This is a genomic window from Nocardioides sp. S-1144 (assembly GCF_005954645.2).
GTDB classification, from domain to species: Bacteria; Actinomycetota; Actinomycetes; order Propionibacteriales; family Nocardioidaceae; genus Nocardioides; species Nocardioides dongxiaopingii.
Window position 1 is genome coordinate 2051380 of sequence record NZ_CP040695.2, and the last position, 112386, is coordinate 2163765.

Genomic DNA, 112386 nt, shown 5'->3' on the forward strand with positions numbered 1-112386 from the left:
CGATGGCCCCGGAGGAGCGACCGGACGTCGTCGTCTTCACCGGCCACAAGGTCGTCGGACCGACCGGCATCGGCGTCCTGTGGGGGAGCAGCGAGCTGCTCGGCGAGCTGCCGCCGTTCCTCGGCGGCGGCGAGATGATCGAGACCGTCACGATGGCGCGCTCGACGTATGCCCCCATCCCGCACAAGTTCGAGGCCGGCACCCCGCCGATCGCCGAGGCCGTCGGCCTCGGCGCCGCGGTCGACTACCTGTCCCACCTCGGCCTCGACGCGATCCGCGACCACGAGCACGCCATCACCACCCACGCCCTCGAGGGACTGGCCACCGTGCCCGGCCTCAAGGTGCTCGGCCCGCTCGACGCGGCACGGCGCGGCGGCGCGATCTCCTTCGAGATCGACGGCGTGCACCCGCACGACGTCGCCCAGGTGCTCGACTCGCGCGGCGTCGCCGTCCGGGCCGGTCACCACTGCGCGAAGCCGGCGCACGCGCGGTTCGGCGTCCAGAGCTCGACGCGCATGTCGTCGTACCTCTACACGACGCCGGGCGAGATCGACGCGCTGGTCGAGGCGCTGGAATACACCCGTACGTACTTCAAGTTGGGCTGAACCGTGGACCTCGACAACCTGTACCAGGACATCATCCTCGACCACGCGAAGCGTCGGCTGAACGCCGGCCTGCGCGAGCCGTTCGAGGCGGAGGTGCACCACGTCAACCCGACCTGCGGCGACGAGGTGACGCTGCGGCTGCACCTCGACGGCACGGGCGACGAGGCCAGGATCGCCGACATCTCCTACGACAACCAGGGCTGCTCGATCTCCACGGCCTCGGCCTCGGTGATGACCGAGCTGCTCATCGGCAAGACCGTCGTACAGGCGCAGCCGGTGCACGCCGCGTTCCTCGAGATGATGCGTGGCAAGGGCCAGGTCGAGCCCGACGAGGACGTCCTCGAGGACGGCATCGCCTTCGCCGGTGCCGCCAAGCTCACCGCCCGCATCAAGTGCGCGCTACTGTCCTGGATGGCCTACCAGGACGCCCTCATCCAAGCCCAGGAGGCACAGCATGGCTGACACCCAGCCCGACCACAGCGACCTTCCCGAGGTCCCCGAAGCCACGGCCGGCGGGTCCGGCGGCACCGCCACCGTCACCGTCGACGACGTCACCGAGGCGATGAAGGACGTCGTGGACCCCGAGCTCGGGATCAACGTCGTCGACCTGGGCCTGGTCTACGACCTGCACCTCGACCCCTCGTCGAACCTGGTCATCGACATGACCCTGACGTCCGCGGCCTGCCCGCTGACCGACGTCATCCAGGACCAGACCAACCAGGCCCTCGAGGGCCTGGTCAACGACGTCGCCATCAACTGGGTCTGGATGCCGCCGTGGGGCCCCGACAAGATCACCGACGACGGCCGCGAGCAGCTGCGCGCCCTCGGCTTCAACGTCTGAGGCTGCTGCGGCGCGGCCTCAGGAGGCCGGCAGCGGCGGGTCAAAGGTGATCCGCGAGTCGCCACCGCCCGAGCCGCCGGCGAACGTGCCGGTGCCCGTGTGGTGGGTGCCGTCGACGACGAGGTCGACGACGTAGGAGTAGGGCGCCGGGCCGATCCCGTCGATGCGCTGCTGCCGCACCCCCCAGGGCGTCCCGAGCTCCACGAACCCGTCGCCGTCGCAGTGCTGGTCGGTGCGCGGCAGCGCGACGGTGCGCCCCACCGCGCCGTCCGCGGCGGTGATCCTCACCGACGCCGAGACGTCGCCGTCGACCGCCGCGTCGTCGACGTGGAGCGTGACCCCGGCCTCGCCACCCGAGCTCGGCGTGTTCTGGCGCAGGTCGAGCCAGGCCAGCGCCCGGCCGTCCCGGGCCGGCACCGGCCACCGCCACAGACCGGACGTGTCACCACCGGCCTCGGGCCGGACGAAGTAGGAGCCCATCCGGTCGCCGCCCGGGCCGGACGGCGTCAGCAGCAGCTGGTCGTCGGCGGCCGGCTCGACGAGCACCGGGTACCGGGCGCAGCCGGGGTCGCCCACGCCGGGGGTCACGTCGGCGTCCCACCGCCCGGCCAGGGGAAACGCCGCCCGCAGCGGTGCGACCGGGGCCACCAGCGGGACGTCCGCGGGGGCGGGGAACGCCCGGTCGGCGCAGGTGCTGCCCCAGCAGTAGGAGCCTTGGAGAGCCAGCACCGGCCCCCGGGTCCCGTCGAGCACCAGACGAGGTGGCTCGTCGCCCACGCCGTCGTCGGGCTCGAGGGGCGACGTGGCCGTGGTGGGCACGGGTTCGGACGGCACGGGATCGGATGGCACGGGATCGGACGGCACGGGATCGGACGGCACGGGGTCGGACGCCGGGTCGCTCGCCGACGTCGCCGGGTCGTCGGCCTCCGGGCCGGGACGGTCGCCGGGACCGTCGACGACGGCGAGGGCGACGACGGCGACTGCAGCCACCCCGACCCCGGCAGCGGCGCGTCGCCGCAGCCGCCGGGCCCGGCGCCGGCGCACGACGTCGGCGAACGGCGGCGGGTGCGCGGGGGTGGCGTCCTGCACGAGGCGGTCCAACGGTTCGGTCACGGGGTGCTCCCTTCGGTGAGCCGGGGTGCGAGGGCCGCCCGCGCGCGCGAGAGGCGCGACTTGACCGTGCCGACGGGCACCCGCAGCAGGGCGGCGACCTCCTCGACCGGCAGGTCGTGGACGTGGTGGAGCAGGAGGATCGCACGGTGGTCCAGCGGCAGCGCGGCCACCGCGGCGCCGACGTCGAGCCGGACGCCGTCCGGTCCCTCGACCGAGCCCGCGGCCCGGGCCCGCAGCCGGCCGAGACCGAGGGCCGCGACCTTGCGGCGCCGCTGGCGCGAGACCAGCAGCCGGACGGCCACGGTGCGCAGCCACGCGTCCACGTCGTCGTAGCCGCGGACCCTGGTCCAGTGCTCGAGCAGCCGCACGAACGCGTCCTGCGCGACCTCCTCGGCGTCCGCACGCGAGCCGCCCAGCACGGTGAGCAGGCCGATCAGCGGCCCCGCCGCCCGGGCGTAGACCTCCTCGACCTGGTGCTCGTCCTCGCGCTCCACACCCATGACACGCGGCAGCCTCCCACCAGGTTCCCTCGACCGGGTCGCTAACGTCACCGACGTGGCCACCGTCCTCGTCCCCGCCGCCCGATGGGCCCGGTGGCTCGACAACTTCGAGCGCAGCCACGGACCGACCGCCCACGCGGTCGCGGACGGCGTCCTGACCGGCACCGCGGAGGACGGGTCGCGCTTCGCGGTGCGGCTGCCCTTCGACCGCGCGCTCGACGCCGGGCACGACGGCGCCCCGGCAGCCCTGGCCGACCGGGTCGTCGTCCCCGACGACTGGGGGGTGCTCCTGGTCCGCAAGGGTGGCTTCGCGATGGCGCGGCTGCGCGGCACCACGCTGGGGGAGTCCAAGACCGGCCAGCGCCACGTCCAGGGCCGCACCAAGGCCGGCGGGCAGTCGCAGCAGCGCTTCGCCCGACGTCGCGACAACCAGGCCCGGCAGGCCTACGAGGCGGCGGCCGACCACGCCGCGCGGATCCTCGGCGGGCTGCACGGCCCCCTGGTCACCGGCGGGGACCACGGCGCCGTCGACGAGGTCCTGGCCGACCCGCGGCTGCGCGGCGCCGTCGTGGTCGCGCCGTGGCTGGCGGTCCCGGACCCACGGCGCTCGGTGCTGGAGCAGGCCGTCGCCGACGCCACCGCGCTCCAGGTGGAGGTCGTCAACGCGTGACCCACGTCCTCCTCCTCGCCGACACCCACCTGCCCCGGCGCGCCCGCGACCTGCCGGCCGAGGTGTGGGAGCAGGTCGCGGCCGCCGACGTCGTGGTGCACGCCGGCGACTGGGTCGACCTGGCCACCCTCGACCGGCTCGAGGAGCGTGCGCGCCGGGTCGTCGGGGTGTACGGCAACAACGACGGGCCGGAGCTGCGGGCCCGGCTCCCCGAGGTCGCGACGGCCCGCATCGGCGGGGTGCGCTTCGCCGTCGTCCACGAGACCGGTGCCAAGCAGGGGCGCGAGCAGCGCTGCGAGGCCGCCCACCCCGACGCCGACGTGCTGGTGTTCGGGCACAGTCACATCCCCTGGGACACCACGACGCCGCGCGGCCTGCGGCTGCTCAACCCGGGTTCGCCGACGGACCGGCGACGCCAGCCGCACTGCACCTACCTCACGCTGACGGCCCACGACGGCGCGCTGACCGACGTCCGGCTCCACCGTCTGCCGCCCCGCGTCCAGTAGGTTCCGAGCCATGTGGGAGCCCGAGCCGGGGTGGCACGCCCTGCCCGGCGGCACCGGTGTGTCGACGGTCGGGGTGTGGCGCGCGGCGCTCGGCGACCACCCCGTCGTCATCAAGCGGCTGGCGGCGCCCCAGCACGGTGACGCCGCCGAGCTCTCCGACCCCACGCACCCGGCGTACTGGCGTCGCGAGGCCGACGTCCTCGCGACCGGCCTGGTCGCCGCGACCCGCGGCCTGCGCGCGGTGCCCGCCTCGGTCGAGGAGGACGCCGAGGGCCTCACCATCACCCGCCCGTGGGTGGAGGACGCCGCCGCGAGCGGACTGTTCGTGGCGGTGGCGCTGGGCCGCTTCGCCGGCGTCGCGCTGCCGCGGCCGCGGTTCCTCGCCCGGGACCTGCTCCGCCAGCGGCTCGCCCGCACCGAGCGCCGGGCGGGCGGGTGGCCCACGCTCGCCCGGACGACGGCCGCCGACGTCGCCGACCACCTGTGGTCGCGCCGGGGCAGCTTCCTCGACCTCCTCGACGCGCTGCCCGCCGTCGCGCAGCACGGGGACCCCTCGCACGTGAACGTGCCGGGCCGCGACGGGGACGACGCCGTCGCCATCGACTGGGCGACCCTCGGCCTCGGACCGGTCGGCTGCGACCTCGGCTACTTCTCCCTGACCGCGCGCGAGGAGTTCGAGCCGCTGCTCGACGCCTACCTGGTGGGCCTGGCGGGCGGCCCGATGGGCCACGTGGACCGCGACGACGTCGTCCTCGGCGCGCGGGTCAGCGCCGTCTACACCGCCTTCACCCGCGCCGAGTGGGCGCTGGCCCGGGTGGCCGGCGGCGAGGGCGCCCTCGCGGGCAAGTTCCGCCACCCCGCCGTGGCGCCCTACCTGCGCGCCCTCCAGCGCCAGGCCACCGCCGTCGAGGCCCTCCTCGGCTGGTGACCGGTCCGGCCCGCGCCGGGGCCGGGGTGGGTCGGTCGAGGTCGGTCAGACGCGGGAGGCGCCGAAGGTGTCGCAGGCCTGCATCGTGCCCTCGGTGTAGCCGACCTGGAACCACTTCTGGCGCTGGGCCGAGGAGCCGTGGGTCCAGACCTCCTCGTCGACCGAGCCGCCGCTGCGCTTCTGGATGTAGTCGTCGCCGACGGTCTTGGCGGCGTCGAGGGCGGTGGTGATGTCGTCCTGGGTGAGGTCGAGGAGCAGGACGTTGCCGGTGGAGTCCTCGGTCTCGGTCGCGTGCTTGGCCCACATGCCGGCGAAGCAGTCGGCCTGGAGCTCGAGGCGGACGCCGGTGCTCTGCGGACCGGTCTCGCCGGTGACCTTCCCGAGGGTCCCGATCAGGTTGGAGACGTGGTGCCCGTACTCGTGGGCGAGCACGTAGGGCTCGACGAAGGCGCCCTCCGGACCCTTGAGCTGGCCGACCAGGACGTCGTCGAAGAAGGCGTCGTCGAGGTAGATCGTCTCGTCGCCCGGGCAGTAGAACGGGCCCACGGACGACGTCGCACCGCCGCAACCGGTGTTGATCGAGCCCTCGAAGGTGACGATCCGGTCCTCGGCGCGGAAGTCGCTGCCGAGGGTGTCGCCCCAGAAGTCGGTGAGCGAGTTCTCCACCGCGACGCGGGCGCAGTCGGCACTGTTGTTGGCGTCCTCGCCGGTCTTGCAGTCGGCGTAGCGGCCGGTGTCGGTGAACTTGGCCGCGCTCAGCCCGCCACCGCTGACCCCGCCACCGCCGCCCCCGCCGCCGAGCAGCTGGACCGCGACGAACACCACGATCGCGATGACGCCGATCACGCCACCGCCGCCGGCCATGCCGCCGGGGATCGGCAGCCGGGACCCGCCGCCGCCCCCGCCACCACCGCCGCCACGTCCTGCGTCGGAGACGCGTCCGGTGTCGAGACGGGCCTTGGGGTTGAAGCGCATGCGGGCAATCTAGACCCGTGGGGGCCCGGCGGTCGCCCACCGATGGGGGTGTGGGCGCGTGCCGACCCTAGAATCGGCCTCACCATGATCACCGCTCATCAGCTCGAGGTCCGGGCCGGTGCCCGGCTCCTCATGGAGGACGTCTCCTTCCGCGTCGCCGCCGGCGACAAGGTCGGGCTCGTCGGCCGCAACGGCGCCGGCAAGACCACCCTCACCAAGATCCTCGCGGGCGAGTCGCTGCCCGCCGCCGGCAACGTGACGCGCACCGGCGAGGTGGGCTACCTCCCGCAGGACCCGCGCACCGGCGACCCCGAGGTCCTCGCCCGCGACCGGATCCTCTCCGCGCGCGGCCTGGACGCCGTCGTCCGCAAGATGCGCGCGGCCGAGGAGCAGATGGCCAGCGACGACCCGAACGTGCGCGAGAAGGCGATGAGGCGCTACACGCGCGCCGACGACGAGATGCACGCCGGCGGCGGGTACGCCGCGGAGTCGGAGGCCGCCACGATCGCGGCCAGCCTCGGCATCGAGGACCGCATCCTCAACCAGCCGCTCAAGACGCTCTCCGGCGGCCAGCGGCGGCGCGTCGAGCTGGCCCGGATCCTCTTCTCCGACGCCGAGGTGCTGATCCTCGACGAGCCGACCAACCACCTCGATGCCGACTCGATCGTCTGGCTGCGCGACTTCCTGAAGTCCCACAAGGGCGGGTTCATCGTGATCAGCCACGACAACGCGCTGCTCGAGGAGACCGTCAACAAGGTCCTCCACCTCGACGCCAACCGCTGCGTCATGGACGTCTACAACATGGGCTGGCGGCACTACCAGACCCAGCGCGAGACCGACGAGAAGCGGCGCAAGCGCGAGCGGGCCAACGCCGAGTCGAAGGCCAAGACCCTCACCGACCAGGCCAACAAGATGCGCGCCAAGGCGTCGAAGGCGGTCGCCGCCCAGTCGATGCTCAAGCGCGCCGAGAAGATGATGGCCGGCCTCGAGGGCGAGCGGCAGGCCGACAAGGTCGCGCGGATCAAGTTCCCCTCGCCCGCGCCGTGCGGCAAGACGCCGCTCACCGGCGCCGAGCTGTCGAAGTCCTACGGCTCGCTCGAGGTCTTCACCGACGTCGACCTCGCCATCGACAAGGGCTCCCGCGTCGTCATCCTCGGCCTCAACGGGGCCGGCAAGACCACGATGCTCCGGATCCTCGCGGGCGTCGACCGCCCCGACACCGGCGTCGTGACCCCCGGGCACGGGCTCAAGCTGGGCTACTACGCCCAGGAGCACGAGACGCTCGACACCTCGCGCACCGTGCTGGAGAACATGCAGAGCGCCGCTCCGCAGCTCACCGACACCGAGGCCCGGTCGGTGCTGGGCTCCTTCCTCTTCTCCGGCGACGACGCCAACAAGCCGGCCGCCGTCCTGTCGGGCGGTGAGAAGACCCGCCTCGCGCTGGCCTCCCTCGTCGTCTCCAGCGCCAACGTCCTGCTGCTCGACGAGCCCACCAACAACCTCGACCCCGCCTCCCGCGAGGAGGTGCTGGCCGCCATCCGCACCTACGAGGGCGCGATCATCCTGGTCACCCACGACGAGGGCGCCGTCCGCGCGCTCGAACCCGACCGGGTGCTGCTGCTCCCCGACGGCGACGAGGACCTCTGGAACGACGGCTACGCCGACCTGGTGTCGTTGGCGTAGGGCTGGGCGAGGAGTTTCACCGCTTGAGCGGTGAAACTCACGCTCCTGTCGTGAAGTTTCAGCCGGCAAGCGCGAGTTTCACCGCTTCAGCGGTGAAACTCCCGCCCCGTCAGGGCAGGAACAGCGCGGCGTCACCGAACTCGTGCCAGAGGTACCCGCCGGCGACGGCGGCGTCGTAGGCCACCTGGCTGAGCGCCGCGCCGGCGACGGCTTCCACGAGCAACAGGTGGGACGCCGCGGGGTCGTGCCAGCCGGTGACCAGGCCGGTGACGACGTGGGGCGGGGCGCCCGGGGTCACGACGCGGGTCGTCCAGCCGGCGCGGGCCTCGAGGCGGCCGGCGTCGGAGACGGCCGACTCCAGGGCGCGGGTGACGGTGGTGCCGACCGCGACGATCCGGCCGCCGCCGGCGCGGGCGGCGTTCACGGCGCGGGCGGTGGCGTCGGTGACCTCGAACCGCTCGGCCTGCGGGGCCTCGCCGGCCTCCTGCGACGACACCCCGGTGTGCAGGGTGACCGGGACGACCCCGACCCCCTTCGACACCAGCCGGGTCACCAGGTCGGTGGTGAAGGGCCGCGCGGCCGACGGCATCTCGGCGCTGCCGGGACGGCTGGCGAAGATCGTCTGGTAGTCCGGGAGCGGGTAGCCGCGGTCGAGGTAGCCGTAGGCGATCGGGCGGCCGTGGCGCTCGAGGGTCCGCACGACGTCGCCGTCCGCGCGCGCCCGCCACAGCCGGTTGCCGCGACCGGTCGGCGAGGAGCCGTCGCGGGGGTGCGGCTCGAGCAGCTCCAGGCCCAGGCCCGCGGCCGTGACGACGTCGCCCGGCTCGGCACCGAGGACGGCGCGCGCGGCGTCCGGTGCGGACCGGACCTCGACGACCCACGTGCCGTCGTCGAGCGGGGTGGCGAGGTGGACGACGACCGCGCCGTGCCGCGACGACCGCGCGTCGAGCTGGCCGGCGACCGTCGCGGAGTTGTTGACGACGACCAGGTCGCCGGGCTCCAGGTGGTCGGCGAGGTCGCGGAACCGGGCGTGGGCGGTGCCGTGACGGGACGCGACCAGCAGCCGGGTCGCGTCGCGGGCGACGCCGCGGGCCTCGGCGGGTGCGGGCGCGAAGGCGCCCGGCGGCGGGGTGAAGACGGTCGTCGGGTGCTCCTCGAGGATCCTCACGCCGGCACCTGGGCGAACGACGCCGCCCGGTAGCGACCGCTCGGGGGTCGCGCGGCGAGCAGCGCCAGCAGCTGGGGCACCACCGTCTCGGGCAGCGGCCGGTCGGAGATGTCCTCGCCCGGGAACGCGTCCTGGTGCATCGCGGTGCGCATGTCGCCGGGGTCGACGGCGTAGGCGGTGAGGTCCTCCTCGGCCGCCAGGGTGAGGGTGAGGTGGTCCAGCGCAGCCTTCCCGGCGGCGTAGGCACCCCAGGTCTCGTAGTGCTCCACGGCGGCGTCGCTCGACAGCGAGACGACCACGCCGGACGCCGTGCGCAGCTGGGGCAGGACCGCCCGGGTCAGGGCGACCGGGGCGGCGGCGTTGACCCGCCAGACGTCGAGCAGCTCCTCGGTGCTGGTCTCGCGCAGCGGGCGCAGCGGCAGCGGGCCGAGCGTGCTGGCGTTGTGCACGAGCAGGTCGAGGCGGCCGAGCCAGCCGACCTCGCGGGCCAGCGCCTCCACGTGCGCGGGGTCGGCGACGTCACCGACCACGGGGACGACGGCGGGCAGGGTGCCGACGGCGGCCGCGAGGCGGGCGTGGTCGCGGCCGTCGGTGACGACGGTCCACCCCCGCGCGCCGAGGGTGTGGACGAGGGCGCGGCCGAGTCCGGCCGATCCTCCGGTGACGAGTGCGACGGGCATGGGCGTCCTCCTGGTCTGACGGTGCTGGCGGGGTCGATCGGTGCGATCGCAGCCAGTGTTCAACCTCAAGTGAGGTTGAGATCAAGCCCTGTCGGTGCCGGCTCCTACACTCACCGCATGACCACCGACACCGGCGCCCCGATCAGTCCCGACCGGCTGGCGGCGGCCCGCCTCCGCCTCGAGGTCGACGGTGCCGTCGCGACCATCACCCTCGACCGGCCCGAGGTCCGCAACGCCCAGACGCCGACGATGTGGCGCACGCTCGCCGAGATCGGCGCCTGGCTGCCCGACGAGGTCCGGGTCGTCGTCGTCCGCGGCGCCGGCGCGACGTTCTCCGCCGGCCTCGACCGCACGCTGCTGACGCCCGGCGGCGGCGACGGGCAGGAGCGCGTCGCCGACCTGCTGACCCTCGACGAGGAGGCGTTCTCGCGCACGGTGGGGGAGTACCAGGAGGGCTTCACCTGGCTGCGCGACCCGCGGTTCGTCTCGATCGCGGCCGTCCGCGGCCACGCGATCGGTGCCGGGTTCCAGCTGGCCCTGTCGTGCGACCTGGTGCTGGCCGCCGACGACGCCACGTTCTGCATGAAGGAGGCCGCGCTGGGCCTGGTGCCCGACCTGACGGGAACAAAACCGCTGGTCGACGCGGTTGGCTACTCGAGGGCGCTGGAGATCTGCGCCACGGCCCGCAACGTGGGCGCCGAGGAGGCGGTGCGGATCGGCATCGCGATCGATGCCGTCCCGGGTGACGCACTCGACGCCAGGCTGGCCCAGCTCGTCACCGCCCTCACCGCGCCGCTCCCCGGAGCGGTCCGGGAGACCAAGGCGCTGCTCCTCGGCGCCACCGACCGCGACCTCGACACCCAACGCCGCCTCGAGCGCGAGGCGCAGGGTCGCCGGTTCCGTGAGCTCGCCGCCCTCCTGGGGGGCCAGCAGTAGGACCCCCGAACAAGCACGGAGGTGGACCATGTCCTCCATCAGTCCCATGGGCGGCGGCGCAGCCTGGCGCTCGCTGCGCACCGACCGCAGCGTCGTCGACAACCGCGTCTCGCGGCAGACGATCCGCCGCGTCCTCGGCTTCGCGCGCCCGCACCGGCGGCTCATCGCCGTCTTCCTGACCCTGACCGTCGTCGACGCCGCGACCGTGGTGGTCACCCCGCTGCTGGTGCAGCGGGTCGTCGACGACGGCATCATCGCCGGTGACCGCGGCGTCGTCCTCGGCGTCGCCCTGGCGATGGCCGGCTTCGCCGTCTTTAGCGCGGTGCTCTCGGTCTTCGCCGGCTGGTTCTCCTCCCGCATCGGGGAGGGCCTGATCTTCGACCTGCGCACGCGGGTCTTCGCCCACGTGCAGCGCCAGTCGCTGGCGTTCTTCACCCGCACCCAGACCGGGGCGCTGGTCTCCCGGCTCAACAACGACGTCGTCGGTGCCCAGCGCGCGTTCACCTCGGTGCTGTCGAGCACGGTCTCGAACTCGATCGCGGTCGTCGTGGTCGGCATCGCGATGCTGGCGCTGAGCTGGCAGGTCACGATCCTGTGCCTGCTCATGTTCCCGGTCCTGTTCGGCGTCTCGCGGTGGGTCGGTGCCCGCCTCGCCGGCCTCACCCGGCGCCAGATGGACGGCAACGCCGACCTCGGCAACGCCATGACCGAGCGCTTCAACGTCGGCGGCGCGATGCTGCTCAAGCTCTTCGGCCGCCGCTCCGAGGAGGACACGCTCTTCGGTGAGAAGGCCTCCGTGGTCCGCGACCTCGGCGTCCGCATCTCGCTCATCACCCGCATCTTCGGCGCCACGATGATGCTCGTCCCCGCCCTGGCGACCGCCCTGGTCTACGGCGTCGGCGGCTACCTGGCCATCGAGGGCACCCTCACCGTCGGCACGCTGCTCGCCCTGGCGACGCTGCTGCTGCGGCTGCTGGGCCCGCTGCAGGGGCTCTCCAACGTCCGCGTCGACGTGATGACCGCGCTGGTCAGCTTCGAGCGGGTCTTCGAGGTGCTCGACCTGCCGTCGCTGATCAAGCAGAAGCACGACGCCGTGGTGCTGCCCCCGACCGCAGGCCGCCTCGAGTTCGAGCACGTCTCGTTCAGCTACCCGCGCGCCGAGGACGTGTCGCTGGGCTCGCTGGAGAAGGTCGCGCGCAAGGAGTCCCGCGAGCAGGCCCAGGTGCTCACCGACGTCGGCTTCGTGGCCGAGCCGGGCGAGATGATCGCCCTCGTCGGCCCGTCCGGGGCCGGCAAGACCACCGTGACCCACCTCGTGGCCCGGCTCTACGACGTCCAGGGCGGCGCGGTCCGCGTCGGCGGGCACGACGTCCGCGACGTCACCCTGCAGTCCCTGGAGGACGTCGTGGGCTACGTCACCCAGGACGCCCACATGTTCCACGACACCATCGGTGCCAACCTCCGCTACGCGCGGCCGGCGGCGACCGACGAGGAGATCTGGGACGCCCTCGACGCCGCGCAGGTCGGCCGGCTGGTCCGCTCGCTGCCCGACGGTCTCGACACCGTCGTGGGCGACCGCGGCTACCGGCTCTCCGGCGGCGAGCGGCAGCGGCTCGCGATCGCCCGGCTGCTGCTGAAGTCGCCCGCGATCGTCGTCCTCGACGAGGCGACGGCCCACCTCGACTCGGAGTCCGAGGCCGCCGTCCAGCGCGCGCTCGACGCCGCGCTCGAGGGCCGCACGTCCCTGGTCATCGCCCACCGGCTCTCCACGGTCCGCAACGCCGACCAGATCCTGGTGCTCGACGACGGCCGGATCGTGGAGTTCGGCACCCACACCGACCTGCTCCGCCGGGGCGGGCTGTACGCCGAGCTCTACCGCACCCAGTTCGCCCAGCACGACGAGCGCCCCGACCCGCGGCACGAGGTGGACGGCGGCGCCGACCTGGTCCCCACCGATGCCTGACGCCGCCGCACCCACCGCGCCCGGCCTGGCCCTCACCTCGGGCCCGGGCCGGTGGGTGCTGCTGGCCACGATCCTCGGCTCGGCGCTCGCCGGGATCGACGCGACCGTGGTCAACGTCGCGCTGCCCGCCCTGGGCGACGACCTCGACGCCGACTTCGCCGCCCTCCAGTGGACGGTGACCGCCTACGCGCTCACCCTGGCCTCGTTCATCCTGCTGGGCGGCACGCTCGGCGACCGCTTCGGCCGGCGCCGGGTCTTCGTCGTCGGCGTCGTCTGGTTCGCCCTGGCCTCCCTGGCCTGCGGCCTCGCCCAGGACGTCGGCACGCTGATCGCCGCCCGGGCGGTCCAGGGCGTCGGCGCCGCGCTGCTGACGCCGGGCAGCCTGGCGATCCTCCAGGTCTCCTTCCGGCCGGCCGACCGCGCCCGGGCGATCGGGGCGTGGTCCGGCCTCGGCGGGGTGGCCACGGCGATCGGCCCGCTGCTCGGCGGGTGGCTGGTCGACACGGTGTCGTGGCGCTGGGTCTTCCTGGTCAACCTGCCGCTGGCGGTGGTCGTCGTCTGGCTCGCGGCCCGGCACGTCCCCGAGACCCGCGACCCGGCCGCCGCCGGCACGCCGATCGACTGGACCGGCGGCCTGGTCGGCGCACTCGCGCTGGCGGGGGCGACCTACGCCCTCATCGAGTCCGGCGGCCGTGCCGCGGTCGTGGCGGGCGTCGTCGGCGCGCTGGCCGCGGTGGCGTTCGTGCTGCGCGAGCGGCGCGCCCGCTACCCGATCCTGCCGCTGGAGGTGTTCCGCACCGCCCAGTTCAGCGCGGTCAACGCCGTCACGTTCCTCGTCTACGGCGGCTTCGGCGTGGTGTTCTTCCTGCTCGTCGTGCAGCTGCAGGAGGTCGCCGGGTTCGGCCCGGTGGCCGCCGGCTCCGCGCTGCTGCCCGTCACCGCCCTCATGCTGCTGCTCTCGTCGCGCTCCGGCGCACTGGCCGCGCGGATCGGTCCCCGCCTGCAGATGAGCCTCGGCCCGCTCGTCGCCGCCGGCGGCCTGCTCCTGCTGTCGCGGATCGACGCCGACGCCGGCTACCTGGCCGACGTGCTCCCGGGGGTCGTCGTGTTCGGCCTCGGGCTCGCGATCATGGTCGCGCCGCTCACCGCGGCCGCCCTCGGCGCGGCGCCCGACGAGCACGTCGGCATGGCCTCCGGGGTCAACAACGCCGTCGCCCGCACCGGCGGCCTTATCGCCCTGGCCGCCGTCCCCGTCCTGGCCGGCGTCACCGACGGGGTCGGCGACGGGTTCGCGCGGGCGCTGTGGATCTCGGCCGGGGTGCTCCTGCTCGCCGGGGTCCTCGCCGCGCTCACGGTCCGCAACGACGTCCTCGAGCCCGACGACCCGGCGCCGCCCGACGAGGGCGTGCAGCACCTCCCGCACTGCGCCGTCGGCGGCCCGCCGCTGGCCACCGCCACCGACGGCGGCGGTCGACCGTGCACGGGCTGACTCCGTAGGTTGGCGTCATGGACCTCGGACTGACCGACCGCGTGTACGTCGTCACCGGGGGCGCCCGCGGGCTCGGGCGGGCCACGGCCGACGTCCTGGTCGCCGAGGGCGCGCGCGTGGTGCTGTCGGGCCGCTCGGCCGAGACGTTGGACGCCGCCCGGGAGCGCCTCGGCGCCGACGCCGTCGCCACGGTCGTGGCCGACAACGCCGACCCCGACACGCCGGCCCGCCTGGCGGCGTCCGCCCGCGACGCCTGGGGGCGGCTCGACGGCGCCCTGGTCTCCGTCGGCGGCCCGCCGAGGGGGCCGGTTACCGACGTCACCGACGACCAGTGGCGCACGGCGTTCGAGTCGGTCTTCCTCGGCGCCGTCCGGCTGGGCCGCGAGCTCGCCACCGAGCTGGGCGAGAGCGGGTCGCTGGCCTTCGTGCTCTCCTCGAGCGTCCGCTCACCGCTGCCCGACATGGCTCTCTCGAACGGGCTACGACCGGGACTGGCCATGGTCGCCAAGACCCTCGCCGACGAGGTCGGACCGCGCGGCGTCCGGGTCAACGGGCTCCTGCCCGGCCGGGTCGGCACCGAGCGGGTCGCGGAGCTGGACGCCGCCTCCGGCGACGCCGACGCGGCCCGCGCGGCCGCCCTGCGGACGATCCCGCTGGGCCGCTACGGCGAGCCGGCGGAGTTCGGCCGGGCGGCGGCGTTCCTGCTGTCGCCGGCGGCGTCGTTCGTGTCCGGCGTCATGCTGCCCGTCGACGGCGGCATGCTGCGCGCGCTCTGAGCGACGGCGTCGCGGCGCTGCGACCCGGCCGGGACGTTGGTCCGCCGGGGTCGGGGCTCACGGTGCGGCCGCTCGCCGCGGGGACCGCGCCGGTGCTCGTCGTAGGCCAGGTAGCCGAACCCGAACAGCGCCAGGACGCCGAAGAACCACCACTGGAGGCCGTAGAAGAAGTGCGGACCGTTGTCGAGCTCGGGCAGCTCGGTCTGCTCCAGCGTCGTGGCGGCCGGCGGGTCCTCCGAGCGGAGGTTCACGAAACCGCCGTACACGTCGCGCGAGAGCGCCGCGCCGATCCGCTCGCTGTTGATGGCCCGCGTGGACTGGTCCTCCACGGCGATGCTGTCTCCGGTGCCGTCGACGCGCGCCCACCCGGTGATGGTGACCTCGCCGGACGGCGGCGCAGGGACGTCGTCGGGGGAGGCGGTGCCGCGGTTCTCGGTGGCCAGCCAGCCGCGGTTGACCACGACGGCGGTGCCGCCGGCGGTCACGAGCGGCACGACGACGTCGACGCCGGCCTGCCCGTCGCGGGTGCGGTAGCGCACGATCACGGTGTCGTCGACGTCGTAGGTCCCCGTCGCGGTGACCACGCGCCACTCCTCGTCGCGCGGGAGGTCGCCGCCCGGCGGGGCCAGGACGTCCTCGACGGGCGTCGGGTCCTGGTCCTCGTTGGCCCGCACGGCGGCGTTGCGGTCCTTGCGGTCCTCGAGGCGCCCGAACTGCCACTCACCGAGCCACCACGCGAAGGTGGAGAGCAGCACCACGGTCAGCCCGAACAGCAGCCAGCGGCGGCTCAGGAGGAAGCGGTACGAGTGCACCCTCGAAATCTACCGAGGCGTGCGTAGGCTGGCCGCATGCAGGTCATCGCTCCCACCGTGCTCCCGGTCACCCCGCTGGCCGACGGCTACGGTCGGGTCGCCACCGACCTCCGGGTCTCGCTCACCGACAAGTGCAACCTGCGCTGCACCTACTGCATGCCGGCCGAGGGTCTGGACTGGATGGCCAGCGACCAGCAGCTCACCGACGACGAGGTCGTCCGGCTGGTCACGGTGGCCGTCGAGCGGCTCGGGGTCCGGGAGGTCCGGTTCACCGGTGGCGAGCCCCTGGTGCGCCGCGGCCTGGTCGACATCGTGGCCCGCACCCACGCGCTCGGCGTCGAGACGTCGCTGACCACCAACGGTCTCGGCCTGGCCCGCACCGCGCCGGCCCTCGCCGCCGCGGGGCTCGACCGCGTCAACGTCAGCCTCGACACGGTGCGCGCCGAGACCTTCCACACCATCACCCGGCGCGACCGGCTGCACGACGTCGTCGCCGGCCTCCAGGGCGCGGCCGACGCCGGGCTCGGCCCGGTCAAGGTCAACGCCGTGCTGATGCGCGGGGTCAACGACGACCAGGCCGGCGAGCTGCTGGCCTGGTGCGTCGAGCGCGGCTACGAGCTGCGCTTCATCGAGCAGATGCCGCTCGACGCCCAGCACGGCTGGTCGCGCGACGGGATGGTCACCGCCGACGAGATCCTGGCGACCCTCGAGCAGTCCTTCGTGCTGACCCCCGACGGCGAGCCGCGGGGGAGCGCACCCGCCGAGCGGTTCCTCGTCGACGGCGGCCCGGCCACCGTCGGCGTCATCGCCTCGGTCACCCGCCCGTTCTGCGGCGACTGCGACCGCGTCCGGCTCACCGCCGACGGTCAGGTCCGCACCTGCCTGTTCGCCCGTGAGGAGTCCGACCTGCGCGGGGCGCTGCGCGCCGGCGCACCCGACGACGAGCTCGCCCGCCGCTGGGTCACCGCGATGCGCGGCAAGCTCGCCGGCCACGGGATCGACGACCCGTCGTTCCTGCAGCCGCAGCGGCCGATGTCAGCGATCGGCGGCTGACGGGTCCTGGCTCGCGCCCGACTCGGACCCGAGCACGTGCGGCACGGTGTCCTTGAGGAAGCCGCGCGCGCCGAGGAACTGCTCGAGGGAGCCGCGGTGGTCGTCGCAGGCCAGCCAGGTCTTGCGCCGCTCCGGGGTGTGCAGCTTGGGATTGTTCCACAACAGCTGCCAGGTCGCCGGCGCGCGGCAGCCCTTGGCCGAGCACGTGTCGGGCTCCACTCAGAGCTCCCGGTCGCGGCGGGTGGAGGCGCCGAGCTCGGGGCGGGTGAAGTCGCCCTCGCGCAGCCGGAAGCCGTCGGAGAGGTTGGCGGCGGCGTTGGCCATCACGACCGCGATGTAGGGGAGCACGATCGCCCCGGCCACCAGGATCGGCCACAGCCAGTCGACGCCCGAGAGCGAGGCGATCACCGCCCCCACGAAGCAGAGCGTGCGCAGGCTCATCGAGAGCAGGTAGCGCTTCTGTCGGGAGCGGATCTCGGCGGCGCGGCTTCCCGCCGCGGTGGTGATGCGGACGGTGTCGTCGGTGCCTGCCCGGGTGCGAGCCATGTCTCGAGCCTACGTCGCGCGGGCACGCGCGCGGACACCCCTGGGGTGACGGGTCCGGAGCACTAGAGTCGCCTCCATGACGAACCGCACCTACCGCCTGACCGAGATCGTCGGCACGTCCCCCGAGGGCATCGAGGAGGCCATCTCCAACGGCATCGAGCGCGCCAGCCAGACCCTGCGCCACCTCGACTGGTTCGAGGTCACCCAGGTCCGCGGCCAGATCAAGGACGGCACCGTGGAGCACTACCAGGTGGGCCTCAAGCTCGGCTTCCGGCTCGAGGACGACGAGTAGACGCCCCGGCGGCCGCTTTTCTCCTACCTACGGGTAATCGATAGCGTCCGAGGGTGAGCCACACCGAGGCGGAGCCCGCCGAGCACCCACCGCGCGTCGTCCTGGTCACCGGCGGGAACCGCGGCATCGGCCGCGCCATCGCCGAGGCCTTCGTCGCCCAGGGCGACAAGGTCGCCGTCACCACGCGCAGCGGCGGCGCACCCGAGGGTGCGCTCGACGTCACCTGCGACGTCACCGACCCGGCGGCGGTGGAGGCGGCGTTCAAGACGATCGAGGCCGAGCTCGGCCCGGTCGAGGTGCTGGTCGCCAACGCCGGCATCACCGCCGACACCCTGGTGCTGCGGATGTCGGAGGAGGACTGGTCGAGCGTCATCGACACCAACCTCACCGGCTCCTTCCGGCTCGCCAAGCGCGCCGCGAAGGGGATGCTGCGGCTGCGCCGCGGCCGGATCATCTTCATCTCCTCGGTCGTGGGCCTCCTCGGCTCGCCCGGGCAGGTCAACTACGCGGCGTCCAAGGCGGGGCTCGTCGGCATGGCCCGCTCGCTGGCGCGCGAGCTCGGCTCGCGCTCGATCACCGCGAACGTGGTGGCGCCGGGCTTCGTGGCCACCGACATGACCGACGTCCTCACCGACGAGCAGAAGGCAGCGATCAAGACGCAGGTGCCGCTCGGCCGCTACGCCGACCCGGCCGAGGTGGCCGCGGCGGTGACCTGGCTGGCCGGCGACGGCGCGGCGTACGTGACCGGGGCGGTCATCCCCGTCGACGGCGGACTAGGAATGGGGCACTGATGGACACGACGAGCTCAGCCACCGGCGGGATCCTCGCCGGCAAGACGATCCTGGTCGCGGGCGTGACGATGGACTCCTCCATCGGTTTCGCCACCGCGAAGGTCGCGCAGGAGCAGGGCGCCACGGTGCTCATCTCCAACTTCGGGCGCGCGCTGGGCATCACCCGGCGGATCGCGAAGCGACTCCCGGAGACCCCGCCCGTCCTCGAGCTCGACGTCACCGACGACGACCACCTGGCCGGTCTCGCCGACCAGGTGCGCGAGCACCTGGGCGCCGACGCCCACCTCGACGGCGTCGTCCACTCGATCGCCTACGGCAACCCCGAGACGCTGCTCGGCGGCAAGTTCCTCGGCGGGCCGTGGTCCGACGTCGCCCAGGCCGTCCAGGTCTCGGCGTACTCGCTGAAGGCGCTCGCGATGGCCGCCAAGCCGCTGATGTCGGAGGGCGGCTCGGTGGTCGGGCTCACCTTCGACGCGACGGTCTCCTGGCCCGCCTACGACTGGATGGGCGTCGCGAAGGCCGCCCTCGAGTCGACGTCGCGCTACCTCGCCCGCGACCTCGGTGCCGAGGGCATCCGGGTCAACCTCGTCTCGGCCGGCCCGCTCAAGACCCTCGCCGCCAAGGCGATCCCCGGGTTCGAGGACCTCGAGGAGCTGTGGGCCACCCGCGCCCCCCTCGGCTGGGACAACACCGACCACGTGCCCACCGCCAAGGCGGTGTGCGCGCTGCTCTCCGACCTCTTCCCGGCCACGACCGGCGAGATCGTCCACGTCGACGGCGGGTTCCACGCCACCGGCGCCTGACCGCCTGGTCCCCGGCCCCCGGCCACCCGCCGGGTCGGGGGGACCGGGGCGGTGGGCCGCGGGTTCGATAGCGTCGGCCCGGTGACGTCCTCGCTGCTCGAGCTGCGGGTCCTCGAGGGACCCAACCTCTACTTCCCGCGTGCCGCCATCAAGCTCACCCTCGACATCGGGGGGCTGAGCATCGCCTCCGAGGAGACCGCGACGCGCTTCGCCGCGCGGATCGGGCTGCGCAACGCCCGGCCGTCCGCGCCGGAGACGGGGTTCCGGCAGCGCTTCGCGCTGCGGGCGGTCGCCCGGCTGGTGCGCGCGGTGGCGCAGGAGTCGGGGACGCTGCGGCTCGCCGTCCGGGTGCGGTCGACCAGCAACCCGCACGAGGTCGTCGTCGCGTTCCCGTGGCGGCACCGCACCAAGGCCGAGGAGATGGGCCGCGCGGTCGGGTCGGTGCTGGACGCCGTCCTCAGCGCCGACCTGGAGGCCGCGGTCTCGGCCGCCGCCGAGCGCGTGCGCACGGCCGAGGCGGGCCCGGAGCCGACGACGATCACGCCGACGATCCCGGTCGTCGCAGTGACGGGCACCAACGGCAAGACCACGACGTCGCGGATGGTCGCCCACATCGCCCGCACCCAGGGGCTGCTGGTCGGGTGGTCGAACACCGACGGGATCTACGTCGACGGCGAGATGGTCGAGGCCGGCGACTACTCCGGCCCCAGCGGCGCCGGCCGGGTGCTCGCGCACCCCGAGGTCCAGCTGGCCGTCACCGAGACCGCGCGCGGCGGCATCCTGCTCAAGGGGATCGGGCTGGCGCGCAACGACGTCTCGGTCGTCACCAACGTCACCGCCGACCACCTCGGCCTGCAGGGCATCGACACCGTCGACCAGCTCGCCGAGGTCAAGGCCGTCGTGCCGCGGATCACCCGCCGCTCCGGCTGGGCGGTCCTGAACGCCGACGACCCCCGCGTCTACGCGATGCGCACCGTCATCCGGGCCCGGCCGTGGGTCTTCTCCCGCGACGTCGACTCGCCCGGCGTCCGCGACACGCTCTCCGACGGCGGGCGCGCGACCACCGTCATCGACGGCTGGGTCTGCGTCCTGCGCCCGAACGCCGACCCCGACCCGCTGGTCGAGCTGGTCGAGGTGCCGATGACGCTGGCCGGTCTGTCGCGCTTCAACGTGGAGAACACCCTCGCCGCGGCCTCGGCCGCGCTGGCGATCAAGATCCCGCGCGACACGGTGGTCGAGGGGCTGCGCACCTTCCGCCCGGACGCCGAGCACAACCCGGGCCGGATGAACTTCTTCACCCTGCCCGGCGGCCCCGACACCCTCGGCACCTCGGTCGTGATGGACCTGGCCCACAACGAGGCCGGCCTCGAGGCGCTGATGGAGATCATGAACGGCGTCCGCGCGCCCGGCGGCCGGCTGCTGCTCGGTCTCGGGGTCGTCGGCGACCGCACCGACGAGCTGATCGAGAAGCTCGGCGAGATCGCGGCGCGCGACAGCGACGTCGTCGCGATCGGGCACAAGGACAAGTACCTGCGCGGACGCACCCTCGAGGAGCTCGAGACGCTCATGCGCACCGGCGCCGAGCGGGTCGGCGTCACCGGCGTCCCGGCCTACCCCACGGAGGTCGCGGTGCTCGCCGCCCTCGTCGGCCAGGCCCTGCCCGGCGACGTCGTCGGGCTGATGTGCCACGCCGAGCGCCAGGAGTGCTACGACTGGATCGCCGAGCACGGCGGGACTCCCGACACCAACGAGACCCTCGCGGCCAAGGTCCGCACCGCCGCCGAGACCCCCTGAGCCGACCCGTCGCTGATCAGCGACGGGTCAGCGGGGCGGTGGCGGTGACCCGTCGCTGATCAGCGACGGGTCAGCGGGGTGGCGGGCCCAGGGCCAGGTCATCAGGGCCCAGATGGCGGCGACGATGGCGATCTCGGCGAGGACGTAGACGGGCCAGGGGCCGAGCAGGTCGAGGAACGAGCCGTTCGACGGCTTGCGCTGGAGGTAGCCGTAGTTGGTGTCGGCGACGGCGTTGAAGCAGTACGCCGCCACCGCCCAGGTGGCCGTGACCAGCAGCGTGAAGCGGTAGTCGCGCCACGCGGGCGGGAGCCGGCGTCCCCAGACGAGGAACACCGCCGCCCACGGGATGACCAGGTGGATGACCCAGTAGGCGAAGAAGCGCAGGTCGGGGAAGTCCTCGCCCAGCGACGGCGTCACGATGGCCTGGGTGGTGAGCACCAGGCCCCAGAAGTAGGTGAGGGCGACCGCGTGGCGGTGGTGGGTCCACAGCGCCACGGCGGTCGCGATCCAGGCCAGGTCGCTGAGGTGGAGGGGCAGCGACACCCCGACCTCGAAGCGGGTGACGACGTCGACGACCTGCGTCGGCACGTGCACCAGCGGGATCGCCACGGCCACGGTGCGGCTGACGGTGCGGCTGTCGTGGCGCAGCTCCCACCGCCCCAGCATTGCGGCGACCGGCAGGCCGACGACGAAGAGCGTCATCGCCGCCAGGTGGGCGGTGCCGTAGTTGTCCACGCGACCAGGATGCCGCAGGGGCTCAGACGTCGCCCGGATCGACGTGGTGACCGGGTCGCCCCAGGTCGAGGTCGCCCTCGATCACCAGCGCGACCAGGCCGGACGTCGTCCGCGTCTCGTGCAGCTCGTTCGGCTCCCAGACCGCGGCCTCGCCCGGGCCGATCCCGACCGGGTCGCCGTTGCTGCCGGAGACCGACGCGTCGCCCGAGAGGACGACGAGCAGCTGGCGTCCCGCTGCCGGGTGGCGTCCGACGACGCCGCCGGGGCGCAGCGTGACCGTGACCAGGTGCGTCTCGGCGGTGATGCCGATCGCCCCGATGCTGAAGCCGACGCTGCCGTTGGCCTCGACCGGCCGGTGGGCGGCCGCGCCGAGGTCGAGGATCCTCACGGGACCGGGGTCACTCGGCAGGTGCCGGCGAGAAGTCCGGGTCGGCGGCCGGCGCGTCCTCCGACGCCCCCGCCCCGGCCTGGGCCATCGACGACCAGGTCTCGAGCTCGGTCATCACCGCGGCGTGCTTGTCGACGCAGATGACGAGCAGGTCGCCCCGGTTGGCCCGCGACAGGCCGTGGCGCACGGCGTCGATCTCGTCGAGCACGGTCTCGACCTGCTTGCACCGGGCGCCGGCCGCCATCGCGGAGCGCACGCCCTCGTCGACGAACCGGGCGACCTCGCCCCGCTCGCGGCCGCGCAGGCCGACGTCCTCCCGGATGATGACGACGTCGAAGTGCTGGGCGGCGATCTCGCCGAGCTCGCGCATGTCCTGGTCGCGCCGGTCGCCGGCGGTGGCGATGACGCCGATCCGCGAGGGCCGCGCCAGCTCGTGCGAGGACTCCAGCAGGTCGCCGGTGCGGTCGACGAAGTCGCCGAGCATCCGCATGCCGGGGGCGTTGTGGCAGTAGTCGACGATGACGTTGACGCCGTTGACGTCGACCTCGTTCAGCCGGCCGGGGGAGAGGTAGTAGTTCGTGGAGAAGGTCCGCAGCCCCTGGCGGATGTCGTGCAGCGGCGCGCCGGCCGCGAAGGCGGCGGCAGCGGCAGCCAGGGTGTTCTGCACGTTCATCCGGGCCCGGCCGTTGAACGTCGCCGGCAGCAGGTGCGTGAAGGCCATCTGCATCTCGCGCGGCCCGTGCTTGACCACGATCATCTCGCCGCGCTCGGTCTGGTTCAGCACCAGCGCCTTGCCGCCGCGGCGGCAGTGGGCATCGATCATGTCGCGGACCTCGGTGCCCGGCTCCTCCATGGAGAACCACACGACCTGGCCCGAGCAGCGCCGCCGCATCGCCCGCACCAGCGGGTCGTCGGCGTTGAGGACGGCGTGCCCGTCGCGCGGGACCGCCTCGACCAGGACGGCCTTGACGTCGGCGAGCTGCTCGACGGTGTCGATGCCGCGCAGGCCGAGGTGGTCGGGCTGCACGTTGACGACGACGGCGACGTCGTTGCGCTCGTAGCCGAGACCCTCGCGCAGGATGCCGCCGCGGGCGACCTCGAAGACGGCCGTGTCGACGCGCGGGTTCTGCAGCACCATCCGGGCCGAGCGGGGACCCGAGGCGTCGGCGCGGATCAGCAGCCGCTCGTCGATGACGACGCCGTCGGTCGAGGTCATGCCGACCTTGCGGCCCATCCCCTTGAAGATGTGGCTGATCATCCGCGAGGTCGTGGTCTTCCCGTTGGTGCCGGTGACGGCGATGATCGGGATCCGCGACGTCGCGCCGGGCGGGAAGAGCATGTCGACGACCGGCTTGGCGATGAACTGCGGCTCGCCGATCGTCGGGTGCGTGTGCATCCGGAACCCGGGGGCGGCGTTGACCTCGCAGATCGCCCCGCCGGTCTCGCGGACCGGCTCGGTGATGTCGGGGCAGATGAAGTCGATGCCGGCGATGTCGAGGCCGACCATCCGGGCGGCCTCCTCGGCGATCTCGACGTTCTCCGGGTGGGCCTCGAACGTGCGGTCGATCGAGATGCCACCGGTGGACATGTTGCCGGTGAGGGCGAGCTTGACGTGGGTGCCCTCGGGCGGGACGTCGGTCATCGCGAAACCCTGCTCGCGGGCCAGCTCGACGGCGGCGTCGTCGACCTTGATCCGGGTGAGCACCTTCTCGTGCCCGACGCCGCGGCGCGGGTCGGCGTTCGCGGTGTCGACGAGCTGCTCGACGGTGGAGATGCCGTCACCGGTGACCGAGGCCGGCACCCGCTCGGCGATCGCGGCGACCCGGCCGTCGATGATCAGGCAGCGGTAGTCCTTGCCGACGATCTGCGACTCGACCAGGACCACGCCGCGCCGCGACTCGGCCTTGGCGACCTCGAAGGCCGCGCGGACGTCGTCCTCGTCCTCGTTGTCGAGGATCACGCCGCGGCCGTGGTTGCCGTCGAGCGGCTTCAGCACGACCGGGTAGCCGATCCGCTCGGCGGCGCGGATCGCCTGCTCGACGGTCCGCATCACCTCCTGCTTGGGCACCGGGAGGCCGGCCGCGCCGAGCAGCGAGGTCGTGAGGTCCTTGTCGGAGGCGATGTCGACGGCGATGGCGGAGGTGTTGGACGTCATCGTCGCGCGGATCCGCTTGGCGTGCACGCCCTGCCCGAGCTGCACCAGGGAGTGCTGGTTGAGCCGGATCCAGGGGATGTCGCGGGAGACGGCCTCGTCGAGGATGGCCTGCGTGGAGGGACCGAACGCGGTGCGCTGGGCCCGGCGGATGAACTCCTCGAGCTCGACGTCCCAGTCGAACTCGGGGTCGGCCTCGACGAGGTGGTTGACCAGCCGGACGGCGAGCCGGCCCGCCGCCAGCCCGACCTGCTCGTCGGCGTAGCCGAAGATGACGTTGTAGAGGCCCTTGCTGCCCTTGACGCCGCGGGTCTTGCCGCGCCGCATGTCGTGCCCGACGACCTGCTGGAGGGCCAGCGCCGTGTGCTCGGCGACGTGGCCGAGCCAGGTGCCCTCGTTGAGCCGCTCGACGAAACCGCCGCGCTTGCCCCGCGAGCAGGAGTGCTCCCTCAGGCCGGGCAGCATCGCGAGGATGTTGTCGGTGAACCCGGGGATGGTGTTGGTCGGGAACTCCTCGAGCGCGCCGAGGTCGACGACGAGGTGGATGGCCTTGTCGTAGGACCAGATGTTGGCGCCGCGGTAGACGCGGGTCTCGACGATCGAGAGGTCGGGGGTCGGTCGCTCGCTCACGGGGTCGCTCCGTCCGTCGGGTCCGGGTGGGTGTCCGGGTAGGTGTCCTGCGGGGCCGCCGGCGCGGCGGCCGCGGCCCGGCGGGGCGTCGCGCCGCGGCTGCGGGCGAGACGACGCTTCAGGGTGCCGGGAGAGGTGTCGGCGGCGGCGATGTCGCGCGCCAGCTCGCGCAGGTCCTGGCCGGCCTCGGCCATCTCGGCGGCCTCGCCGGGGTCGACCTCGGCGACGTGCGGGAGCAGGGAGCGCGTGGTCAGGTTGAACGCCGAGCCCTCCGGCAGCACGTGCAGGACGACGCCGCTGGCCAGGATGGGCGCCGACCGGCGGGCCTCGAAGGCGTTGGTGGTGATCCGGGAGGGGTCCATGATCGTCACCGCGCCGCGCCCCACGACGCGCAGCACCTCGTGCTGCTCGCCGGGCCCGCCGTCGGGCCCACCACCGGGCACGCCGACGCGCTCGACGACGGCGCAGGTGTCCTCGTCGACGCCGATCCCGAGCAGCTGGGGTGACTGGGCGACGATCATGAGGAGTCGACCGTAGCGGTTGCGCTGGTCGAAGTGCTGGTCGATCACCGACGACTCCACGAGGCCCAGACCGGCCGCGACCTGGGTCATCCGCTGCTTGGGCGTGGAGCCGGGGCCACCAAAGGCGACCATGTGGCTGGACTGGATGCTCGCGCCCGCCGACGTGCCGGCGACCACGGCGCCCCGCTCGCGCGCCGCGACGATCGCCTCGCCGAGCGGCGTGCCGCAGATGATCGCCGACAGCTTGAGCTGGTTGCCACCGGTCATGAAGATGCCGGTGGCGCCGGCGACCCGGGCGACGAAGGCGGGGTCGTGGGCGTCGTCGCGGTTCTCCGGACGGACCGCGACCACGTCGGCGGCCCCCTCGCGGCGGAAGAGGGCGTCGTAGACCTCGACCACCTCCGGACCGAGCGAGGACGCCGTGGGCACCACCGCGATCCGCGCCTCGGCGCCGCCGGCAGCGGCGACGAACTCCTTGAGGATCGTGCGCCTGCGGAGCTTGTCCTCCGCGCCTCCGATGATCATGAGTGGACCGCTAGCCATGGGCGTCACCCTAGGGGGAGCGGTGTCGCACTAAAGTGGCCGGCATGGTCGACACCCCCCGCACCCTGGTGGTGATGCGGCACGCCAGGGCCGAGTCGCTCGGCACGACCGACTTCGACCGCGCGCTCACCGAGGGCGGCCGCGCCGACGCCGCCGACGGCGGGCGCTGGCTCGCCGGCTTCGGCGTCGTGCCGCAGCACGCCCTCGTCTCGGCCGCGGCGCGGACCGCGCAGACGTGGCGCGAGACCGCCGCCGCCGCGGGGTGGGACGTCGAGCCCGAGCTCGACCGCGGTCTGTACGCCGCCGACGTCGACAACGCGCTCGACCTCGTGCGGGCCCTCGACGACGCCGTGACCTCGGCCGTCGTGGTGGGCCACAACCCGACCGTGGCCGCCCTGGCCCAGCTGCTCGACGACGACGAGGGCGACGTCGAGGCCGGCAACGCGATGGCCACCGGGTCGTTCCCCACCAGCGCGACGGCCGTGTTCACCTGCCGTGGCTCGTGGGCCGACGTGCAGCCCGGCACCGCCGCGCTCGTCGGCTACCACGTCGGGCGCGGCTGACGGTCCCGGACGGCCCCGGCCGGGTCAGGGCAGGATCGCGTCGACGTAGCCGCCGTCGACGCGGAGCGCGCCGCCGGTGGTCGCCGACGCCGCGTCGGAGGCCAGGTAGGTGCAGAGGTTGGCGATCTCGGACGGCTCGATGAGGCGCTGGATCAGTGACTGGGGCCGGTGGCGCCGCATGAACTCGCGCTGGGCCTCGTCCCAGGGCAGCTCGGTGCCGACCAGCTCGGCCACGAAGTCCTCGACGCCGGCGGTGTGGGTCGGACCCGCGATCACGGCGTTCACGGTGACCCCGGTGCCGGCGGCGGCCTTGGCGTAGCCCCGGGAGACCGCCAGCAGCGCGGTCTTGGTCATCCCGTAGTGGACCATCTCCTCCGGGATGACCACCGCGGAGTCGCTGCAGATGAACTGCACCCGGCCCCACCCCTGCTCGGTCATCCCGGGCAGGTAGGCCCGGGTCAGGCGCACCCCCGACAGCACGTTGACCTCGAAGTAGCGCCGCCACTCGTCGTCGTCGACCTCGAGCACCGGCCTGGCCCCGAAGATGCCGAGGTTGTTGACCAGGACGTCGGCGCGCGGGACGGCGGCCAGCAGCGTCTCGGCGCCGGCGGCCGTGGCGACGTCGGCGGCGACCGGGACGACGTCCGCGCCGGGGACGACCGTGCGGACCTCCTCGGCGGCGCGGTCGCACGTCCCGGCGCTGCGGCCGTTGACCACCACCCGGGCCCCGGCCCGCGCCAGCGCGGTGACGATGGCCAGCCCGATGCCCTGGGTGGATCCGGTGACCACGGCGGTCCTGCCTGCAAGGGAGATCTCCATGCCCCCAGCATGCCGGGCGCGCGGCCGGTTCGCGCGTGCCTAGGATCATCCGGTGACCGGCCGGGGCTCCCTCAGCAGGCGCGCCGCCCTCGCGGGCCGGGAGGTCGCCCACTGGCGCCCGTCGCTGCGCTGGCTGCGCGCCGTGCTGCGCTCGTTCGTGGTGTCCTTCCTCGCCGTCGCGGTGACGCTGTGGCTGGTGCCGGGCCAGCAGGTGCCCGAGCACGGCACCCGCTCGGTCGCCACCCTCGTGCTCGTGGTGCTGCTCGTCGGCGCCCTGCTGCGCCCGATCCTGACCCGCCTGACCGTGATCACCGGCGTCCTCGGGCTGCTGCTGGTCGGGTTCCTGGCGCAGAGCGTGGTGCTCGGCGTCGCGCTGGCGCTGGTGCCCTCCATCGAGCCGATCGACTTCCCCGAGCTGGTGGTGGCCGCCTGGGGCGTGGCGGTCGTGGCCGCCGTCCTCAACTGGGTCGTCGACGCCTCCAGCGAGGAGGTCTACCTCGCGCAGGTGCTCGGCCGGGCGGTCCGGACGGCGCGCCGGAGCGACGTCAGCGGCCCCGGGCTGCTGGTCGTCCAGCTCGACGGCGTCGCCGAGCCGCTGCTGCGGCAGGCCGCCGCCGCCGGCGCGATCCCGTTCGTGACCCGCACCCTGCGCTCCGGCAGCCACGTGCTGCGCGGCTGGCACACCGGCGTCCCGTCGACGACGCCGGCCGGCCAGGCCGTGCTCCTGCACGGCGAGGAGCACGCGATCCCGGCGTTCCGCTGGTACGACAAGGAGCGCGGGCGGGTGCTGGAGTGCAGCCGGCCGGCCGACGCCGCGGTGGCCGAGTCCGACTTCACCACCGGTCGCGGGCTGCTCGCCGACGGGGGAGCGAGCGTGGCCAACCTCTTCTCCGGTGACGCCCCGTTCCGGGCGCTGACCATGAGCGACGCCCGGCTGCCCGGCAGCGAGCCGGGCGCGGCCCAGTTCGCGGCGTCGCGCTCCGGGTTCGTCCGCTCGGTCGTGCTGTTCGCGGGCCAGGTCGTCACCGAGTGGTACCAGGGCCGGCGCCAGCGCCACCGCAACGTCGTCCCGCGGGTGCACCGCGGCGGCTCGTTCGTCTTCCTCCGGGGCCTGACGACCGTGGTCCTGAAGGACCTCAGCGTCGCGATCGTCGCCGAGCAGATGGCTCGCGGCACCCCGGTCGTCTACGTCGACTTCGTCGACTACGACGAGGTGGCGCACCACGCCGGCCCGACCCGCCCCGAGTCGATGCGCACCTTCGAGAGCCTCGACCGCGCCCTCGAGTTCTTCGCCGACCTCGCCCGCGAGGTCGGCCGCGACTACGAGATCGCCGTCGTCTCCGACCACGGCCAGACCCAGGGCAGCACCTTCCTCCAGCTCGAGGGGCGCACGCTGGCCCAGGCGGTGGGCGAGATCGTCGACCTCGAGGTCGACGCGCAGGAGGCCCCCGCCGAGGTGATGGGCCCGGCCAACCTGCTCGCCGCGTCCGGGACGCCGACCCACGGCGCCCTGCGCCCGCACCGCGTCCTGGCCCGGCGCCGGCCGGCACCCGCCCCGGCCGCGGGGTCGCCGGTGCAGGTCGTCGCCTCGGGCAGCATCGCCCACCTCTACCTGACCGGGTTGCCCGGCCGGCTGCACCGCGAGGAGGTCGAGGAGGCGCTGCCCACGCTGCTGCCGGGCCTCTGCGCGCTCACGCACGTCGGCGTGGTCCTCACCCGCAGCCGCGGCGGCGCCGTGGTGGTCGAGAACGCCGCCGGGCGCCGGGTGCTCGGCGGGTCGGACGCCGGCGCGTGGGGCGCGGACCCGCTGGCGCCGTACGGGCCGCTGGCCGCGGCCGACCTGCTCGCGCTCGACGCCCGCCACCACGTCGGTGACGTCGTGGTGCTCGGTCGCTACGACCCCCAGCTCGGCGAGGTGGCCGCCTTCGAGGAGCTCGTCGGCTCGCACGGCGGGCTCGGCGGTTGGCAGACCGAGGCGCTGCTGGTGCACCCGGCCGGCTGGACGGTCCCCGACGGCCCGCTCGGGGGCGGCGACGTGCACCGGCTGCTGGTGCGCCGGCTGGTCGAGCTCGGCCTGCGCCGCTCCGACGAGGCCGCCGTCCCCGACCTGGAGGCCGCGCGATGACCCGCGAACCGCGCGCCGGGGGGATCGCCGGCGTCACGTGGTGGGGCCACTCGTCGATGACGATCGACCTCCCCACCGCGTCGGTCGCCACCGACCCGCTCATGACGCGCCGGCTGTACCACCTGCGTCGCGCCGTGCCCGAGCCGCCCGAGGCGGCCAGCCGCGCGGACGTCGTCCTCGTCTCGCACCTGCACCACGACCACCTGCACCTGCCCTCGCTGGCCCGGTTCGCGCCCGAGGTGCCCCTCGTCGTGCCGCGGGGCGCACCGGCCGCGGTGAAGGGGCTGCACTCCCGCGAGCTCGTCGAGGTCGCCCCGGGGGACTCCGTCGTGGTGGCCGGGGTCTCGATCGACGTGCTCCCGGCGACCCACGACGGGCGCCGCGACAACCTCCCGCGTCGGGCGCAGGCGGTGCCGGCCCTCGGCTTCCGCTTCACCGACCAGACGACGAGCGTCTGGTACCCCGGCGACACCGGCGTCCGCGCCGACTTCGCCGACGTCGCCCCGGTCGACCTGGCCGCCGTGCCGATCGGGGGGTGGGGCCCGACGCTGGGCGAGGAGCACCTCGACCCCGAGGAGGCCGTCGCCGCGGTGGCCGCGGTCGGCGCGCGCTGGGCGCTCGCCGTCCACTACGGCACCTACTGGCCGCTGGCCCTGCGCCGGCTGCACCCGCGCAACCACGACCGGCTCTTCGTGACGCCGCCCCAGCGCTTCCACCGCGCCGCCCAGGACACGGGCCTCGCGGCGGTCACCCTGACCCCGGGCTTCGGCGAGCGGGTGGAGCTCGGGTGAGCGGCGACCTGGGCGTGACCGGCCTGCTCGCGCTGTTCGGCGTGGTGGCGTTCGGCGCCGTCATCCCGGTCGTGCCGACCGGCGCCGCGGTGAGCGCGGCCGCCGTCCTGGCCCGCGCCGAGCACCCGTGGGAGGTCGTGCTGGTGCTCCTCGTGGGCGGCGCGGGCGCCTACGCCGGCGACGTCGTCACCTACGCCGCGCTGCGGACCGCCGGGGCGCCGCTGGCGCACCGGGTCGGCTGGCTGCGCGCCGACGACCCCGACGGCACCCTGCAGCACCTGCGGGCCCGGCTGGAGGCCGACGAGGTCAGGTCGCTGCTGCTGTCGCGGCTGGTCCCGGGCGGCCGGATCCCGGTGCTGCTGGCCGCCGCGCTCGGCGGCTACCCGCTGGTGCGGTTCGCCAGCGCCAACGTCGCCGCCGCCCTGCTCTGGTCGTGCCTGTACGGCGGCATCGGGCTCGTCGGCGACGCGCTGATCCCCGACCCGGTGGTCGCGGTCGTCGTGGTCGTCCTCGCGGCCCTGGCGGTCGGCCTGGTGCTGCCCCGGCTGCGCCGCTCACGCCGCGACGGCGCGGCGCAGGACGGCGCCGACGTCAGACCGGCGGGGCCGGCGTGACGATGCCGGCCTCGGCGTCGGCGGCCTCGATCTCCTCGCGGGAGATGCCGAGCAGGTAGAGGATCGTGTCGAGGTAGGGCACGTTCACGGTCGTGTCGGCCGCGCGCTGCACGACCGGGCGCGCGTTGTAGGCGATGCCGAGACCGGCGGCGTTGAGCATGTCGAGGTCGTTGGCGCCGTCGCCGATCGCGATCGTCGCGGCGACCGGCACGCCGACCTTCTCGGCGAACTCGCGCAGCGCCGCCGCCTTGCCGGCCCGGTCGACGACCGGCCCGACGATCCGGCCGGTGAGCCGGCCGTCGAGGATCTCGAGCTCGTTGGCGCGGGCGAAGTGGATGCCGAGGTCGGCCGCGAGCCGGTCGGTGATCTGGCTGAATCCGCCGCTGACGATCGCGAAGCGGTAGCCGAGGCGACGCAGCGTGCGCACCATCGTGCGGACCCCGGGGGTCACCACGATGCCGTCGTAGACGGTGTCGAGGACCGCGACGTCGAGACCGGCGAGCAGCGAGACCCGGGCGCGCAGCGACTCCTCGAAGTCCAGCTCGCCGCGCATCGCGGCCTCGGTGACGCCGGCGACCTCCTCCTCGTGCCCGGCGTGGGCGGCGAGCATCTCGATCACCTCGCCCTGGATGAGCGTGCTGTCGACGTCCATCACGATCAGCCGCACGCCGCGGCGCAGCAGGTTGGCCGGCTGCACGGCGACGTCGACGCCCTGACGGGCGGCCTCGGGCGCGAGCAGCGAGCGGAGCGTCTCGGGGTCGGAGCCGGAGACGTCGAGGTCGATCGCGGTGACGGGGTAGCGCGCCATCCGCTCGATCCGGTCGATGTTGCCGCCGCTGTCGGCGATCCGGCCGGCGATCGCGGCCATCTGGGAGGCGCGCAGGGGGCTGCCGATCACCGTGACGTGCGAGCGCCCCGTGCCCCGGGAGCGGTTGTCGCCGGAGCCCCGCTCCACCTCGACCTGCATGCCGAGCGCCGCGGCGGTGTCCTCCACGACGCGCGCGACCTTGCGCCACTCCCGCGGTGCGGTCACCAGCACGCCGAGGATCAGGCGGCGCCGCAGGATGATCTGCTCGACGTCGATCACCTCGACGCCGGCGCCGGACAGGGCCGCGAAGACCGCCGAGGTGACGCCCGGCCGGTCCTTGCCGGAGAGGGTCACGAGCAGGGTGTCGGTGGGGTCCTTCTGGGCGCTCATCAGGCGCGAGGCTATCGCCCGGCGTCCGGTTGTCGGTGGTCGCGTCCATGCTGTCGTCATGGATCCCCACGCACCCGGCCCGCGGTCCGAGGCGGTGCTGCGCCGCTACGCCGCGGCGCTCGACGCCCGCGACTGGCACGACCTCGCCGGGTGCCTCGCCCCCGACTTCACCTCGCTCCTGGTGCACACCGGCGAGCGGTTCGACGCCCTCGGCCACGTCGCCCTCACCCGCGACTACCCCGGGGCCTGGCGCGTCACGCTGGAGGACGTCGTCACCGACGGCGTCCGCGCGGCGGGCCGGGCCCGGGTGACCGACGGCGCCTCGACGTTCCACGTGGCCCTCTTCGCCACCGTCGGGGGCGACGCGCTCGTCGAGCTCGTGGAGGTCTGGACCGAGTCCGAGCAACCCCCACCCGACAGGAGCACGTGATGACCCAGCAGCACCACTCGATCGACTACGTCGAGCTCGACTGCCCCGACCTCGCCGCCGCCAAGGCCTTCTACGGCGCGGCCTTCGGGTGGGAGTTCAACGACTACGGTCCCGGCCCCGACTACGTCGGCATCCGGCGACCCGGCGGCGAGGGCGAGATCGGCGGGCTCAACCCGGCCGAGCCGCGCGGCCGGCGCGGCGCGCTCGTGCTGCTGTGGTCGGCCGACCTCGACGCCACCGCGGCCTCGGTGCGGGCGGCCGGGGGAGAGGTCGTCGAGGGCCCCTACGCCTTCCCGGGCGGACGGCGCCTGCACCTGCTCGACCCGGCCGGCAACGAGATCGGCGTCTGGGGCGCTTGAGCGGTCCCGGGGTCAGTCCGGCGGCCAGACCTCGGGGGAGCAGGCGGCGACGAGCGCGCGGCGTCCGGCGCGGGCGAGCGGGGCGAGCGCGCCACGGCGCTGGTCCATCTCCCACACCGTCAGCGCGCCGCCGTCGTCCTCGAGGGCCAGCTCGGCGATCCCGAGGGCCTGGAGCCCGCGCGCGGCCAGGTCCACGCACCGCGCGGGGATGCCGGGAGGAGCCTCGATCGCGGGGCGGTGGCGCAGGTTCATCAGCCGGTCGGCCACCTCGGGCCGCCAGCGGGCGACGTCCAGGACCGCGAGCCGCTCGGCGGTCGAGGGCAGCACCGAGCGCAGCTCGCGGTCGGACTCGCCGACGTCCGGCAGCTGACGCCGGCGTGCCGGCAGCACCTGCCACTCCACGGTCGGCCCCACCCGGGTGGGCACGAGACCCGACTCGGTGCCGACGGCCACGACGCCCTCGCCGACCTCCAGCACCGCGTCGTTGAACCCGACCGGTCCGCCGAGGCCGACCAGGTCGCCCTCGGCCGGGAACGTCGCGCCGAAGCCGCTCGCGCCGTCCGTCCGCAGCGCGGCCAGCGCGCCGAGCAGGCCGGGGCCGGCGTCCGAGCCGAGGACCACGTGGGTGACGTCGTCGGCGATCACGCCGTCGAGGAGGTCGTCGGGTCCGACGTGCCCGCGGACCCAGGCGGTGCCCCACCAGGCGAGGCGTCCCGACACGGGGAGGGGCTCGGTCGTCGTGCTGCTCACGGAGGCCGAGCGTAGCCACCGATCCCGACCGCCTAGGGTGGCGGCATGGCTGCGGTCCTCGAGTTCGCCGACGTGACGGTGCGCCGGGGCACCACGACCCTCCTCGACGCCGTGACCTGGGTCGTGCGGGAGGGAGAACGCTGGGTCGTCCTCGGCCCCAACGGCGCGGGCAAGACCACCCTGCTCCAGGTCGCCTCGGCCCAGGTCCACCCCACCGACGGCGCCGTCGGCGTGCTCGGCGAGCTGATCGGCACCGTCGACGTGTTCGAGCTGCGTCCCCGGATCGGGCTCACCAGCGCGGCGCTGTCCGAGCGGGTCCCGCGGCACGAGGTCGTGCGCGACGTGGTCGTGTCGGCGGCGTACGGCGTGGTCGGCCGGTGGCGCGAGGAGTACGACGAGCTCGACCACGGCCGCGCCCTGCAGCTGCTGCGCGAGGTCGGCGTGGCCCACCTGGTCGACCGCACCTTCGGCACCCTGAGCGAGGGCGAGCGCAAGCGGGTGCTGGTCGCGCGCGCCCTGATGACCGACCCCGAGCTGCTGCTGCTCGACGAGCCCGCCGCCGGCCTCGACCTCGGCGGGCGCGAGGACCTGGTCGCCACCTTGTCCAACCTGGCCTACGACCCCGACGCCCCGGCGACCGTGCTGGTCTCCCACCACGTGGAGGAGATCCCGCCCGGGTTCACCCACGCGCTGCTGCTGCGCGAGGGCGCGGTGGTCGCCGAGGGTCCGGTCGACGAGGTCCTCACCGAGGCCCACCTCTCGGCGACGTTCGGCATGCCGCTGCTGCTCCAGCACGAGGACGAGCGCTGGGCGGCACGACGCCGTCCGCGCCACCGCTGACCGTCGCCACCTCCCCCCTAGGATCGGGTCATGGAGTGGCTGGGAGACAACCTGTGGAGCGCGTGGCTCGCGCTCGCGGTGTTCCTCGGCGTCGCCGAGCTGATGAGCCTCGACCTGGTGCTGATCATGCTGGCCGTCGGTGCGGTGGCCGGGATGGTCACCGCGCTGCTCGGGGCACCCGTGCTCGCCCAGGTGCTGGTCGCCGGCGGCGCCTCCGTCGCGATGCTGGCGCTGGTGCGGCCCTCGGTGGTCAAGCGGCTGCACAGCGGGCCCGAGCTGAGTCTCGGCCACGGCAAGCTCGTCGGCCGCCAGGGCGTCGTCACCGCCGCGATCACGGCCAACGAGCCGGGCCGCGTGCGGATCGACGGCGACGTCTGGTCGGCCACCCCGTACGACCCGACCCTCACGATCGCTGCCGGCCAGACGGTCGAGGTCTTCGAGATCCGGGGCGCGACCGCCCTGGTCCACCCGATCCCCACGCTCGAGGAGAGTGACTGACATGGCGTTCCTGATCGCCCTCGGACTGGTGCTGGTCTTCGTGGTCGTCCTGCTGGCCAAGACGATCCAGATCATCCCGCAGGCCCGCGCCGGCATCGTCGAGCGGTTCGGCAAGTACAAGGAGACCCTGCCCGCCGGGCTCAACACGGTGCTGCCGTTCATCGACAAGGTGCGCTACCAGATCGACCTGCGCGAGCAGGTCGTCAGCTTCCCGCCCCAGCCGGTGATCACCGAGGACAACCTCGTCGTCTCGATCGACACCGTCATCTACTTCCAGGTCACCGACCCGATCGCCGCGACCTACGAGATCGCCGACTACATCCAGGCCGTCGAGCAGCTCACCACGACGACGCTGCGCAACATCGTCGGTGGCATGGACCTCGAGGAGACCCTCACCAGCCGCGACTCGATCAACTCCGGGCTGCGCGGCGTCCTCGACGAGGCCACCGGCAAGTGGGGCATCCGGGTCAACCGGGTCGAGCTCAAGGGCATCGACCCGCCGCCGTCGATCAAGGACTCGATGGAGAAGCAGATGCGCGCCGACCGCGAGAAGCGCGCGGTCATCCTCAGCGCCGAGGGCCAGCGCCAGGCCGCCATCCTCACCGCCGAGGGCGCGAAGCAGTCCTCGATCCTCAACGCCGAGGGCGACCGCGAGTCGCAGATCCTGCGGGCCCAGGCCGACCGCGAGTCGCAGATCCTGCGCGCCCAGGGTGAGGGCCAGGCCATCCAGACGGTCTTCCAGGCCATCCACGACGGTCGCCCCGACCAGTCGCTGCTGGCCTACCAGTACCTGCAGATGATGCCGAAGATCGCCGAGGGCGATGCCAACAAGGTGTGGGTCATCCCCTCCGAGATCACCAAGGCCCTCGAGGGCCTCGGCTCCGCCGTCCACGAGGTCGCCGGCATCCCGAAGAAGGTCGACGGGCCGCTCACGCGCGTCGACATGGGCCCCACCGAGCCGCAGGTGCCCGAGGACGGCGGCTCGACCAGCTCGAGCGCCGCGGTCGCCGCCGCGATCGCCGAGGCCGAGGTGGCCGCCCACCCGGGCCGGCCCCCGGAGGCGGAGCAGCCCGCCCCGGTCGAGACGACCGACCCGTCCCTCGACCCGACCAACGTCCCGGCCGTCGAGCCCCAGGATCCGCCCACCCCGCTCGGGTGAGCCTGTTCGAGTGCGTCGCGGTCGTCCTCGCCGGACTGGCCGCGGGGACGATCAACTCCGTCGTCGGCAGCGGGACCCTGATCACCTTCCCGACGCTGCTGGCCTTCGGCGTCCCGCCGGTCGTGGCCAACGTCTCCAACAACATCGGCCTCGTGCCCGGCTCGGTCACCGGCGCCATCGGCTACCGCGACGAGCTGGGTGGTCAGCGGGCGCGCGTCGTCCGGCTGCTGAGTGCCTCGGTGCTCGGCGGGGCGATCGGGGCGGTGCTGCTGCTCCGGCTGCCCGAGGGCGCCTTCGAGACGATCGTGCCGGTGCTCATCCTGCTCGGCGTCGTGCTGGTGCTCTTCCAGCCGCGGTTGTCGGCGTGGGTCCGGGCGCGGTCCGAGGCGAGCGGCGTCGAGACCCAGGGCGACCACTGGTGGGTCTGGCCGGCGGTCCTGCTCACCGGCGTGTACGGCGGCTACTTCGGCGCCGCCCAGGGCGTGCTGCTGATGGGCGTGCTCGGCATCGGCATCGCCCAGTCGTTGCAGCGCAGCAACGCCGTCAAGAACGTGCTGGCCGCCGCCGTCAACGGGGTGGCCGGCACCATCTTCGCGGTCGTCGCCGACGTCGACTGGCTCGTCGTGGCCCTGATCGGGAGCGGCGCGGTCGTCGGAGGACTGCTCGGCGCCCGGGTCGGCAAGCGGCTGCCCCCGGTCGTGCTGCGCGCCCTCATCGTGGTGGTCGGCCTGGTCGCCTTCGTCGCCATCCTCGCCGGCTGACGACCCCCACCCACCGGGCGACCCGCGCCCTCCCGGCCGGTCGTGCGGGAGGCGGTCAGACCGCCTCGACGGCGGTCCGGGTGCGGACCCGCAGGCCGAGGAGACCGGAGAGGACCGCGACGCCGGCGACGCCGACGAGGCCGAGCCCGACGTTGGGGGGGACCTCCTCCTCGCCGACGGCGGCGTGGGCCGTGGCGGCGTCGGAGGCGTCGACGGCCATCCCGATCAGCACCAGGGTCCGGCGCGCCGACCCGGAGGCGAGCAGGGTCGCGGTGCCGAGGGCGATCTCGCGCGTGCCGAACCACTGTGCCAGCAGCGGGCGGGACGTCGGCGCGGCCGCCGAGCCCATCGTCGAGGACACGACGTCCGGCCGGACGAGGGCGGCGACGCCGACACCGATGCGGCCGAGGGACAAGGTGGTGACCGGGTTCATGTGCGCGAGACTAGGGGATGGGTCAGCGCGACGCCCGCACCCGCGGGCCGAAGACGGGGGTGCGCCAGTCACCGTTGTCGGCACCGCGCGGTGACCACCTGTCGTAGCTGCCGTCCGCCGCGATGTTCTGGACGTCGGCGCCCACGCGGACCCACTCGGGCCTGCCGAGACAGCGGCGGGGCACCGTGGCGACCACCGTGCCGGCGGAGCGGTCGATGCGTGCCTCCGTGTCCGCGCACCTAGATCCCCCGGTGGTGTAGGTGATGTAGCCGCACTCGTCCGGCTCGACGTCGGTGAGGTCGGGCGCCCGGCCGATGCTGACGTCCGGGCCACCGGTGGCGAACGAGTCGACGGTGACCAACCAGTCGTGCCGCGACGTGCGGACGGTGAACTCGGCGAAGACGCTGCGGGGTCGGGGAAGCCCGACGACGTCGAGACGGAGCACGAGGTCGGTCTTGGTGTGGCGCACGGCCAGTCGTCGGATGTCGCCGTCGGGGCTCGGTCGCTGCGTCACGGTGCCGCACGGCTCGGGCTCGGGGTCGAAGGTGACGGTCCGGGCGTCGCCGACCGGCTCGTTGTCCGACCACCGGTCGGCGTGGGCGGGGACGGCGGACAGCGGGGCGAGCGCCACGAGGGCGGCGGCCAGGAGCGCGAGGCGACGGATCACCGGCACAGTGTGCCGGGCCGGCGCGGGGTGCGCTGGGAAACGGCGCGGGTAGCGTTCCGGGCGTGGACCTCTACGACGTGATGCGGACGACCCCGGCGGTGCGCGAGTTCACCGACGACCCGTTGCCCGACGACGTGCTGCTGCGGATCCTCGACCACGCGCGCTTCGCGCCGTCGGGCGGGAACCGGCAGGGCGCGCACGTCGTCGTCGTCCGCGACGCCGCGACGCGACGCCGGCTCGCCGCGCTCCAGGAGCCGGCGGCGAAGCGGTACGTCGCCCAGGTCGCGGCGGGGGAGAGCCCGTGGAACAGCGTGCACCCGCCGGGCCCGACGCCCGAGGAGGTCGCCGCGACCGACGTCCCGGAGCGCTTCACGAGGCCGGTGCTCACCGCGGGTGCCGTGCTGGTCGTGCTGGTCGACCTCGCCGTCGTCGCCTCGATGGACCAGGACCTCGACCGCGTCGGCGTCATCAGCGGCGCCTCGGTCTACCCGCTCGTCTGGAACATCCTGCTGGCGGCGCGCCACGAGGGCTTCGGCGGCACCATCACCACGATGGCCGTCGTCGAGGAGGACGCCGTCAAGGAGCTCCTCGGGGTCCCGGAGAGCTACGCGCTGGCCGCCGTCGTCCCCCTCGGGAAGCCGGTCAAGGAGCTCACCCGCCTCAAGCGGCAGCCGGTGGCGGAGTTCGTCACCCTCGAGCGCTACGACGGCGAGCCGCTCGCGTGAGCCGCCCCGCCCGCCGGGCTCAGGTCAGGTACGCGCCGACCCAGCGCTCGAGCTGGTCGTAGACCATCGCGCGCACCGGCGGCCGCGACAGGACGACGTCGTGCACGGCGCCGTCGATCGCGGCGTACGTCACGTGCGGGCCGACCGAGGTCGCCCAGCGCCGGATCTGGGGCACGTCGAGCACGATGTCGTGGGTGTAGACGTCGTCGTCGAGCTCGGGTGGCCGCAGGGTGGCGGCCGAGGAGAGCACCAGCACGGGCGCGAGCACCGACAGGCCGGCGTGCAGCTCGGCGTGGGCGCGGCGGATCGCGCGCAGCCAGCCGAAGCGCACCGGGTAGGACAGGACCGGCTTCCACTCGAGGTCGTAGTCCCACTCGCCGCCGTGCTCGCGGTGCAGGCTCCTGCCGTAGATGCCGTTGGCGTCCTTGCCGAGCACCCGCATCGGCTGCCGCTGCCCGACCCGGTCGAGGACGGCGCTGGTGACCGGCGAGCGCATCCAGGGCGCGCCCTGCAGGTCGAACCACGGGGAGTTGAGCACCATGCCGGCCAGCTCGGGCATCTGGCGCGAGTCGGCCCACAGCGGGGTGATCAGCCCGCCCGTCGAGTGCGCCGACACCACGACCGCGTCGTGCCCGTCGCGCTCGGTGATCCGCCACCAGGCCAGGTCGAGCTCGGCGAAGTAGGTGTGGACGTCGTCGACGTAGGTCGGGGTCTGGTGCGGACGGATCGAGCGGCCGTACTTGCGCAGGTCGAGGGCGTAGAAGTCGTAGCCGCGCTCGAGCCACCACGCGGCGTACTCGGTCTGGAAGAAGTAGTCGGCGAACCCGTGGACGTAGAGGACCGCGCGGCCGTTGGGGTTCTCGGCCCGCCGGCTGACCAGCGTGGCGACGACCGGTCCCTCGGCGTCGGGGGCGAGGCCGATGGTCTCGGCCGTCCAGGGCTCGCCGAGGACGTCGACGCATCGATCGGGGTGCACGCCCCTAGTAAAGCGGCCGATGACGTAGCGTCGCGACGTGCCCGTCCCCGAGTTCGTCCTCGAGCTGCGCCGTCACGTCGGGCACGCCCCGTTGTGGCTGTGCGCCGTCACCGCCGTCGTGCGCCGCGACGACGACGTCCTGCTGGTGCGACGCTCCGACGACGGCACCTGGTCCCCGGTCACCGGCATCATCGACCCCGGCGAGGAGCCGGCCGTCGCCGCCGCCCGCGAGGCGCTCGAGGAGACCGGCGTGGAGATCCGCGTCGACCGGCTCGCCTCGGTCGGCGCCACCGGCGAGGTGGTCCACGTCAACGGCGACCGCGCCTCCTACCTCGACCTCACCTTCGCCTGCACCTGGCTCTCGGGCGAGCCGTACGTCGCCGACGACGAGTCGGTCGACGTCCGCTGGTGGCCGCTCGAGGACCTGCCGCCGATGAAGCCGGTGCTGGTGGACCGGATCGAGGCGGCCGGGTCGGGCGAGTCCGCGGCCCGGTTCAGCGGTCCGCCGAAGGCGTAGCCCCGGCCCGTCGCGACCGTGACGCCGCCGCCACGAGGCCGGCGAGCAGCCCGACGTCGGCCGCGGTCTCGGGGTGCCACTGGACGCCGACGCAGAACCGGTCGCCCGGCGCCTCGATCGCCTCGAGGACGCCGTCCGCGGCGTGGGCGGCGGGCCGGTAGCCCGGGTGGGTGCGGACCGACTGGTGGTGGTGGCAGCTGACCTCGACCCGCTCGCCGACGAGGCCGGCGACCCGTGAGCCGGGCACGGTCGCGACCGGCACCGAGCCGTACTCGGGCCCGCCGGGCGAGTGCGACTCGTGGTCGACGAGGTCGGGCACGTGCTGGTCGAGCTGCCCGCCGGCGTGCACGGCCATCACCTGCATCCCGCGGCAGACCCCGAGCACCGGCAGGTCGACGTCGGCCGCGGCGCCGAGCAGCGCCAGCTCCCACGCGTCGCGGTCGGGGCGCCAGCCGGCGGTGCGCGGGTGGGCCTCGGCGCCGTAGCGGGACGGGTCGACGTCGGCACCACCGCTGATCACCAGCCCGTCGAGCCGGGCGACCACGGCCGCCGCCGCGCCCTCCACGTCGGTCGGCGGGAGCAGGAGCGGGACGCCGCCGACCGCGGTCACCGCGCCGGCGTACTCGCTGGGCAGCAGGTCGGCCCGCTGCTGCCAGACGCCGTAGGCGGCGACCTCGCGGTAGGTGGTCAGGCCGATCACCGGGAGCACCACGTCAGCCTCCCGGCTCAGATGGGCGTGACGTAGGCGCCGGAGATGCCGCCGTCGACGAGGAAGGTGTTCGCCGTCATGAACGACGAGTCGTCCGAGGCCAGGAACAGCACCGCGGCGGCCATCTCCGACGGCTCGCCGAAGCGCCCCATCGGCACGTGCACCAGACGGCGGGCGGCCCGCTCGGCGTCCGCGGCGAAGAGCTCCTGGAGCAGCGGGGTGTTCACCGGTCCGGGGCACAGCGCGTTGACCCGCACCCCCTGGCGCGCGAACTGGACGCCGAGCTCGCGCGTCATCGACAGCACCCCGCCCTTGGACGCCGAGTACGAGATCTGCGACGTCGCCGCGCCCATCACGGCCACGAAGGAGGCGGTGTTGATGATCGAGCCCCTGCCCTGCTCGAGCATGTGGGGGAGCGCGGCCTTGCAGCACAGGTAGACGCTGGTCAGGTTCACCTCCTGCACCCGCCGCCACGCCTCGAGGTCGGTGTCGAGGATCGAGTCGTCCTCGGGCGGGCTGATCCCGGCGTTGTTGAAGGCGATGTCGACGGAGCCGTAGGTCTCCTTCGCGGTGCGGAACAGCGCGTCGACCTGCTCCTTGTCGGTGACGTCGACGTGCACGTACGTGGCGACGTCGGTGCCGCCGAGCTGGCCGACGAGCTCGTGGCCGCGCTGGTCGTCGATGTCACCGACGACGACCTTCGCGCCCTCCTCGACGAAGCGCTGCACCGTCGCCAGGCCGATGCCCGAGCAGCCGCCGGTGACGACCGCGACCCGGTCCTGGATGCGTCCTGCCATGGGGGTGTTCCTCTCTGGTTCCGGGATCTCGTCGAGGCTCGCTGACCCTCGCTGCTCGATCTCCGGGCTTGATCTCCGGGCTTGATCTCCGGGCTCGGTGTGCGGGTGGCCCGGATGACGGGTCAGTGGGCGATGAAGACGTTCTTCTCCTCGGTGAACGCGTGCGCGGCGTCCGGGCCGAGCTCGCGGCCGATGCCGGACTGCTTGTAGCCGCCGAACGGCGTCCAGTAGCGCACCGAGGAGTGGGAGTTGACGCTGAGGTTGCCGGCCTCGACGGCGCGCGCCACGCGCAGGCCGCGGCCGAGGTCGCGGGTGTAGATCGACCCGGACAGGCCGTAGTCGGTGTCGTTGGCGAGGGCGACCGCGTGCTCCTCGTCGTCGAAGGGCATCACGGCGACGACCGGCCCGAAGACCTCCTCGCGCCAGATCCGTGCCGCCGGATCCTCGACCGCGACGACGGTGGGCGGCACCCAGAACCCGTCGCCACCCGGCGTGGTGCCGGCGAAGGCGACCTCGACCTCGTCGAGGAAGCCGGCGACGCGGTCGCGCTGGCGCCCGGTGATCAGCGGGCCCATCTCGGAGGCCTCGTCGGAGGGGTCGAGCACCTTGACCGCGCGGACGGCGGGCTCCAGCAGGCCCACGAACTCGTCGTAGGCCGACCGCTCGACCAGCAGGCGCGAGCGGGCGCAGCAGTCCTGCCCGGCGTTGTCGAAGACCGCCCCGGGAGCAGCGGCGGCCGCGGCGGCGAGGTCGGCGTCGGCGAAGATGATGTTGCTGCTCTTGCCGCCGAGCTCGAGGGTGACGTTCTTGACCTGCTCGGCGCAGCCGGCCATCACCTGCTTGCCGACCGCGGTCGAGCCGGTGAAGCAGACCTTGCGCACCAGCGGGTGGGTGACCAGGCGCTGTCCGACGACGGGGCCGGCGCCCGGGACGACGGTCAGGACGCCCTCGGGCAGCCCGGCCTCGAGGGCGAGCTCGGCGAGGCGCAGCGCGGTCAGCGGCGTCACCTCGGCCGGCTTCAGGACGACGGTGTTGCCGGCGGCCAGGGCCGGCGCGAAGCCCCAGGCGGCGATCGGCATCGGGAAGTTCCAGGGCACGATGATCCCGACCACGCCGTACGGCTCGCGGAAGGTGAGGTCGGTGCCGCCGGCCACCGGGATCTGCCGCCCGTGCAGCCGCTCCGGGGCGCCGGCGTAGTAGTTCAGGCAGTCGCGGACGTTGCCGGCCTCCCACCGGGCGTTGCCCCACGTGTGCCCGGCGTTGCGGACCTCGATCGCGGCGAGCTCCTCGACGTGCTCGTCGACCACGGCGGCGAAGCGCCGCAGCAGCCTCGCCCGCTCGCCGGGGGCCAGGTCCCGCCACGGCGCGAAGGCCTCGTGCGCGCGCTCGATCGCGGCGTCGGTGCCGGCCTCGTCGGCCAGCTCGACCTCGTCGAACGGTGCGCCGGTCGACGGGTCGACCAGGGTGAAGGTGGACGTCATCAGAGCCTCTCGAATCCGCGGCGCCGCTCCCAGTCGGTCACCGTCGCCTGGTAGGCCGCCAGCTCGACGTCGGCCATGTTCACGTAGTGCTCGACGACGGCGTCGCCGAACGCGGCCCGCGCGACGTCCGACGTCGCGAACGCCTCGCGGGCCTCGGCCATCGTGCTGGGCACCCGCGGCGCGTCGGAGGTGTAGGCGTTGCCGACGAGCTCGTCGCCGAGCGCCAGCTCCTGCTCGATGCCGTGCAGGCCGCCGGCCAGCATGGCCGCGGTGGCGAGGTAGGGGTTGACGTCGGCGCCGGGCACCCGGTTCTCCATCCGCGCGCCCGCGCCGCGCCCGACCAGCCGGACGGCGCAGGTGCGGTTGTCGAGGCCCCAGGCGATCGCGGTCGGGGCGAAGGAGCCGTCGGCGAAGCGCTTGTAGGAGTTGATGTTGGGGGCGTAGAGCAGCGTGAAGTCGCGCACGGTGGCCAGGACGCCGGCGACGAAGTGGTCGTAGAGCGGCGTGCGGGCGCCGCCCTCCTCGTCCCAGAACACCAGCGATCCGTCGGTGCCGCGCAGCGAGAGGTGGATGTGGCACGAGCTGCCCTCGCGCTGGTCGTACTTGGCCATGAAGGTCAGCGACCGGCCCTGCTGGGCGGCGATCTCCTTGGCGGCGTTCTTGTAGACGACGTGGTTGTCGGCGGTCGTCAGGGCGTCGGCGTACAGGAAGCCGATCTCGTGCTGGCCGAAGTTGCACTCACCCTTGGCGCCCTCGACGTCGAGGCCGGCGTCGTACATGTGGTTGCGGATGGCGCGGAGCAGCGGCTCCACGCGGCTGGTGCCGAGGATCGAGTAGTCGACGTTGTACTGGTTGACCGGCGTCAGCTCGTGCCAGTTGGCCCGGGCCGCCGCCTCGTAGGTGTCCTCGAAGGCGATGAACTCCAGCTCGGTGCCGGCCAGGGCGGTCCAGTCACGCTCGGCGCAGCGGTCGAGCTGGGCGGCGAGGATCGAGCGCGGCGACTGCACCACGGGGGAGTGGTCGGGCCAGACCAGGTCGCACTGCACCATCGCGGTCGCCGGCAGGTGGGTGAGCACCCGGATGGTGCGCTCGTCGAGCACGAACTCCATGTCGCCGTACCCGCGCTCCCAGGAGGAGATCGCGTAGCCCTCGACGGTGTTCATGTCGACGTCGACGGCGAGCAGGTAGTTGCAGCCCTCGGTGCCGTGCCCGACGACGTGCTCGACGAAGTAGCGCCCGTGCAGGCGCTTGCCCTGCAGCCGGCCCTGCATGTCGGTGAAGGCGACGACCACGGTGTCGATCTCGCCGGCCTCGATGCGGCCGACGAGGTCGCCCATCGAGAGGTGTCGCTCGTTGCGCAGACTCATCGGTGCTCCTATCCGACCAGGCCGCGCAGCAGCGCGGCCGTGTCGTCGCAGTGGTGCTCCATGGCCCGGCGGGCATGGTCGGGACGGCCGGCGAGGATCGCGCGGACGACGGCGGCGTGCTGGCGGTCGGAGTGGGCGATGTTGGCGTCGAGGACCGGGATCGCCAGCAGCATCTCGTGCAGGGTCGACTGGACCGAGGTGACGGCCTCGACCATCCGCGGCGACCCGGACAGCGCCGCCACGGTCAGGTGAAAGCGCGAGTCGGCCTGCCGGTGCGGGGCCGGTCGCCCGGACGACGCCACCGCCTCGTGCGCCGCCTCGAGCTGGGCGACCTGCGCCGCCGACAGGTCCTGCTCGGCGGCCAGCGCGGCCGCCCCGGGCTCGACGACGCGGCGGTAGGCGAGCGAGTCGAGCCAGTCGGCGCGGGTCGCGGCGCTCGTGCGCAGCGCCTTGCGCGCCGACGGCGTCCGCGGCTTCAGCGTGACGACGGTGCCGCCGCCGCGGCCACGGGTCGTCTCGACCAGGCCGGCCTGGCGCAGCGCGGCCATCGCCTCGCGCAGCGTCGCCCGCGACACTCCGAGCCGCTCGGCGAGCTCGCGCTCGGGCGGCAGCGTCGAGCCGAGCGGGTAGACCCCGAGCCGGATCGCGGTGGCGAGCTGCTCCACGCACGCCTCGAACGCGTGGTGCCCCCGCACCGGTCGCAGGACCGCGTCGGGCAGTCCTCGCCCGAGGGGTCCGATACCGGCGGCGGCGTCCATGAGCGGTATTCAAGCACCTGGCCAGCAGAGCGCAATGGTCTGAGTTCATACCAATTTTACGCGCGACTGTTTACAGCCTCCGAGACCCGGGTCTAGGTTCCGGTTCACGAACGCACGATCGTCCCTGGAAGGTTCTCCATGACCGACACGATTCACAACGACGACGAAGCGCACCTCGCGAGACTCGGGTACAAGCAGGAGCTCAGCCGGACCTGGTCCGGATTCTCCAACTTCGCCATCTCCTTCTCGATCATCTCGATCCTGGCCGGCTGCCTGACGACCTACGGTGCCGGCATCGCGAACGGTGGGCCGGTCTCGATCTCGTGGTCCTGGCCGATCATCTCGATCATGATCCTGATCATCGGGTTCACGATGTCGGAGCTCGTCTCGGCGATGCCCACCTCGGGCGGGATCTACTACTGGGCCTCCAAGATGGGCGGCCCCGGCGCCGGCTTCTTCACCGGCTGGCTGAACCTGATCGGCCTGATCGCGGTGACCGCGTCGGTCGCCTACGGCTGCGCCACGTTCTTCGAGCTGACGTTCCTCGAGTGGGGCCTCTTCGACGCCTTCTCGCTCAACCGGGTCTTCCTGATCTTCATGGTCATCCTGGCCCTGATCACCGTGGTCAACATCTTCTCCAGCCACCTGCTGGCGCTGATCAACAACATCTCGGTGTGGTGGCACGTCGCCGGCGCCGCGTTCCTCATCGGCGTCCTGCTCTTCGTCCCGGACCAGCACCTCACCGTCTCCCAGGTCTTCACCGACACCTACAACGGCTCCGGCTGGTCCGACGGGTCGACCAGCACCTCGGTCTTCTGGTTCGTGATCATCCCGTTCGGCTTCATCCTGACCCAGTACACGATCACCGGCTTCGACGCCTCGGTCCATCTCTCGGAGGAGACCCAGGGCGCCGCGAAGACCGCGGCCAAGGCCATCTGGCGCTCGATCTTCTACTCGGCGATCGGCGGCTACGTCCTGCTCCTCGCGGTCACCTTCGCGATCCCGCAGGTCGACGGCGAGCCGGACTACGCGGGCATCCCGGCGGGCGGCGTGGCCTACGTCTTCGACGCCTCCCTCGGGGCGAACTGGGCCGGCACCCTGCTGTTCGTCTCCGCCTGCGCCCAGCTGTTCTGCGCGACGGCCTGCCTGACGTCCACCTCGCGGATGATGTTCGCGTTCAGCCGCGACCGCGCCGTCCCGGGCTCGCGCCTGTGGTCGAAGGTCAACGCCAGCCGGACGCCGGCCAACGCCGTCATCTGCGCCGCCGTGGTCGGCGGCCTGATCACGCTGCCGGCGCTGAAGTCGGTCAACGGCATCCCGACCGCCTTCTACGCCGTCACCTCGGTGTCGGTGATCGGCCTCTACTTCTCCTTCGCCATCCCGATCTTCCTGCGCTGGCGCGCCGGCGACAGCTTCGAGGTCGGCAGCTGGAACAACGGCAAGAAGTACAAGTGGATGAACCTGGTCGCCGTGATCGAGATCGTGGTGGTCGGCTTCATGCTGATGCTCCCGACGTCCCCGTTCGGCGCGCCGTGGCGCGACGAGTTCACCTGGGCGAGCGTCAACTACGCCCCGTTGATGCTGGTCGGGGTGCTCCTCCTGCTGACGATCTGGTGGCTGGTGTCCGCGCGCCGGTGGTTCACCGGCCCGGTCAAGACGATCGACCAGGCCGTCGTGGAAGCCTTCGACAGCTGAGTGACCGCCGACGTCGCGCACCTGGACCGCCTCGCCTGCCTGGCGGGGCGGTCCTGGCGCGCCGTCGACCTGCCCGGCGGGCTGACCAACCACAACGTCCGGGTCACCACGACCGACGGCCCCGACGCCGGTGACCCGCTCGACCTCGTCGTGCGCTGCACCCAGAGCGACGCGGGTCTGCTGGGCATCGACCGCGACGCCGAGCACGCCAACACCGCAGCGGCCGGCGCGGCCGGGGTCGGTGCCGAGGTCGTCGAGTACCGACCCGACCTCGGCATGCTGGTGATCGGCCACCTCGGCGGCCGGACGCTCGCGTCCGCCGACCTCGCCGACCCGGGGGTGCTGGCCCGCGCCGCGGACGCCGTCCGCCGGCTGCACGCGGGGGCGCCGTTCGTCGGCCGGTTCGACATGTTCGCGCGCCAGGCGACCTACCGGGCCACCGTGCGCGAGCGCGGCTTCGCCCTCCCGCCGACCTACGACGACCACGAGGACGCCTGGGGCGACGTCCGCCGCGCCCTCGCCGTCGGCGCCGGCCCGCTCGTGCCGTGCAACAACGACCTGCTCGCCGCCAACTTCATCGACGGCTCCGACGACTCCGGTGCCCGGGTGTGGCTGATCGACTACGAGTACTCCGGCGACAACGACGCGTTCTTCGAGCTGGGCAACACCGCCACCGAGTGCGACCTCACCAGCGACCAGACCGACGCCTGGGTCGAGGCCTACCTGCGACCGGTCGGTGGTCCGACGCGCGCGGACCTGGCGCGGGTCCGGCTCCAGATGCTCTGCAGCGAGTACGGCTGGTCGCTGTGGGGCTTCATCCAAGCCGCGACCAGCCCGCTCGGGTTCGACTTCCGGGCCTGGGGTCAGGAACGACTCGACAAGGCCGAGGCGGCGTTCCGCGGCTCCGACCTCCCACGACTCCTGACCGAGGTGACCGGTGCCTGATCTTCCGCAGCGTGCGCAGGTGGTGATCGTGGGCGGCGGCGTCATCGGCTGCTCGGTCGCCTACCACCTGACCCGCCTGGGCTGGACCGACGTGCTGCTCCTCGAGCAGGGCCACCTCTCCGGCGGCACCACCTGGCACGCGGCCGGGCTGGTCGGACCGCTGCGGGCGTCGGAGTCCGGGACCCGGCTGGTGCAGTACTCCGCCGAGCTCTACGAGTCCCTCGAGGCCGAGACCGGCCTCGCCACGGGCTACCGCAACGTCGGCGGCGTCATCGTCGCGCGCACCGAGGAGCGGATGGTGCAGCTGCGCCGCACGGCGGCCAGCGCCACGGCCTACGACATGCCGTGCGAGCTGGTCGGCCCCGCGCGGGCGCAGGAGCTGTGGCCGGCGATGCAGGTCGACGACGTCCTCGGGGCGATCTGGCTGCCCGGCGACGGCAAGGTCAACCCGACCGACCTGACCCAGTCCCTGGCCCGGGGCGCCCGGCAGCGCGGCGCCCGCGTCGTCGAGGGGGTGCGGGTCACCGGCTTCACCGTCGCCGGAGGGGCCCCCGGAGCGGGGGGCGGCACCGGCGCCGGACGCCGGGTGACGGGGGTGGAGACCGACCACGGCGTCGTGGAGGCCGAGGTCGTCGTCAACTGCGGCGGCCAGTGGGCCAAGGCGTTGGCCGACCCGCTCGGCGTCACCGTGCCGCTGCACTCCGCCGAGCACTTCTACGTCGTCACCGAGCCGGTCGCCGGCTGCCACCCCGACCTGCCGATCATGCGCGACCCCGACGGGTGGACCTACTTCAAGGAGGAGACCGGCGGCCTGGTCGTCGGCGGGTTCGAGCCGGACGCCAAGCCCTGGCGCTCGCCGTCGGACCTCCCGCACCCGTTCGAGTTCCAGCTCCTCGAGGAGGACTGGGAGCACTTCTCGGTGCTGATGGACCAGGCCGTGCACCGGATCCCGGCGCTGGCCGAGACCGGCATCCGCAAGTTCTACAACGGGCCGGAGTCCTTCACCCCCGACAACCAGTTCGTCATGGGCGAGGCCCCCGGGCTGGCCGGGTACTTCGTCGGCGCCGGCTTCAACTCCGTCGGCATCGCCTCGGCCGGCGGGGCCGGGCGCGCGCTCGCGGAGTGGATCGTGGCGGGGGAGCCGCAGGACGACCTGGTCGCCGTCGACATCCGTCGCTTCGCGCCGTTCCACGGCGACGAGGACTGGCTGCGCTCCCGCGTCGCGGAGGTGCTCGGCCTGCACTACGCCGTCCCGTGGCCGCTGCGGGAGATGACCTCGGGCCGACCGCAGCGGACGTCGTCCCTGCACGAGCAGAACGTCGCCGCCGGGGCCGTCTTCGGCACCCGGATGGGCTGGGAGCGGCCGCTGGTCTTCGGGCCGGCCGACCTCGACCACACCTGGGGCCGCCCGGCCTGGCTCGACGCGTGCGTCGCCGAGCAGGTGGCGTGCCGCACCGACGTCGCCGTCTTCGACCAGACGTCGTTCTCCAAGTACGTCGTCGAGGGGCCCGACGCGCTCGCCGGGCTGCAGCGCGTCTGCGCCGCCGACGTCGACGTCGCGGTCGGGGCGTGCGTCTACACGCCGTTCCTCAACGAGCGCGGCGGCTACGAGGCCGACCTCACCGTCACCCGCACCGCCGACGAGGCGTTCCTGCTGGTCTCCAGCTCGGCCACGACGGTCCGCGACCTCGACTGGCTGGCCCGCCACGGCGTCGCGGCCCGCGACGTCACCGAGGACTGTGCCGTCCTCGGCGTCATGGGCCCGCGCTCGCCCGCGCTCCTGGGCCTCGACGAGGAGACCTTCCCGCACGCCACCAGCCGCGAGCTGACCCTCGCCGGCGTCGCGCTGCGCGCCACCCGGATGACCTACGTCGGCGAGGTCGGCTGGGAGCTGCTGGTGCCGGCGGACGCCGCGCCCGTCGTCCTCCAGGTGCTGCGGGACGGCGGCGCCACCGACGCCGGCTACCTGGCCATCGAGGCGCTGCGCCTGGAGAAGGGCTACCGCGCCTTCGGCCGCGAGCTCGGCCCGACCGTGACGCCGCGCGAGGCCGGCCTCGTCTTCGCCACCGCGCTCAAGGGTGACAAGGAGTTCGTCGGCCGCGCCGCGCTCGAGGCCGCGCGGCCCGAGCGCCGGGTCGTCTCCGTCGTCCTCGACGACCCCGAGCCGATGGTCTGGGGCGGTGAGCTGCTGCTGCGCGACGGCGTCCCGTGCGGGCAGGTCACCAGCGCCGCCTGGGGCGCCACCGTGGGCGCGGCGGTCGGCCTGGCCTCGCTGCGCCTCGGCGGACCGGTCGCGGCGCCCGTCACCTCCGCCGACCTCGCGCGCGGCGGCTTCGAGGTCGACGTCGCCGGCGTCCGCCACCCCGCCCACGTCACCCTCCGCGCCCCCCTCTGACGCCGAGTCGGCGCGGAGGTCGAGTCGGATCACGCCGAGTCGGCGTGAAGATCAAGCCGGATCCCGCCGAGTCGGCGTTCGCGTCGAGTGCGAACGCCGACTCGGCGGTCAGACGGGGTTCTCGACGTCGGTGGGGCCGGGGGCGACGTCGTTGCCGGCGTCGGCGCGGACCGCCACCTCGATGCGCTTGCCGATCTCCGGGTCGACGTTCCTCCAGTACTCGAAGGCGCGCTCCAGCACCGGCTCGCTGACGCCGCCGAGCAGGTGGCCGGCGACGTTGCCGACGAACCGCTCGCGGGCGTCGTCGTCCCAGACGTCGTTGACCATCGTGCGCGCCTGGCCGAAGTCGTCGTCCTGCTCGCGCAGGGTGTAGGCCTCCCGGACGAAGGCGCCGTCGGCCTCCCAGCCGTCCTCGGCGGGCCCGGTCAGGTCGGAGTACGGGTCGCCGTAGGTGTTCGGGGCGTACTTGGAGCGGTCGCCGGTGTGGTCGTAGGCCATCGGCCCGTCGAACTGGTAGGTGTAGGCGCCCTCGACGCGGTGCCGGTTGACCGGCAGCTGCTGGTAGTTCGGGCCGATGCGGTAGCGGTGGGTGTCGGCGTAGGCGAACACCCGGCCGAGCAGCATCTTGTCGGGCGAGAAGCCGATCCCGGGCACGATAGCCGACGGCTCGAACGCCGCCTGCTCGATCTGGGCGAAGTGGTTCTCGGGGTTGCGGTCGAGCGTCATCGTGCCGACCTCGATCAGCGGGTAGTCCGCGTGCGGCCACACCTTGGTGAGGTCGAACGGGTTGAACCGGTAGGTCCGCGCCTCGTCGTAGGGCATCACCTGGACCTTGAGGGTCCAGCTCGGGTGGTCGCCGGCCTCGATGGAGTCGTAGAGGTCGCGGCGGTGGTGGTCGGAGTCCTCGCCGGCGATCCGGTTGGCCTCCTCCTGCGTGAGGCACTCGACGCCCTGGTCGCTGTGGAAGTGGAACTTCACCCAGAACTTCTCGCCGGCCTCGTTGAACCACAAATAGGTGTGGCTGCCGTAGCCCTGCATGTGGCGCCACGACCGCGGGATGCCGCGGTCGCCCATCAGCCAGGTGACCTGGTGCGCCGACTCCGGGTTGAGGGTCCAGAAGTCCCACTGCATGTCGTTGTCGCGCAGCCCGGAGCCGCCGCGTCGCTTCTGCGAGCGGATGAAGTGCGGGAACTTCATCGTGTCACGGACGAAGAAGACCGGGGTGTTGTTGCCGACGAGGTCCCAGTTGCCCTCGGAGGTGTAGAACTTCAGCGAGAACCCGCGCGGGTCGCGCCAGGTGTCGGGGGAGCCCATCTCGCCGGCGACGGTCGAGAACCGGGCCAGCATGTCGGTCGTCGTGCCCCTCCTGAACACCGCGGCCTTCGTGTACTGCTCGACGTCGCCGGTGATCGTCAGCGTCCCGAACGCGCCCGAACCCTTGGCGTGCACGTTGCGCTCCGGCACCCGCTCGCGGTTGAAGTGGGCCATCTGCTCGATGAAGTGGTGGTCGTGCAGGAGGATCGGCCCGTCGGGCCCGAGGGTGAGGCTGTTGCGGTCGCTCGGGGCGGGGGCGCCCGATCCGGTGGTTGATCCCGTGGTCGCTGTCGGTTCCGTCTGGGTCATCTGTCGACCGTGGTCGCTCCCCGGCGGCGCGTCAACCGAGCGGAGGGGTGAGTCACGAACCCGTGACGGATCGGTGCGTCCGCCGGCACCGACGGCGCGGGCCCACTACCGTGCCCGGGTGACCTGGCTGCGCGACGCGATCGACCAGTGGCGGTCGGGTACCCAGCAGAGCCAGCTGGTCGCCCTGGCCGCGCTGCTGGTCGGCGTCCTGGTCTCGTTCGTGGTCTCGATGCTGGCCTACGACTGGTTCCCGCTGTCGGGCTTCTTCCTGTGGCTGCTCGCCGGGACGCTCCTGCTGCGGTTCGGCCCCCTCGTCGTGCTCGCGGCCGCCACCTCCGCCGCCGCCGTCACCGCCCGCCTGACGGTCGCCGAGGACGCCGGCAGCCGCGGGGCCGGCCTGGTGATCCTGGTCGTCTTCGTCGCGCTGGCCCTGTACGTGTCGAGCCGCCAGCGCAGCGGCCTGCCGACGCCGCTCAGCGAGGCGCTCCTCGCCGACCTCCGCGACCGGCTGAACGCGCAGGGCCGCGTCCCGGACCTGCCGGAGGGGTGGCTGTGCGAGACCGCGATGGTCGCGGCCCACGGCGTCGGGTACGCCGGTGACTTCATGGTGGCCGACCTCGACGAGGAGCAGCAGCTGCTCGACCTGGTGCTCGTCGACGTCGTCGGCAAGGGCGTCAAGGCGGCCCCGTCGGCGTTGCTGCTGGCCGGCGCCATCGGCGGGATGGTCGGCGCGCTCCGCGGACCGCGGCTCTTCGAGGCCGCGAACGCGTTCCTGCTGCGCCAGCACTCGGCCGAGACGTTCGCGACCGCCGTCCACGTGAGCGTCGAGCTGACGTCGGGGCGGTACACCGTGCTCAGCGCCGGGCACCCGCCGGCGCTGCGCTGGCACCCCGGGGCGGACGGCGTGGGGGCCTGGAGCGTCGACAGCGCCCGCGGGACGGCGCTCGGCATCCTCGACGACCCGGGGCTGGAGGCCGCCCACGGGGTGCTCGAGCCGGGCCACGCGCTGCTCTTCTACACCGACGGCGTCGTGGAGGAGCGCGGCGGCGACATCGACGACGGCATCCACTGGCTCCAGGAGACCGCGGCCCGCGTGTTCAGCCGCGGCGCGGCCGGCGCGGCCCGGCGCATCGTGCTGCAGGTGCCCCGCGGGGACGACGACCGGGCCGTGCTCCTCCTCAGCCGCGCCGCAGGCTGACCGGCCCGGCCGCACCGTCCCGCCCCGTCCCGCTCCGCCCCGCCCCCGGCCCGCCCCGGCGAGGCGCGGGCCGCGGAATACGCCGGGCCGGACGGTCGTTCCACGAGTGATCAACCTTTCAACTACCTCGGACACCAGGAGCGGTCATGCAGTTCGGCATCTTCAGCGTCGGTGACGTCACCACCGACCCCACCACGGGGCGGACGCCGACCGAGCACGAGCGCATCAAGGCGCAGGTCACCATCGCCAGGAAGGCCGAGGAGGTCGGGCTCGACGTCGTCGCGGTCGGCCAGCACCACAACCCGCCCTTCGTCGCCTCGTCCCCGACGACGACCATGGCGTGGATCGCCGCCCAGACCGAGCGGATCATCCTGTCGACGTCCACGACGCTGATCACGACCACCGACCCGGTGCGGATCGCCGAGGACTACGGCACCCTGCAGCACCTGACCGACGGCCGGATGGACCTCATGCTCGGCCGGGGCAACACCGGCCCGGTCTACCCCTGGTTCGGCAAGGACATCCGCGAGGGCGTGAACCTGGCGCTCGAGAACTACGCCCTGCTGCGCCGGCTCTGGACCGAGGACGTCGTGGACTGGGAGGGCCGGTTCCGCACCCCGCTCCAGGGCTTCACCGCCACCCCGCGCCCGCTCGACGGCGTGGCGCCGTTCGTCTGGCACGGGTCGATCCGGACCCCGGAGATCGCCGAGCAGGCCGCGTACTACGGCGACGGGTTCTTCCACAACCACATCTTCTGGCCCGCGAGCCACACGCAGCAGATGGTCGCCTTCTACCGCAGGCGCTTCGAGCACTACGGCCACGGCACGGCCGACCAGGCGGTCGTCGGCCTCGGCGGGCAGTTCTTCATCCGGCGCAACAGCCAGGACGCCGTCCGTGAGTTCCGTCCGTACTTCGACAACGCGCCGGTCTACGGTCACGGACCCTCGCTGGAGGACTTCACCCAGCAGACGCCGCTGACCGTCGGCTCGCCGCAGGAGCTGGTCGAGCGCACGCTCGGCTTCCGCGACTACGTCGGCGACTACCAGCGCCAGCTGTTCCTCGTCGACCACGCGGGGCTGCCGCTCAAGACCGTGCTCGAGCAGCTCGACCTGCTCGGCGAGGTGCTGCCCGACCTGCGGGCCGGGTTCGCCGAGGGGCGGCCGGCACACGTGCCGGACGCGCCCACCCACGCCGCGCGGGTCGCGGCGACGGCGGCTGGCGCTTCCCTGGCGACGGCTGAGAAGGTTTCGGCATGACCCGTGTCGTCGTCGTCAGCGCCGGGCTCGGCGTCCCCTCGTCGACCCGGCTGCTCGCCGACCGCCTCACCGAGGCCGTCGTGCGCGAGCTGGGTCCGGTCGAGCTGGAGGTCGTCGAGCTGCGGCCGCTGGCGCGACCCCTCGCCGACCACCTGCTCACCGGCTTCGCCGGGCCCGAGCTGCAGGCCGCGCACGACGCCGTCGCGGCGGCCGACGCCCTGGTCGTGGTGAGCCCGGTGTTCGCGGCGTCCTACAGCGGGCTGTTCAAGATGTTCTTCGACCTGCTGCCGCGCGACGCGCTCATCGGCACGCCGGTCCTGCTCGGCGCCACGGCCGGCTCGGCGCGCCACTCGCTGGTCGTCGACCACGCGATGCGGCCGCTGTTCTCCTACCTGCGGGCCCTCGTCGTCCCGACCGCGGTCTTCGCCGCGACCGACGACTTCGGCAGCGACGCCGACCTCTCCGGCCGGATCACCCGGGCCGCGCGCGAGCTCGCCGCCCTCCTGGGACGCCGGCCCGCGGTCAACCGCCCGCGCTCGGTCGAGGAGGAGCTCGAGGACCCCACGCCGTTCGAGGAGCTCATGCGCCGCGCCGGCGGATGACCGACGGAACCCCCGGCCTGCCGAGGCCAAGCCACCCGGAGGTTGAGCAAGCGAGCCCCGGCGAGCGCCGACGAAACCCCCGGCCTGCCGCTGCCAAGCCACCCGGAGGTTGAGCAAGCGAGCCCCGGCGAGCGCCGACGAAACCCCCGGGCGAGTTCCGGCTCGTGCCGCACCGGAATCGCCACGGCTCAGTGCTGGTAGGTGCCGTGCAGGATCGCCCGGGCCGCGGTCTTGAACGCGAGGTTGAACGAGACGACCGCCGGCGAGGCGTCGGAGTCGACGCCCAGCGTGGGCTCGGTGACGGCGTGGACGACGAAGAAGTAGCGGTGCACCTGGTCGCCCTCGGGCGGCGCGGCGCCCATGAAGGCCTTCGTGCCGCCGTCGTTGCGGCAGGTGAAGGCCGCGCCGGGCAGGCTCGCCCCCTCGGCGCCGGCACCGGTGTCGAGCGAGGTCACGTCGGCCGGGAGGTCGACGAGCACCCAGTGCCAGAACCCGCTCGGCGTGGGCGCGTCCGGGTCGAAGCAGGTGACGGTGTAGCTCTGCGCCCCCTCGACGGCCTCCCAGGTGAGCTGGGGCGAGGTGTTGCCGGCATCGGCGACCTGGTCGTCCTTCAGCGGGGCGCCGTCGGTGACGTCGGCGCTGCTCACCGCGAACGACGGCACGGGGGCCAGCAGGTCGTAGGGATTGGGTGTGACGGGGCGTTCGAGGACCATGCGGCCAACGTACGGGATGATGCCAGCCATGGAGCCCGTGGACGACGACCAGCTGTACCCCACCGGCCTCCGGCTCGGCGGCCGGCGGGTGGTCGTGGTCGGCGGCGGCCACGTCGCCCAGCGCCGCGTGCCGCAGCTGATCGGGGCCGGTGCCGACGTCGTGGTCGTGTCGCCCGACGTGACCCCCGCGATCGAGGGGCTGGTGGGGGCCGGTGAGGCCACCTGGGTGCGCCGCGGCTTCGAGGCCGCTGACCTCGACGGCGCCTGGTACGTCGTCGCGGCCACCGACCACGTCGCGGTCAACGACGCCGTCTCGGTCGCGGCCGAACAGCGCCGGATCTTCTGCGTCCGGTCCGACGACGCCAGCCGGGCCACCGCCTGGACCCCGGCCGTGGGCCGGGCCGCCGGCGTCACGGTCGCGGTGCACGGCGGCCGCGACCCCCGCCGCTCGGTGGCGGTGCGCGACCAGGTGCTCGACGGGCTGCGGGAGGGCACGATCGTCGCGGCCCGGCACCGCGGGGTCGAGGGTGCCCACACGCCGGGCGTCACCCTGGTCGGCGGAGGGCCGGGGGACCCCCAGCTCATCTCGCTGGCCGGACGCCGCGCGCTGATGGAGGCCGACGTCGTCGTGGCCGACCGGCTCGCGCCGCGCGAGCTGCTCGGCGAGCTGCCGAGCGACGTCGAGCTGATCGACGTCGCCAAGCTGCCCCGGGGCCGTTCGGCCCAGCAGGAGGAGATCAACCGGATCATCGTCGAGAGGGCGCTCGCCGGGCACCGCGTGGTGCGGTTCAAGGGCGGTGACAACTTCGTCTTCGGCCGCGGCTACGAGGAGGTCCTGGCCTGCCGCGCGGCCGGCGTCCCGGTGACCGTCGTCCCGGGGCTGACCAGCCCGGTCGCCGTCCCCGCGATCGTCGGGATCCCGGTGACCCACCGGGGCGTCGCCCACGAGTTCACCGTCATCTCGGGGCACCTGCCGCCGGGCCACGAGCGCTCGCTCACCGACTGGGACGCCGTCGCGCGGCTGCGCGGGACCCTGCTGCTGATGATGGCGGTGGAGCACGGTCCCCAGATCGCGGCCGCGCTGCTCGCGGGCGGACGGGCGGCGTCCACCCCGGTCGCGGTCGTCAGCGACGGCACGATGCCGGGGGAGCGCACCGTCCTGTCCACCCTCGGCGAGCTCACCCGCGACCTGGCCGAGCAGCAGGTCAAGCCGCCGGCGATCATCGTCGTCGGCGAGGTCGTCGCCGTGGCGCACCCGGAGCGGTACGCCGGTGGCTGAGCTGGTCGAGATCGCCGACCCCGCGGACCCGCGCCTGGGCGACTACCGCGACCTGCGCGACGTCCAGCTCCGCAAGACCCTCGAGGTCGAGCACGGGCTGTTCCTCGCCGAGGGGGAGAAGGTGGTGCGGCGCGCGGTCGAGCACGGCCACACGCCCCGGTCCTTCCTGATGGCGCCGCGCTGGCTCGACGGCCTCGCCGACGTCCTGGCCACCACCGACGCGCCCTGCTTCGTGCTGTCGGAGGCGCTGGCCGAGCAGGTCACCGGCTTCCACGTGCACCGCGGCGCCCTGGCCAGCCTCGAGCGCCGTCCGCTGCGCACGGTCGCCGACGTCATCGACGGCGCGCGCTCGGTCCTGGTGCTCGAGGACGTCGTCGACCACACCAACGTCGGCGCCATCTTCCGCTCCGGTGCCGCGCTCGGCTTCGACGCCGTGCTGCTCGCGCCGCGGGCCGCCGACCCGCTCTACCGGCGCTCGATCAAGGTGGCGATGGGCGCGGTCTTCTCGGTCCCGTGGACCCGCTTCCCCGAGTGGGACGACGCCCTGCCGTCGCTGTCGCGCGCCGGCTTCACCACGGTCGCGCTCACCCTCGCGCCCGACTCCGTCCCGATCGAGGACGCCGTCGCCGGCCTCGACCGGGTCGCGCTGGTGCTGGGCTCCGAGGGCCACGGGCTCTCGCCCCGCTGGGAGCGCGCCGCCGACCGCCGCGCCACCATCGCGATGGCCGCGGGGGTCGACTCGCTCAACGTCGGCGCCGCCTGCGCGGTCGCCTGCTACGTGACCGCCCGGCGGTAGCGGACGCCGTCAGCCCGCGTCGACCGGCCACCCGGGCGGGTAGTCCTCGGCGGCCGCGTCGTGCTGCTTCTGCAGCTTCTTGCGCGCGCGGGTCGGGATCCGGTCGCCGAAGACGGTGCCGAGCGTGTGGTCGGTCTCGTGCTGCAGGCAGCGGGCGAGCAGCCCGTCGCCGGCGAACTCGACCGGCTCGCCGTCGACGCCCGTGCCGCTGACGGAGGCGAAGTCCGGGCGGCCGCAGTCGACGAAAGCGCCGGGGAACGACAGGCACCCCTCGTCGGCGACCTCGAGGTGCCGGTCCTTGCCCTCGGGGAGGGTGAGCACGGGGTTGCAGACCACGCCGACGGTGCGCACGCCGTCGTCGTCGGGGCAGTCGAAGACGAAGACGGCGCGGTCCACGCCGATCTGACAGGCCGCCAGCCCGACGCCGTCGGCGGCGTACATCGTGGCGACCATGTCGGCGACCAGGGTGCGCAGCTCGTCGTCGTAGGCCGTCACCAGGGCCTGCGGGCGGTGCATGACCGGGGTGCCCCAGCGGGTCATCGGCCGGACGGTGCCGCCGGTGGGCAGCGGGCCGTGGGGAGCGAGCGGTGCGTCGTCGGACATGGCGCAGATCCTAGGGAGGAGCCGGGTGACCAGGGCCACCCGGTCGCCCGTAGCCGTGTGTGTAACTCGGCGTTACAGTAACTCGCATGTCCCTGATCCCCAGCCTGCGACCCGGCGGCCGCCACGGCGTCCCGACCTCCGAGGCGCGCGACCCGGTCGGCTACCTGGTGGCCGGCCTCAACCGGCTCGCCCAGAGTGACCTCCTCGACCGGGTGGGCCTGCGCCGGCCCGCCGAGCAGGCGGTCTTCACCGTCACCCGGAGCGGGTTCCGCACCGTCACGGCCGCCAGCCGGGCCTTCGCCCGCGCCGGCGACCGCGTGCCCGGCGCCCGCCCGGCACCGGCCCGCCGCTCGGGCCTCTTCGACCTGACGCCGGGCGAGGACGAGCAGATGCTCGTCGACGTCGTCTCCGAGTACGCCGCCGAGGTTCTCCGCCCCGCGGCCGCCGCGGCGGACGAGGAGTGCGCCGCTCCCGAGGCGGTGCTCCGCGCCGGGCGCGAGATCGGGCTGCCGATCCTCGGCCTGCCCGAGTCGCTCGGCGGCATCTCAGAGGAGCGGTCGGCCATGGCGGGCACCCTCGTCGCCGAGGCCCTCGCGCACGGCGACCTCGGGCTCGCCGTCGCCAACCTCGCCCCCGGCTCGGTCGCCACCGCGATCGGCCTGTGGGGCACCGACGCCCAGCAGCAGACCTACCTGCCGGCGTTCACCGGCGACGACGTGGCGTGCGCCGCGCTCGCGCTCACCGAGCCGGCGGTGCTCTTCGACGTCCTCGCACCGGCGACGACGGCCGTCCGCGACGGCGACGGGTACCGGCTCGACGGCATCAAGACGGCGGTGCCCCGGGGCGCTGCGGCCGAGCTGTTCGTGGTCGGCGCCCGTCTCGAGGGCCGCCCGACACTGTTCCTGGTCGAGTCGTCGACCCCCGGCCTCGCGATCGAGGCCGACCCGGCGATGGGCGTCCGCGCCGCGTCGCTGGCGCGGCTGAGCCTCGACGGCGTCCGGGTCGGCGCCGACGCGGTGCTGGGGGAGGCCGACGGGTCGACCTACACCGAGTGCGTGCGGCTCGCGCGCCTGGCCTGGTGCGCCCTCGCCGTCGGCACCGCGCAGGCCGTGCTCGACCACGTGACGCCCTACGTCAAGCAGCGGCACGCCTTCGGCGAGCCGGTCGCCCACCGCCAGTCGGTGGCGTTCATGGTGGCCGACATCGCCATCGAGCTCCAGGCGATGCGGCTGCTGACCCACAAGGCGGCGGCCCGGGCCGCCGCGGGCGAGGACTTCTCCCGCGAGGTGTCGCTGGCCCGCCAAGCCTGCGCCGACCGGGGGATGCGGATCGGCCTCGACGGCGTCCAGCTGCTCGGGGGCCACGGCTTCGTCAAGGAACACCCCGTCGAACGGTGGTACCGCGACCTGCGCGCGGTCGCCGTCCTGGAAGGAACGGTGATCGTGTAGTGGCCATCAACCTCGACGACCCCAGGAAGTTCCGTCCGCTGGTGGGCCAGGCCCACCAGGTCGCGATGAACATGCTGCGGCCGATCTCGCGCAAGTACGACCGCGCCGAGCACGAGTACCCCCGCGAGCTCGACCTGCTCGCCGCGATGATCGACGGGCTCTCCGAGTCCGGCGCGGGCGAGGGCGCCGGTGCCGCCGGCGTCCGGCGCGAGGACGACGACGGCACCGCCGGCGCGACCAGGAACGGCGCCAACCTGGCCTCGGTGATGTCGATCGCCGAGATGTGCTGGGGCGACGTCGGGCTGCTGCTGTCGATGCCGCGCCAGGGCCTGGGCAACTCCGCGATCGCCTCGGTCGCCGACGACGAGCAGCTCGAGCGGTTCGCCGGCGTCTGGGCGGCGATGGCGATCACCGAGCCCGGCGTCGGGTCCGACTCGGCCAACATCCGCACCACCGCGACCCTCGACGGCGACGCCTACGTCCTCAACGGCGAGAAGGTCTACGTCACCTCGGGCGAGCGCGCCGACCACGTCGTCGTCTGGGCCACCCTCGACCGCGACCTCGGACGGGCCGCGATCAAGTCGTTCGTCGTGCCGAAGGGGACGCCCGGCATGCGGGTGGACCGTCTCGAGCGGAAGCTGGGCATCCGGGCCTCCGACACCGCGACGATCATCCTCGAGGACTGCCGCGTCCCGCGCGAGAACCTGCTCGGGTCGCCCGACGTCGACACCAGCGGTGGCGGCTTCGCCGGGGCGATGGCGACGTTCGACAACACCCGGCCGCTGGTCGCGGCGATGGCCGTGGGGTGTGCCCGCGCGTCACTCGACCTGACCCGCGAGCTCCTCGCGGACGCCGGCGTCGTGGTCGACCACGACCGGCCGGCGATCCTGCAGTCGGCGGCGGCGGCCAGGCTGCTGCAGATGGAGTCGGACTGGGAGGGCGCCCGGCTGCTGATGATGCAGGCCGCCTGGATGGCCGACAACCGCCGTCCGAACTCGCTGGAGGCGTCCAAGGCCAAGGCCAAGGCCGGCCGGGTGGGCTCCGACGTCACGCTCGGGTGCGTCGAGCTCGCCGGGTCGATCGGCTACAGCGAGACCGAGCTGCTGGAGAAGTGGGCGCGCGACTCGAAGATCCTCGACATCTTCGAGGGCACCCAGCAGATCCAGCAGCTCATCGTGGCGCGCCGGATCCTCGGGCTGTCCAGCGCCGAGCTGAAGTAGGTCAGGACGGGCTGGGCGGCCGGTCGTCGAGCTGGCTGCCCATCACGTCGGCGACGTCGGACGGGGTGATGTCGACGTCGTCGGCGCTGGCGGTCGCGTCGATGTCGGTCACCGGCTCCGGCAGGTCCTCCGGGGTGGCCGCCGGTGCGCTCGCTGCGGCCTTCCGCGTCGTCGCCTTCTTCGTCGCCGTCCTGGTGGCGGTCGCCTTCGTGGGCGCGGGCTTGCCCGTCGCCCGCTCCTCCGGAGGGACGGCGACGCCCGTGCTCGTCGGGGCGGTGGCGGTGGCGGTGGCGACGGGACCCTTCGCGGGCGTCTTGGCCACCGGCGTGCCGGCCCTCGCGGGCCGCGGGTCGGGAGCGGGCTGCGCCTTGCCCGGGAACGGCGGGGTCCGGTCGGAGTCGTCAGCCCGGTGGCCGACCGCGGCCTTCGCGAGCCCGACCGCCCCTCCGACGATGCGGAACGGGAGACGGACGAGGGAACCGACGGTGCTGAGGAGGGGCATGCCTCCACGGTGACACGAACTGGCCCGCCGCGCGCCCGTCCTACCGGGTGAGCGCCTCCAACCGCGCTGACCCGTCGCTGATCAGCGACGGGTCAGCGGGGTTTTGCAGGTGACCCGTCAGTGATCAGCGACGGGTCAGCGCCCCAACCTGGTTGACCCGTCAGTGATCAGCGACGGGTCAGCGGGGGTGGGGGGTGGGTCAGCGGCGGGGCGGCAGCTTGCCGCCGGGGACGTCGGACGCCTTCTTCTCGGGGGTCGGCGCCGGCTTGGCGACCGGGCGCTGGTGGGGGACGTTCTTGGCGATCGCCGCCGGGGACGGCACGGAGATGCCCGGCTCGCTCCTCGGCTCGCTCGTCGACCCCGCCTTCGGCCGTGGCTCGGTCCCGGTCCCGGCGGCCGGCGCCTCCTCCTCGGTCGCGGCGCTCTTGCCCGGTGCCGGTGCGGCGGGCGCGGGCGCGCCGGGCCGGTGCAGGCGGTCGCGGACGTCGTCGGCGGCCCGCCTCACGACCGGGGTGGCGGTGCGGACGGCCTTGTCGCCGGCGTGGAGGACGATGGTGGCGGCCTGCTTGAGCTTGGCGAACGCGGGGTTGGGCACGGGGCGGCTCCTCTGTTCGTGGTGGTGCGGGTGGAGGGATCCGTCGATCAAAGCACAGCGCCGGTGGGTCCGCGGGGACGCGGACCCACCGGCGGCGGGCGGGGCGGGACGACGTCAGGAGACGGCGCGGAACGGGTCGTGCTCGGCGAGCAGGCGGTCGACGCGGGCCTGGTCGAGGCGGTGGACGACCGACTGGCTCTCCTGGTTGTCACGCACGCACTTGGCGAGGGTGAAGGCCGAGGTGGTGAGGAACAGCGTCCCCATCGCGAGGAAGGCCTTGGCCCACGGGTCGGCGTCGAGGTAGAGGATCGCGAACATCAGGGCCAGGAGGGACACGGCGAAGGAGATGCCGGCCATGGCGAAGAAGGCGTTGGTGTTCTTGGTGGGCGTCTGGTTCGTCATGACCAGAAGACTGCTGCGGATCGAGGCCCGCGACGCGTGCCGCCGTACTCGACCCGACTGAGTACGGCCACCCACCCGGCGGGAGCATCTGGCACGGTGGGCCCATGAGTGACACCAGCGACGCCGCCGCCAGCAGCACCGACGACCGCACCGAGGTGATCGTCTCGGTGCTCGGCGACGCCTTCGCCCCGCTGATGGAGGCCGACCCGACGGCGTTCCGGGCCAAGTACCGCACCATGGCCCGCGACCCCCACGCCTTCTACCGCGGCACGGCGTGCCTGTTCTTCCACGACGTCATCACCGGCGGCGACGACGACCCGTTCGCCACCGGCGACGCGGCCCGGATCTGGGTGCACGGCGACCTGCACGTGGAGAACTTCGGCACCTACCTCAACTCCGACGGCCGCCTGGTCTTCGACGTCAACGACTTCGACGAGGCGTTCCTGGGCAGCTACACGTGGGACCTGCGCCGCTTCGCGGCCTCGCTGGCCCTGGTCGGCTGGCAGAAGGCGCTGCCCGAGGAGGACGTTGCCGCGCTGACCGAGCGCTACGTCCGGTCCTACCTCGACCAGGTCGCGGCCTACGTCGAGAGCCCGACCGACGACGACTTCTCGCTGCACCTCGACAACACCGAGGGCCCGGTGCGCCACGCGCTGATCAGCGCGCGACGCCGCCGGCGGGCCGACCTGCTCGACGCCAACACCCGCGAGGTCGACGGCACCCGCCGGTTCCGCGACGACGACCCGACGATCCGCCGCCTCGAGGACGGCGAGCGGGCCGCCGTCGTCGAGGCCTTCGAGCGCTACCTCGACACCATCCCGCCGCGCCGCCGCGCCGAGCGGGACCTCTTCTACGACCTGCGCGACGTGGCCGGGAAGTCCGGCTTCGGGATCGGCAGCGCCGGGCTGCCGGCGTACAGCCTGCTCGTGGAGGGCTACAGCCAGGCCCTCGACAACGACGTGCTGCTGTCGATGAAGCAGGCCAACGTGCCGGCGATCAGCCGGTTCGTCGACGCCGCCGCGGTCGAGCGCTACTTCGAGCACGAGGGCCACCGCACCGTGGTGAGCCAGCGCGCCCTGCAGGTGCACACCGACCCGATGCTCGGCTACACCGACCTCGACGGGGTCGGGTACGTCGTCTCCGAGGTGTCGCCCTACGAGGTCGACCTCGACTGGAAGGACCTCACCGAGCCCAGCGACATCGCGCAGGTCGTCGACCTGCTCGGCCGCGCCACCGCCAAGATCCACTGCGCCTCCGACGAGGACAGCGACCAGGACCTCGTCGAGTTCCAGGTCGAGGAGGCGATCGCGGCGAGCATCGAGGGCCGCGACGACGACCTCGTCGCCTGGGTGGTCGACTTCGGCCGCACCTACGCCGAGCAGGTCCGCGCCGACCACGCCACCTTCGTCGCGGCCTTCCGCGAGGGTCGGATCGGCGTCTCGGCGACCTGACCGCCGGGACCCGCCGACCCGGGCGTCAGACCAGGGTGGCGGGGCCGGACGGCGTCCCGTCGAGGTGGGCGGCCGGCCGGTGGCCGGCGAGGGCGAAGGCGGTGTCGATCGCGCGGCGGCACGCCTCGACGCGCTCGAGGGGCACGAGCGCGATCGCGGAGCCGCCGAACCCGCCGCCGGTCATCCGGGCGCCCAGGGCCCCGGCCCCCACGGCGGTGTCGACGACGAGGTCGAGCTCGGGGCAGGAGATCTCGAAGTCGTCGCGCATCGAGAGGTGGGACGCGGAGAACAGCAGCCCCAGGCGGGTCCAGTCGCGCACCCCGATCGCGGCGACGGCCTGCTCGACCCTCACGTTCTCGGTGACGACGTGGCGGGCCCGGCGGCGCAGGACGTCGTCGTCCAGCTCCTCGACGGCGTCGAGGGTGGCCCGCCGCAGCGACGGGACGCCGAGCGCCCGGGCCGCCCGGTCGCACTCCTCGCGCCGGGAGCCGTAGCCGCCGTCGGTCAGCGCGTGCGACACGCGGGTGTCGACGACCACCAGGGCCAGCCCGTCGGCGTCGGGGGCGAACGGGACCACCTGCGGGTCCGCGCCGTCGAAGTCGAGCAGCAGCGCGCTCTCGGGCCGGGTGAGCAGCACGGCGCTCTGGTCGAGGCCGCCGGTCGGCGCCCCCACGACCTCCGACTCGGCCCGCCGGCACACCGCGACGAGGTCGCGACGGACCGCGGCGTCGAGGTCGCGGCCGGTCGACCCGACGACGGCGGCGGCGACCGCCGCCTCGAGCGCGGCCGAGCTCGACAGGCCGGCGCCCACGGGCACCGTGCTGTCGACCTCCAGGTCGAGCCCGGGCACGTCGTACCCGGCCCGGTCCAGCGCCCACAGCGTGCCGGCGGCGTAGGCCGCCCAGCCCTCGACCCGGCCGGGCCCCGCGTCCGCGAGGGTGCCCTCCCACGCCCCCGCCGGCCCGTCCTGCTGGGCGCTGACGACCCGGAGCCGGCCGTCGTCGCGCGGCGTCGCGCGCACGGTCGTGACGTAGGGGATCGCGATCGGCAGGCACAGCCCGTCGTTGTAGTCGGTGTGCTCGCCGATCAGGTTGACCCGCCCCGGGGCGGTCGCTGTGGTCACCACGGCTGCCATGGTAGGAGCGTGAGCGAACCGAGTGCCGACCTGGTCGAGCTGGCCCACCAGGTGCTCGACCTGGCCCGGCACGGGGAGGTCGAGCGGCTGCTGGCCTACGTCGACGCCGGGGTGCCGGCCGACCTGACCGACGCCGGCGGCAACACGCTGCTCATGCTGGCGGCCTACCACGGGCACGCCGGGGCGGTGGCCGGCCTGGCCACGCGCGGCGCCGACGTGGATGCGCTCAACGACCGCGGCCAGTCGCCGCTGGCGGGGGCGCTGTTCAAGGGCGAGGACGCCGTCGTCGCCGTGCTGCTCGACGCCGGCGCCGACCCCGACCTCGGGACGCCGACCGCCCGCGAGACCGCACAGATGTTCGGCCGGCCGCTGTGACGGATTAGAGTCCCGGCACGTGCAGTTCCTCAGTGACGTCCCTCCGGCCCACGACCTGACCTACGACGACGTCTTCATGGTGCCGGGCGCGAGCTCGATCGCCAGCCGCTACGACGTCGACCTGGCCACCACCGACGGCACCGGGGCCACGCTCCCGCTCGTCGTGGCCAACATGACGGCGGTCGCCGGCAAGCGGATGGCCGAGACCGTCGCCCGGCGCGGCGGGATCACCGTCATCCCGCAGGACATCCCGTCCTCCGTGGTCGCCGAGGTCGTCGGGTTCGTGAAGTCGCGCCACCTGGTCTTCGACACCCCGATCGTGCTCCGCCCCGACCAGACGGTCGCCGAGGCGCTCTCGCTGATGCCCAAGCGCGCCCACGGCGCCGCGGTGGTCGTCGTCGAGGGACGGCCGGTCGGCGTCGTGAGCGAGGCCGACTGCCGCGAGGTCGACCGCTTCACCCAGGCCGGGCAGGTGATGCGGCCCGCGAGCGTGGTCATCGGGGCCGACACCGACCCGCGCGAGGCCTTCGACCGCCTCGACTCCTCCCGCGTCGCGGTCGCGGTCGCGGTCGACGGCGACGGCCGGCTGCTCGGCGTCCTGACCCGGATCGGCGCGCTGCGCGCCACGCTCTACCAGCCCGCGACCGACGCGCGCGGCGGCCTGCGGGTGGCCGCCGCGATCGGCGTGAACGGCGACGTCGCCACCAAGGCCGGCGAGCTCCTCGCCGCCGGCGTCGACTGCCTGGTCGTCGACACCGCGCACGGGCACCAGGACCGGATGCTCGAGGCGCTGCGCGCCGTCCGGGCCCTCGACCCGGCCGTCCCGGTCGTGGCCGGCAACGTGGTCTCCGCCGGCAGCACCCGCGCCCTGGTCGAGGCGGGTGCCGACATCGTCAAGGTCGGCGTCGGCCCCGGGGCGATGTGCACGACCCGGATGATGACCGGCGTCGGCCGACCGCAGTTCTCCGCCGTCCTCGAGTGCGCCGCGGCCGCCCGCGAGCTCGGCGCCCACGTGTGGGCCGACGGCGGCGTCCGGCACCCTCGCGACGTCGCGCTCGCCCTCGCCGCGGGCGCCTCATCGGTGATGATCGGCTCGTGGTTCGCCGGCACCCACGAGTCGCCCGGCGACCTCACCGAGGACGCCGACGGGCGCGCCTACAAGGTGTCCTTCGGCATGGCCTCGGCCCGGGCCGTCGCGAACCGCACGTCGACGGAGTCGGCCTACGACCGGGCGCGCAAGGGGCTCTACGAGGAGGGCATCAGCTCCTCGCGGATGTACCTGGACCCCGCGCGTCCCGGGGTGGAGGACCTGGTCGACCAGATCTGCTCGGGCGTGCGCTCGGCCTGCACCTACGCCGGCGCGGCCAGCCTCGCCGAGCTGCACGAGCGGGCGGTCGTCGGCGTCCAGTCGGCGGCCGGCTTCCACGAGGGCCGTCCGCTGGCCACCAGCTGGTAGTCGGTCAGCCCCGGCTCGAGCGGGCCGAGCGGCCCCGCACGACGCCGACGAAGGCCTGGCAGCGCTCGTCGTCGTACTCGACGAGCCAGGTGAGGCCGATGGTGGTGGGGGCGACGTCGACGACCGGGCGGGTCACGACGTCCTTGCGGTTGTAGAGCCGGGCCACCGACATCGGGACGATCGCCACGCCGGTGCCGGCCGCGACCGTCTCGATGGCGTCGCGCTGCGACATGGCCGGCCAGGCGAGCTGGTCGGCGTCCGGCGTCCAGCCCGAGGGGTGCGGCAGCACCAGCTGCTCCTCGGCCAGGTCGGCCAGCTCGACCTCGTCGGCGGCCGCCACGAAGTGGTCGACCCCGGCGACGACGACCGCGACCTCGTCGTACAGCGGGACGCAGTGGACGCCGTCGCGGTCGACGGGCAGCCGGGCCAGGACCATGTCGAGGGACCCGTCGCGCAGCCGCGTCTCCTGCTCCTCCTCGACGACCGGCACCAGCTCGAGCGGCTCGCGCCGACGATCGCGCCAGGTGCGCCCCCACTTGTCGGGCGTGGCGCCGGTGACGAAGCCGACACGGAACGGCGCTGGTCGGGCCGTGGGGGTGGTGGTCACCGCCGCAGTCTCCCGTACGTTCGAGCAATGCGCGTCCTCGTCGCCGGTGCCACCGGCTACATCGGCTCCCGGCTGGTGCCCGTCCTGGTCGCCGCGGGCCACGACGTGGTCGTCGGCTCCCGTGACCTCGCCGCCGTCGACCGCTTCGCCTGGGCCGACGACGTCGAGCGCCGCCACCTCGACGTCGAGGACACCGTCTCGGTGCACCTGGCGGTGCGGGGGGTCGACGCCGTCGTCTACCTGGTGCACTCGATGGGCGCGGGGGAGTTCGTGCGCCGCGACCGCGAGGCGGCCGAGTACGTCGTCGACTCCTGCGCCCGGGCCGGCGTCGAGCGGATCGTCTACCTGTCGGGGCTGTTCCCCGACGGGGAGCTCTCCGACCACCTCCGCTCCCGCCACGAGGTCGAGCAGATCCTCCTCGACGGCGCGGTGCCCGCGACGGTGCTGCGCGCCTCGATGGTCCTCGGCGCCGGTTCGATGTCGTTCGAGGTGATGCGCCGCACGACCGAGCGGCTCCCGGTGACGGCGCTGCCGACGTGGATGTCGGGCCGGATCCAGCCGATCGCCGCCGAGGACGTCGTCCGCCTGCTCGTGGCGGCGCTCGACGGCCCGGCGCGGAACCGCTCCTACGACGTGGGCGGCGACGAGGTCCTGGCCTACGCCGACCTGCTCGCGCGGTTCGCGAGCCTCGCCGGGCTGGAGCGACCCCAGGTGCCGGTGCTGCTCGCGCCGGTGGCCCTGGTGGGGGAGGCCGTGGCCCTCATCACCGGCATCCCGCGCTCGACCGTGCGCGCCCTGGTCCACAGCCTCTCGCACGACATGCTGGTGCGCGACGACGACGCCCGTCGGGACCTGGCACCCGGCGTGCCCTACCTCTCGCTCGACGAGGCGGTCCTGCGCGCCCTCGCCGGCGGGGCGGACGCGACGTCGGCCGGCGGCGACCTGCAGGGTGGCGCCGACAGCGACCCCGACTGGGCCGGGTCGACCCGCACGAGCGCGTGAGTTCACCGCGTGGATGAACCGCGCGAGTCGATCGCGTGAATCATTTCCCGGTCACCAGGTTCTGAACGTCGTGGAAGCGGGTACAACGTGCCTCTGGAACACGTCTGGACGCTGTTGGAAATCCACGAAATCCCCACATTCAGGCAACTTCCCGCATAATTGTTGGCACATTCGGGCACAATGGCCGCGTGCATCTGTCTGAGCGCGTGACACCCGACCTCCGAGTGCGGGCGAAGAACATCGACGCGGCCCTCGTGGGGTCGCGGATCAAGTACGCCCGGCAGCGCGCCGGGCTCACGCAGGGTGAGGCTGCCGGCGACCACATGTCGACGGCCTACATCTCCCGCATCGAGGGCGGGCAGCGCCGCGCGAGCGCGGAGCTCCTGGTCCTGCTGGCCGACCGGCTCGGCTGCGACCCCGACGAACTGCTGGCCCCCGACGAGGACGCCGCCGCTGCCGAGCTGCTGGCCCGGTTGACCCTCGAGGTCGACTACGTCGAGCTCGACCTGCGCACCGGCCAGTCGGGCTCGGCGTTGAGCCGGGTCGACCGCCTGCTCGCCGAGGACGACGTCCCCGACGAGGTCGCGGTGCGCGCCCGGTACCAGCGGGCCCTCGCGCTCGAGGCGTGCGGCCGGCTCGCCGACGCGATCCTCGGGCTCGAGGACGTCGTCGCGGCCAGCACCGAGGGACTGCCCCTCATCCAGGCCCTGATCGCCCTGAGCCGCTGCTACCGCGAGGAGGGCGACCTCGCCCGGGCGTGCGAGGTCGGCGAGCGCGCCGAGCAGCTCGTCGACGCGACCGAGCTGCGGGGGAGTGCCGAGGGCATCCAGCTCGCGGTCACCGTCGCGGCGGCGCACTTCGAGCGTGGCGACATCAACTACGCGCTGCGGCTGTGCGAGCGCGCCGTGGAGAGTGCCGAGCTGCTCGAGTCGCCGACCGCGCGTGCCTCGGCCTACTGGAACAGCAGCATCGTCCACCAGCGTCAGGGCAACATCTCGGCCGCCCTGCCCCTGGCCCAGAAGGCCGTCGCGCTGCTCGACCAGACCCACGACGCCCGCAACATGGCCCGCCTGCGCCTCCAGCTGGGGTTGCTCCAGCTCAAGATGGACCCGCCGGAGGTCGACGGTGCGTTCCTGAACCTGACCCAGTCGAGCGACGAGATGGCGTTCACCGATGCCAGCGTCGTCGACCGCGGTCGCGTCCAGCTCGGACTCGCCAAGGCTCGTCTGCTCGTCGGGGACGCCGAGGAGGCGGAGCGCCTGGCCGAGGACTGCTTCGAGAAGACGCGCGACACCAGCCTGATGCTGGCCTCGGAGGCGCGCCTCGTGCTCGGACAGATCGCGATCCACCGAGGCCACGTCGAGCAGGCGGTCGAGTTCTTCCGCCACGCGATCGTGATTCTCGATGGTGTGGGAGCCGGACGTGAGTCCGCTCAGATGTGGTTCGAGCTCGGCACCCTGCTCCAGCAGCACGGAGCGATGGACGACGCACTCGATGCGTTCCGACGAGCCGGAGCGTCGACGGGTCTGACCCGTCCGACGACGGTGTCGTCGAGGACGGCGGTCGGAACGGGATAGCTCAGCAGCACCAGCTGGAGCCCTCGCGCATCACCGGGCCGTTCTTGCCGGGCGCCTTGGCCTCAGCGGTCGTGGCAGCCACCGAGCCGACCGTGAGCGAGCCGGCGAGCAGGGCGGTGACGACGAGGGCGCGGAACTTCGACATGAGGTTGTCTCCTAGATAAAAGGGGCGCAACCGGATCGGTCGCGCCTGGATGCTGGTTACATTTTGTCAAAGAAATTGGCAAACGTCTGCGTCTTGGTGAACAAATTTTCGAGGGGGATTTTGTCGTGCCACGCGCGTCTCCCACATCAGCGCACGAGATCTCCCTCCGGGCGCCCGCTTCGTCCTCCCTCCCGACGCCGGTGTCGCCGAGCATCACCGATGCCGTGCGGCTCGACAAGAGCGGTCGACACGAGATCCCGGTCGTGCGCCGCACGCGCGTCCGTGCGCGCCACCGGCGACTGCGCGAGACCGGTGCCGTGGTGCTCGTCGGCGCCGCCGTGTGGGCGTCCGCAGCCGGCGTGACCTGGTCGCGCGACGGGGACCTGTCGGTGCCGGTCCCGGTGGTGCGCCTCGACCAGCCGCCGGCGCCCGGGGCCGTGGCCATCGCCGCGGACCGGATGAGCCGGACCCTCGCCGCCGTCCTGCCCGCCCGGGTCGGCGCCGGCGTGCGCGTGTCGCCGGTCCGCGGGGGCACCGGCCCCGACGCCGGTGCGGGGGACGGCGACCCGCCGGCCGTGCGGGTCGGCCGGGTCGAGCTCGACGACGGCACCGGCACCCGGACGGTGTGGATCGAGGTCGGGTCGACGTCGTCCGCGCCGCCGTGCTCGGCGCCGTGCGCGGTCTCCGGCGACTCGTGGACGCGCGCCTACCGCTTCGGCGACGTCCTCGTCACGGTGCGGCTGTCCGGCAACGGGAGGAAGGTCGGCGGACTCGACGCGGCCGGTCGGACCCTGGTCGCGATGGACCCGGTCTGGCTGCCCTGACCCCGCACACCGCCACCGCCGACCACCCCTGCCCGTCCGTGCCCACGACGCACCGGAGCCCGGGCCGGTCCTGGAGGGGACCGACCCGGGCTCGTCGTGCTGGCGCCCCGGAGGGGGCTGGGCTCAGACCAGGTCGTAGCGGTCGAGGTCCATCACGTGGGCCCAGGCGCTGACGAAGTCGTGCGCGAACTTCTCGGCGGCGTCGTCGCTGCCGTAGACCTCGGCGAGCGCGCGCAGCTCCGAGTTGGACCCGAACACCAGGTCCACCCGGCTGCCGGTCCACCGCGGCTCGCCGCTGGCGCGGTCGACGGCGGTGAAGCCGTCGTCGTCGCCCTCGATGCCGGTCCAGTCGACGTCGGTGGCGAGCAGGTTGAGGAAGAAGTCGTTGCTCAGGGTGCCGACCCGGTCGGTGAGCACGCCCTTGGCGTTGGCACCGGTGTTGGCGCCGAGCACGCGCAGGCCGCCGACGAGCACGGTCATCTCGGGGGCCGAGAGGCCGAGCAGGTTGGCGCGGTCGACGAGGCGGTACTCGCCGGGCAGGCGACCCTCCTTGCCGAGGACGTTGCGGAAGCCGTCGCTGGTGGGCTCGAGGTGGCTGAAGGACTCGACGTCCGTCTGCTCCTGCGTCGCGTCGGTGCGACCGGGCGTGAACGGCACCTGGACGTCGTGGCCGCCGGCCCGGGCGGCCTGCTCGACCGCCGCCGCGCCGCCGAGCACCACGAGGTCGGCCAGCGAGACCTGGACGCCGCCGGTGGCCGAGGCGTTGAAGTCGGCCCGGACGCCCTCGAGGACGCGCAGCACCGGGGCGAGCTCGTCGGGGTCGTTGACCAGCCAGCCACGCTGCGGCTCGAGCCGGATCCGGCCGCCGTTGGCGCCGCCGCGCCGGTCGCTGACGCGGTGGGACGACGCCGCGGCCCAGGCGGCCTTGACCAGCTGGGGCACGGTCAGGTCGGTGGCCAGGATCCTCGCCTTGAGCGCGGCGACCGCCTCGGCGTCGACCACCGGGTGGTCGAGGGCCGGAACCGGGTCCTGCCACAGCAGCTCCTCCTGGGGCACCCAGGGACCGAGGTAGCGCTGCTTCGGGCCCATGTCGCGGTGGGTGAGCTTGTACCAGGCGCGGGCGAAGGCGTCGGCGAACTCGTCCGGGTCCTGGTGGAAGCGGCGCGAGATCTCCGCGTAGACCGGGTCCTCGCGCAGCGCCAGGTCGGTGGTGAGCATCGTGGGGCGGCGGTCGAGCTCGCCGGTCTCCGGGTCGGGGATGGTGTTGGCGGCGTCGTCACCGACGGCCTGCCACTGCCACGCGCCGGCGGGGCTCTTGGTGAGCTCCCACTCGTGGCCGAAGAGGTTGTCGAAGAAGCCGTTGCCCCACTGCACCGGCGTGGAGGTCCAGGTGACCTCCAGGCCGCTGGTGATGGTGTCGCGGCCCTTGCCGGAGCCGAAGCCCTGCTTCCAGCCGAGGCCCTGCTCGAGGATCGAGGCGCCCTCCGGCTCGGCACCGACGTGCTGCTCGGGGTCGGCGGCACCGTGGGTCTTGCCGAACGTGTGGCCGCCGGCGATCAGGGCGACGGTCTCCTCGTCGTTCATCGCCATCCGCGCGAACGTCTCGCGGATGTCGCGCGCCGAGGCGAGCGGGTCGGGGTTGGCGTTCGGGCCCTCGGGGTTGACGTAGATCAGGCCCATCTGGACCGCGCCGAGGGGACGCTCGAGCTCGCGGTCACCGGTGTAGCGCTCGTCGCCGAGCCAGGTGCGCTCCGGCCCCCAGTAGACGTCCTCGTCGGGCTCCCACACGTCGGCGCGACCGCCGGCGAAGCCGAAGGTCTCGAACCCCATGGTCTCCAGCGCGCGGTTGCCCGCGAAGACCATCAGGTCGGCCCAGGACACGCGCGAGCCGTACTTCTTCTTCACCGGCCACAGCAGCCGGCGGGCCTTGTCGAGGTTGCCGTTGTCGGGCCAGCTGTTGAGCGGCGCGAAGCGCTGCATCCCGGCCCCGGCGCCGCCGCGACCGTCGCTGACGCGGTAGGTGCCGGCGCTGTGCCAGGCCATGCGCACCATGAGACCGCCGTAGTGGCCGAAGTCGGCGGGCCACCAGTCCTGCGAGTCGGTCATCAGGGCGTCCACGTCGCGGGCCAGCTCGTCGAGGTCGAGGCTCTCGAAGGCGGCCCGGTAGTCGAAGTCCTCGCCCATCGGGTTGGCGACGCCGGGGTGCTTGCGCAGGATCTTGAGGTTGAGCTGGTTGGGCCACCAGTCGGTGTTGCTCGCGCTCTCGGTGGGGTGGCCCATCCGACCGGCGTGCACCGGGCAGCCGCCGGCGGCCTCGGTGTTCATGTCGGCTTCGACGGTCTCGTGGTCGTGCTGGGACACAGGCATCTCCTCGGGTGGTGCGGGACGATTCAGGAACTCGGGACAGGTGGGGCCGGGGCACGGCAGGACGCGCAGGTGCCCCAGAAGATGACCTCGGCCTCGTCGACCAGGAAGTCGTGGCCGGCGGCCGGGTCGAGGCACGGCGCGTGCCCGACCGTGCAGTCGACGTCGGCGATCGCCCCGCAGGAGCGGCACACCACGTGGTGGTGGTTGTCGCCGACGCGGGCCTCGTAGCGGCTCACCGAGCCCGACGGCTGGATGCGTCGCACCAGCCCCGCGGTCGTGAGGGCGCGCAGGACGTCGTAGACCGCCTGGTGGGAGACCTCGCCGAGCCGGGCCCGGACCAGGCCGATCACGGTGTCGGTGTCGGCGTGCGGGTGCTCGTGCACGGCGGCCAGCACGGCCACCCGTGGCTTGGTGACCCGGAGCGACGTGGCACGCAGGATGCTCTCGACGTCCGGTGGGGTGACCATCACCGGAGTCTGGCCCATTTTCTTGAATCAATCAAAAGAATGCCCGACGGGGCTCGCGGGTCGGGTTCAGCGGTAGGGGGCGAGGGCCGCCCGGGCCAGGGCGGCCGCGGCCTCGTTCCTCGCTGCCAGGTCCTCGTCGGCCTGGTCGTTGACGGTCACCTGGACCACCACGTTCCCGACCCGGGCCACGACCTTGGCCTCCTCGGACCACCCGAGGGCGGGGAAGAGGAGGGCCTGGTCGCCGACGTCGTCCAGGGGCCGCGGCTTCTCGTAGTAGAACGAGTGGCCCGCCCGCAGGTCGGTGAACACGTCCTCGGCGAGCTGTTCGCCGGTCCGCCCGGACAGCGCACTGCCGCGCACCGCGTGGACGCCGACCTTGGCGTACCTCGAGTACTGCCGCTCGCCGTCGTCGACGACGATCGCCCCGTCGCCCACGCCCCAGTAGCACCCTGCCGTGCGCCGCTCGGGGTCGACGGGCGCGCGCTGGTCGAGGCCACGGGTGGGCTCGACGACGGCTCGGGCCTCGGCAGCGAGCGCCCGGCAGACCGGGCGGGCCCGGGTCACGGCGCCGGGGTCGGGTGCGGGCAGCGGGTCGACGTCGAGGTCGAGGCCGGCCTGCGCGAGCACGTCGGTCGCGGCGGCGACGGCGGTGTCCTCGAGGACGTAGCCGGGCACCGAGGCGCCCCGCACGTCGGTGGCGTCGGCCTCGCCCCGCGCCGACACCTCGACGACGACGTTGCGCACCCGCACCAGCAGGTGGACCTCGCCGTAGGCGCCCGGGCCGGTGAGCACCGAGGCGTAGGCCTCGTCACCGAGACCCCGCACCGGGCGGTGGCGCGGCGGGTCGACCGGCCCCGCGCCGTAGGGCCGCTTCTCCCGGGCCTGCTCGACGTCGGCCTGGGCGGCCTCGACCGCCGTCATCCCGGAGTCGGCGGGCGGGGAGAGGATCCGGTAGCCGACCTCGAGGTCCCGCGTGACCCCGAGGGGCTCCTGCCGCTCGAACCAGCGGCAGCCGGCCTGGGCGGGGAGGTCGAGCCGGTGCAGGCCGAAGGCCCGTAGGGTCGTCCTCGACGGGTGGCAGGTGTCGATCGCGCCGGGCCGGACGTCGTCGTCCTCCCAGCGGCTCTCGTCGGCCTGCTGGCCCGCGAGGAGCTGCTGGTCCCAGGTCGACGACGGCAGGTCGACCTCGACGTCCTGGCCCTCGTCGGGGAGGCGGTGCGCCACGAGCCCGGCGCCGGTGGCGACGACGACCAGGTCGTCGACGACGGTCGCGAAGGCGAACGCGGACGTCTCGACGGTGCCGAGCACGTCGTAGTCCTCGACGTCGTCCATCGAGTGGCGGGTGACCAGCGCCCCCGTGCTGGTCAGGCCGCCGCCGCTCAGCACGACCGGCCGGTCCTCGGTGTCGAACCCGACGAACCCGCCGCCGGCGGGGAAGCCCGACCAGCGCTCGGCGCCGGTCTCGACGTCGTAGGCGGCGAGACCACCGGACCCGGTGGCCAGGGGTGACTGGAACCCGCGGGCCACGACGACCGCGCCGTCGTGCACGCCGAGCGACCTCGTGGCGAACAGGGAGTGGTCGATGGACTGGGGCCCGATCGGGGTCAGGGGCTCGCCGGTCCTCTCGTCGAGGCGCCACATCAGCTGGTGGCCGCGCTCGGAGGTCGCGAGGACGAGCGGGTCCGCGCTGACGATGGCGCTGGCGACGTTCTCCTCCACGAGCTCCACGACCGTCCGCGACCACAGCCTCCTGCCGCTGTCGGCGTCGCGCATCGTCAGGCGCACCCGGGAGTGCCGGTCGAGACCGGACGTCGTCGCGATCAGCTGGCCGTCGGACACGACCCAGGCCCCCCACCCGGTCACGTCCGGGTCGACCGTGCGCAGCTCGCGGCCCGTGCGAAGGTCGTAGCGCAGGGCGACGCTGTAGCAGCACGCGGTGATCACCGTGACCGTCGTGTCACCGACCTGGAGCGCTGCCTCGGCCCGCTCCGGGATGTCGTCCATCGGCTCGGGCATCCGGGTGCGCCAACGCCAGGCGCCGGCGACCGGGTCGACGACGCCCACCCAGCGGCAGGGGGTGTTCGGCCCGCGGTCGGAGTAGGTGAGCACGATCGACCCGTCGCCGGCCTCGCGGGCGGTACAGACGCCGCGGGCCGGCACCCGCCAGGTCCGGTCACCGGTCGCGGGGTCGATCTTGACGACGCCGTCGTCCAGGGCCGCCGCCACCCCGTCGTCGTTCGCCACCACGGTGACGACGTCGTGCTGGCCGATCGACGGGGCCGTCCAGGCCGTCTCGAGCGCCGCCACCACGGGAGCCTCCTCGGTCGGCGGCTGGGTCCCGGGGTCCTCGTCGTCGGCGCCGGAGCAGCCGGTCGCGACGACGAGCACGAGCGCGAGAGCCAGGGTCACGAGACGGGTCCGGTGCATGCGACGGTCCTACCCGCGCCGGCCCGGCGCACACCCCGCGCCCGGGCGGACCGGCGACGGTGAGACCGGGCGAAAAGCACGAGAACGGCGACCCGTGGGCCGCCGTTCCGGTGGTTCTGTGTCCGAGGGGGGACTTGAACCCCCACGCCCTAATACGGGCACTAGCACCTCAAGCTAGCGCGTCTGCCAATTCCGCCACCCGGACGAGTGCGATCGGAACAGTAGCAAAGGGGCTCGTGGGGTTCCGCATCGGGGGACACCGCGGTTGCTTCGCGTCGGTGCCAGGATGGGCGCATGGACTCGGAGCCCCGCACGACGCCCGCCGGTGACCCCGCCCACGACCCCGCGGGAGAGGTGGTCGAGCTGTGCCGCGAGCTGATCCGGATCGACACCAGCAACTACGGCGAGCCCGACGGCACCGGCGGTCCGGGGGAGCGCAAGGCGGCCGAGTACGTCGCCGCGCTGCTCGACGAGGTCGGCATCGAGTCCCGGCTCCACGAGGCCACCCCGGGTCGCACGTCGGTCGTCGCGCACTGGGGCGGGGCGGACCCCGCCCGCACCGACGGGCTGCTCCTGCACGGCCACCTGGACGTCGTCCCGGCGGCCGCCGAGGACTGGCAGGTCGACCCGTTCAGCGGCGAGGTGCAGGACGGCTACGTCTGGGGTCGCGGCGCGGTCGACATGAAGGACTTCGACGCGATGCTGCTCTCCGTCGTGCGCGCGCGCCAGCGGGCCGGCGACGTGCCGGACCGGCCCGTCGTCCTCTGCTTCACCGCCGACGAGGAGGCCGGTGGCCACCACGGCGCCCAGGTGGTCGTCGAGCAGCACCGCGACGAGCTCGAGGGCTGCACCGAGGCCGTCGGCGAGGTCGGCGGCTTCAGCACGATGGTGCGCGGCCGCCGGCTGTACCTGATCGAGGCGGCCGAGAAGGGGATGGCCTGGATGCGGCTGACCGCCCGCGGCCGGGCCGGGCACGGCTCGATGATCAACAGCGAGAACGCCGTCACCCGCCTGGCCGGCGCGGTGGCTCGGATCGGTGCCCACGAGTGGCCGGTGCGGCTGACCCCGACGATGGAGGTCCTGCTCGCGACCGTCGCCGACCTCGCCGGCACCGAGGCGACCCCGGAGACCGCGCCGGCGCTGATCGAGGAGTTCGGCGGAGCCGCCCGGATGCTCGGCGCGGTGATCCGCAACACCGTCAACCCGACGCAGCTCTCGGCCGGCTACAAGGTCAACGTCATCCCGACCGAGGCGACCGCCCACCTCGACGGCCGGTTCCTGCCGGGCTACGAGGACGAGTTCTTCCAGACGCTGCGCGAGCTCTGCGGCGACGGCGTCGAGTGGGACTTCCTGTCGCACCAGCAGCCGTGGGAGACGCCGTACGACGGCGACCTGGTCGGCGCCATGACCCGCTCGATCCTCGCCGAGGACCCCGAGGGCGTCGTGGCGCCGTACACGATGAGCGGCGGCACCGACGCCAAGCACTTCCGCAAGCTCGGGGTGCGCTCCTACGGCTTCGCCCCGCTGCGGCTGCCGGCGGACCTCGACTTCACCGCGCTCTTCCACGGCGTCGACGAGCGGGTGCCGGTCGACGCCCTCGAGTTCGGCGCGCGGGTCTTCGACCGGTTCCTCGCCGAGGCCTGAGCCGGCCCCGGGGGGAGGAGCGGCCGCAGCACCGGCTCAGGCGGTGCGGACGGCGCGGATGATCTTGCGGCGCAGGATGACCCGTCGGGTGCCGTCGGCGCCGATCCGCACGCGGTCGAGCTCCCAGCCGCCGTGCTCGGCCCGCTCGACGAGGAGCTTGGTCACGACGTTGCGGGGGAATTCGCGCGAGTAGGACACCTTGTCGAACTCCCACACCACGCCCGGGCGTGGTGCCCGACGATCGGAACGGGTCATGCCAGCGCCCCCCTCGAGACGTCGTCGAGCGCCGCGACGATCTCGTCGGGCAGGACCTTGTCGTCGGTGCTGAGCGCGCCGCGGACCTGCTGCGCGGTGCGGGCCCCGACGATCGGGGCGGTGACGCCCGGGCGGTCGCGGACCCACACGAGGGCGACCTCGAGCGGCGTCCAGCCGAGTCCCTCGGCGGCGCGGACGACGGCCTCGACGATCCGGGCGCTGTCGTCGTCGAGGTAGGCGCCGACGAAGCCGGCGAAGGTCGGCGAGGCGCCGCGGGAGTCGGACGGGGTGCCGGTGCGGTACTTGCCGGTCAGCACGCCGCGGCCCAGCGGGGACCACGGCAGCACGCCCAGGCCGAGCGCCGCGCAGGCCGGCAGCACCTCACGCTCGACGTGGCGGTTGAGCAGCGAGTACTCGACCTGGGTCGAGGCCAGCGTGGCGCGTCCGGGGACGGCGCGCTGCCACGTGGCGGACTGCGCGGTCTGCCACCCGCTGTAGTTCGAGATGCCCACGTAGGACGCCCGGCCCGACGACTGGGCGAGGTCGAGCGCGGTGAGCGTCTCCTCCAGCGGCGTCTCGTCGCTCCACACGTGCACCTGCCACAGGTCGACGTGGTCGACCCCCAGCCGGACCAGCGACGCGTCGAGGGTGGTGAGCAGGTGCCCGCGCGAGGTGTCGGTGCGCCGCTCGCCCGAGCGCCGCGAGATCCCCGCCTTGGTCGCCAGGACGATCTCGTCGCGGGCGACGACGTCGCCGATGAACGAGCCGACCAGGCGCTCGGAGTCGCCGTCGGTGTAGCCCGCGGCGGTGTCGACCAGGGTGCCTCCGGCCTCGGCGAAGGCGATGAGCTGGTCGCGGGCCTCGTGCTCGTCGGTGTCGCGACCCCACGTCATCGTGCCGAGCCCCAGGCGGGACACCCGCAGACCGGTGGAGCCCAGGGAACGCTGCTGCATGACGGAAAACCTAGACGAACACGCCAGGGCTCGACGCGGTGGCTCGCGGGCACGACCACTACCGTTGTGCGGGTGTGGGAGCTGCTGCAGGCCGTCGTGCTCGGGATCGTCCAAGGTCTGACGGAGTTCCTGCCGATCTCCAGCAGCGCCCACCTGCGCATCTTCCCGGAGGTCTTCGGTTGGGGCGACCCGGGCGCCGCGTTCACCGCGGTGATCCAGATCGGCACCGAGCTGGCCGTGCTCATCTACTTCCGCGAGGACATCTGGCGGATCGCCTCGATGTGGGTGCGCTCGCTGCTCAAGCCCGAGCTGCGCGGCCACATCGACGCCCGCATGGGCTGGTTCATCATCATCGGGTCGCTGCCGATCGTCGTGCTCGGGATCCTGCTCAAGGACCTCATCGAGCGCGACTTCCGCAACCTCTGGATCATCGCCACGACCCTGATCGTGATGGGCGTCGTGCTCGGTGTCGCCGACCGCTTCGGGCGCACCGAGAAGGAGATCCGGCAGATGACCCTGCGCGACGCCGTCCTGATGGGCGCGGCGCAGGCGATGGCGCTGGTGCCCGGCGTCTCCCGCTCCGGCGCCACCTTGTCGATGGGCCGGGCCCTCGGCTACGACCGCGAGGCCGCCACCCGCTACGCGTTCCTGCTGGCCATCCCGGCCGTGGTCGGCGCGGGGCTGTTCGAGCTCAAGGAGATCCCCGGCGGCGACAACCCCTACGGCTGGGGGCCGACCCTGGTCGGCACGGTCGTGTCGTTCGTCGTCGGCTACGCCGCCATCGCGTGGCTGCTGCGCTACGTCTCGACCCGCTCCTACACGCCGTTCGTCCTCTACCGCGTCGCGCTCGGCATCGCGACGCTGGTGCTGCTGGCGACCGGCGTCCTGGTGGCCTGAGCCCCGGCCGCGCTCCTACAGCCAGCCGGAGCGCTTGAAGAACCAGAACAGCACCGCGGCCACACCGCCCATCAGCAGCAGCGCGAACGGGTAGCCGAGGCTCCACTGGAGCTCGGGCATGTGCTCGAAGTTCATCCCGTAGACGCCGGCGATCAACGTCGGCACCACGACCAGCGCGGCGCCGGCCGAGATGCGGCGCATGTCGTCGTTCTGCTGCACCGAGATCGCCGCGACGTGGGCGTCGAAGGCGGTCGAGAGCAGCTGGTCGAGGGTGTCGACGGCCTCGGCGGCCTGGGTGAGGTGGTCCATGACGTCGCGGAAGAACGGCGCCGCCTCCTCGTTCTCCACACCCACCACCGTGCCGGAGGCGAAGCGGCGCATCGGCTCGCGCAGCGGCATCACCGCCCGCCGCACCTCCGCGATCTCCCGCTTGAGCGTGTAGATGCGGGCCGAGTCCTTGGTGCGCGCGTCGGAGAAGACCGACTCCTCGACCTCGTCGACGTCCTCCTGGAGGTCCTCGACGACCTCGAGGTAGGCGTCGACGACGGTGTCGCACACGGCGTAGACGACCGAGACCGGACCCTTGGTGAGGACGTGCTCGGTGTGCTCGAGGTAGTGGCGCGCGGCCTGCAGCTGCGAGCCCCTGCCGTGCCGGACGGTGATCACGAAGTCGTGGCCCACGAACATGTTGATCTCGCCGGTCTCCACGGCGTCGTCCTCGTCGACGTACCAGAGCGTCTTGAGCACGAGGAACAGGTCGTCGCCGTACTGCTCGAGCTTGGGCCGCTGGTGGGCCTTGACGGCGTCCTCGACGGCGAGCCGGTGCAGCCCGAAGGCCTCCGCGACCTCGCCGAGCTCGACCCCGCTGGGCTGGTAGAGGCCGAGCCACACGAAGCCGCCCTCGGCCGCCGCCGCGGCGCGGAGTGCCGGGTAGTCGTGCGAGGAGCAGTCGACGGGGATCCGGACGCCGTGCCGGTAGACGGCGCTGTCGACGATCACGCGCTCACGGTAGACCTTCTACAGTCCAGGACATGGCAACCGTGATCCTCGTCCGACACGGCCGGACGACGGCCAACGCGTCGGGCATGCTCGCCGGCCGGCTCGCCGGCGTCCGCCTCGACGACGTCGGCGCCGCGCAGGCCACCCGGGCCGGGGAGCGGATCGCGCCGGTCCGGCTGGCCGCGGTCGTGAGCAGCCCGCTCGAGCGCTGCCGGCAGACGGCCCGGGCGCTGCTCGCCGGCCGCGACGACGAGCTCAAGGTCCTCACCGACAAGGGGATCTCGGAGTGCGACTACGGCGAGTGGCAGGGCCGGCTGCTCAAGGACCTCGCCAAGGAGCCGCTGTGGCGGACCGTGCAGAGCCAGCCGTCGGCGGCGGCGTTCCCGGGCGGGGAGTCGATGGCCACGATGCAGGCCCGGTCGGTCGCGGCGATCCGTCGCCACGACGCCGCCGTCGAGGCCGAGCACGGGGCGGGCGCCGTCTGGGTCGCGGTCAGCCACGGCGACATCATCAAGTCGGTGCTCGCCGACGCCCTCGGCATGCACCTCGACCTGTTCCAGCGGATCAACGTCGACCCGGCCTCGCTCTCGATCGTGCGCTACACGCCGTCACGGCCCTACGTGCTGGCCACCAACACCCACGCCGGCGACCTGGCCTGGCTGAACCCGCCGCCGGCGAGGAAGGGACGTCGCCGCCGCGCGAGCGCCGACGCCCCGGTGGGCGGCGGCGCGGGCCCCGGCACGCCGCCAGGCACCGTCTCCTAGGCTGGTGAGCATGCCGATCGTCCACCGCTTCGACCCGCCGGAGCGCTTCGTCACCGGGACCGTCGGTGAACCCGGCGCCCGCACCTTCTTCCTGCAGGCCCGCACCGGCGTCCGCGTCACCTCGGTCTCGCTGGAGAAGCAGCAGGTGGCCGCCCTCGCCGAGCGCGTCGACGAGCTCCTCGACGAGGTGATGGCCACGTCGACCTCGCAGGTCGTCCCCGCCGTCGCCCCCCTCGGGCTCGAGGACTCCGCACCGCTCGAGCAGCCCATCGAGGAGGAGTTCCGCGCCGGCACGATGACGCTGTCGTGGGACCCGAGCGACGAGCGCGTGGTCATCGAGGTCTTCCCGTTCAGCGAGGCCGCGATCGTCACGCCCGACCAGGCCGACGAGGAGGTCGAGGAGCCCGAGCCGGAGGAGGTCTTCCTCGTCCGGATCACGCCGGCCGCCGCGCGCTCCTTCGTGCAGCGCGCCGAGCAGGTCCTCGAGGCCGGCCGGCCGACCTGCCCGTTCTGCGGCGAGCCGATCGACCCCGAGGGCCACCTGTGCGTGCGCGCCAACGGGTTCCGGCGTCGCGACCCGCAGGCGCCCTGAGGTCCGGCGGGCACGAGGTGGCCGAGCTGGAGCTGCGTGGGCGGATCATGCCCGCGTCGAACGCGACGTTCCTGGGTGACCTCGACGGCACCAAGGTCGTCTACAAGCCGGTCGCGGGGGAGCGGCCCCTGTGGGACTTCCCCGACGGCACCCTCGCCGACCGCGAGGTCGCGGCGTACGCCGTCTCGCAGGCCACCGGCTGGGACGTCATCCCGCGCACCTGGCTCGGCGAGGGGCCCCACGGCACCGGGATGCTCCAGGAGTGGCAGGAGCCCGACCCCGGGCAGGACGCCGTGACGCTCGTGCGCGGCGCGTCGGTGCCGGACGGGTTCCTGGCCGTCTTCGACGGTCTCGACGAGCACGACCGCGAGGTCACGCTGGTCCACGAGGACGGCGCCGCGCTGCGCCGGATGGCCGTGCTCGACGTCATCACCAACAACGCCGACCGCAAGGGCGGCCACGTGCTCGAGATGACGTCGGGGCACCGCTACGGCGTCGACCACGGGCTGACGTTCCACCACGAGCCGAAGCTGCGCACCGTGCTGTGGGGCTGGCACGGCTACCCCCTCGACGACGAGCACGTCGCCGGCGTCGAGCGGGTGGTGGCGGCCGTCGGTGGCGAGCTGGGCGACGTCCTGGCCGACCACCTGACCGACCTGGAGATCGACACCCTGGTCCGGCGCTGCCGCCGGCTGCTCGACCGCGGCGTGATGCCGGTGCCGCGCGGCGAGCACCCCGCGATCCCGTGGCCCCCCTTCTGAGGGCACCGCACCAGCGGGGAACCGCCGGACGCCGTGCCCCCGCGAGGCGGCGCGGACGCCGGCACCGCCGACCGGCGCGCGGGGAGCGGCCGCGGGGTCACTAGAGTTCGCCCCATGCGTTCCTGGCCCGCCCCGGAGGTCCCGACCCTCGCCGTCACCGCCCCGGCGGTCGTCCTGCACGACACCGCCAGCCAGGGCCGCGTCACCGTCGGCCCGGGCGACACCGGGGTCGCTCGCCTCTACGTCTGCGGCATCACCCCCTACGACGCCACGCACCTCGGCCACGCGGCCACCTACGTCGGCTACGACCTGCTGCTGCGGGCCTGGCGCAACGCCGGCCACGAGGTCAGCTACGTGCAGAACGTCACCGACGTCGACGACCCGCTGCTCGAGCGCGCCGCCAAGGTGAAGATCGACTGGGTCGAGCTCGCCGAGCGCGAGACCGAGCTGTTCCGCCAGGACATGCAGGCACTGCGCGTGCTGCCGCCGGCGCACTACGTCGGCGCGGTCGAGTCGATCCCGCTCGCCGTCGAGATGATCCAGGAGCTCGAGGCGGCCGGCGCGGTCTACCGCGTCGGGCCGGACCTGTACTACGCGGTCGCCGCCGACCCGGCGTTCGGCCAGGAGTCCGGCTACGACCGCGAGACGATGCTCCGCTTCTTCGGCGAGCGCGGCGGCGACCCCGACACGCCCGGCAAGCGTGACCCGCTCGACTGCGTCGTGTGGCGCGGCGAGCGCGAGGGCGAGCCGTCGTGGGACAGCCCGTTCGGCCCCGGCCGGCCGGGCTGGCACATCGAGTGCGCCGCCATCGCCCGCCACCACCTCGGCGCCGGCTTCGAGGTCCAGGCCGGCGGCAGCGACCTGATCTTCCCGCACCACGAGATGTGCGCCGGCCACGCCCAGACGCTGACGCCCGGCACGCCGTTCGCGCAGGTCTACAGCCACTCCGGCATGGTCGGCTACGACGGCGAGAAGATGTCGAAGTCGCGCGGCAACCTCGTCTTCGTCTCCGCCCTCCGCAACAGCGACATCGACCCGATGGCGATCCGCCTGGCGCTGCTGCGCCACCACGTCCGCAGCGACTGGGAGTGGACCGACGCCGAGCTCTTCGACGCCGTCGACGCCCTGGCGCTGTGGCGCCGCGCCGTCGCCCTCGGCGCCGGCGCCCCGTCGGCGCCGGTCGTCACCGAGGTGCTCGCCGCCCTGGCCGACGACCTCGACGCCCCGCGCGCCCTGGCCGCCGTCGACGCCTGGGTGGCCGCCACCCTCGGCACCGACGGCCTCGCCGACAACTCCGACCCCGACGCCGCCGCCGCGATCCTCGCCGTCGTCGACGCCGCGCTCGGCGTCCTGCTCTAGCTGCCGGCGTCCCGGCCCGGGATTTCCCCGGTCGACCGGGGATCCCTGAACTGGGGGGCCGCAATCTCGCCCGTCAAGTTCAGACTTCCCCGGTCGACCGGGGAAACCTCGCCCCGGTCAGGCAGGGCCGGGGCCGGGCTCGGGCTCGTCGCCGCGCCGCTTGAGGTAGCGCTCGAACTCGCGGGCGATCGCCTCGCCGGAGGCCTCGGGGAGGTCGGCGGTGTCGCGGGTCTCCTCGAGGGAGCGGACGTACTCGGCGATGTCCTCGTCCTCCTCGGCGAGCTCGTCGACGCCGCGCTCCCAGGCACGGGCGTCCTCGGCGAGGTCGAGGAGCGGGATCGAGACCTCGAGGAGGTTCTCGAGCTGGCCCAGCAGCGCGAGCGTCGCCTTCGGGCACGGCGGCTGCGCCACGTAGTGGGGGACGGCGGCCCAGTACGACACCGCCGGGACGTCGAGGCGCACGCAGGCGTCCTGGAAGACGCCGACGATGCCGGTCGGCCCCTCGTACGTCGACGGCTCGAGCTTGAGCCGGTCGACCAGCTCGGGCTCGGTGGCGGTCCCCGACACCGGGATCGGCCGGGTGTGCGGGGTGTCGGCGAGCAGCGCGCCCAGGGTCACGACGAGCTCGCCGCCGAGCTCGTCGCAGACGGCGAGCAGCTCGGCGCAGAACTGGCGCCACCGCATACTCGGCTCGATGCCGCGGATGAGGATGACGTCGCGGTCGAGGTCGGGCGGGGAGGCGATCGCGATCTGCGTCGTGGGCCAGATGATCTTGCGGTGCCCGTTGTCGTCGGTGGTCACCGCGGGGCGGTTGACCTGGAAGTCGTAGAAGTCCTCGGGGTCGACGGTGCCGACCACCCGCGCGTTCCAGACCTCGACGAGGTGGTCGATGACCGACGACGCCGCGTCGGCGGCGTCGTTCCAGCCCTCGAAGGCGGCGATCACCAGGGGTGCCACCAGGTCGGACGTCTCGTCGATCTCGATCACCCGGGAAGCCTATAAGGGCCGGCGGCGTTGTCCCCGGGACCGCCCGCGGCGGCGTCGCGGGGATTTCGCGGTGTTCGGCGCCGGTGTCACGATTTGGGCAGGCTGTCCAGGACCCGGACGGCGCACCGCATGCTCGTAGTCCGAGCCATCACGAGGAGAGCCGTTGTCCGACCTGCGTCCCGACGCCACCGACGAGCTGACTGCCCTGCTGCAGGAACGGATCGTGGTGCTCGACGGCGCCATGGGGACGGCGATCCAGCGTGACCGCCCCTCCGAGGCCGGCTACCGAGGCGACCGGTTCGCCGACTGGCCCAGCGACCTGCAGGGCAACAACGACCTCCTGACGCTCACCCAGCCCGACATCATCGCCGGCATCCACCGCGAGTACCTCGAGGCCGGCGCCGACATGATCGAGACCAACACCTTCAACGCCAACCGGGTCTCGCTGGCCGACTACGGCATGCAGGACCTCGCCCGCGAGCTGAACGTCGAGGCCGCGCGCCTGGCGCGGCGGGTCGCCGACGAGGTCGCCGAGCGGACCGGGCGGCCGCGCTACGTCGCCGGGGCGCTCGGCCCCACGACGCGCACCGCCTCGATCAGCCCCGACGTCAACGACCCCGGGGCCCGCAACGTCTCGTGGGACGACCTGGTGGCGGCCTACCTGGAGGCGGCGCGCGGCCTGGTCGACGGCGGGTCCGACCTGATCTTCATCGAGACGATCTTCGACACCCTCAACGCCAAGGCCGCGATCTTCGCCGTCGAGACCCTGTTCGAGGAGCAGGGACGCCGGTGGCCGGTCGTCATCTCCGGCACCATCACCGACGCCTCCGGCCGCACCCTCTCGGGCCAGGTGACCGAGGCGTTCTGGGACTCCGTGCGCCACGCCCGCCCGCTCGCCGTCGGCCTCAACTGCGCGCTCGGCGCCAAGGACATGCGTCCCTACATCGCGGAGATGAGCCGGCTCGCCGACACCTTCGTGTCCTGCTACCCGAACGCCGGGCTGCCCAACGCCTTCGGCGAGTACGACGAGTCGCCCGAGGAGACCGCGGCGATGCTCGCCGAGTTCGCCGAGGCCGGGTTCGTCAACATGGCCGGCGGCTGCTGCGGCACCACGCCCGACCACATCGCCGCGATCGCGTCCGCCGTCGAGGGCAAGACCCGCCGCGAGCGCGCCGTCGTCGCGCCGGCCATGCGACTGTCGGGGCTCGAGCCGTTCACCATCGACGAGTCCAGCCTGTTCGTGAACGTCGGAGAGCGCACCAACATCACCGGCTCGGCGAAGTTCCGCAACCTCATCAAGGACGGCGACTACGACGCCGCCCTCGCGGTGGCCTCCCAGCAGGTCGAGAACGGCGCGCAGGTCATCGACGTCAACATGGACGAGGGCATGATCGACGGCGTCGCGGCCATGGACCGCTTCACCAAGCTCATCGCCAGCGAGCCCGACATCAGCCGGGTCCCGGTCATGGTCGACTCCTCCAAGTGGGAGGTCATCGAGGCCGGCCTGAAGAACGTCCAGGGCAAGGCCATCGTGAACTCGATCTCCATGAAGGAGGGCGAGGAGCGCTTCCGCGAGCAGGCGCAGCTGGTGCGCAAGTACGGCGCCGCCGCGGTCGTGATGGCCTTCGACGAGGACGGCCAGGCCGACAACCTCGAGCGCCGCAAGGCCATCTGCGAGCGGGCCTACCGGATCCTGGTCGACGAGGTCGGCTTCCCGGCCGAGGACATCATCTTCGACCCGAACGTCTTCGCCGTCGCGACCGGCATCGAGGAGCACGCCTCCTACGGGCTCGACTTCATCGAGGCCACCCGCTGGATCAAGCAGAACCTGCCGGGCGCGAAGGTGTCCGGCGGCATCTCGAACGTCAGCTTCTCCTTCCGGGGCAACAACCCGGTGCGCGAGGCGATCCACGCGGTGTTCCTGTTCCACGCGATCGAGGCCGGCCTCGACATGGGCATCGTCAACGCCGGGGCGCTGGTCGTCTACGACCAGGTCGAGCCCGAGCTGCGCGATCGGATCGAGGACGTCGTCCTCAACCGTCGCCCCGACGCCGCCGAGCGGCTCCTCGAGATCGCCGAGGCCCACAACAAGAAGGGCCAGGTCGTCGAGGCGGCGACCGAGGAGTGGCGCGAGCTGCCCGTCGGCGAGCGGATCACCCACGCCCTGGTCAAGGGCCTCGACGCCCACGTCGAGTCCGACACCGAGGAGCTGCGCCAGGAGATCGCCGAGCGCGGCGGCCGGCCGATCGAGGTCATCGAGGGTCCGCTGATGGACGGCATGAACGTCGTCGGCGACCTGTTCGGCGCCGGCAAGATGTTCCTGCCGCAGGTCGTGAAGTCGGCGCGGGTGATGAAGAAGGCCGTCGCCTACCTGATCCCCTTCATCGAGCAGGAGAAGGCCGACTTCGTCGCGGCCGGCGGGATCTCGACCAGCGACAAGGAGACCAACGGCACGATCGTGATGGCCACCGTCAAGGGCGACGTCCACGACATCGGCAAGAACATCGTCGGCGTGGTGCTGCAGTGCAACAACTACGAGGTCATCGACCTCGGGGTGATGGTGCCGGCGCAGAAGATCCTCGACACCGCGGCCGAGGTGCAGGCCGACATCATCGGGCTCTCCGGCCTGATCACCCCCTCCCTCGACGAGATGGTCAACCTGGCCACCGAGATGCAGCGCCAGGGCCTGACGATCCCGCTGCTCATCGGCGGCGCGACGACCTCGCGGGCCCACACGGCCGTCAAGGTCGACCCGCGCTACGACGGCCCGGTCGTCTGGGTCAAGGACGCCTCGCGCTCGGTCCCGACCGCGGCCGCGCTGCTGCACGAGACCAAGCGCGAGACGCTGATGGCCGGCGTCAAGACCGACTACGACGCGCTGCGCGCCCGGCACGCCAACAAGGGCGACCGCAAGCTGGTCTCCTTCGACGCCGCCCGGGCCGACGCGACGCCGGTCGACTGGACGACGTACGTGCCGCCCAGCCCCAAGCAGCCCGGCATCCACGTGCTCGACGACTACGACATCGCCGAGCTGCGCGACTACATCGACTGGCAGCCGTTCTTCAACGCCTGGGAGATGAAGGGCAAGTTCCCCGACATCCTCAACAGCCCCAGCGCCGGCGAGGCGGCGCGCCGGCTCTACGACGACGCGCAGGTGATGCTCGACCGGATGATCGGCGAGAAGTGGGTCACCGCCCGCGGCGTGTACGGCTTCCTGCCGGCCGCCGCGGACCCCGACTGCCGCGACGACACCCTCGTCTACGCGGGCGACGACCGCACCGAGGTGCGCGCCGTCCTGCACCACCTGCGCCAGCAGGGCGAGCACCGCCAGGGCATTCCGCACAAGTCGCTCGGCGACTTCGTCGCGCCCGCGGACGCCGGTGTGGCCGACCACGTCGGTGGCTTCGCCGTGACGACCGGCATCGGCCTGCCGGAGCGGGTCAAGGCGTTCCGCGACGAGCTCGACGACTACAGCGCGATCCTGCTGGAGTCGCTGGCCGACCGGCTCGCCGAGGCGTTCGCGGAGCGGCTGCACCAGCGGGTCCGCACCGAGTTCTGGGGCCACGTGCCCGACGAGCAGCTCAGCAACGCCGACCTGATCGCGGAGAAGTACGACGGCATCCGTCCCGCGCCGGGCTACCCCGCCTGCCCCGACCACACCGAGAAGCTCACCCTGTGGGACCTCCTCGACGTCGAGGAGGCGACCGGCATCACCCTCACCGAGTCGATGGCGATGTGGCCGGGCGCCTCGGTGTCGGGCTGGTACTTCAGCCACCCCCAGTCGCAGTACTTCGTCGTGGGCCGCCTCGGCCGCGACCAGGTCGCCGACTACGCGGCCCGCAAGGGCTGGACGGTGGCCGAGGCCGAGCGCTGGCTCTCGCCGAACCTGGGCTACGAGCCGGAGGACTGAGCGTGACGACGCGGCCCGCCGCCGTCCTGTGGGACATGGACGGCACCCTGGTCGACACCGAGCCCTACTGGATCCAGACCGAGTTCGCGATGGCCGAGCGCTACGGCGGCACGTGGAGCCACGAGCTGGCGCTCGAGCTGGTGGGCAGCGACCTGCTCGCCTCGGGGCGGTTCATCCGCGAGCACATGCCGCTCGACCTGCCGCCCGAGGAGATCGTCGAGATCATGCTCGACGGCGTCGTGCGGCTGGTGGCGCAGGAGGTGCCGTGGCGCCCCGGTGGGCGCGAGCTGCTCTCCTCGCTGCGTGCCGACGGCGTGCCGTGCGCCCTGGTGACGATGTCCTACGAGCGGTTCGTCGCGCCGATCCTCGAGCACCTGCCGGCGGGCTCGTTCCAGGCCGTCGTCACCGGCGACCAGGTCGCGCGCGGCAAGCCCGACCCCGAGCCCTACCTCACCGCGGCGCGGCTGCTCGGCGTCGACGCGGCGGACTGCCTGGCCATCGAGGACTCGCCGACCGGCGCCCGCTCGGCCGAGGCCGCCGGGTGCACCGTGCTCGTCGTGCCGCACCACGTGCCGGTCGCTCCGGGGGAGCGGCGGGTCTTCGCCGACACCCTGACGGACCTCTCCACCGACGACCTGGCGGCGTACCTCCTGCCGGTCTGAGGACGACCCGCCGGAGATGCTGCGGCCCCTCCCGGCGCCGGCGAGACGGATTGTTGCCAATTCGCGACCCGGTGGAGCGCCGTCGAGGGTGACGCGGGCGACACGGGGGGAGTACGTTGCCGGGGTTCTGCTCACACCCCCTGGAGGTCGACGCAACGTGAATCGCCCACGCAAGCTCCTGGCACTCGCCGGTGCCAGTGCCCTGATCGTCACCCTCGCCGCGTGCGGTGACGGCGAGCGGGAGACCGACAGCGGCAACGGCGGCAGCAGCGGGAGCGGCGGGGAGTCCGACGACGCCGGCTCCAGCGCGCCCTGGACGCTCGGCACCACCGAGTCCGTCACCGCCATGGACCCGGCCGGCTCCTACGACTTCGGCTCGTGGAACATGCAGTACAACATCTTCGAGCAGCTCCTCACGATCCCCGCCGGCGCCGACGAGCCCGTCGGCGACGCCGCCGAGTCGTGCGACTACGACGACCCGCAGACGATCACCTGCACGCTGCGCGAGGGCCTGACCTTCTCCAACGGCAACGAGCTGACGTCCTCCGACGTCCTGTTCTCGCTCCAGCGCAACCTCGAGATCAACGACCCCAACGGTTCCTCGGTGCTGCTCGGCTCGATCAGCAACGGCGACGCCGAGAACCAGGCGCTGGCCGACGGGGCGATCGAGACGCCCGACGACCTGACGGTGGTCTTCAACCTCAACCAGCCCGACACCACGTTCCTCAAGCTCCTGTCGACCGCGACGACGTCGATCGTCGACGAGGAGTCGTTCCCGGCCGACGAGCTGGCCGCCGACGACGCCGTCATCGGCTCCGGTCCCTACGCGCTCGAGTCGTTCAAGAAGGGCGAGCAGGCCGTGCTCGTCGCCAACGAGTCCTACGACGGTGAGCGGGCCGGTGCGGCGCCGCAGATCTTCGTCACCTACTTCAGCGACCCGGCCGCCCTGCGCACCGCGATCGCCTCCGAGCAGGTCGACATCGCCTGGCGCACGCTCAGCCCGACCGACCTGAACTCCCTCGAGGACGAGGGCAAGGTCGACGTGCTGCGCGGCGAGGGCTCGGAGTTCCGCTACTGGGTGTGGCAGACCGGCAAGGGCGGTCCCGGCAAGGACGTCGCCGTGCGCCAGGCCTCGGCCCAGCTCATCGACCGTCAGGCCATCGCCGACAACGCCTACGACGGCACCGTCACCCCGTCGCTGTCGATCGTCCCCCCTGGCTTCGCCGGCCAGAAGGACTCCTTCGGCGAGGTCTACGGCGACGCCCCCGACGTGGACGCGGCCAAGGCCATCCTCGACGACGCCGGCGTGGCCACCCCGGTGAAGATCACCCTCGGCTACACCCCGACCCACTACGGCCCCAACGCCGTCGACGAGGCCACCGAGTTCGCCGACCAGCTCAACGAGAGCGGCCTGTTCGAGGTCGAGCTCGCCGACGCCGAGTGGGAGGAGTACCAGACGCTCTACAAGGAGGGCGCCTACGACCTCTTCATCCTCGGCTGGTACCCCGACATCCTGGACGCCGACAACTACCTGACGCCGTTCATCCGCGACGGTGGGTTCTTCGAGAACGGCTACTCGAACCCCGAGGTCAACACGCTGCTCGACCAGGAGCTCGGTGAGACCGACACCGCCAAGCGCGACGAGCAGATCGGCCAGCTGCAGGACCTCACCGCCAACGACGTCCCGCTGATCCCGTCGTGGAACGGCCAGAACGTCGCCGTGGCGACCGGCAAGATGAGCGGCGTCGAGGAGACCCTCGACCCGACCTACATCTTCCGCTTCTGGGGCATCAGCAAGAGCGAGTAGCCCACTCGCCGGTCCGGACCGGTCGGGGGCGTCGGCAGCCAGCATCGCTGACACCCCCGGCCGTGCCACGTCCGGCGGCTGTCCCACCCACCCACCGAGACCGGTCACGGTCCCGACAGGAGGCCCATGAGCGCCGCGTCCGGGTCGCTTCCCCGCTACATCCTCGTCCGGCTGCTGCTGGTCATCCCGATGATGTGGGTGCTGCTGACCCTCGTCTTCCTGCTGCTGCGGGTGGCCCCGGGTGACCCGGTCACCGCCGCGGTCGGCGACAAGCTCGGCCCCGAGGAGCTCGACGCCCGGCGCGCAGCGCTGGGGCTGGACCGACCGATGATCGTGCAGTACCTCGAGTACCTCGGCGACGCGGCCCGGTTCGACTTCGGCACCACGATCAGCGACCGCCGGCCGGTCCTGGAGATCATCCAGGCCCAGGGCGGCGCGACCCTCACCCTCACCGTGGGCGCGTTCCTCTTCGCCTGCCTGATCGGCATCCCGCTCGGCCGGATCGCCGGGCGGCGCCGCGACACCCCGCTGGACGCCGGCATCCGGCTCTTCGGCGTCGTCTCCTACGCCGCCCCGGTCTTCTGGGTGGGGCTGATGCTGGTCGGCCTCGTCGTCAAGTACGTCCCGGGGTGGCCGACGTTCGGCATCGCCGACCCGGAGACGATCTTCTACGTGCCGGACAAGACCGGGATCCTCCTGCTCGACGCGATCATCGCCAACGACCGGATCTCGATCGTCGACATCCTCCAGCACCACGTGCTGCCCTGCTTCACGCTCGGCCTGCTGCTGTCGGGCGTGATCATCCGGCTCGTCCGGGTCAACCTGATCCGCACGCTGGGCGACGACTACGTCGAGGCCGCGCGCGCCCGGGGCATCCCGGAGCGCCAGGTCATCCGCAAGCACGCGTTCCGCAACGCGCTGGTCCCGGTGATCACCGTCATCGGCCTCCAGTTCGCGCTGACGCTGTCCGGGGCGATCCTCACCGAGCGGACGTTCAACTGGCCCGGCCTGGGCGACACCCTCGTCGACTACATCACCGCGCGCGACTACATCGCGATCCAGGGGCTGGTCACCTTCTTCGCCCTGGCCATCGTCGTGGTCAGCCTCCTCGTCGACATCCTCAACGCCCTCGTCGACCCGCGAGTGAGGTACTGATGCGCGCCCCCCGCTTCGTCTCGACCATCTGGAACACCAAGGGCATGGCCCGGTGGATCCTGCTGGCCGGCATCCTGATCACCGCGGTGTTCCTGCTGTTCGCGCTGTGCGCGCCGTGGATCGCCCCCTACGACTTCAACCAGACCAAGGTCGACGGGGTGAAGTTCCCGAAGCTGGCCTCGCCGTCCGGCGACCACTGGCTCGGCACCAACGACCAGTTCTACGACATCTACTCGCGCGTCGTGTGGGGCGCCCGGACGGCGGTGCTCGTCGTCCTGCTCTCGATCGTGCTGTCGGCCATCGTCGGGGTGCTGCTCGGCCTGGTCTCCGGCTACGTCGGCGGCTGGTTCGACCGGATCACGCTGTTCCTGATGGACGCGCTCTACTCGTTCCCGTCCCTGCTGCTGGCGATCGTCTTCTCGTTCATGCTGCGCGAGCGGATCGGCGGCGGCATCGTCGCCGCGGCGCTGTCGCTGACCGCCATCTACATCCCGCAGTACTACCGGGTGGTGCGCAACACCACGGTCGCGGCCCGTGAGGCCACCTACGTCGAGGCGGCCAAGGCGATCGGCGCGAAGCCGGCCACGATCATGCGCAAGTACCTGTTCGGCAACGTCGTGCAGTCGGTGCCGGTGATCGGCACCCTCAACGCCGCCGACGCCCTCGGGACGCTCGCCGCGCTCGGCTTCCTGGGGCTCGGCATCGCGCCCAACGAGGCCTCCGACTGGGGCTACGACCTCAGCCGCGCGCTCGACGACGTCTCGGCCGGCAACTTCGCCCCGGCGCTGTGGCCCGGGCTGGCGATCATCCTGCTGGTCACCGGCCTCACGCTCGTGGGCGAGGGGCTCAACGAGACCCTCAACCCGGCGCTGCGTCGTCGCCGGCTCCAGAAGGTGACGCTCCCGCCCCGCGACACCACCGACCCGGAGGTCACCCGATGACCAGCCTGACCAAGGACCAGACCCCGGCGAAGCCGGGCGGTCCGGTGCTCGAGGCCCGCGACCTGCGGGTCTGGTACGGCACCGACCGAGGACCCGTCCGCGCCGTCGACGGCGTCAGCTTCGACCTGCGGCCCGGCGAGATCCTCGGGCTGGTGGGGGAGTCCGGCTGCGGCAAGTCGACCCTGGGGCGTGGCCTGCTCGGGCTGCTGCCCGAGGGCGCCGCCCGCGACGGCGAGCTGCGCTTCCAGGGCAGGGACATGCTGAGCCTGCGCCGCAAGGAGCAGTACCGGATGCGCGGCAGCGAGCTCGGGATGATCTTCCAGGAGCCGCTGACCCGGCTGAACCCGATGATGCGGATCAGCGACCACTTCGCCGAGACCCTGCGCGCCCACGAGCGCCGGATCAGCAAGGCCGACGTGGAGCAGCGCTCCCTCGAGGCGCTGCGGGTCATGGGCATCCCGCCCACCCGGTTCCGGGCCTACCCGCACGAGTTCTCCGGTGGCATGCGGCAGCGGATCATGATCGCGCTGGCCCTGGTGCTGCGCCCGGCGTTCGTGGTGGCCGACGAGCCGACGACCGCGCTCGACGTGCTCGTCGAGGCCCAGATCATCCGGATCCTGCACAACCTGCGCGCCACCTACGACACCTCGATGCTGCTGATCACCCACAACCTGGGGATCGTCGCCGAGGCCTGCGACCGGGTCGCGGTGATGTACGCCGGCAAGATCGTGGAGATCGGGCCGGCGCGGGAGGTCTTCTCCAGGCCCCAGCACTCCTACACCCGCGAGCTGCTGCGCTCGACCATCTCGCTGTCGACGACCGGGCTGAACTTCATCGACGGCGCTCCTCCCGACCTGACCGACCCGCCGAGCGGGTGTCACTTCCACCCCCGGTGCCCCGACGCCATGCAGATCTGTGCCACCACCGAGCCGGCGCCCCGCGACCTGCCCGGCGGCATCCGGGCGGCCTGCTGGGCCGCCGAGGTGGCCCACGGGCGCCAGCTCGACGAGGACGCCCGCCGCCCGCTCCCGAGAGAGGCGATCTCCGTTGCCGACGAAGCCTGAGTCACCCGACCTGTCCCGCGACGGCGGTCCCGACGTGCCCCCCGGCCCGGTCATCGAGACCGACGGCCTCGAGGTCCACTACCGGCTCCAGGGCGGTGCCCTGGCGCGGGTCCTGGGCCTCCGCACCCGCACCGTCAAGGCGCTCGACGGCGTCACCGTCCAGCTCCAGCGCGGTGAGGTGCTGGGCGTGGTCGGCGAGTCCGGCAGCGGCAAGACGACCCTCGGACGGGCGCTGCTCGGCCTGGCGCCGTCGACCCAGGGCTCGATCACCTACCGCGGGCGCGACGGCGAGCGGCTGGTGTCGCACATGAAGGGCGCCGAGCTGCGCCGGCTCCGCACCGACGTCCAGATGGTCTTCCAGGACCCCAGCGCGGCGCTCAACCCGTCGATGACGATCGAGCAGGCGGTCGGGCACCCGCTCGTGGTCCACAAGATCGCCCGCGGCGCCGAGCTGCGGCGCCGGGTCCACGAGGCCCTCGAGCGGGTCGGCCTCGCGCCGGTGGAGCGGTTCGCCTCGAAGTACCCCTCGGACCTGTCGGGCGGGCAGAAGCAGCGCGCCGTCATCGCCCGGGCGATCATCCTCGACCCGGAGGTCCTCGTGGCCGACGAGCCAATCTCGATGCTCGACATGAGCGTGCGGGCCAAGATCCTGCAGCTGATGCTCGACCTGAAGCGCGACCTCGGGCTCAGCTACGTCTACATCACCCACGACCTGGCCAGTGCGAAGTACTTCTGTGACCGGATCGCGATCATGTACCTCGGCCGGGTCGTCGAGATCGGGCCGACCGAGGAGATCTTTGCCAACCCGCGGCACCCGTACACCAAGGCGCTGCTCAAGGCGATCCCCGACCCCGACCCCGACCGGATGCTGCCGCGCGACCTCCCGCGCGGTGAGATCCCGGACGCCGCCGAGCCGCCCCTGGGCTGCTCGTTCCACCCCCGCTGCCCCGAGGCGGTGGCGACCTGCGGCTGGGAGTCGCGCGACCTGCGCGTCGTCCTCGACCAGCACTGGACCGAGCGCGGCACCGACTTCGACACCGAGCGCCGCCTCGTCGGCGACCTCGAGCACCTCGACACCCCGTCCAAGACGGCGACCCTCGGCAAGGGCGACCCCGCCGCCGTCCTGCGGCTGATGGAGGGCGTGCGCGCGGAGAACCCCGACGAGCCGCTCTGGAACGGCGTCCGGTCGATGGAGAGCGACGGGTCGAAGGTCGTCGTGGAGTTCGAGGAGGGCGTCGACCCGCCGCTGCGCCGGGCCGGCGGCGTCGACGTGGCGTGCGTTCTCTACCCGGAGGGCTCGAGCCCGGACGCCCCCGCCCCGGGCTGAGGGGGCGCGGTGGCGCTCGGCTCGGGCAGGGGTGGCGGCGTGCCGCCCCAGGCCGGGCAGAGCGCCTGGTGGGCGCACCAGCCGCAGAGCGGGCCGCGGGAGGGCTGCCAGTCACCGGTGCGCTGGGCGTGGGTGATGGCGCGCCACACCGCCTCGACCTTGCGCTCGGTGGCGAGCAGGTCGTGCTCGTCGGGCTCGTAGGTGATCACCTCGCCGCTGCCGAGGTAGACCAGCTGGAGCACCCGGGGGACGACGCCACGGCTGCGCCACAGCGCCAGCGCGTAGAACCTCAGCTGGAACAGCGGACGGCCCTCGAAGCCCTCGCGGGGCGCCTTGCCGGTCTTGTAGTCGTTGAGCCGGAGCGCGCCGTCGGGAGCCTCGTCGACCCGGTCGATGAAGCCGCGCAGGAGCAGCTTGGACTCCAGGAGCGCCTCCACGTAGAGCTCGCGCTCGGCGGGCTCGAGCCGGCGGGGGTCCTCGAGGTCGTACCAGCGGCGCACGGAGTCGCGGCAGCTCACCAGCCACCGGGCGGCGTCGGGGGCAGCACCGGTGACAGCACCGGGCGCGCCACCGGGCGCACCGTCGGGGTCGGCGAACATGAGCGCGGCCTCGGGGTGGTCGAGCAGGATCTGCTCCCACACCGGCGCCACCATCGCCTGCGCCCGCTCGGGCGTCCGCTCGGCGGCGGGCAGGTCGAAGATGTCCTCCAGGACCTGGTGCACCACGGTGCCGCGCATCGCGTCGACCGACGGCGGCTCCGGGAGGCGGTCGACGGTGCGGAACCGGTAGAGCAGCGGGCAGGTGAGGAAGTCGGCCGCCCGGCTCGGCGACAGCGCACCGAGCACCTCGACGCCGTCGACCCTCGTGGAGAGCCGCTCGGCCGGCGACCCGCCGTCGGCGTCGTCGGCCACACCGGTGCCGATCGCCGTGATGCCCATGGCGCCAGCGTAGGCGGCGGCGCGGACAGTCCGCGCGCCGACGGCGCGACTACCCTTCCGACATGACGCGTGCAGCCGGGACCCCGCCCGGCACGGTCCGGGTGGCCAGCGTCGGGGGCGTGCCGGTGCTGGTGTCGGCGTCCTGCCTCGTCGTGGTCGCGCTGCTGGCGGTCGCGTTCGCCCCGCGAGCCGAGGACGTCGTCCCCGGGCTCGGGACGTGGGCCTACGCGACCGGCGCCCTGGTCGGGGTGCTGGTCTACGTCGCCGCGCTGGTGCACGAGTGCGCGCACGCGGCCGTCGCGCGCCGCTACGGCCACCGGGTGTCGTCGGTCGCGCTGAGCGTGACCGGCGGACGCACGTCGGTCGAGGGCGAGGCGCGGACGCCGGGCGAGGAGTTCACGACGGCCGTCGTCGGGCCGCTGGCCTCGCTCGCCCTCGGCCTGGCCGCCCTGGGCGGCCGGCTGGTCGTCGACGACGGGGTGCTCGCCCTCGCGCTCGAGGCGCTCGTCGTGGCCAACCTCGTGCTCGGGCTGCTCGACCTCGTCCCGGCCCCGCCCCTGGACGGCGGCCGGATGGTCAAGGCCCTCGCCTGGCGGATCGTCGGGTCGCCGCGCCGCGGCGCGCTCGCCGCCGCGTGGGGCGGCCGGGTGACCGCCGTGCTGCTGCTGCTCGCGCCGGCCCTGCGCCAACCGCTCCTCGGGACACCGCCGGGGCTGTCGGACTTCCTCGTCTGCGGCGCCCTGGCCCTCCTGCTGTGGACGGTCGCCACGCAGGAGATCGCGGTGAACCGGATGCGGCTGCGCCTGGGCGACGTCGTCCTGGCCGACCTGGCCCGCCCCGCGCTCACGGTGCCGCCCGACCTGCCGCTCGCGGAGGCGCTGCGCCGCGCCGCCGAGATCGACGCCGGCGGCATCGTCACCGTCGACGCCACCGGCCGGCCACTCGGGCTGGTGCCGGACGCCGGCGTCGAGTCGACCCCGGCCGAGCGGCGTCCGTGGGTCGCGACGGCCGCCCTCGCCGAGCCGCTCGACGACGGGCTCTGCCTGGCCGTCGACGTGAGCGGCGACGCGCTGCTCTCGGCGGTCCAGCGGCGTCCGGCGGCGGCCTACCTGCTGCTGGACGCCGGCGGCGGGCTCCGCGGCGTCCTGGCCCTGCGCGACCTCGACCGGCTGGTCCGGCCGGGGGCGTCGGGTCGGGCCGGCGCGCGCTGACGGCGCTGGCGACTGCGCCGCGGACGGCCGCACCGGATACGGTTCCGCGGTGTCCACCACCCCCGACGTCCCCGAGGAAGCCTGGTCCGGAGTGCACCGCGGACCCCTGCGCGTGGGGGAGTGGGTGCGCCTGGTCGACGCGAAGGGCCGGCGCCACAACTTCTGCCTGGAGCCCGGCAAGCGGTTCTTCTCCAACCGCGGCCACGTCGAGCACGACGAGATGATCGGTCGCGAGGAGGGGTTCACCGTGACCGCCTCCACCGGCGGCGAGTACCTCGTGTTCCGGCCGCTGCTGTCGGAGTTCGTCGTGTCGATGCCGCGCGGCGCGGCCGTGGTCTACCCCAAGGACGCCGCCCAGATCGTCGCGATGGTCGACATCTTCCCCGGCGCCGACGTCGTGGAGGCCGGGGTCGGCTCGGGCGCGCTGACCTGCTCGCTGCTGCGTGCGGTCGGGCCGCGGGGACGGGTGCGCTCCTTCGAGCGCCGCGAGGAGTTCGCCGACGTCGCGCGCCGCAACGTCACCCAGTTCTTCGGTGGCGACCACCCGGCGTGGAGCCTGACCCTCGGCGACCTCGCCGAGGCGCTGCCGGCCTCCGGCGAGCAGTGCGACCGGGTCATCCTCGACATGCTCGCGCCGTGGGAGTGCCTGGACGCCGCGGCCGGCGCCCTGCGGCCCGGCGGCATCGTCTGCGCCTACGTGGCCACCACCACCCAGCTGTCGCGCTTCACCGAGACGGTGCGGGTGCACGGCGGGTTCACCGAGCCGCAGGCGTGGGAGTCGCTGGTGCGCGACTGGCACGTCGAGGGCCTCGCCGTCCGCCCCGGGCACAAGATGATCGGCCACACGGCGTTCCTCGTGACCGCGCGCCGGATGGCGCCGGGACAGAAGGCGCCGATGAAGAAGCGGCGCCCCGCCCCCGGTGCCTACGGCGTCGACTACACCGGCCCGCGCCCCGACGGCATCCCGCTCGAGGTCCCGGCCGACCAGCCACCCTCGGAGGAGTCGGCCGGGTGAGGCCGTTCCTGCTGCTGTCGATCCGGGCCGAGCCGGCGGCGGCCGCCGACGAGCACGCCGCGTTCGCGCGCTTCCTCGGCGTCGACCAGGCCGACCTCCCGCGCCTCCAGCTCGGCGTCGACCCGGTCGACGTCACGCTCGACGACTGGTCCGGCATCCTGCTCGGCGGGGGCTCGTTCACGTGGTCCGACGAGCCGGCGGGCAAGTCAGCGGCCCAGCAGCGCGCCGAGGCCGACCTGTGGCCGCTCCTCGACCGGGTCGTCGCGGCGGACTTCCCCTTCCTGGGCGCCTGCTACGGCATCGGCACCCTCGGGCACCACCAGGGCGGGCTGGTCGACCGCTCGCACCCCGAGCCCGTCGGGCCGCTCGCGGTGACGCTGACCGAGGAGGGGCTCGCCGACCCGCTGATGGCCGGGGTCCCGCGCGACTTCGCGGCCTACGGCGGCCACAAGGAGGCGCTGGCCCGGCTGCCCGCGCACGCGGTCCTGCTGGCCACGTCGCCGGCCTGCCCCGTCCAGGCCTTCCGCGTGGGCCGGCACGTCTACGCGACCCAGTTCCACCCCGAGCTCGACCTCGAGGGGCTCGAGACCCGGATCGACACCTACGCGACGTTCGGCTACTTCGACCCCGCCGAGGCCGGCACGCTGCGGGCCGCGGGCCGGGCCGTCGACGTCCGGCACCCGATGCGGCTGCTCGGCAACTTCGCGCGTCGCTACGCACGCGCTGCTCCCGGTGGGCCGCCGGGCGACCGGTGACCCAAATGTGATCTTCCCCGGCCGGTCGTCGCCTTCCGCGGTGCGGGGGCGCGGGTAGGGTCGCCAGCACAGGAGGTGAGCCGCATGTCGAGCATGGGTGACGGTTCCAGCAGGAGCGGTAGCGACAGGAACGCCGACGAGCTGATCGCGCAGGTGCGGCTCCTCGAGTCCGAGGTGTCCGACCTGCGGCGCAGGCTGGCCGACGGGCCGGTGGGCTCCCGCGGTCTCGAGCTGCGCCTCGGCGACACACAGCGGTCCCTGGCCGCGGTGACGTCGCAGAACGAGCGCCTGGCCCAGACGCTGCGCGAGGCCCGCGACCAGATCACGAAGCTGAAGGAGGAGGTCGACCGCCTGGCGCAGCCGCCGGCCGGCTTCGGCACCTTCCTGGCCCGCAACGACGACGACTCGGTCGACGTCTTCACCGGCGGGCGCAAGCTGCGGGTGAACGTGAGCCCCGGCGTCGAGCTCGACGGGCTCCGCCGCGGCCAGGAGGTCATGCTCAACGAGGCCCTCAACGTCGTCGCCGCGATGGACTTCGAGCAGGTCGGCGAGGTCGTGATGTTCAAGGAGGTGCTCGCCGACGGCGACCGCGTCCTGGTCATCGCGAACGCCGACGAGGAGCGCGTGGTCCGCATCGCGGAGCCGCTGCGCGCGGTCAAGCTGCGCGCCGGCGACTCGCTGCTGCTCGACTCCCGCTCCGGCTACGTCTACGAGCGGGTGCCGAAGTCCGAGGTCGAGGAGCTCGTGCTGGAGGAGGTCCCCGACATCGACTACAGCGACATCGGCGGCCTCTTCGGCCAGATCGAGACCATCCGCGACGCGGTCGAGCTGCCCTACCTGCACCCCGAGCTGTTCGTCGAGCACGAGCTCAAGCCGCCCAAGGGCGTGCTGCTCTACGGCCCGCCCGGCTGCGGCAAGACCCTGATCGCCAAGGCCGTCGCCAACAGCCTGGCCAAGAAGGTCGCAGCCAGGACGGGGCAGGAGGGCAAGTCCTACTTCCTCAACATCAAGGGCCCCGAGCTGCTCAACAAGTACGTCGGCGAGACCGAGCGGCACATCCGCCTCGTCTTCCAGCGGGCGCGCGAGAAGGCCAGCGAGGGCACGCCGGTCATCGTCTTCTTCGACGAGATGGACTCCCTCTTCCGCACCCGGGGCTCCGGGGTCTCCTCCGACGTCGAGAACACCATCGTCCCGCAGCTGCTCAGCGAGATCGACGGGGTCGAGCTGCTCGAGAACGTGCTGGTCATCGGTGCCTCCAACCGCGAGGACATGATCGACCCGGCGATCCTGCGCCCCGGCCGGCTCGACGTGAAGATCAAGATCGAGCGGCCCGACGCCGAGGGTGCGCGCGACATCTTCAGCAAGTACCTCACCGCCTCGCTGCCGCTGCACGCCGACGACCTCGCCGAGTTCGGCGGTGACCGCGACGCCACCGTCGCCGGGATGATCCGGGCCACGGTCGAGCGGATGTACACCGAGACCGAGGAGAACCGCTTCCTCGAGGTCACCTACGCCAACGGCGACAAGGAGGTCCTGTACTTCAAGGACTTCAACTCCGGCGCGATGATCCAGAACATCGTCGACCGGGCCAAGAAGATGGCGATCAAGGACCTCCTCGACCACCAGCAGCGCGGTCTGCGCGTCTCGCACCTGCTCCAGGCCTGCGTCGACGAGTTCAAGGAGAACGAGGACCTGCCCAACACGACCAACCCCGACGACTGGGCGCGGATCTCGGGCAAGAAGGGGGAGCGGATCGTCTTCATCCGCACCCTCATCACCGGCAAGCAGGGCACCGAGCCGGGCCGGTCCATCGACACGGTCGCCAACACCGGTCAGTACCTGTAGGCAGTCCTCACGACGCGACGCCGACCCGGCCGCGGTACCCGTAGGTCCACGGGGACCGCGCGCCGGGCAGGTACCCCTCCACCAGCGCGACGGTGTCGAACCCGGTCTGCTCCAGCAGGCCGGCGACGTCGCGCGAGAGGTGGCAGCCGCCGGCCACCCGGCGCTGCACCGGGTCGAGCCGGCGCTGCCAACGGGCGGTGCGCGGCGTGGGTGCCAGGCCGTGCTCGAGGACGGCGAGCGTCCCGCCCGGTCGCAGCACGCGGTGCACCTCGGCGAGCGCGAGGAGCGGGTCGGGGATGGTGCACAGGGTGAACGTGCACAGCACGTGGTCGTAGGCCTGCGAGCCGGCGGCGAGGCGCTGTCCGTCGAGCCCGACCCGCCGGACCTCCACGTCGTGACGCCGCCGCCGCCGTCCCGAGATCGCCCAGCCCCGGTCGGAGGGCTCGACCGCGTCGACCCGGCTGACCGCGGCGGGCAGGTGGCGCAGGTTCAACCCGCCCCCGAAGCCGAGCTCGAGGACCTCGCCGCCCAGGCCGGCGCACACCTCGGCCCGCAGCTCGCCGATCTCGCGGCCGCGCAGCGCGCGGTCGACCAGCCGGGGCACCACCCGCTCGGTCCACACGCGGGCGACCCTACGGGTGGGTGCGGTCCGGGGGCGACCGGCCGGTACCTTCACGGCATGGCCCGCCCCTTCCTCGTCCGCCGTACCCTCGCCCGCGGCGTCCTGCGGCTCACCCGGTGGCGGACGTCGGGCCAGGTGCCGCAGCGCGGCATCCTCGTGGGCGCACCGCACACGTCGAACTGGGACTGGGTGCTGACCATGCTGCTCGCCTGGGACAGCTCGGTGCAGATCCGGCTGCTGGTCAAGCACTCCTTCTTCAAGGGCCCGCTCGGCGTCCTGATGCGGGCGACCGGTGCCGTCGAGCTCGACCGCAAGAACCCCGGGGCCACGATCCGGGCGCTGCTCGCGGACGCCGGCAGCGAGACGTTCCTGCTGGGCATCGCCGCCGAGGGCACCCGCAGCAGGAGCGACTACTGGAAGTCCGGCTTCTACCGGATCTCCCGGCAGACCGGCATCCCGGTCACCCTGGCCTTCCTCGACCGGCCCTCGCGGACCGTCGGCTGGGGCCCGACCTTCGACCTCACCGGCGACGTCGGCTCCGACATGGACCGGATCCGGGCGTTCTACGCCGACAAGACCGGCTTCCGCCCCGAGCTCACCACCGAGCCGCGGCTGCGCGAGGAGGACCGGACCACCCCGTAGGCTCGACGACATGAGCGTCCGCAGGGTGATGGGCACCGAGGTCGAGTACGGCATCTCGGTCGTCGGGCAGCCCACCGCGAACCCGATGGTGGCCTCCTCGCAGGTCGTCAACGCCTACGCCTCGTCCACGGTGCGCGCCCGCCGCGCGCGCTGGGACTTCGAGGAGGAGTCGCCGCTGCGCGACGCGCGCGGCTTCGACATGTCGCGGGCCGTCGCCGACGCCAGCCAGCTCACCGACGAGGACCTCGGTCTGGCCAACGTCATCCTCACCAACGGCGCCCGGCTCTACGTCGACCACGCCCACCCCGAGTACGCCACGCCCGAGGTGACCACCCCGTTGGACGCCGTGCGCTGGGAGAAGGCCGGCGAGCAGGTGATGCTCGACGCCACCCGGCGCGCCGCCCAGCTGCCCGGGGCGCCGCAGATCCTGCTGTACAAGAACAACACCGACAACAAGGGCGCCTCCTACGGCACCCACGAGAACTACCTGATGCGCCGCTCGACCGCCTTCGGCGACATCGTGCGGCACCTCACGCCGTTCTTCGTCAGCCGCCAGGTCGTCGCGGGGGCCGGTCGCGTCGGCATCGGCCAGGACGGGCGCGAGCACGGCTTCCAGATCAGCCAGCGCGCCGACTTCTTCGAGGTCGAGGTCGGGCTCGAGACGACGCTCAAGCGACCGATCATCAACACCCGCGACGAGCCGCACGCCGACCCCGAGAAGTACCGCCGGCTGCACGTCATCATCGGCGACGCGAACCTCTCGGAGGTCTCGACCTACCTCAAGGTCGGCACGACGGCCCTGGTGCTGGCGATGATCGAGGATCGGTTCATCTCCGGCGACCTGAGCATCGAGGGCCCGGTCGCCGGGCTCCGGGCCATCTCGCACGACCCGACGTTGCGCCGGACCGTCACCCTCCAGGACGGGCGCCGGCTCACCGGCGTCCAGCTCCAGCTGGAGTACCTCGACCTGGCCCGCAAGTTCGTCGAGGACCGCCTCGGCGCTGACGCCGACGCCCAGACCGTCGACGTGCTGGCCCGCTGGGAGTCGGTGCTCGACCGGCTCGAGCGCGACCCGATGTCGTGCGCCGGCGAGCTCGACTGGGTCGCCAAGCTCAAGCTCCTCGAGCAGTACCGCTCGCGCGACGGCCTCGACTGGGACGACGCCAAGCTCCAGCTCATCGACCTCCAGTACTCCGACATCCGCCCGGAGAAGGGGCTCTACCACCGGCTGGTCGCCGGTGGCCGCATGGAGCGGCTGCTGGCCCCCGACCTCGTCGACGACGCGATGCACGACCCCCCGACCGACACCCGCGCCTACTTCCGCGGCCGGTGCCTGGAGAAGTACGCCGAGCACGTCGCGGCCGCGTCGTGGGACTCGGTGATCTTCGACCTCCCCGGGCGCGAGTCGCTCCAGCGCGTCCCGACCGTCGACCCGCTGCGCGGCAGCCGGAGCCACGTGGGCGAGCTGCTCGACCGCTGCGACACCGCCGAGCAGCTCTTCACCGCCCTCACCCGCCGCTGAGCCGCCGCGCGGCCGGGCGTGCGTCGAGGTTGTCCCACCCACTGAGTAGGGTCGAGGCATGGCCCAGGAGCAGAAGCAGCCGCGCAGGTCGCAGGAGACCGAGGAGACCACCGAGGTGGCTCCGGAGACCGACGTCGCCGAGCGCAAGGACGCCCTCGACAGCGACGTCGACGACATCCTCGACGAGATCGACGAGGTGCTCGAGTCCAACGCCGAGGACTTCGTGAAGTCGTTCATCCAGAAGGGCGGGCAGTAGCCACTCCATGAGCGATCCCCGTCTCCCGGCCGCCTACCTGCAGCCCGGCATGTCCAGCTTCAGCGACTTCCTCGCCGACCAGGCACCCGACCTGCTCCCCGGACGCGTGCTCCCTCAGGGCACCGAGGGCCGCCACGCCGGCGACCTCGCCCCGCACGGCACCACGATCGTCGCGGCCACCTTCCCCGGCGGCGTCGTCCTGGCCGGCGACCGCCGCGCCACGATGGGCAACATCATCGCCCAGCGCGACATCGAGAAGGTCTTCCCCGCCGACGAGTACTCCGCGGTCGGCATCGCCGGCACCGCGGGCCTGGCGGTGGAGATGGTGCGGCTGTTCCAGACCGAGCTCGAGCACTACGAGAAGATCGAGGGCTCCACGCTGTCGATGGACGGCAAGGCCAACCGGCTCACCGCGCTGATCCGCAACAACCTCGGCATGGCGATGCAGGGCCTCGCCGTCGTCCCGCTCTTCGCCGGCTACGACCTGCGCGTGGGCCAGGGCCGGATCTTCAGCTACGACGTCACCGGCGGCCGCTACGAGGAGACCGCGTTCCACTCGGTCGGCTCCGGCTCGCTGTTCGCCCGCGGCTCGCTCAAGAAGCTCTACCGCGACGACCTCGACGTCACCACCTGCGTCGAGGTCGTCGTCCAGGCGCTCTACGACGCCGCCGACGACGACTCCGCGACCGGCGGCCCCGACCTGACCCGCCGGATCTTCCCGGTCGTCCAGGTCATCACCGCCGACGGCGGGCACCGGATGCCCGACGACGAGGTCGCCGCGATCGCCGACCGGGTCATCACCGGCCGGATGATCCGTCCCGACGGTCCCGCCGCCGCCCTCGGAGGAGGTGGCCCCGCATGAGCACCCCGTTCTACGTCTCGCCCGAGCAGCTGATGAAGGACCGGGCCGACTTCGCCCGCAAGGGCATCGCCCGCGGCCGCTCCGTCGTGGCCGTCCAGTACGCCGACGGCATCCTGTTCGTCTCCGAGAACCCGTCGCAGGCGCTGCACAAGGTCTCCGAGATCTACGACCGGATCGCGTTCGCGGCGGTCGGTCGCTACAACGAGTTCGAGAACCTCCGCATCGCCGGCGTCCGGCTGGCCGACATGCGCGGCTACGCCTACGACCGGCGCGACGTCACCGGCCGCGGGCTCGCCAACGCCTACGCCCAGACGCTCGGCACGATCTTCTCCAGCGGGGGCGAGAAGCCCTACGAGGTCGAGATCTTCGTCGCCGAGGTGGGCGAGACCGCCGCCGACGACCAGCTCTTCCGGCTCACCTACGACGGCCAGGTCGCCGACGAGCACGGCTTCGCCGTGATGGGGGGCCAGACCGAGGTCGTGGCGACCGCGCTCGAGGCCAGCTACGCCGAGGCGGCGTCGCTGGAGCACGCGCTGCGCGCCGCGGTCATCGCGCTCGGCCACAGCGACGCCGGCGACCGGGTGATCCCGACCGGCGACCTCGAGGTGGCCGTGCTCGACCGCACCCGCACGCGCACCCGCAAGTTCGTGCGGCTGTCCCCGGCCCGGCTCGACGAGCTGCTCGGCGAGCGCGGTCCCTCCACCCCGGGCGAGCCCGCGAGCGAGGACGGCCGGCGCGAGGGCGGCGGCACCTCGGTGCCGGGGGTCGACGACCCCGCCGACCCGACCGACCAGGTCAGCGGTGGTGTCCCGCCGCTCGAGGACCCCACCCCCGACCTCGACCCGCCGACCGCCCCGCCGATCGCGCCGCCCGGCGGCTGAGGCGGCGGCTCGACCTCGCGGGACGCGACACCGGGGTCGGGCCGGACATCCCCGCCCGACCCAGGGTCGAGGTCGTAGGGTCTGGTCATGGACCGGCGCATCTTCGGGATCGAGAACGAGTACGGCGTGACGTGCACGTTCAAGGGCCAGCGGCGGCTGAGCCCGGACGAGGTGGCGCGCTACCTGTTCCGCAAGGTGGTCAGCTGGGGGCGCAGCAGCAACGTCTTCCTGCGCAACGGCGCCCGGCTCTACCTCGACGTCGGCAGCCACCCGGAGTACGCGACTCCGGAGTGCGACGACATCGCCGAGCTCGTCACCCACGACAAGGCCGGGGAGCGGGTCCTCGAGGGTCTCCTCCTCGACGCCGAGCAGCGCCTGCACGACGAGGGCATCGCCGGCGAGATCTACCTGTTCAAGAACAACACCGACTCCGCGGGCAACTCCTACGGCTGCCACGAGAACTACCTCGTCGGTCGCGCGGGGGAGTTCAGCCGGCTCGCCGACGTCCTGATCCCGTTCCTGGTGACCCGGCAGATCGTCGTCGGCGCCGGCAAGGTGACCCAGACGCCGCGCGGGGCCGGCTACAGCGTCAGCCAGCGCGCCGAGCACATCTGGGAGGGCGTCAGCAGCGCCACCACCCGGTCGCGGCCGATCATCAACACCCGCGACGAGCCGCACGCGGACGCCGAGAAGTACCGCCGCCTGCACGTCATCGTCGGTGACTCCAACATGAGCGAGACCACCACGATGCTCAAGGTGGCCAGCTGCGACCTCGTGCTGCGGATGATCGAGGAGGGCGTGGTGATGCGCGACCTCACCATGGAGAACCCGATCCGCGCCATCCGGGAGATCTCCCACGACGTCACCGGGCGTCGCAAGGTCCGCCTCGCCAACGGCCGGGAGGCCAGCGCGCTCGACATCCAGGGGGAGTACCTGGCCAAGGCGCGCGACTTCGTCGACCGGCGCCAGATCAGCACGCCCCTCATCGAGCGCTCGCTCGACCTCTGGGAGCGCGGGCTGAAGGCGGTCGAGTCCGACGACCTCGGGCTGGTCGACACCGAGATCGACTGGGTCATCAAGTGGAAGCTGATCGAGGCCTATCGGGCCAAGCACGGCCTGCCGATGGGACACGCCCGGGTCGCCCAGCTCGACCTCGCCTACCACGACATCCACCGCAACCGCGGGCTGTACTACCTGCTCGAGAAGCGCGGCAAGGTCGCCCGGGTGACGACCGACCTCAAGATCTTCGAGGCCAAGTCCGTGCCCCCGCAGACCACCCGCGCCCGGCTGCGCGGGGAGTTCATCCGCAAGGCCCAGGAGAAGCGCCGCGACTTCACCGTCGACTGGGTGCACCTCAAGCTCAACGACCAGGCGCAGCGCACCGTGCTGTGCAAGGACCCCTTCCGGGCCACCGACGAACGGGTCCAGCGGCTCATCGACGGCATGTGAGTGCGGGCGGCCGACACCGCCCAGGTAGGCTTCGGTCGCTCAGCGTCCGCCACCCCGAAGGTTGAAACGTGCTCCGACGCCTCCGTCGCCCCGCAGCTCTCCCGGTACGTGTTGTCGTGCCGCTCATCGCCGTCTCCGGCCTGTTGGCCGCGTGCGGGTCCGACGTGCCCGGCAACGGCCTCGAGTTCTCCGACCGCCTCGACGCGGTCACCATCGAGGGTGACGTGGGTGAGGCGCCGACCATCGAGTGGACGAACCGGATGTCGGCCGGCGGCATCGAGACCGAGACCCTCGTCGAGGGCGACGGCGAGGCCCTTGCCGACGGCGACAAGGTCTTCGTGAACTTCGCCCTCGCCGACGGCTTCACCCGCGAGACCGCCGTCGACACCTTCGGCGAGGAGGCCCCGGCCGTCGAGATGACCGTCGGGTCCGGCCCGGCGGCCGAGCCCCAGTCGCTGGGCGACGTCGTGTCCGGCTTCCTGTCCGAGCAGATCGGCACCGACGTCACGCGCGGCAGCCGGATCGTCATCACCGGCGACACCAACGCCGTCTTCGGTGACCTGGCGCTCTCCCCGGCCCTGGCTGAGGAGAACATCGGCAACGAGGACGGCCTGCTGCTCGTGGCCGACGTCCTCGACGTCGAGGCGCTGCCCGGGATCGAGAGCACCGACCAGCCGGGCAAGAAGTGGATGCCGACGATCACCTACACCGAGGGCGTCCCGACCGCGCTCGACTTCGAGCGCGCCACGGCCCCGGCGAAGGACGACAAGTCGGCCGCCGACGTCGTCGTGGAGGGTGACGGCGACGTCGTCGAGAAGGGCGACCTGCTGGTGGTGAACTACCTCGGTCAGGCCTACGACGGCAAGAAGCCGTTCGACGAGAGCTTCAGCAAGGAGCCCTTCAGCACCGGCATCGGCCTCGGCAGCGTGGTCGCCGGCTGGGACAAGCTCCTCGTCGGCCAGAAGGTCGGCAGCCGGGTGATGCTGAAGATCCCGCCGGCCGACGGCTACGGCGACCAGGAGCAGAACGGCATCCCGGCGAAGTCGACGCTGTACTTCGTCGTCGACATCCTCGCGGCCGTCTGAGAGCGGCCGGAGGGATCCGGCGACCGGCACCACCAGGACCAGGAGCGAGACCGCCACGATGAGCGCAGCCAAGACCGAGCGGCTGATGAACCTGCTCATCATGCTGCTGGTGCAGAAGCGGCTGGTGCCCAAGAACCGGATCCGCGACATCCTCTACCCGGGCATGTCCGACGAGGCCTTCGACAAGATGTTCGAGCGCGACAAGGAGGAGCTGCGCAGCCTCGGCGTCCCGGTCGAGGTCGGCCAGCTCGACGCCTTCTTCGACGACGAGCCCGGCTACCGGATCAGCCCCGACGAGTTCGCGCTGCCCGAGATCGACCTCACCGCCGACGAGGCGGCCGTGGTCGGCCTGGCGACCCGGGTCTGGGAGCACCAGAAGCTCGCCCGGGCCACCACCGAGGCGGTCCGCAAGCTGACCGCGGCCGGCGCGGAGATCGACCTCGACGCCCTCCAGATCGCCCAGCCGCGGCTGCCGGCCGACGAGCCCGCCTTCGACGTGTTCTTCGAGGCGATCGTGGCCCGCACCGTCGTCGAGTTCGACTACTGGCGCACCGGGGCCGCCGCGCCCGCCGTGCGGCGGGTGCAGCCGTGGGGCGTCACCCGCTACTCGGGGCGCTGGTACGTGCTCGGCCTCGACCTCGACCGCGGCGCCGAGCGGCTCTTCCGGCTCTCCCGGGTGCAGGGCGAGGCCCGCAAGGTGGGCCGGCCCGGCGCCTACACGATCCCCGAGGGCACCGACATCGCCGCGGCCACCCGCCGGCTCGCGCCGGACCTGTCCACCGAGCCGGTCGTCGTGCTGGCCCGCACGGGGGCGGCGCTGCCGCTGCGGCGCGCAGCCGGGACCGTCGAGACCGACGTCGAGGGCCCCGACACCCGCACCGGGTGGGACCGGCTGACGCTGCTGCGGGCCTCGGTCGGCGTCGCCGACGAGGTGCTCGGCTTCGGCGACGCGGTGTACGTCGAGGCACCGGCCTCCCTGCGCGACCAGGTCGTCGCGCGGCTGACCGCGGTGCTGGCCCGATGAGCGGCCGCGGCTCGACGCCGTCCGCGCTCGGCGCCAAGGAGCAGGTCGCCCGGCTGCTGACCCTGGTGCCCTACCTGCACGCCCGCGGCTCGGTGCGGCTCGCCGAGGCGGCCGCCGCGCTCGGCAGCACGCCCGAGCTGCTGCTGCGCGACCTCAAGGTCCTCTTCATGTGCGGGCTGCCCGGTGGCTACCCCGACGAGCTCATCGACGTCGACATCGACGCCCTCCAGGACGAGCGCGGCACCGCGCTCGCCGACGGCGTCATCCGGGTCAGCAACGCCGACTACCTCGCGCGCCCCCTCCGGCTGACCCCGATCGAGGCCTCCGCGGTGATCGTGGCGCTGCGCGCCCTGCGCGAGGGCTCGGCCCCCGACACCGCCGAGATCGTCGACCGGGCCCTGGCCAAGCTCGAGACGGCCGCGGCGTCCGGACCGGCCGGCCAGGTCCCCAGCGGCCTGGTGCACGCCGCCCCCGACACCACCAGCGACGGCGCCGCCGTGGCCCTCGCGGCGCGGCTCGAGGACGCCGTCGCGCGGCAGGTGCAGGTCGAGCTCGACTACTACGTGCCGGCCCGCGACGAGCTCTCCCACCGCGTGGTCGACCCCCGCGGGATGGCCCGCCACGACGGGTTCACCTACCTCGACGCCTGGTGCCACTCGGCCGAGGCGCCGCGGCTGTTCCGGCTCGACCGGGTCGCCGAGGCCCGCGTGCTCGACGAGCCCGTGGTCACCGGGCCCGCCGCGCCGCGCGACCTCTCCGACGGGATGTTCGCGCGCTCCGACGAGACCACCCTGGTCACGCTGCGCCTGGAGGCGGCGGCCCGCTGGGTCACCGAGTACTACCCGGTCGAGGCGGTCCGTCCGCTGGGCGACGGGACCGTCGAGGTCGACCTGCTCGTCGCCGACGAGCGGTGGCTGACCAGGCTGCTCCTGCGGTTGGCTCCGAATGCCTCCGTGACCGCACCCGCGTCCTACAACGCGGGACTCACCGCGGCCGCACAGGCAGCCGTCGCGCTCTACTGAGGTGGAGGCGCGTACGATGAAATCGACCGACACCCACACGTGAGGAACGCCATGACCCCGCTCATCGCAGGACTGGGCACCACCGAGCTCCTGATCATCTTCGGCGTCATCATCCTCCTCTTCGGCGCAGCCAAGCTGCCCGAGCTCGCTCGCGGGAGCGGCCGGGCCCTGCGGATCTTCAAGGCCGAGACCAAGGGCCTGATGGACGACGACGACGAGGACGACACCACGACGTCGCGCCCGAAGCCGATCGAGCGTCCCACCGACGTCGAGCCGGTCGAGAAGCCCTCGACCGAGTCGGACGGCGCGCGGCGCTCCGACCCGCTCTGACCCGGACTCCCAGGCAACCCCAGCGGTGTCCTTCTCCGGCGTCCTCGGCTTCTTCTCGGTCCGTCCGCTCAACCCCGTCGGCGACGACGGCCGCATGGCCCTCGGCGACCACCTCCGCGAGTTCCGCGGTCGGCTGGTGCGGTGCGTCTCGGTCCTGGTGGTCCTGTTCGCGGTCTCGCTGTTCTTCTACGAGCCGCTGCTCGACGTCGTCCTGGCGCCCTACAACGACGCCCGCGAGGCGCTGGGTGAGTCCACCGAGACCCAGGCCTACGTCAAGGGGGCGACCGGCCCGCTGATGCTGCAGCTGAAGCTGTGCGGGGTGGCGGCGCTGGTCGTGGCCAGCCCGTTCTGGCTCTACCAGCTCTGGGCGTTCATCATGCCGGGGCTGCACGACAGCGAGAAGAAGTGGACGCGGCTGTTCGCGGCCATCGCCGGCCCGCTGTTCTTCGTCGGGGTCGGCACCGGCTACTACGTGCTGCCGAAGGGCCTCGAGGTCCTCATCGGCTTCACCCCCG

The 112386-nt window shown here is 73.3% G+C and carries 112 protein-coding genes, 1 tRNA gene and 1 pseudogene (2 of these 114 cut by a window edge); 72 read left to right on the top strand and 42 right to left on the bottom strand.

The features are described 5' to 3' along the window. The 3 genes from FE634_RS09645 to FE634_RS09655 form a co-directional block, all read left to right on the top strand. Window positions 1–605: the 3' portion of a cysteine desulfurase gene (locus FE634_RS09645; RefSeq protein WP_148240542.1), read on the top strand. 661 nt of this gene lie to the left of the window's left edge; the window shows 605 of its 1266 coding nt (coding positions 662–1266); its start codon lies beyond the left edge, outside the window; its stop codon occupies window positions 603–605. 3 nt (window positions 606–608) lie between these two features. Then, complete coding sequence (sufU, locus tag FE634_RS09650; protein WP_138875749.1) at window positions 609–1067, top strand: Fe-S cluster assembly sulfur transfer protein SufU; 459 nt, start codon at window positions 609–611, stop codon at window positions 1065–1067. Window positions 1068–1167: 100 nt separating this feature from the next. Next, window positions 1168–1446, top strand: coding sequence for a metal-sulfur cluster assembly factor (locus tag FE634_RS09655; protein WP_246060509.1), 279 nt, complete (start codon window positions 1168–1170; stop codon window positions 1444–1446). Between the two features lie 18 nt (window positions 1447–1464). Here FE634_RS09655 and FE634_RS09660 read toward each other — a convergent pair whose 3' ends face one another. Together FE634_RS09660 and FE634_RS09665 are read right to left on the bottom strand one after the other, a co-directional pair. Further along, on the bottom strand, window positions 1465–2559 hold the full coding sequence (locus FE634_RS09660) for a hypothetical protein (RefSeq protein ID WP_148240543.1): 1095 nt from the start codon (window positions 2557–2559) through the stop codon (window positions 1465–1467). Continuing rightward, window positions 2556–3059, bottom strand: a complete 504-nt coding sequence (locus FE634_RS09665; protein ID WP_138875751.1) for an RNA polymerase sigma factor — start codon at window positions 3057–3059, stop codon at window positions 2556–2558. Before FE634_RS09665 ends, FE634_RS09660 begins: the two co-directional genes overlap by 4 nt. 55 nt (window positions 3060–3114) lie before the next feature. Here FE634_RS09665 and FE634_RS21325 point away from each other — a divergent pair, with 55 nt between their 5' ends. From FE634_RS21325 to FE634_RS09675, 3 genes are read left to right on the top strand one after another with little or no spacing between them, the layout of a single operon-like run. After that, window positions 3115–3729, top strand: a complete 615-nt coding sequence (locus FE634_RS21325) for an acVLRF1 family peptidyl-tRNA hydrolase (protein ID WP_212721363.1) — start codon at window positions 3115–3117, stop codon at window positions 3727–3729. Next, window positions 3726–4235, top strand: coding sequence for a metallophosphoesterase family protein (locus FE634_RS21330; protein ID WP_212721361.1), 510 nt, complete (start codon window positions 3726–3728; stop codon window positions 4233–4235). The genes FE634_RS21325 and FE634_RS21330 overlap by 4 nt, the downstream gene beginning before the upstream one ends. A gap of 10 nt (window positions 4236–4245) precedes the next feature. Next, window positions 4246–5163: a phosphotransferase gene (locus FE634_RS09675; protein ID WP_148240544.1), complete on the top strand. Its 918-nt coding sequence runs from the start codon at window positions 4246–4248 to the stop codon at window positions 5161–5163. Window positions 5164–5208: 45 nt separating this feature from the next. On the opposite strand, the gene ypfJ is transcribed toward FE634_RS09675, so the two are convergent. Further along, window positions 5209–6138 carry a KPN_02809 family neutral zinc metallopeptidase gene (gene ypfJ / locus FE634_RS09680; RefSeq protein WP_138875753.1) on the bottom strand — a complete coding sequence of 310 codons (930 nt, stop codon included), beginning with the start codon at window positions 6136–6138 and terminating at the stop codon, window positions 5209–5211. Between the two features lie 84 nt (window positions 6139–6222). Between ypfJ and FE634_RS09685 the strand changes: the two genes are divergently transcribed. Further along, window positions 6223–7821 (top strand): ABC-F family ATP-binding cassette domain-containing protein, encoded by a 1599-nt coding sequence (locus FE634_RS09685; protein ID WP_137291938.1) that lies wholly within the window; start codon window positions 6223–6225, stop codon window positions 7819–7821. A 109-nt stretch (window positions 7822–7930) separates the two neighbouring features. Here FE634_RS09685 and FE634_RS09690 read toward each other — a convergent pair whose 3' ends face one another. After that, a complete protein-coding gene (locus FE634_RS09690; RefSeq protein WP_222847697.1) occupies window positions 7931–8989 on the bottom strand; it encodes an S-adenosylmethionine:tRNA ribosyltransferase-isomerase in 1059 nt (352 codons plus the stop codon). After that, window positions 8986–9669, bottom strand: a complete 684-nt coding sequence (locus FE634_RS09695) for an SDR family NAD(P)-dependent oxidoreductase (RefSeq protein WP_138875754.1) — start codon at window positions 9667–9669, stop codon at window positions 8986–8988. The genes FE634_RS09690 and FE634_RS09695 overlap by 4 nt, the downstream gene beginning before the upstream one ends. 117 nt (window positions 9670–9786) lie before the next feature. Between FE634_RS09695 and FE634_RS09700 the strand changes: the two genes are divergently transcribed. The 4 genes from FE634_RS09700 to FE634_RS09715 are packed head-to-tail and all read left to right on the top strand — an operon-like array spanning window position 9787 to window position 14833. Then, window positions 9787–10605, top strand: coding sequence for an enoyl-CoA hydratase/isomerase family protein (locus tag FE634_RS09700; RefSeq protein ID WP_138875755.1), 819 nt, complete (start codon window positions 9787–9789; stop codon window positions 10603–10605). A gap of 28 nt (window positions 10606–10633) precedes the next feature. After that, a complete protein-coding gene (locus FE634_RS09705; protein ID WP_262347640.1) occupies window positions 10634–12568 on the top strand; it encodes an ABC transporter ATP-binding protein in 1935 nt (644 codons plus the stop codon). Next, on the top strand, window positions 12561–14057 hold the full coding sequence (locus FE634_RS09710; RefSeq protein WP_137291935.1) for an MFS transporter: 1497 nt from the start codon (window positions 12561–12563) through the stop codon (window positions 14055–14057). The genes FE634_RS09705 and FE634_RS09710 overlap by 8 nt, the downstream gene beginning before the upstream one ends. Window positions 14058–14074: 17 nt before the next feature. Continuing rightward, window positions 14075–14833 (top strand): SDR family oxidoreductase, encoded by a 759-nt coding sequence (locus tag FE634_RS09715; protein WP_148240545.1) that lies wholly within the window; start codon window positions 14075–14077, stop codon window positions 14831–14833. On the opposite strand, the gene FE634_RS09720 is transcribed toward FE634_RS09715, so the two are convergent. After that, the gene (locus FE634_RS09720; RefSeq protein ID WP_137291933.1) at window positions 14719–15645 is read right to left on the bottom strand and encodes an SURF1 family cytochrome oxidase biogenesis protein; all 927 of its coding nucleotides are present in this window, start codon (window positions 15643–15645) and stop codon (window positions 14719–14721) included. The genes FE634_RS09715 and FE634_RS09720 overlap by 115 nt on opposite strands. A gap of 36 nt (window positions 15646–15681) precedes the next feature. On the opposite strand from FE634_RS09720, the gene moaA reads away from it, so the two are divergent. Beyond that, window positions 15682–16698, top strand: coding sequence for a GTP 3',8-cyclase MoaA (moaA, locus tag FE634_RS09725; RefSeq protein ID WP_138875757.1), 1017 nt, complete (start codon window positions 15682–15684; stop codon window positions 16696–16698). Here moaA and FE634_RS09730 read toward each other — a convergent pair. Further along, window positions 16681–16917 (bottom strand): acetone carboxylase, encoded by a 237-nt coding sequence (locus FE634_RS09730; protein ID WP_138875758.1) that lies wholly within the window; start codon window positions 16915–16917, stop codon window positions 16681–16683. The two genes, moaA and FE634_RS09730, sit on opposite strands and share 18 nt — an antisense overlap. Then, entirely contained in the window at window positions 16918–17244 is a 327-nt protein-coding gene (locus FE634_RS09735; protein ID WP_137291930.1) for a DUF3099 domain-containing protein, read from the bottom strand. Window positions 17245–17320: 76 nt separating this feature from the next. Here FE634_RS09735 and FE634_RS09740 point away from each other — a divergent pair, with 76 nt between their 5' ends. The 4 genes from FE634_RS09740 (at window position 17321) to FE634_RS09755 (ending at window position 20924) form a co-directional block, all read left to right on the top strand. After that, the gene (locus FE634_RS09740; RefSeq protein ID WP_134766106.1) at window positions 17321–17536 is read left to right on the top strand and encodes a dodecin; all 216 of its coding nucleotides are present in this window, start codon (window positions 17321–17323) and stop codon (window positions 17534–17536) included. A 53-nt stretch (window positions 17537–17589) separates the two neighbouring features. Then, the gene (locus FE634_RS09745; protein WP_137291929.1) at window positions 17590–18327 is read left to right on the top strand and encodes a beta-ketoacyl-ACP reductase; all 738 of its coding nucleotides are present in this window, start codon (window positions 17590–17592) and stop codon (window positions 18325–18327) included. Continuing rightward, window positions 18327–19130, top strand: a complete 804-nt coding sequence (gene fabI / locus FE634_RS09750; RefSeq protein WP_138875759.1) for an enoyl-ACP reductase FabI — start codon at window positions 18327–18329, stop codon at window positions 19128–19130. Before FE634_RS09745 ends, fabI begins: the two co-directional genes overlap by 1 nt. A gap of 81 nt (window positions 19131–19211) precedes the next feature. Beyond that, entirely contained in the window at window positions 19212–20924 is a 1713-nt protein-coding gene (locus FE634_RS09755; protein WP_148240546.1) for a Mur ligase family protein, read from the top strand. A 27-nt stretch (window positions 20925–20951) separates the two neighbouring features. Here the strand turns inward: FE634_RS09755 and FE634_RS09760 are convergent, their stop codons facing one another. From FE634_RS09760 to FE634_RS09775, 4 genes are read right to left on the bottom strand one after another with little or no spacing between them, the layout of a single operon-like run. Further along, window positions 20952–21659 (bottom strand): YwaF family protein, encoded by a 708-nt coding sequence (locus FE634_RS09760; RefSeq protein WP_138875760.1) that lies wholly within the window; start codon window positions 21657–21659, stop codon window positions 20952–20954. A gap of 22 nt (window positions 21660–21681) precedes the next feature. Next, window positions 21682–22047, bottom strand: a complete 366-nt coding sequence (locus FE634_RS09765) for a cupin domain-containing protein (protein ID WP_170981405.1) — start codon at window positions 22045–22047, stop codon at window positions 21682–21684. 10 nt (window positions 22048–22057) lie between these two features. Then, on the bottom strand, window positions 22058–24829 hold the full coding sequence (gene cphA / locus FE634_RS09770) for a cyanophycin synthetase (protein ID WP_138875761.1): 2772 nt from the start codon (window positions 24827–24829) through the stop codon (window positions 22058–22060). Further along, entirely contained in the window at window positions 24826–25893 is a 1068-nt protein-coding gene (locus tag FE634_RS09775; protein WP_138875762.1) for a cyanophycinase, read from the bottom strand. Before FE634_RS09775 ends, cphA begins: the two co-directional genes overlap by 4 nt. A 44-nt stretch (window positions 25894–25937) precedes the next feature. On the opposite strand from FE634_RS09775, the gene FE634_RS09780 reads away from it, so the two are divergent. Continuing rightward, window positions 25938–26456, top strand: a complete 519-nt coding sequence (locus tag FE634_RS09780; protein WP_138875763.1) for a SixA phosphatase family protein — start codon at window positions 25938–25940, stop codon at window positions 26454–26456. Window positions 26457–26480: 24 nt separating this feature from the next. Here the strand turns inward: FE634_RS09780 and FE634_RS09785 are convergent, their stop codons facing one another. Further along, window positions 26481–27275 carry an SDR family NAD(P)-dependent oxidoreductase gene (locus FE634_RS09785; RefSeq protein ID WP_138875764.1) on the bottom strand — a complete coding sequence of 265 codons (795 nt, stop codon included), beginning with the start codon at window positions 27273–27275 and terminating at the stop codon, window positions 26481–26483. Window positions 27276–27327: 52 nt separating this feature from the next. Here FE634_RS09785 and FE634_RS09790 point away from each other — a divergent pair, with 52 nt between their 5' ends. Genes FE634_RS09790 through FE634_RS09800 form a run of 3 tightly spaced genes read left to right on the top strand, consistent with a single transcriptional unit; the run spans window position 27328 to window position 30805 of the window. After that, window positions 27328–29400, top strand: a complete 2073-nt coding sequence (locus FE634_RS09790; protein WP_148240547.1) for an alkaline phosphatase family protein — start codon at window positions 27328–27330, stop codon at window positions 29398–29400. Further along, the gene (locus FE634_RS09795; protein ID WP_138875766.1) at window positions 29397–30191 is read left to right on the top strand and encodes an MBL fold metallo-hydrolase; all 795 of its coding nucleotides are present in this window, start codon (window positions 29397–29399) and stop codon (window positions 30189–30191) included. The genes FE634_RS09790 and FE634_RS09795 overlap by 4 nt, the downstream gene beginning before the upstream one ends. Beyond that, entirely contained in the window at window positions 30188–30805 is a 618-nt protein-coding gene (locus FE634_RS09800) for a DedA family protein (RefSeq protein ID WP_138875767.1), read from the top strand. Before FE634_RS09795 ends, FE634_RS09800 begins: the two co-directional genes overlap by 4 nt. Here FE634_RS09800 and serB read toward each other — a convergent pair. Next, window positions 30783–32003 carry a phosphoserine phosphatase SerB gene (gene serB / locus FE634_RS09805; RefSeq protein ID WP_148240548.1) on the bottom strand — a complete coding sequence of 407 codons (1221 nt, stop codon included), beginning with the start codon at window positions 32001–32003 and terminating at the stop codon, window positions 30783–30785. The genes FE634_RS09800 and serB overlap by 23 nt on opposite strands. 58 nt (window positions 32004–32061) lie before the next feature. On the opposite strand from serB, the gene FE634_RS09810 reads away from it, so the two are divergent. Then, window positions 32062–32433 carry a nuclear transport factor 2 family protein gene (locus FE634_RS09810; protein ID WP_138875768.1) on the top strand — a complete coding sequence of 124 codons (372 nt, stop codon included), beginning with the start codon at window positions 32062–32064 and terminating at the stop codon, window positions 32431–32433. Beyond that, complete coding sequence (locus FE634_RS09815; RefSeq protein WP_138875769.1) at window positions 32433–32792, top strand: VOC family protein; 360 nt, start codon at window positions 32433–32435, stop codon at window positions 32790–32792. Before FE634_RS09810 ends, FE634_RS09815 begins: the two co-directional genes overlap by 1 nt. A 12-nt stretch (window positions 32793–32804) precedes the next feature. Here the strand turns inward: FE634_RS09815 and FE634_RS09820 are convergent, their stop codons facing one another. Beyond that, entirely contained in the window at window positions 32805–33542 is a 738-nt protein-coding gene (locus FE634_RS09820; RefSeq protein WP_138875770.1) for a hypothetical protein, read from the bottom strand. A 45-nt stretch (window positions 33543–33587) separates the two neighbouring features. Here FE634_RS09820 and FE634_RS09825 point away from each other — a divergent pair. The 4 genes and pseudogenes from FE634_RS09825 to FE634_RS09840 form a co-directional block, all read left to right on the top strand. After that, window positions 33588–34112: pseudogene (locus tag FE634_RS09825) on the top strand (ABC transporter ATP-binding protein); the annotation flags it as partial. A gap of 300 nt (window positions 34113–34412) precedes the next feature. Further along, the gene (locus FE634_RS09830; protein WP_148240549.1) at window positions 34413–34880 is read left to right on the top strand and encodes an NfeD family protein; all 468 of its coding nucleotides are present in this window, start codon (window positions 34413–34415) and stop codon (window positions 34878–34880) included. Between the two features lies 1 nt (window position 34881). Then, on the top strand, window positions 34882–36039 hold the full coding sequence (locus FE634_RS09835) for an SPFH domain-containing protein (RefSeq protein WP_148240550.1): 1158 nt from the start codon (window positions 34882–34884) through the stop codon (window positions 36037–36039). After that, entirely contained in the window at window positions 36036–36800 is a 765-nt protein-coding gene (locus tag FE634_RS09840) for a sulfite exporter TauE/SafE family protein (RefSeq protein WP_137291911.1), read from the top strand. The genes FE634_RS09835 and FE634_RS09840 overlap by 4 nt, the downstream gene beginning before the upstream one ends. Before the next feature lie 55 nt (window positions 36801–36855). Here FE634_RS09840 and FE634_RS09845 read toward each other — a convergent pair whose 3' ends face one another. Both FE634_RS09845 and FE634_RS09850 read right to left on the bottom strand, forming a co-directional pair. Then, window positions 36856–37233, bottom strand: coding sequence for a hypothetical protein (locus FE634_RS09845; protein WP_138875772.1), 378 nt, complete (start codon window positions 37231–37233; stop codon window positions 36856–36858). A 22-nt stretch (window positions 37234–37255) separates the two neighbouring features. Beyond that, window positions 37256–37900 (bottom strand): hypothetical protein, encoded by a 645-nt coding sequence (locus tag FE634_RS09850; protein ID WP_138875773.1) that lies wholly within the window; start codon window positions 37898–37900, stop codon window positions 37256–37258. Between the two features lie 62 nt (window positions 37901–37962). Between FE634_RS09850 and FE634_RS09855 the strand changes: the two genes are divergently transcribed. After that, window positions 37963–38625 (top strand): nitroreductase family protein, encoded by a 663-nt coding sequence (locus FE634_RS09855; RefSeq protein WP_187366871.1) that lies wholly within the window; start codon window positions 37963–37965, stop codon window positions 38623–38625. Window positions 38626–38644: 19 nt separating this feature from the next. On the opposite strand, the gene FE634_RS09860 is transcribed toward FE634_RS09855, so the two are convergent. After that, window positions 38645–39601, bottom strand: coding sequence for an alpha/beta hydrolase (locus FE634_RS09860; protein WP_138875774.1), 957 nt, complete (start codon window positions 39599–39601; stop codon window positions 38645–38647). Between the two features lie 37 nt (window positions 39602–39638). On the opposite strand from FE634_RS09860, the gene FE634_RS09865 reads away from it, so the two are divergent. Beyond that, window positions 39639–40118, top strand: coding sequence for an NUDIX hydrolase (locus tag FE634_RS09865; RefSeq protein WP_137291907.1), 480 nt, complete (start codon window positions 39639–39641; stop codon window positions 40116–40118). Here the strand turns inward: FE634_RS09865 and FE634_RS09870 are convergent. The 5 genes from FE634_RS09870 to FE634_RS09890 all read right to left on the bottom strand — a co-directional run bounded on the left by FE634_RS09870 (window position 40096) and on the right by FE634_RS09890 (window position 45230). Beyond that, window positions 40096–40827, bottom strand: a complete 732-nt coding sequence (locus FE634_RS09870) for a gamma-glutamyl-gamma-aminobutyrate hydrolase family protein (protein ID WP_262347641.1) — start codon at window positions 40825–40827, stop codon at window positions 40096–40098. The two genes, FE634_RS09865 and FE634_RS09870, sit on opposite strands and share 23 nt — an antisense overlap. A 17-nt stretch (window positions 40828–40844) precedes the next feature. Further along, entirely contained in the window at window positions 40845–41624 is a 780-nt protein-coding gene (locus FE634_RS09875) for a 3-oxoacyl-ACP reductase (protein WP_137291905.1), read from the bottom strand. A gap of 122 nt (window positions 41625–41746) precedes the next feature. Beyond that, entirely contained in the window at window positions 41747–43105 is a 1359-nt protein-coding gene (locus tag FE634_RS09880) for an aldehyde dehydrogenase family protein (protein ID WP_137291904.1), read from the bottom strand. Then, a complete protein-coding gene (locus FE634_RS09885; RefSeq protein ID WP_137291903.1) occupies window positions 43105–44472 on the bottom strand; it encodes a glutamine synthetase family protein in 1368 nt (455 codons plus the stop codon). The genes FE634_RS09880 and FE634_RS09885 overlap by 1 nt, the downstream gene beginning before the upstream one ends. An 8-nt stretch (window positions 44473–44480) precedes the next feature. Next, window positions 44481–45230 carry a FadR/GntR family transcriptional regulator gene (locus tag FE634_RS09890; RefSeq protein WP_137291902.1) on the bottom strand — a complete coding sequence of 250 codons (750 nt, stop codon included), beginning with the start codon at window positions 45228–45230 and terminating at the stop codon, window positions 44481–44483. 138 nt (window positions 45231–45368) lie between these two features. On the opposite strand from FE634_RS09890, the gene FE634_RS09895 reads away from it, so the two are divergent. Genes FE634_RS09895 through FE634_RS09905 form a run of 3 tightly spaced genes read left to right on the top strand, consistent with a single transcriptional unit; the run spans window position 45369 to window position 50265 of the window. Next, window positions 45369–46925, top strand: a complete 1557-nt coding sequence (locus FE634_RS09895; RefSeq protein ID WP_138875775.1) for an amino acid permease — start codon at window positions 45369–45371, stop codon at window positions 46923–46925. Beyond that, on the top strand, window positions 46926–47870 hold the full coding sequence (locus tag FE634_RS09900; RefSeq protein ID WP_138875776.1) for a phosphotransferase: 945 nt from the start codon (window positions 46926–46928) through the stop codon (window positions 47868–47870). Between the two features lie 19 nt (window positions 47871–47889). After that, window positions 47890–50265 carry a GcvT family protein gene (locus FE634_RS09905; RefSeq protein WP_262347642.1) on the top strand — a complete coding sequence of 792 codons (2376 nt, stop codon included), beginning with the start codon at window positions 47890–47892 and terminating at the stop codon, window positions 50263–50265. A gap of 108 nt (window positions 50266–50373) precedes the next feature. On the opposite strand, the gene FE634_RS09910 is transcribed toward FE634_RS09905, so the two are convergent. Next, window positions 50374–51888, bottom strand: a complete 1515-nt coding sequence (locus FE634_RS09910) for a catalase (RefSeq protein WP_138875777.1) — start codon at window positions 51886–51888, stop codon at window positions 50374–50376. A gap of 118 nt (window positions 51889–52006) precedes the next feature. On the opposite strand from FE634_RS09910, the gene FE634_RS09915 reads away from it, so the two are divergent. The 3 genes from FE634_RS09915 (at window position 52007) to FE634_RS09925 (ending at window position 54944) form a co-directional block, all read left to right on the top strand. Then, window positions 52007–53086: a PP2C family protein-serine/threonine phosphatase gene (locus FE634_RS09915; RefSeq protein ID WP_137291897.1), complete on the top strand. Its 1080-nt coding sequence runs from the start codon at window positions 52007–52009 to the stop codon at window positions 53084–53086. A 146-nt stretch (window positions 53087–53232) separates the two neighbouring features. Beyond that, window positions 53233–54342 (top strand): LLM class flavin-dependent oxidoreductase, encoded by a 1110-nt coding sequence (locus tag FE634_RS09920; protein WP_137291896.1) that lies wholly within the window; start codon window positions 53233–53235, stop codon window positions 54340–54342. Further along, window positions 54339–54944, top strand: a complete 606-nt coding sequence (locus FE634_RS09925) for a CE1759 family FMN reductase (protein WP_137291895.1) — start codon at window positions 54339–54341, stop codon at window positions 54942–54944. The genes FE634_RS09920 and FE634_RS09925 overlap by 4 nt, the downstream gene beginning before the upstream one ends. A 188-nt stretch (window positions 54945–55132) precedes the next feature. Here FE634_RS09925 and FE634_RS09930 read toward each other — a convergent pair whose 3' ends face one another. After that, window positions 55133–55657, bottom strand: a complete 525-nt coding sequence (locus FE634_RS09930) for a YbhB/YbcL family Raf kinase inhibitor-like protein (RefSeq protein ID WP_148240553.1) — start codon at window positions 55655–55657, stop codon at window positions 55133–55135. A gap of 28 nt (window positions 55658–55685) precedes the next feature. On the opposite strand from FE634_RS09930, the gene cobA reads away from it, so the two are divergent. Continuing rightward, entirely contained in the window at window positions 55686–56936 is a 1251-nt protein-coding gene (gene cobA / locus FE634_RS09935) for a uroporphyrinogen-III C-methyltransferase (RefSeq protein ID WP_137291893.1), read from the top strand. After that, complete coding sequence (locus FE634_RS09940; RefSeq protein WP_138875778.1) at window positions 56929–57732, top strand: TrmH family RNA methyltransferase; 804 nt, start codon at window positions 56929–56931, stop codon at window positions 57730–57732. The genes cobA and FE634_RS09940 overlap by 8 nt, the downstream gene beginning before the upstream one ends. 9 nt (window positions 57733–57741) lie before the next feature. Here the strand turns inward: FE634_RS09940 and def are convergent, their stop codons facing one another. Then, complete coding sequence (gene def / locus FE634_RS09945) at window positions 57742–58335, bottom strand: peptide deformylase (protein WP_137291891.1); 594 nt, start codon at window positions 58333–58335, stop codon at window positions 57742–57744. An 86-nt stretch (window positions 58336–58421) separates the two neighbouring features. On the opposite strand from def, the gene FE634_RS09950 reads away from it, so the two are divergent. Then, on the top strand, window positions 58422–59783 hold the full coding sequence (locus FE634_RS09950) for an acyl-CoA dehydrogenase family protein (protein WP_137291890.1): 1362 nt from the start codon (window positions 58422–58424) through the stop codon (window positions 59781–59783). Continuing rightward, a complete protein-coding gene (locus FE634_RS09955) occupies window positions 59783–61003 on the top strand; it encodes an acyl-CoA dehydrogenase family protein (RefSeq protein ID WP_222847698.1) in 1221 nt (406 codons plus the stop codon). The genes FE634_RS09950 and FE634_RS09955 overlap by 1 nt, the downstream gene beginning before the upstream one ends. Before the next feature lies 1 nt (window position 61004). On the opposite strand, the gene FE634_RS09960 is transcribed toward FE634_RS09955, so the two are convergent. The 3 genes from FE634_RS09960 to FE634_RS09970 all read right to left on the bottom strand — a co-directional run bounded on the left by FE634_RS09960 (window position 61005) and on the right by FE634_RS09970 (window position 62502). Then, complete coding sequence (locus FE634_RS09960; RefSeq protein ID WP_148240554.1) at window positions 61005–61505, bottom strand: hypothetical protein; 501 nt, start codon at window positions 61503–61505, stop codon at window positions 61005–61007. 199 nt (window positions 61506–61704) lie between these two features. Then, window positions 61705–62100 carry a hypothetical protein gene (locus FE634_RS21005; protein WP_187366872.1) on the bottom strand — a complete coding sequence of 132 codons (396 nt, stop codon included), beginning with the start codon at window positions 62098–62100 and terminating at the stop codon, window positions 61705–61707. 114 nt (window positions 62101–62214) lie between these two features. Beyond that, entirely contained in the window at window positions 62215–62502 is a 288-nt protein-coding gene (locus tag FE634_RS09970) for a YiaA/YiaB family inner membrane protein (RefSeq protein WP_137291888.1), read from the bottom strand. Between the two features lie 104 nt (window positions 62503–62606). Here FE634_RS09970 and FE634_RS09975 point away from each other — a divergent pair, with 104 nt between their 5' ends. Beyond that, window positions 62607–63953: a DUF2252 domain-containing protein gene (locus tag FE634_RS09975; protein WP_138875779.1), complete on the top strand. Its 1347-nt coding sequence runs from the start codon at window positions 62607–62609 to the stop codon at window positions 63951–63953. 25 nt (window positions 63954–63978) lie between these two features. Here FE634_RS09975 and galK read toward each other — a convergent pair whose 3' ends face one another. After that, entirely contained in the window at window positions 63979–65088 is a 1110-nt protein-coding gene (galK, locus tag FE634_RS09980) for a galactokinase (RefSeq protein WP_138875780.1), read from the bottom strand. 9 nt (window positions 65089–65097) lie between these two features. Between galK and FE634_RS21010 the strand changes: the two genes are divergently transcribed. Beyond that, a complete protein-coding gene (locus FE634_RS21010; RefSeq protein ID WP_137291885.1) occupies window positions 65098–65463 on the top strand; it encodes an ankyrin repeat domain-containing protein in 366 nt (121 codons plus the stop codon). 19 nt (window positions 65464–65482) lie between these two features. Beyond that, window positions 65483–66919, top strand: a complete 1437-nt coding sequence (locus tag FE634_RS09985; protein WP_187366873.1) for a GuaB1 family IMP dehydrogenase-related protein — start codon at window positions 65483–65485, stop codon at window positions 66917–66919. A 4-nt stretch (window positions 66920–66923) separates the two neighbouring features. Here the strand turns inward: FE634_RS09985 and FE634_RS09990 are convergent, their stop codons facing one another. Beyond that, window positions 66924–67526, bottom strand: coding sequence for a LysR family transcriptional regulator substrate-binding protein (locus FE634_RS09990; RefSeq protein WP_138875782.1), 603 nt, complete (start codon window positions 67524–67526; stop codon window positions 66924–66926). Between the two features lie 27 nt (window positions 67527–67553). Between FE634_RS09990 and FE634_RS09995 the strand changes: the two genes are divergently transcribed. Next, window positions 67554–68528: an NAD(P)H-binding protein gene (locus tag FE634_RS09995; protein ID WP_137291882.1), complete on the top strand. Its 975-nt coding sequence runs from the start codon at window positions 67554–67556 to the stop codon at window positions 68526–68528. 188 nt (window positions 68529–68716) lie between these two features. Continuing rightward, entirely contained in the window at window positions 68717–70105 is a 1389-nt protein-coding gene (locus FE634_RS10000) for a tetratricopeptide repeat protein (RefSeq protein ID WP_137291881.1), read from the top strand. 1 nt (window position 70106) lies between these two features. Here the strand turns inward: FE634_RS10000 and FE634_RS21015 are convergent, their stop codons facing one another. Next, window positions 70107–70250 (bottom strand): hypothetical protein, encoded by a 144-nt coding sequence (locus tag FE634_RS21015; protein ID WP_170981402.1) that lies wholly within the window; start codon window positions 70248–70250, stop codon window positions 70107–70109. A 224-nt stretch (window positions 70251–70474) separates the two neighbouring features. Here FE634_RS21015 and FE634_RS10005 point away from each other — a divergent pair, with 224 nt between their 5' ends. Continuing rightward, window positions 70475–71074 (top strand): hypothetical protein, encoded by a 600-nt coding sequence (locus FE634_RS10005; protein WP_148240555.1) that lies wholly within the window; start codon window positions 70475–70477, stop codon window positions 71072–71074. Window positions 71075–71197: 123 nt separating this feature from the next. Here FE634_RS10005 and katG read toward each other — a convergent pair whose 3' ends face one another. The 4 genes from katG to FE634_RS10025 all read right to left on the bottom strand — a co-directional run bounded on the left by katG (window position 71198) and on the right by FE634_RS10025 (window position 76540). Beyond that, window positions 71198–73441 carry a catalase/peroxidase HPI gene (katG, locus tag FE634_RS10010; RefSeq protein ID WP_212721353.1) on the bottom strand — a complete coding sequence of 748 codons (2244 nt, stop codon included), beginning with the start codon at window positions 73439–73441 and terminating at the stop codon, window positions 71198–71200. Window positions 73442–73464: 23 nt separating this feature from the next. After that, on the bottom strand, window positions 73465–73908 hold the full coding sequence (locus FE634_RS10015) for a Fur family transcriptional regulator (RefSeq protein ID WP_137291879.1): 444 nt from the start codon (window positions 73906–73908) through the stop codon (window positions 73465–73467). Window positions 73909–73974: 66 nt separating this feature from the next. Then, complete coding sequence (locus tag FE634_RS10020) at window positions 73975–76335, bottom strand: outer membrane protein assembly factor BamB family protein (protein WP_148240556.1); 2361 nt, start codon at window positions 76333–76335, stop codon at window positions 73975–73977. 119 nt (window positions 76336–76454) lie between these two features. Continuing rightward, window positions 76455–76540, bottom strand: a tRNA-Leu gene (locus tag FE634_RS10025). Between the two features lie 89 nt (window positions 76541–76629). Between FE634_RS10025 and FE634_RS10030 the strand changes: the two genes are divergently transcribed. Continuing rightward, on the top strand, window positions 76630–77979 hold the full coding sequence (locus FE634_RS10030; RefSeq protein ID WP_138875787.1) for a M20/M25/M40 family metallo-hydrolase: 1350 nt from the start codon (window positions 76630–76632) through the stop codon (window positions 77977–77979). A gap of 36 nt (window positions 77980–78015) precedes the next feature. Here FE634_RS10030 and FE634_RS10035 read toward each other — a convergent pair whose 3' ends face one another. Beyond that, the gene (locus FE634_RS10035) at window positions 78016–78234 is read right to left on the bottom strand and encodes a DUF5703 family protein (protein ID WP_222847699.1); all 219 of its coding nucleotides are present in this window, start codon (window positions 78232–78234) and stop codon (window positions 78016–78018) included. After that, window positions 78231–79187 (bottom strand): aldo/keto reductase, encoded by a 957-nt coding sequence (locus FE634_RS10040; protein ID WP_138875788.1) that lies wholly within the window; start codon window positions 79185–79187, stop codon window positions 78231–78233. Before FE634_RS10040 ends, FE634_RS10035 begins: the two co-directional genes overlap by 4 nt. A 72-nt stretch (window positions 79188–79259) precedes the next feature. On the opposite strand from FE634_RS10040, the gene FE634_RS10045 reads away from it, so the two are divergent. Beyond that, window positions 79260–80084 (top strand): undecaprenyl-diphosphate phosphatase, encoded by an 825-nt coding sequence (locus FE634_RS10045; protein WP_138875789.1) that lies wholly within the window; start codon window positions 79260–79262, stop codon window positions 80082–80084. Between the two features lie 15 nt (window positions 80085–80099). Here FE634_RS10045 and corA read toward each other — a convergent pair whose 3' ends face one another. Next, entirely contained in the window at window positions 80100–81083 is a 984-nt protein-coding gene (corA, locus tag FE634_RS10050) for a magnesium/cobalt transporter CorA (RefSeq protein WP_137291874.1), read from the bottom strand. Window positions 81084–81115: 32 nt separating this feature from the next. On the opposite strand from corA, the gene FE634_RS10055 reads away from it, so the two are divergent. The 4 genes from FE634_RS10055 (at window position 81116) to mshC (ending at window position 84559) form a co-directional block, all read left to right on the top strand. After that, the gene (locus FE634_RS10055; protein ID WP_137291873.1) at window positions 81116–81847 is read left to right on the top strand and encodes a histidine phosphatase family protein; all 732 of its coding nucleotides are present in this window, start codon (window positions 81116–81118) and stop codon (window positions 81845–81847) included. A gap of 10 nt (window positions 81848–81857) precedes the next feature. After that, window positions 81858–82439, top strand: a complete 582-nt coding sequence (locus FE634_RS10060) for a DUF3090 domain-containing protein (protein WP_137291872.1) — start codon at window positions 81858–81860, stop codon at window positions 82437–82439. A gap of 17 nt (window positions 82440–82456) precedes the next feature. Then, complete coding sequence (locus FE634_RS10065) at window positions 82457–83200, top strand: SCO1664 family protein (protein ID WP_246060474.1); 744 nt, start codon at window positions 82457–82459, stop codon at window positions 83198–83200. A gap of 114 nt (window positions 83201–83314) precedes the next feature. After that, window positions 83315–84559, top strand: coding sequence for a cysteine--1-D-myo-inosityl 2-amino-2-deoxy-alpha-D-glucopyranoside ligase (mshC, locus tag FE634_RS10070; RefSeq protein WP_138875790.1), 1245 nt, complete (start codon window positions 83315–83317; stop codon window positions 84557–84559). Between the two features lie 117 nt (window positions 84560–84676). Here mshC and FE634_RS10075 read toward each other — a convergent pair whose 3' ends face one another. Beyond that, window positions 84677–85546, bottom strand: coding sequence for a PAC2 family protein (locus FE634_RS10075; protein ID WP_137291870.1), 870 nt, complete (start codon window positions 85544–85546; stop codon window positions 84677–84679). A 241-nt stretch (window positions 85547–85787) separates the two neighbouring features. Here FE634_RS10075 and metH point away from each other — a divergent pair, with 241 nt between their 5' ends. From metH to FE634_RS10110, 7 genes are all read left to right on the top strand, one after another. Continuing rightward, window positions 85788–89456 carry a methionine synthase gene (gene metH / locus FE634_RS10080; RefSeq protein WP_262347666.1) on the top strand — a complete coding sequence of 1223 codons (3669 nt, stop codon included), beginning with the start codon at window positions 85788–85790 and terminating at the stop codon, window positions 89454–89456. A gap of 2 nt (window positions 89457–89458) precedes the next feature. Continuing rightward, the gene (locus FE634_RS10085; RefSeq protein WP_262347644.1) at window positions 89459–90118 is read left to right on the top strand and encodes an HAD family hydrolase; all 660 of its coding nucleotides are present in this window, start codon (window positions 89459–89461) and stop codon (window positions 90116–90118) included. 157 nt (window positions 90119–90275) lie between these two features. Continuing rightward, on the top strand, window positions 90276–91925 hold the full coding sequence (locus FE634_RS10090) for an ABC transporter substrate-binding protein (protein ID WP_187366874.1): 1650 nt from the start codon (window positions 90276–90278) through the stop codon (window positions 91923–91925). Window positions 91926–92051: 126 nt separating this feature from the next. Further along, a complete protein-coding gene (locus FE634_RS10095) occupies window positions 92052–93080 on the top strand; it encodes an ABC transporter permease (protein WP_137291867.1) in 1029 nt (342 codons plus the stop codon). Further along, window positions 93080–94021: an ABC transporter permease gene (locus FE634_RS10100; protein WP_137291866.1), complete on the top strand. Its 942-nt coding sequence runs from the start codon at window positions 93080–93082 to the stop codon at window positions 94019–94021. Before FE634_RS10095 ends, FE634_RS10100 begins: the two co-directional genes overlap by 1 nt. Beyond that, a complete protein-coding gene (locus tag FE634_RS10105; protein ID WP_137291865.1) occupies window positions 94018–95085 on the top strand; it encodes an ABC transporter ATP-binding protein in 1068 nt (355 codons plus the stop codon). Before FE634_RS10100 ends, FE634_RS10105 begins: the two co-directional genes overlap by 4 nt. Next, on the top strand, window positions 95069–96412 hold the full coding sequence (locus FE634_RS10110) for an ABC transporter ATP-binding protein (RefSeq protein ID WP_138875792.1): 1344 nt from the start codon (window positions 95069–95071) through the stop codon (window positions 96410–96412). Before FE634_RS10105 ends, FE634_RS10110 begins: the two co-directional genes overlap by 17 nt. Here FE634_RS10110 and FE634_RS10115 read toward each other — a convergent pair. Further along, window positions 96370–97350 (bottom strand): RecB family exonuclease, encoded by a 981-nt coding sequence (locus FE634_RS10115; RefSeq protein ID WP_148240558.1) that lies wholly within the window; start codon window positions 97348–97350, stop codon window positions 96370–96372. The genes FE634_RS10110 and FE634_RS10115 overlap by 43 nt on opposite strands. A gap of 62 nt (window positions 97351–97412) precedes the next feature. Between FE634_RS10115 and FE634_RS10120 the strand changes: the two genes are divergently transcribed. The 4 genes from FE634_RS10120 to arc all read left to right on the top strand — a co-directional run bounded on the left by FE634_RS10120 (window position 97413) and on the right by arc (window position 102176). Further along, window positions 97413–98561, top strand: a complete 1149-nt coding sequence (locus FE634_RS10120; protein ID WP_138875793.1) for a site-2 protease family protein — start codon at window positions 97413–97415, stop codon at window positions 98559–98561. A 49-nt stretch (window positions 98562–98610) separates the two neighbouring features. Beyond that, window positions 98611–99576 carry a tRNA (adenine-N1)-methyltransferase gene (locus FE634_RS10125; RefSeq protein WP_138875794.1) on the top strand — a complete coding sequence of 322 codons (966 nt, stop codon included), beginning with the start codon at window positions 98611–98613 and terminating at the stop codon, window positions 99574–99576. Continuing rightward, on the top strand, window positions 99573–100331 hold the full coding sequence (locus FE634_RS10130; RefSeq protein ID WP_138875795.1) for a glutamine amidotransferase: 759 nt from the start codon (window positions 99573–99575) through the stop codon (window positions 100329–100331). Before FE634_RS10125 ends, FE634_RS10130 begins: the two co-directional genes overlap by 4 nt. Window positions 100332–100424: 93 nt before the next feature. Continuing rightward, entirely contained in the window at window positions 100425–102176 is a 1752-nt protein-coding gene (gene arc, locus FE634_RS10135; protein ID WP_212721388.1) for a proteasome ATPase, read from the top strand. A gap of 7 nt (window positions 102177–102183) precedes the next feature. Here arc and FE634_RS10140 read toward each other — a convergent pair whose 3' ends face one another. Further along, a complete protein-coding gene (locus FE634_RS10140) occupies window positions 102184–102798 on the bottom strand; it encodes a class I SAM-dependent methyltransferase (RefSeq protein WP_138875796.1) in 615 nt (204 codons plus the stop codon). A gap of 57 nt (window positions 102799–102855) precedes the next feature. Here FE634_RS10140 and FE634_RS10145 point away from each other — a divergent pair, with 57 nt between their 5' ends. The 11 genes from FE634_RS10145 to tatC all read left to right on the top strand — a co-directional run. Further along, window positions 102856–103440 carry a 1-acyl-sn-glycerol-3-phosphate acyltransferase gene (locus tag FE634_RS10145; RefSeq protein ID WP_138875797.1) on the top strand — a complete coding sequence of 195 codons (585 nt, stop codon included), beginning with the start codon at window positions 102856–102858 and terminating at the stop codon, window positions 103438–103440. Window positions 103441–103450: 10 nt separating this feature from the next. Continuing rightward, window positions 103451–104962: a depupylase/deamidase Dop gene (gene dop, locus FE634_RS10150; protein ID WP_138875798.1), complete on the top strand. Its 1512-nt coding sequence runs from the start codon at window positions 103451–103453 to the stop codon at window positions 104960–104962. A 58-nt stretch (window positions 104963–105020) separates the two neighbouring features. After that, window positions 105021–105218 (top strand): ubiquitin-like protein Pup, encoded by a 198-nt coding sequence (locus tag FE634_RS10155; RefSeq protein WP_134766031.1) that lies wholly within the window; start codon window positions 105021–105023, stop codon window positions 105216–105218. Between the two features lie 7 nt (window positions 105219–105225). Continuing rightward, window positions 105226–106080, top strand: coding sequence for a proteasome subunit beta (prcB, locus tag FE634_RS10160; RefSeq protein ID WP_138875799.1), 855 nt, complete (start codon window positions 105226–105228; stop codon window positions 106078–106080). Further along, window positions 106077–106961 carry a proteasome subunit alpha gene (gene prcA / locus FE634_RS10165; protein WP_148240559.1) on the top strand — a complete coding sequence of 295 codons (885 nt, stop codon included), beginning with the start codon at window positions 106077–106079 and terminating at the stop codon, window positions 106959–106961. The genes prcB and prcA overlap by 4 nt, the downstream gene beginning before the upstream one ends. A gap of 87 nt (window positions 106962–107048) precedes the next feature. Then, a complete protein-coding gene (pafA, locus tag FE634_RS10170) occupies window positions 107049–108410 on the top strand; it encodes a Pup--protein ligase (protein WP_137291854.1) in 1362 nt (453 codons plus the stop codon). A 116-nt stretch (window positions 108411–108526) separates the two neighbouring features. Next, window positions 108527–109495 carry an FKBP-type peptidyl-prolyl cis-trans isomerase gene (locus FE634_RS10175; RefSeq protein ID WP_138875800.1) on the top strand — a complete coding sequence of 323 codons (969 nt, stop codon included), beginning with the start codon at window positions 108527–108529 and terminating at the stop codon, window positions 109493–109495. A gap of 58 nt (window positions 109496–109553) precedes the next feature. Then, entirely contained in the window at window positions 109554–110519 is a 966-nt protein-coding gene (locus FE634_RS10180; protein ID WP_138875801.1) for a helix-turn-helix transcriptional regulator, read from the top strand. Continuing rightward, window positions 110516–111541, top strand: coding sequence for a helix-turn-helix transcriptional regulator (locus FE634_RS10185; protein ID WP_148240560.1), 1026 nt, complete (start codon window positions 110516–110518; stop codon window positions 111539–111541). Before FE634_RS10180 ends, FE634_RS10185 begins: the two co-directional genes overlap by 4 nt. 51 nt (window positions 111542–111592) lie before the next feature. After that, window positions 111593–111871, top strand: a complete 279-nt coding sequence (gene tatA / locus FE634_RS10190; RefSeq protein ID WP_138875802.1) for a twin-arginine translocase TatA/TatE family subunit — start codon at window positions 111593–111595, stop codon at window positions 111869–111871. A 25-nt stretch (window positions 111872–111896) separates the two neighbouring features. After that, window positions 111897–112386: the 5' portion of a twin-arginine translocase subunit TatC gene (gene tatC / locus FE634_RS10195; protein ID WP_137291849.1), read on the top strand. 359 nt of this gene lie beyond the right edge of the window; 490 of the gene's 849 nt are visible here — the first part of the coding sequence; it begins with the start codon at window positions 111897–111899; its stop codon lies off the right edge, out of view.

Excerpts from the sequence above, each read along its gene's own strand:
- FE634_RS09655 (WP_246060509.1), top strand. The coding sequence starts at position 1,168 with ATGAAGGACGTCGTGGACCCCGAGCTCGGGATCAACGTCGTCGACCTG.
- FE634_RS09665 (WP_138875751.1), bottom strand. The coding sequence starts at position 3,059 with ATGGGTGTGGAGCGCGAGGACGAGCACCAGGTCGAGGAGGTCTACGCC.
- FE634_RS09675 (WP_148240544.1), top strand. The coding sequence starts at position 4,246 with ATGTGGGAGCCCGAGCCGGGGTGGCACGCCCTGCCCGGCGGCACCGGT.
- ypfJ (WP_138875753.1), bottom strand. The coding sequence starts at position 6,138 with ATGCGCTTCAACCCCAAGGCCCGTCTCGACACCGGACGCGTCTCCGAC.
- FE634_RS09685 (WP_137291938.1), top strand. The coding sequence starts at position 6,223 with ATGATCACCGCTCATCAGCTCGAGGTCCGGGCCGGTGCCCGGCTCCTC.
- FE634_RS09695 (WP_138875754.1), bottom strand. The coding sequence starts at position 9,669 with ATGCCCGTCGCACTCGTCACCGGAGGATCGGCCGGACTCGGCCGCGCC.
- FE634_RS09700 (WP_138875755.1), top strand. The coding sequence starts at position 9,787 with ATGACCACCGACACCGGCGCCCCGATCAGTCCCGACCGGCTGGCGGCG.
- FE634_RS09705 (WP_262347640.1), top strand. The coding sequence starts at position 10,634 with ATGTCCTCCATCAGTCCCATGGGCGGCGGCGCAGCCTGGCGCTCGCTG.
- FE634_RS09710 (WP_137291935.1), top strand. The coding sequence starts at position 12,561 with ATGCCTGACGCCGCCGCACCCACCGCGCCCGGCCTGGCCCTCACCTCG.
- FE634_RS09715 (WP_148240545.1), top strand. The coding sequence starts at position 14,075 with ATGGACCTCGGACTGACCGACCGCGTGTACGTCGTCACCGGGGGCGCC.
- moaA (WP_138875757.1), top strand. The coding sequence starts at position 15,682 with ATGCAGGTCATCGCTCCCACCGTGCTCCCGGTCACCCCGCTGGCCGAC.
- FE634_RS09735 (WP_137291930.1), bottom strand. The coding sequence starts at position 17,244 with ATGGCTCGCACCCGGGCAGGCACCGACGACACCGTCCGCATCACCACC.
- FE634_RS09740 (WP_134766106.1), top strand. The coding sequence starts at position 17,321 with ATGACGAACCGCACCTACCGCCTGACCGAGATCGTCGGCACGTCCCCC.
- fabI (WP_138875759.1), top strand. The coding sequence starts at position 18,327 with ATGGACACGACGAGCTCAGCCACCGGCGGGATCCTCGCCGGCAAGACG.
- FE634_RS09775 (WP_138875762.1), bottom strand. The coding sequence starts at position 25,893 with ATGGCTAGCGGTCCACTCATGATCATCGGAGGCGCGGAGGACAAGCTC.
- FE634_RS09780 (WP_138875763.1), top strand. The coding sequence starts at position 25,938 with ATGGTCGACACCCCCCGCACCCTGGTGGTGATGCGGCACGCCAGGGCC.
- FE634_RS09785 (WP_138875764.1), bottom strand. The coding sequence starts at position 27,275 with ATGGAGATCTCCCTTGCAGGCAGGACCGCCGTGGTCACCGGATCCACC.
- FE634_RS09795 (WP_138875766.1), top strand. The coding sequence starts at position 29,397 with ATGACCCGCGAACCGCGCGCCGGGGGGATCGCCGGCGTCACGTGGTGG.
- serB (WP_148240548.1), bottom strand. The coding sequence starts at position 32,003 with ATGAGCGCCCAGAAGGACCCCACCGACACCCTGCTCGTGACCCTCTCC.
- FE634_RS09810 (WP_138875768.1), top strand. The coding sequence starts at position 32,062 with ATGGATCCCCACGCACCCGGCCCGCGGTCCGAGGCGGTGCTGCGCCGC.
- FE634_RS09815 (WP_138875769.1), top strand. The coding sequence starts at position 32,433 with ATGACCCAGCAGCACCACTCGATCGACTACGTCGAGCTCGACTGCCCC.
- FE634_RS09830 (WP_148240549.1), top strand. The coding sequence starts at position 34,413 with ATGGAGTGGCTGGGAGACAACCTGTGGAGCGCGTGGCTCGCGCTCGCG.
- FE634_RS09835 (WP_148240550.1), top strand. The coding sequence starts at position 34,882 with ATGGCGTTCCTGATCGCCCTCGGACTGGTGCTGGTCTTCGTGGTCGTC.
- FE634_RS09845 (WP_138875772.1), bottom strand. The coding sequence starts at position 37,233 with ATGAACCCGGTCACCACCTTGTCCCTCGGCCGCATCGGTGTCGGCGTC.
- FE634_RS09875 (WP_137291905.1), bottom strand. The coding sequence starts at position 41,624 with ATGGCAGGACGCATCCAGGACCGGGTCGCGGTCGTCACCGGCGGCTGC.
- FE634_RS09880 (WP_137291904.1), bottom strand. The coding sequence starts at position 43,105 with ATGACGTCCACCTTCACCCTGGTCGACCCGTCGACCGGCGCACCGTTC.
- FE634_RS09885 (WP_137291903.1), bottom strand. The coding sequence starts at position 44,472 with ATGAGTCTGCGCAACGAGCGACACCTCTCGATGGGCGACCTCGTCGGC.
- FE634_RS09890 (WP_137291902.1), bottom strand. The coding sequence starts at position 45,230 with ATGGACGCCGCCGCCGGTATCGGACCCCTCGGGCGAGGACTGCCCGAC.
- FE634_RS09895 (WP_138875775.1), top strand. The coding sequence starts at position 45,369 with ATGACCGACACGATTCACAACGACGACGAAGCGCACCTCGCGAGACTC.
- FE634_RS09910 (WP_138875777.1), bottom strand. The coding sequence starts at position 51,888 with ATGACCCAGACGGAACCGACAGCGACCACGGGATCAACCACCGGATCG.
- FE634_RS09920 (WP_137291896.1), top strand. The coding sequence starts at position 53,233 with ATGCAGTTCGGCATCTTCAGCGTCGGTGACGTCACCACCGACCCCACC.
- FE634_RS09925 (WP_137291895.1), top strand. The coding sequence starts at position 54,339 with ATGACCCGTGTCGTCGTCGTCAGCGCCGGGCTCGGCGTCCCCTCGTCG.
- FE634_RS09930 (WP_148240553.1), bottom strand. The coding sequence starts at position 55,657 with ATGGTCCTCGAACGCCCCGTCACACCCAATCCCTACGACCTGCTGGCC.
- cobA (WP_137291893.1), top strand. The coding sequence starts at position 55,686 with ATGGAGCCCGTGGACGACGACCAGCTGTACCCCACCGGCCTCCGGCTC.
- def (WP_137291891.1), bottom strand. The coding sequence starts at position 58,335 with ATGTCCGACGACGCACCGCTCGCTCCCCACGGCCCGCTGCCCACCGGC.
- FE634_RS09950 (WP_137291890.1), top strand. The coding sequence starts at position 58,422 with ATGTCCCTGATCCCCAGCCTGCGACCCGGCGGCCGCCACGGCGTCCCG.
- FE634_RS09960 (WP_148240554.1), bottom strand. The coding sequence starts at position 61,505 with ATGCCCCTCCTCAGCACCGTCGGTTCCCTCGTCCGTCTCCCGTTCCGC.
- FE634_RS09970 (WP_137291888.1), bottom strand. The coding sequence starts at position 62,502 with ATGACGAACCAGACGCCCACCAAGAACACCAACGCCTTCTTCGCCATG.
- FE634_RS09975 (WP_138875779.1), top strand. The coding sequence starts at position 62,607 with ATGAGTGACACCAGCGACGCCGCCGCCAGCAGCACCGACGACCGCACC.
- galK (WP_138875780.1), bottom strand. The coding sequence starts at position 65,088 with ATGGCAGCCGTGGTGACCACAGCGACCGCCCCGGGGCGGGTCAACCTG.
- FE634_RS09995 (WP_137291882.1), top strand. The coding sequence starts at position 67,554 with ATGCGCGTCCTCGTCGCCGGTGCCACCGGCTACATCGGCTCCCGGCTG.
- FE634_RS21015 (WP_170981402.1), bottom strand. The coding sequence starts at position 70,250 with ATGTCGAAGTTCCGCGCCCTCGTCGTCACCGCCCTGCTCGCCGGCTCG.
- katG (WP_212721353.1), bottom strand. The coding sequence starts at position 73,441 with ATGCCTGTGTCCCAGCACGACCACGAGACCGTCGAAGCCGACATGAAC.
- FE634_RS10015 (WP_137291879.1), bottom strand. The coding sequence starts at position 73,908 with ATGGTCACCCCACCGGACGTCGAGAGCATCCTGCGTGCCACGTCGCTC.
- FE634_RS10020 (WP_148240556.1), bottom strand. The coding sequence starts at position 76,335 with ATGCACCGGACCCGTCTCGTGACCCTGGCTCTCGCGCTCGTGCTCGTC.
- FE634_RS10030 (WP_138875787.1), top strand. The coding sequence starts at position 76,630 with ATGGACTCGGAGCCCCGCACGACGCCCGCCGGTGACCCCGCCCACGAC.
- FE634_RS10035 (WP_222847699.1), bottom strand. The coding sequence starts at position 78,234 with ATGACCCGTTCCGATCGTCGGGCACCACGCCCGGGCGTGGTGTGGGAG.
- FE634_RS10040 (WP_138875788.1), bottom strand. The coding sequence starts at position 79,187 with ATGCAGCAGCGTTCCCTGGGCTCCACCGGTCTGCGGGTGTCCCGCCTG.
- FE634_RS10055 (WP_137291873.1), top strand. The coding sequence starts at position 81,116 with ATGGCAACCGTGATCCTCGTCCGACACGGCCGGACGACGGCCAACGCG.
- FE634_RS10060 (WP_137291872.1), top strand. The coding sequence starts at position 81,858 with ATGCCGATCGTCCACCGCTTCGACCCGCCGGAGCGCTTCGTCACCGGG.
- mshC (WP_138875790.1), top strand. The coding sequence starts at position 83,315 with ATGCGTTCCTGGCCCGCCCCGGAGGTCCCGACCCTCGCCGTCACCGCC.
- metH (WP_262347666.1), top strand. The coding sequence starts at position 85,788 with ATGGGGACGGCGATCCAGCGTGACCGCCCCTCCGAGGCCGGCTACCGA.
- FE634_RS10095 (WP_137291867.1), top strand. The coding sequence starts at position 92,052 with ATGAGCGCCGCGTCCGGGTCGCTTCCCCGCTACATCCTCGTCCGGCTG.
- FE634_RS10100 (WP_137291866.1), top strand. The coding sequence starts at position 93,080 with ATGCGCGCCCCCCGCTTCGTCTCGACCATCTGGAACACCAAGGGCATG.
- FE634_RS10105 (WP_137291865.1), top strand. The coding sequence starts at position 94,018 with ATGACCAGCCTGACCAAGGACCAGACCCCGGCGAAGCCGGGCGGTCCG.
- FE634_RS10115 (WP_148240558.1), bottom strand. The coding sequence starts at position 97,350 with ATGGGCATCACGGCGATCGGCACCGGTGTGGCCGACGACGCCGACGGC.
- FE634_RS10120 (WP_138875793.1), top strand. The coding sequence starts at position 97,413 with ATGACGCGTGCAGCCGGGACCCCGCCCGGCACGGTCCGGGTGGCCAGC.
- arc (WP_212721388.1), top strand. The coding sequence starts at position 100,425 with ATGGGTGACGGTTCCAGCAGGAGCGGTAGCGACAGGAACGCCGACGAG.
- FE634_RS10145 (WP_138875797.1), top strand. The coding sequence starts at position 102,856 with ATGGCCCGCCCCTTCCTCGTCCGCCGTACCCTCGCCCGCGGCGTCCTG.
- dop (WP_138875798.1), top strand. The coding sequence starts at position 103,451 with ATGAGCGTCCGCAGGGTGATGGGCACCGAGGTCGAGTACGGCATCTCG.
- FE634_RS10155 (WP_134766031.1), top strand. The coding sequence starts at position 105,021 with ATGGCCCAGGAGCAGAAGCAGCCGCGCAGGTCGCAGGAGACCGAGGAG.
- prcB (WP_138875799.1), top strand. The coding sequence starts at position 105,226 with ATGAGCGATCCCCGTCTCCCGGCCGCCTACCTGCAGCCCGGCATGTCC.
- prcA (WP_148240559.1), top strand. The coding sequence starts at position 106,077 with ATGAGCACCCCGTTCTACGTCTCGCCCGAGCAGCTGATGAAGGACCGG.
- pafA (WP_137291854.1), top strand. The coding sequence starts at position 107,049 with ATGGACCGGCGCATCTTCGGGATCGAGAACGAGTACGGCGTGACGTGC.
- FE634_RS10180 (WP_138875801.1), top strand. The coding sequence starts at position 109,554 with ATGAGCGCAGCCAAGACCGAGCGGCTGATGAACCTGCTCATCATGCTG.
- FE634_RS10185 (WP_148240560.1), top strand. The coding sequence starts at position 110,516 with ATGAGCGGCCGCGGCTCGACGCCGTCCGCGCTCGGCGCCAAGGAGCAG.
- tatA (WP_138875802.1), top strand. The coding sequence starts at position 111,593 with ATGACCCCGCTCATCGCAGGACTGGGCACCACCGAGCTCCTGATCATC.